The organism is Novosphingobium meiothermophilum, from assembly GCF_003171715.1.
Lineage (GTDB): Bacteria > Pseudomonadota > Alphaproteobacteria > Sphingomonadales > Sphingomonadaceae > Novosphingobium > Novosphingobium meiothermophilum.
Genome location: NZ_QGHL01000017.1, coordinates 1 through 112,437, shown reverse-complemented (window position 1 = coordinate 112,437; position 112,437 = coordinate 1). Strand labels below are relative to the sequence as shown.

General features: G+C 65.4%; 109 protein-coding genes (1 of these 109 only partly in view). 56 read left to right on the top strand and 53 right to left on the bottom strand.

What is annotated here, in order from left to right; translation table 11 throughout:
* The 3 genes in view from DKM43_RS14385 to DKM43_RS14375 are tightly spaced (at most 9 nt apart) and all read right to left on the bottom strand, a layout consistent with a single transcriptional unit that may run on beyond the window.
* Positions 1-253, bottom strand: the start of a protein-coding gene (locus DKM43_RS14385) for an acyl-CoA dehydrogenase family protein (RefSeq protein WP_109799182.1). The gene continues 962 nt to the left of window position 1, outside the view; the window shows 253 of its 1,215 coding nt (coding positions 1-253); its start codon is at positions 251-253; the stop codon falls past the left edge of the window.
* Positions 254-262: 9 nt separating this feature from the next.
* Positions 263-1,414 (bottom strand): thiolase family protein, encoded by a 1,152-nt coding sequence (locus DKM43_RS14380; protein WP_109799181.1) that lies wholly within the window; start codon positions 1,412-1,414, stop codon positions 263-265.
* The gene (locus DKM43_RS14375; RefSeq protein WP_109799180.1) at positions 1,411-1,806 is read right to left on the bottom strand and encodes a Zn-ribbon domain-containing OB-fold protein; all 396 of its coding nucleotides are present in this window, start codon (positions 1,804-1,806) and stop codon (positions 1,411-1,413) included. The genes DKM43_RS14380 and DKM43_RS14375 overlap by 4 nt, the downstream gene beginning before the upstream one ends.
* A gap of 135 nt (positions 1,807-1,941) precedes the next feature.
* On the opposite strand from DKM43_RS14375, the gene DKM43_RS14370 reads away from it, so the two are divergent.
* A complete protein-coding gene (locus tag DKM43_RS14370; protein WP_109799179.1) occupies positions 1,942-3,561 on the top strand; it encodes a GMC family oxidoreductase in 1,620 nt (539 codons plus the stop codon).
* Here DKM43_RS14370 and DKM43_RS14365 read toward each other — a convergent pair.
* Positions 3,522-4,745 (bottom strand): FAD-binding domain-containing protein, encoded by a 1,224-nt coding sequence (locus DKM43_RS14365; protein WP_109799178.1) that lies wholly within the window; start codon positions 4,743-4,745, stop codon positions 3,522-3,524. The genes DKM43_RS14370 and DKM43_RS14365 overlap by 40 nt on opposite strands.
* Positions 4,746-4,843: 98 nt before the next feature.
* On the opposite strand from DKM43_RS14365, the gene DKM43_RS14360 reads away from it, so the two are divergent.
* The 5 genes from DKM43_RS14360 (at position 4,844) to DKM43_RS14340 (ending at position 9,264) form a co-directional block, all read left to right on the top strand.
* Positions 4,844-5,332, top strand: coding sequence for a DUF3429 domain-containing protein (locus DKM43_RS14360; protein WP_236632604.1), 489 nt, complete (start codon positions 4,844-4,846; stop codon positions 5,330-5,332).
* Between the two features lie 185 nt (positions 5,333-5,517).
* Positions 5,518-5,901, top strand: a complete 384-nt coding sequence (locus DKM43_RS14355) for a c-type cytochrome (RefSeq protein WP_109799177.1) — start codon at positions 5,518-5,520, stop codon at positions 5,899-5,901.
* Between the two features lie 11 nt (positions 5,902-5,912).
* On the top strand, positions 5,913-7,544 hold the full coding sequence (locus tag DKM43_RS14350) for an FAD-binding oxidoreductase (RefSeq protein WP_109799176.1): 1,632 nt from the start codon (positions 5,913-5,915) through the stop codon (positions 7,542-7,544).
* Entirely contained in the window at positions 7,541-8,293 is a 753-nt protein-coding gene (locus tag DKM43_RS14345) for an SDR family NAD(P)-dependent oxidoreductase (protein ID WP_109799175.1), read from the top strand. The genes DKM43_RS14350 and DKM43_RS14345 overlap by 4 nt, the downstream gene beginning before the upstream one ends.
* A gap of 14 nt (positions 8,294-8,307) precedes the next feature.
* Complete coding sequence (locus tag DKM43_RS14340) at positions 8,308-9,264, top strand: MBL fold metallo-hydrolase (protein WP_109799174.1); 957 nt, start codon at positions 8,308-8,310, stop codon at positions 9,262-9,264.
* A 6-nt stretch (positions 9,265-9,270) separates the two neighbouring features.
* Here the strand turns inward: DKM43_RS14340 and DKM43_RS14335 are convergent, their stop codons facing one another.
* Positions 9,271-10,053, bottom strand: coding sequence for a helix-turn-helix transcriptional regulator (locus DKM43_RS14335; RefSeq protein WP_236632603.1), 783 nt, complete (start codon positions 10,051-10,053; stop codon positions 9,271-9,273).
* 197 nt (positions 10,054-10,250) lie between these two features.
* Here DKM43_RS14335 and DKM43_RS14330 point away from each other — a divergent pair, with 197 nt between their 5' ends.
* The gene (locus DKM43_RS14330) at positions 10,251-11,369 is read left to right on the top strand and encodes an acyl-CoA dehydrogenase family protein (RefSeq protein ID WP_236632602.1); all 1,119 of its coding nucleotides are present in this window, start codon (positions 10,251-10,253) and stop codon (positions 11,367-11,369) included.
* A gap of 13 nt (positions 11,370-11,382) precedes the next feature.
* On the opposite strand, the gene DKM43_RS14325 is transcribed toward DKM43_RS14330, so the two are convergent.
* On the bottom strand, positions 11,383-12,357 hold the full coding sequence (locus DKM43_RS14325; protein WP_109799173.1) for a quinoprotein relay system zinc metallohydrolase 1: 975 nt from the start codon (positions 12,355-12,357) through the stop codon (positions 11,383-11,385).
* Positions 12,354-13,229 (bottom strand): quinoprotein dehydrogenase-associated SoxYZ-like carrier, encoded by an 876-nt coding sequence (locus DKM43_RS14320; protein ID WP_109799255.1) that lies wholly within the window; start codon positions 13,227-13,229, stop codon positions 12,354-12,356. Before DKM43_RS14320 ends, DKM43_RS14325 begins: the two co-directional genes overlap by 4 nt.
* A 145-nt stretch (positions 13,230-13,374) precedes the next feature.
* Between DKM43_RS14320 and DKM43_RS14315 the strand changes: the two genes are divergently transcribed.
* Complete coding sequence (locus tag DKM43_RS14315) at positions 13,375-14,043, top strand: rhodanese-like domain-containing protein (RefSeq protein WP_330857647.1); 669 nt, start codon at positions 13,375-13,377, stop codon at positions 14,041-14,043.
* 46 nt (positions 14,044-14,089) lie between these two features.
* On the opposite strand, the gene DKM43_RS14310 is transcribed toward DKM43_RS14315, so the two are convergent.
* Both DKM43_RS14310 and DKM43_RS14305 read right to left on the bottom strand, forming a co-directional pair.
* On the bottom strand, positions 14,090-14,866 hold the full coding sequence (locus tag DKM43_RS14310) for a ThuA domain-containing protein (RefSeq protein ID WP_109799172.1): 777 nt from the start codon (positions 14,864-14,866) through the stop codon (positions 14,090-14,092).
* The gene (locus DKM43_RS14305) at positions 14,863-16,281 is read right to left on the bottom strand and encodes an aromatic ring-hydroxylating oxygenase subunit alpha (RefSeq protein WP_109799171.1); all 1,419 of its coding nucleotides are present in this window, start codon (positions 16,279-16,281) and stop codon (positions 14,863-14,865) included. The genes DKM43_RS14310 and DKM43_RS14305 overlap by 4 nt, the downstream gene beginning before the upstream one ends.
* Before the next feature lie 156 nt (positions 16,282-16,437).
* On the opposite strand from DKM43_RS14305, the gene DKM43_RS14300 reads away from it, so the two are divergent.
* The 3 genes from DKM43_RS14300 to DKM43_RS14290 are packed head-to-tail and all read left to right on the top strand — an operon-like array spanning position 16,438 to position 18,817.
* Entirely contained in the window at positions 16,438-17,220 is a 783-nt protein-coding gene (locus DKM43_RS14300) for an SDR family NAD(P)-dependent oxidoreductase (protein WP_109799170.1), read from the top strand.
* 5 nt (positions 17,221-17,225) lie between these two features.
* Positions 17,226-18,041 (top strand): SDR family NAD(P)-dependent oxidoreductase, encoded by an 816-nt coding sequence (locus DKM43_RS14295; RefSeq protein WP_109799169.1) that lies wholly within the window; start codon positions 17,226-17,228, stop codon positions 18,039-18,041.
* Positions 18,038-18,817 (top strand): SDR family NAD(P)-dependent oxidoreductase, encoded by a 780-nt coding sequence (locus tag DKM43_RS14290; protein WP_109799253.1) that lies wholly within the window; start codon positions 18,038-18,040, stop codon positions 18,815-18,817. The genes DKM43_RS14295 and DKM43_RS14290 overlap by 4 nt, the downstream gene beginning before the upstream one ends.
* A gap of 49 nt (positions 18,818-18,866) precedes the next feature.
* Here DKM43_RS14290 and DKM43_RS14285 read toward each other — a convergent pair whose 3' ends face one another.
* The 15 genes from DKM43_RS14285 to DKM43_RS14215 form a co-directional block, all read right to left on the bottom strand.
* Complete coding sequence (locus DKM43_RS14285; protein WP_109799168.1) at positions 18,867-19,331, bottom strand: GreA/GreB family elongation factor; 465 nt, start codon at positions 19,329-19,331, stop codon at positions 18,867-18,869.
* Between the two features lie 75 nt (positions 19,332-19,406).
* Positions 19,407-20,183 carry an SDR family NAD(P)-dependent oxidoreductase gene (locus DKM43_RS14280; protein WP_201739883.1) on the bottom strand — a complete coding sequence of 259 codons (777 nt, stop codon included), beginning with the start codon at positions 20,181-20,183 and terminating at the stop codon, positions 19,407-19,409.
* On the bottom strand, positions 20,180-20,653 hold the full coding sequence (locus tag DKM43_RS14275; RefSeq protein WP_109799166.1) for a hypothetical protein: 474 nt from the start codon (positions 20,651-20,653) through the stop codon (positions 20,180-20,182). The genes DKM43_RS14280 and DKM43_RS14275 overlap by 4 nt, the downstream gene beginning before the upstream one ends.
* Positions 20,650-22,419: an FAD-dependent oxidoreductase gene (locus tag DKM43_RS14270; RefSeq protein ID WP_109799165.1), complete on the bottom strand. Its 1,770-nt coding sequence runs from the start codon at positions 22,417-22,419 to the stop codon at positions 20,650-20,652. Before DKM43_RS14270 ends, DKM43_RS14275 begins: the two co-directional genes overlap by 4 nt.
* A gap of 44 nt (positions 22,420-22,463) precedes the next feature.
* Complete coding sequence (locus tag DKM43_RS14265; RefSeq protein ID WP_109799164.1) at positions 22,464-23,822, bottom strand: aromatic ring-hydroxylating oxygenase subunit alpha; 1,359 nt, start codon at positions 23,820-23,822, stop codon at positions 22,464-22,466.
* A 78-nt stretch (positions 23,823-23,900) separates the two neighbouring features.
* Complete coding sequence (locus DKM43_RS14260; protein ID WP_109799163.1) at positions 23,901-24,347, bottom strand: nuclear transport factor 2 family protein; 447 nt, start codon at positions 24,345-24,347, stop codon at positions 23,901-23,903.
* Between the two features lie 91 nt (positions 24,348-24,438).
* Entirely contained in the window at positions 24,439-24,990 is a 552-nt protein-coding gene (locus DKM43_RS14255; RefSeq protein ID WP_109799162.1) for a VOC family protein, read from the bottom strand.
* Between the two features lie 39 nt (positions 24,991-25,029).
* Positions 25,030-26,364, bottom strand: a complete 1,335-nt coding sequence (locus tag DKM43_RS14250; protein WP_109799161.1) for an aromatic ring-hydroxylating oxygenase subunit alpha — start codon at positions 26,362-26,364, stop codon at positions 25,030-25,032.
* 25 nt (positions 26,365-26,389) lie between these two features.
* A complete protein-coding gene (locus DKM43_RS14245; RefSeq protein ID WP_109799160.1) occupies positions 26,390-26,908 on the bottom strand; it encodes a nuclear transport factor 2 family protein in 519 nt (172 codons plus the stop codon).
* A 4-nt stretch (positions 26,909-26,912) separates the two neighbouring features.
* The gene (locus DKM43_RS14240; RefSeq protein WP_109799159.1) at positions 26,913-28,334 is read right to left on the bottom strand and encodes an aromatic ring-hydroxylating oxygenase subunit alpha; all 1,422 of its coding nucleotides are present in this window, start codon (positions 28,332-28,334) and stop codon (positions 26,913-26,915) included.
* A 284-nt stretch (positions 28,335-28,618) separates the two neighbouring features.
* Positions 28,619-29,836: a cytochrome P450 gene (locus DKM43_RS14235; RefSeq protein WP_109799158.1), complete on the bottom strand. Its 1,218-nt coding sequence runs from the start codon at positions 29,834-29,836 to the stop codon at positions 28,619-28,621.
* Positions 29,837-29,942: 106 nt separating this feature from the next.
* Positions 29,943-32,015 (bottom strand): alpha-glucuronidase family glycosyl hydrolase, encoded by a 2,073-nt coding sequence (locus DKM43_RS14230; protein WP_109799252.1) that lies wholly within the window; start codon positions 32,013-32,015, stop codon positions 29,943-29,945.
* A 110-nt stretch (positions 32,016-32,125) separates the two neighbouring features.
* Positions 32,126-32,872, bottom strand: coding sequence for an SDR family oxidoreductase (locus tag DKM43_RS14225; RefSeq protein ID WP_109799157.1), 747 nt, complete (start codon positions 32,870-32,872; stop codon positions 32,126-32,128).
* 12 nt (positions 32,873-32,884) lie between these two features.
* Positions 32,885-33,946, bottom strand: coding sequence for a nuclear transport factor 2 family protein (locus DKM43_RS14220; RefSeq protein WP_109799156.1), 1,062 nt, complete (start codon positions 33,944-33,946; stop codon positions 32,885-32,887).
* A 75-nt stretch (positions 33,947-34,021) separates the two neighbouring features.
* Positions 34,022-36,331 carry a TonB-dependent receptor gene (locus tag DKM43_RS14215; protein WP_109799155.1) on the bottom strand — a complete coding sequence of 770 codons (2,310 nt, stop codon included), beginning with the start codon at positions 36,329-36,331 and terminating at the stop codon, positions 34,022-34,024.
* Between the two features lie 181 nt (positions 36,332-36,512).
* On the opposite strand from DKM43_RS14215, the gene DKM43_RS14210 reads away from it, so the two are divergent.
* The 3 genes from DKM43_RS14210 to DKM43_RS14200 all read left to right on the top strand — a co-directional run bounded on the left by DKM43_RS14210 (position 36,513) and on the right by DKM43_RS14200 (position 38,469).
* Positions 36,513-37,184, top strand: coding sequence for a TetR/AcrR family transcriptional regulator (locus DKM43_RS14210; protein WP_109799154.1), 672 nt, complete (start codon positions 36,513-36,515; stop codon positions 37,182-37,184).
* Between the two features lie 150 nt (positions 37,185-37,334).
* Positions 37,335-38,021, top strand: a complete 687-nt coding sequence (locus DKM43_RS14205) for an SDR family oxidoreductase (protein WP_109799153.1) — start codon at positions 37,335-37,337, stop codon at positions 38,019-38,021.
* 13 nt (positions 38,022-38,034) lie between these two features.
* Positions 38,035-38,469: a nuclear transport factor 2 family protein gene (locus tag DKM43_RS14200; protein ID WP_109799152.1), complete on the top strand. Its 435-nt coding sequence runs from the start codon at positions 38,035-38,037 to the stop codon at positions 38,467-38,469.
* A gap of 42 nt (positions 38,470-38,511) precedes the next feature.
* On the opposite strand, the gene DKM43_RS14195 is transcribed toward DKM43_RS14200, so the two are convergent.
* The 8 genes from DKM43_RS14195 to DKM43_RS14160 form a co-directional block, all read right to left on the bottom strand.
* Positions 38,512-39,066 (bottom strand): RidA family protein, encoded by a 555-nt coding sequence (locus DKM43_RS14195; RefSeq protein WP_330857646.1) that lies wholly within the window; start codon positions 39,064-39,066, stop codon positions 38,512-38,514.
* A 32-nt stretch (positions 39,067-39,098) separates the two neighbouring features.
* On the bottom strand, positions 39,099-39,554 hold the full coding sequence (locus tag DKM43_RS14190; protein WP_109799151.1) for a c-type cytochrome: 456 nt from the start codon (positions 39,552-39,554) through the stop codon (positions 39,099-39,101).
* Between the two features lie 13 nt (positions 39,555-39,567).
* The gene (locus DKM43_RS14185; protein ID WP_201739882.1) at positions 39,568-41,160 is read right to left on the bottom strand and encodes a flavin monoamine oxidase family protein; all 1,593 of its coding nucleotides are present in this window, start codon (positions 41,158-41,160) and stop codon (positions 39,568-39,570) included.
* A gap of 170 nt (positions 41,161-41,330) precedes the next feature.
* Positions 41,331-44,090: a TonB-dependent receptor plug domain-containing protein gene (locus DKM43_RS14180; RefSeq protein WP_236632600.1), complete on the bottom strand. Its 2,760-nt coding sequence runs from the start codon at positions 44,088-44,090 to the stop codon at positions 41,331-41,333.
* A gap of 256 nt (positions 44,091-44,346) precedes the next feature.
* Positions 44,347-44,919, bottom strand: coding sequence for a GNAT family N-acetyltransferase (locus tag DKM43_RS14175; protein ID WP_109799248.1), 573 nt, complete (start codon positions 44,917-44,919; stop codon positions 44,347-44,349).
* Between the two features lie 73 nt (positions 44,920-44,992).
* Positions 44,993-45,349, bottom strand: a complete 357-nt coding sequence (locus tag DKM43_RS14170; protein WP_109799150.1) for an EthD domain-containing protein — start codon at positions 45,347-45,349, stop codon at positions 44,993-44,995.
* On the bottom strand, positions 45,346-46,152 hold the full coding sequence (locus DKM43_RS14165) for a sugar phosphate isomerase/epimerase family protein (RefSeq protein WP_109799149.1): 807 nt from the start codon (positions 46,150-46,152) through the stop codon (positions 45,346-45,348). The genes DKM43_RS14170 and DKM43_RS14165 overlap by 4 nt, the downstream gene beginning before the upstream one ends.
* Positions 46,153-46,159: 7 nt before the next feature.
* Positions 46,160-47,338: an aromatic ring-hydroxylating oxygenase subunit alpha gene (locus DKM43_RS14160; protein ID WP_109799148.1), complete on the bottom strand. Its 1,179-nt coding sequence runs from the start codon at positions 47,336-47,338 to the stop codon at positions 46,160-46,162.
* 152 nt (positions 47,339-47,490) lie between these two features.
* On the opposite strand from DKM43_RS14160, the gene DKM43_RS14155 reads away from it, so the two are divergent.
* The gene (locus tag DKM43_RS14155) at positions 47,491-49,131 is read left to right on the top strand and encodes an AMP-binding protein (RefSeq protein WP_109799147.1); all 1,641 of its coding nucleotides are present in this window, start codon (positions 47,491-47,493) and stop codon (positions 49,129-49,131) included.
* A gap of 3 nt (positions 49,132-49,134) precedes the next feature.
* Here DKM43_RS14155 and DKM43_RS14150 read toward each other — a convergent pair whose 3' ends face one another.
* The 4 genes from DKM43_RS14150 to DKM43_RS14135 form a co-directional block, all read right to left on the bottom strand.
* Positions 49,135-49,872, bottom strand: coding sequence for a BglII/BstYI family type II restriction endonuclease (locus DKM43_RS14150; RefSeq protein WP_109799146.1), 738 nt, complete (start codon positions 49,870-49,872; stop codon positions 49,135-49,137).
* Positions 49,872-50,525 (bottom strand): MT-A70 family methyltransferase, encoded by a 654-nt coding sequence (locus DKM43_RS14145; protein ID WP_109799145.1) that lies wholly within the window; start codon positions 50,523-50,525, stop codon positions 49,872-49,874. The genes DKM43_RS14150 and DKM43_RS14145 overlap by 1 nt, the downstream gene beginning before the upstream one ends.
* Positions 50,526-50,698: 173 nt before the next feature.
* Entirely contained in the window at positions 50,699-52,174 is a 1,476-nt protein-coding gene (locus tag DKM43_RS14140; RefSeq protein ID WP_109799144.1) for an FAD-dependent oxidoreductase, read from the bottom strand.
* Positions 52,175-52,178: 4 nt separating this feature from the next.
* Positions 52,179-52,997: an SDR family oxidoreductase gene (locus tag DKM43_RS14135; protein ID WP_109799143.1), complete on the bottom strand. Its 819-nt coding sequence runs from the start codon at positions 52,995-52,997 to the stop codon at positions 52,179-52,181.
* Between the two features lie 146 nt (positions 52,998-53,143).
* On the opposite strand from DKM43_RS14135, the gene DKM43_RS14130 reads away from it, so the two are divergent.
* Both DKM43_RS14130 and DKM43_RS14125 read left to right on the top strand, forming a co-directional pair.
* Positions 53,144-53,905 carry an SDR family NAD(P)-dependent oxidoreductase gene (locus DKM43_RS14130; RefSeq protein ID WP_109799142.1) on the top strand — a complete coding sequence of 254 codons (762 nt, stop codon included), beginning with the start codon at positions 53,144-53,146 and terminating at the stop codon, positions 53,903-53,905.
* A 38-nt stretch (positions 53,906-53,943) separates the two neighbouring features.
* Entirely contained in the window at positions 53,944-54,471 is a 528-nt protein-coding gene (locus DKM43_RS14125) for a VOC family protein (RefSeq protein WP_109799141.1), read from the top strand.
* A 73-nt stretch (positions 54,472-54,544) separates the two neighbouring features.
* Here DKM43_RS14125 and DKM43_RS14120 read toward each other — a convergent pair whose 3' ends face one another.
* The 3 genes from DKM43_RS14120 to DKM43_RS14110 form a co-directional block, all read right to left on the bottom strand.
* Complete coding sequence (locus DKM43_RS14120) at positions 54,545-56,980, bottom strand: TonB-dependent receptor (protein WP_236632599.1); 2,436 nt, start codon at positions 56,978-56,980, stop codon at positions 54,545-54,547.
* 164 nt (positions 56,981-57,144) lie between these two features.
* The gene (locus DKM43_RS14115) at positions 57,145-58,023 is read right to left on the bottom strand and encodes a Coq4 family protein (protein WP_109799139.1); all 879 of its coding nucleotides are present in this window, start codon (positions 58,021-58,023) and stop codon (positions 57,145-57,147) included.
* Between the two features lie 130 nt (positions 58,024-58,153).
* Entirely contained in the window at positions 58,154-59,896 is a 1,743-nt protein-coding gene (locus DKM43_RS14110; RefSeq protein ID WP_109799247.1) for a D-aminoacylase, read from the bottom strand.
* A gap of 150 nt (positions 59,897-60,046) precedes the next feature.
* On the opposite strand from DKM43_RS14110, the gene DKM43_RS14105 reads away from it, so the two are divergent.
* From DKM43_RS14105 to DKM43_RS14075, 7 genes are all read left to right on the top strand, one after another.
* Positions 60,047-60,853, top strand: a complete 807-nt coding sequence (locus DKM43_RS14105; protein ID WP_201739881.1) for a helix-turn-helix domain-containing protein — start codon at positions 60,047-60,049, stop codon at positions 60,851-60,853.
* Positions 60,854-61,076: 223 nt separating this feature from the next.
* Positions 61,077-62,156, top strand: coding sequence for a Rieske 2Fe-2S domain-containing protein (locus DKM43_RS14100; protein WP_109799138.1), 1,080 nt, complete (start codon positions 61,077-61,079; stop codon positions 62,154-62,156).
* A 15-nt stretch (positions 62,157-62,171) separates the two neighbouring features.
* Positions 62,172-62,624, top strand: a complete 453-nt coding sequence (locus DKM43_RS14095) for a nuclear transport factor 2 family protein (protein ID WP_109799137.1) — start codon at positions 62,172-62,174, stop codon at positions 62,622-62,624.
* Positions 62,625-62,671: 47 nt separating this feature from the next.
* Positions 62,672-63,451, top strand: coding sequence for an SDR family NAD(P)-dependent oxidoreductase (locus DKM43_RS14090; protein WP_109799136.1), 780 nt, complete (start codon positions 62,672-62,674; stop codon positions 63,449-63,451).
* Between the two features lie 49 nt (positions 63,452-63,500).
* Complete coding sequence (locus tag DKM43_RS14085) at positions 63,501-64,079, top strand: carboxymuconolactone decarboxylase family protein (protein ID WP_109799135.1); 579 nt, start codon at positions 63,501-63,503, stop codon at positions 64,077-64,079.
* Positions 64,076-64,852 carry an SDR family NAD(P)-dependent oxidoreductase gene (locus DKM43_RS14080; protein ID WP_109799134.1) on the top strand — a complete coding sequence of 259 codons (777 nt, stop codon included), beginning with the start codon at positions 64,076-64,078 and terminating at the stop codon, positions 64,850-64,852. The genes DKM43_RS14085 and DKM43_RS14080 overlap by 4 nt, the downstream gene beginning before the upstream one ends.
* A 16-nt stretch (positions 64,853-64,868) precedes the next feature.
* Positions 64,869-65,546: an SDR family NAD(P)-dependent oxidoreductase gene (locus DKM43_RS14075; protein ID WP_109799133.1), complete on the top strand. Its 678-nt coding sequence runs from the start codon at positions 64,869-64,871 to the stop codon at positions 65,544-65,546.
* 28 nt (positions 65,547-65,574) lie between these two features.
* On the opposite strand, the gene DKM43_RS14070 is transcribed toward DKM43_RS14075, so the two are convergent.
* Complete coding sequence (locus tag DKM43_RS14070; RefSeq protein ID WP_109799132.1) at positions 65,575-66,687, bottom strand: helix-turn-helix transcriptional regulator; 1,113 nt, start codon at positions 66,685-66,687, stop codon at positions 65,575-65,577.
* Between the two features lie 86 nt (positions 66,688-66,773).
* Here DKM43_RS14070 and cysD point away from each other — a divergent pair, with 86 nt between their 5' ends.
* The 3 genes from cysD to DKM43_RS14055 are packed head-to-tail and all read left to right on the top strand — an operon-like array spanning position 66,774 to position 70,419.
* Positions 66,774-67,697, top strand: coding sequence for a sulfate adenylyltransferase subunit CysD (cysD, locus tag DKM43_RS14065; RefSeq protein ID WP_109799131.1), 924 nt, complete (start codon positions 66,774-66,776; stop codon positions 67,695-67,697).
* Entirely contained in the window at positions 67,697-69,643 is a 1,947-nt protein-coding gene (gene cysN, locus DKM43_RS14060; RefSeq protein ID WP_109799130.1) for a sulfate adenylyltransferase subunit CysN, read from the top strand. Before cysD ends, cysN begins: the two co-directional genes overlap by 1 nt.
* Positions 69,644-69,666: 23 nt before the next feature.
* Positions 69,667-70,419 carry a 3'(2'),5'-bisphosphate nucleotidase CysQ gene (locus tag DKM43_RS14055; protein WP_109799246.1) on the top strand — a complete coding sequence of 251 codons (753 nt, stop codon included), beginning with the start codon at positions 69,667-69,669 and terminating at the stop codon, positions 70,417-70,419.
* 6 nt (positions 70,420-70,425) lie between these two features.
* Here DKM43_RS14055 and DKM43_RS14050 read toward each other — a convergent pair whose 3' ends face one another.
* Positions 70,426-71,232, bottom strand: a complete 807-nt coding sequence (locus DKM43_RS14050; RefSeq protein ID WP_109799245.1) for a crotonase/enoyl-CoA hydratase family protein — start codon at positions 71,230-71,232, stop codon at positions 70,426-70,428.
* Between the two features lie 111 nt (positions 71,233-71,343).
* On the opposite strand from DKM43_RS14050, the gene DKM43_RS14045 reads away from it, so the two are divergent.
* From DKM43_RS14045 to DKM43_RS14035, 3 genes are all read left to right on the top strand, one after another.
* Positions 71,344-72,222, top strand: a complete 879-nt coding sequence (locus tag DKM43_RS14045; RefSeq protein WP_109799129.1) for a LysR substrate-binding domain-containing protein — start codon at positions 71,344-71,346, stop codon at positions 72,220-72,222.
* A 129-nt stretch (positions 72,223-72,351) separates the two neighbouring features.
* Positions 72,352-73,497, top strand: coding sequence for an acyl-CoA dehydrogenase family protein (locus DKM43_RS14040; RefSeq protein ID WP_109799128.1), 1,146 nt, complete (start codon positions 72,352-72,354; stop codon positions 73,495-73,497).
* 23 nt (positions 73,498-73,520) lie between these two features.
* On the top strand, positions 73,521-74,492 hold the full coding sequence (locus DKM43_RS14035; RefSeq protein WP_236632598.1) for an acyl-CoA dehydrogenase family protein: 972 nt from the start codon (positions 73,521-73,523) through the stop codon (positions 74,490-74,492).
* Between the two features lie 9 nt (positions 74,493-74,501).
* On the opposite strand, the gene DKM43_RS14030 is transcribed toward DKM43_RS14035, so the two are convergent.
* The gene (locus DKM43_RS14030) at positions 74,502-75,953 is read right to left on the bottom strand and encodes an FAD-dependent oxidoreductase (protein ID WP_109799126.1); all 1,452 of its coding nucleotides are present in this window, start codon (positions 75,951-75,953) and stop codon (positions 74,502-74,504) included.
* Between the two features lie 202 nt (positions 75,954-76,155).
* Between DKM43_RS14030 and DKM43_RS14025 the strand changes: the two genes are divergently transcribed.
* From DKM43_RS14025 to DKM43_RS14000, 6 genes are read left to right on the top strand one after another with little or no spacing between them, the layout of a single operon-like run.
* Positions 76,156-76,641, top strand: a complete 486-nt coding sequence (locus DKM43_RS14025) for a MaoC family dehydratase (RefSeq protein ID WP_109799125.1) — start codon at positions 76,156-76,158, stop codon at positions 76,639-76,641.
* Between the two features lie 5 nt (positions 76,642-76,646).
* Positions 76,647-77,024, top strand: a complete 378-nt coding sequence (locus tag DKM43_RS14020) for a steroid Delta-isomerase (protein ID WP_109799124.1) — start codon at positions 76,647-76,649, stop codon at positions 77,022-77,024.
* Between the two features lie 12 nt (positions 77,025-77,036).
* The gene (locus DKM43_RS14015; protein ID WP_109799123.1) at positions 77,037-78,239 is read left to right on the top strand and encodes an acetyl-CoA C-acyltransferase; all 1,203 of its coding nucleotides are present in this window, start codon (positions 77,037-77,039) and stop codon (positions 78,237-78,239) included.
* 44 nt (positions 78,240-78,283) lie between these two features.
* The gene (locus DKM43_RS14010) at positions 78,284-79,057 is read left to right on the top strand and encodes an SDR family NAD(P)-dependent oxidoreductase (RefSeq protein ID WP_330857644.1); all 774 of its coding nucleotides are present in this window, start codon (positions 78,284-78,286) and stop codon (positions 79,055-79,057) included.
* Positions 79,058-79,097: 40 nt separating this feature from the next.
* A complete protein-coding gene (locus tag DKM43_RS14005) occupies positions 79,098-79,913 on the top strand; it encodes an SDR family NAD(P)-dependent oxidoreductase (RefSeq protein WP_236632597.1) in 816 nt (271 codons plus the stop codon).
* 26 nt (positions 79,914-79,939) lie between these two features.
* Positions 79,940-81,046: a DUF1214 domain-containing protein gene (locus DKM43_RS14000; protein WP_109799121.1), complete on the top strand. Its 1,107-nt coding sequence runs from the start codon at positions 79,940-79,942 to the stop codon at positions 81,044-81,046.
* 16 nt (positions 81,047-81,062) lie between these two features.
* On the opposite strand, the gene DKM43_RS13995 is transcribed toward DKM43_RS14000, so the two are convergent.
* From DKM43_RS13995 to DKM43_RS13955, 9 genes are all read right to left on the bottom strand, one after another.
* Entirely contained in the window at positions 81,063-81,596 is a 534-nt protein-coding gene (locus tag DKM43_RS13995) for a nuclear transport factor 2 family protein (RefSeq protein WP_109799120.1), read from the bottom strand.
* 8 nt (positions 81,597-81,604) lie between these two features.
* A complete protein-coding gene (locus DKM43_RS13990; RefSeq protein WP_109799119.1) occupies positions 81,605-82,135 on the bottom strand; it encodes an SRPBCC domain-containing protein in 531 nt (176 codons plus the stop codon).
* 14 nt (positions 82,136-82,149) lie between these two features.
* Positions 82,150-82,920, bottom strand: a complete 771-nt coding sequence (locus tag DKM43_RS13985) for an SDR family oxidoreductase (protein WP_109799118.1) — start codon at positions 82,918-82,920, stop codon at positions 82,150-82,152.
* An 83-nt stretch (positions 82,921-83,003) separates the two neighbouring features.
* Entirely contained in the window at positions 83,004-84,044 is a 1,041-nt protein-coding gene (dmpG, locus tag DKM43_RS13980) for a 4-hydroxy-2-oxovalerate aldolase (RefSeq protein ID WP_109799243.1), read from the bottom strand.
* A 13-nt stretch (positions 84,045-84,057) separates the two neighbouring features.
* Positions 84,058-84,999: an acetaldehyde dehydrogenase (acetylating) gene (locus DKM43_RS13975; protein ID WP_109799117.1), complete on the bottom strand. Its 942-nt coding sequence runs from the start codon at positions 84,997-84,999 to the stop codon at positions 84,058-84,060.
* Between the two features lie 10 nt (positions 85,000-85,009).
* Positions 85,010-85,804 carry a fumarylacetoacetate hydrolase family protein gene (locus DKM43_RS13970; RefSeq protein WP_109799116.1) on the bottom strand — a complete coding sequence of 265 codons (795 nt, stop codon included), beginning with the start codon at positions 85,802-85,804 and terminating at the stop codon, positions 85,010-85,012.
* Entirely contained in the window at positions 85,791-86,621 is an 831-nt protein-coding gene (locus DKM43_RS13965) for an alpha/beta fold hydrolase (protein ID WP_109799115.1), read from the bottom strand. The genes DKM43_RS13970 and DKM43_RS13965 overlap by 14 nt, the downstream gene beginning before the upstream one ends.
* 15 nt (positions 86,622-86,636) lie before the next feature.
* On the bottom strand, positions 86,637-87,773 hold the full coding sequence (locus DKM43_RS13960) for an acyl-CoA dehydrogenase family protein (RefSeq protein ID WP_236632615.1): 1,137 nt from the start codon (positions 87,771-87,773) through the stop codon (positions 86,637-86,639).
* Between the two features lie 215 nt (positions 87,774-87,988).
* Complete coding sequence (locus tag DKM43_RS13955; protein ID WP_109799114.1) at positions 87,989-88,183, bottom strand: hypothetical protein; 195 nt, start codon at positions 88,181-88,183, stop codon at positions 87,989-87,991.
* A gap of 24 nt (positions 88,184-88,207) precedes the next feature.
* Between DKM43_RS13955 and DKM43_RS13950 the strand changes: the two genes are divergently transcribed.
* The 8 genes from DKM43_RS13950 to DKM43_RS13915 are packed head-to-tail and all read left to right on the top strand — an operon-like array spanning position 88,208 to position 96,137.
* A complete protein-coding gene (locus DKM43_RS13950) occupies positions 88,208-89,359 on the top strand; it encodes an acetyl-CoA C-acetyltransferase (protein WP_109799241.1) in 1,152 nt (383 codons plus the stop codon).
* An 11-nt stretch (positions 89,360-89,370) separates the two neighbouring features.
* Positions 89,371-89,811, top strand: a complete 441-nt coding sequence (locus DKM43_RS13945; protein ID WP_161554100.1) for a nuclear transport factor 2 family protein — start codon at positions 89,371-89,373, stop codon at positions 89,809-89,811.
* 14 nt (positions 89,812-89,825) lie between these two features.
* On the top strand, positions 89,826-90,731 hold the full coding sequence (locus DKM43_RS13940; protein ID WP_109799112.1) for an SDR family oxidoreductase: 906 nt from the start codon (positions 89,826-89,828) through the stop codon (positions 90,729-90,731).
* Between the two features lie 23 nt (positions 90,732-90,754).
* Entirely contained in the window at positions 90,755-91,822 is a 1,068-nt protein-coding gene (locus tag DKM43_RS13935; protein WP_109799240.1) for an acyl-CoA dehydrogenase family protein, read from the top strand.
* On the top strand, positions 91,819-92,997 hold the full coding sequence (locus DKM43_RS13930) for an acyl-CoA dehydrogenase family protein (protein WP_109799111.1): 1,179 nt from the start codon (positions 91,819-91,821) through the stop codon (positions 92,995-92,997). The genes DKM43_RS13935 and DKM43_RS13930 overlap by 4 nt, the downstream gene beginning before the upstream one ends.
* The gene (locus DKM43_RS13925) at positions 92,994-93,779 is read left to right on the top strand and encodes an SDR family oxidoreductase (RefSeq protein ID WP_109799110.1); all 786 of its coding nucleotides are present in this window, start codon (positions 92,994-92,996) and stop codon (positions 93,777-93,779) included. Before DKM43_RS13930 ends, DKM43_RS13925 begins: the two co-directional genes overlap by 4 nt.
* Before the next feature lie 4 nt (positions 93,780-93,783).
* Entirely contained in the window at positions 93,784-95,322 is a 1,539-nt protein-coding gene (locus DKM43_RS13920) for a FadD3 family acyl-CoA ligase (protein WP_109799109.1), read from the top strand.
* A gap of 44 nt (positions 95,323-95,366) precedes the next feature.
* Complete coding sequence (locus tag DKM43_RS13915; RefSeq protein ID WP_109799108.1) at positions 95,367-96,137, top strand: SDR family NAD(P)-dependent oxidoreductase; 771 nt, start codon at positions 95,367-95,369, stop codon at positions 96,135-96,137.
* Here DKM43_RS13915 and DKM43_RS13910 read toward each other — a convergent pair.
* Entirely contained in the window at positions 96,115-97,908 is a 1,794-nt protein-coding gene (locus tag DKM43_RS13910) for an FAD-binding protein (protein WP_236632596.1), read from the bottom strand. The genes DKM43_RS13915 and DKM43_RS13910 overlap by 23 nt on opposite strands.
* Positions 97,909-98,096: 188 nt before the next feature.
* Between DKM43_RS13910 and DKM43_RS13905 the strand changes: the two genes are divergently transcribed.
* Positions 98,097-100,466, top strand: coding sequence for a TonB-dependent receptor (locus DKM43_RS13905; protein ID WP_109799106.1), 2,370 nt, complete (start codon positions 98,097-98,099; stop codon positions 100,464-100,466).
* The gene (locus DKM43_RS13900) at positions 100,466-101,212 is read left to right on the top strand and encodes an SDR family NAD(P)-dependent oxidoreductase (protein ID WP_236632595.1); all 747 of its coding nucleotides are present in this window, start codon (positions 100,466-100,468) and stop codon (positions 101,210-101,212) included. The genes DKM43_RS13905 and DKM43_RS13900 overlap by 1 nt, the downstream gene beginning before the upstream one ends.
* 13 nt (positions 101,213-101,225) lie before the next feature.
* Here the strand turns inward: DKM43_RS13900 and DKM43_RS13895 are convergent, their stop codons facing one another.
* Positions 101,226-101,690 (bottom strand): nuclear transport factor 2 family protein, encoded by a 465-nt coding sequence (locus DKM43_RS13895; protein WP_109799105.1) that lies wholly within the window; start codon positions 101,688-101,690, stop codon positions 101,226-101,228.
* A 201-nt stretch (positions 101,691-101,891) separates the two neighbouring features.
* Here DKM43_RS13895 and DKM43_RS13890 point away from each other — a divergent pair, with 201 nt between their 5' ends.
* The 10 genes from DKM43_RS13890 (at position 101,892) to DKM43_RS13845 (ending at position 112,292) form a co-directional block, all read left to right on the top strand.
* Entirely contained in the window at positions 101,892-103,055 is a 1,164-nt protein-coding gene (locus DKM43_RS13890) for an LLM class flavin-dependent oxidoreductase (RefSeq protein ID WP_109799104.1), read from the top strand.
* Positions 103,056-103,165: 110 nt separating this feature from the next.
* The gene (locus DKM43_RS13885) at positions 103,166-104,305 is read left to right on the top strand and encodes a helix-turn-helix transcriptional regulator (protein WP_109799238.1); all 1,140 of its coding nucleotides are present in this window, start codon (positions 103,166-103,168) and stop codon (positions 104,303-104,305) included.
* A 145-nt stretch (positions 104,306-104,450) separates the two neighbouring features.
* On the top strand, positions 104,451-106,595 hold the full coding sequence (locus DKM43_RS13880) for an oxidoreductase (RefSeq protein ID WP_109799103.1): 2,145 nt from the start codon (positions 104,451-104,453) through the stop codon (positions 106,593-106,595).
* Positions 106,596-106,766: 171 nt separating this feature from the next.
* On the top strand, positions 106,767-107,255 hold the full coding sequence (locus tag DKM43_RS13875) for an Lrp/AsnC family transcriptional regulator (protein WP_236632594.1): 489 nt from the start codon (positions 106,767-106,769) through the stop codon (positions 107,253-107,255).
* Positions 107,256-107,259: 4 nt separating this feature from the next.
* Positions 107,260-107,748, top strand: coding sequence for an Lrp/AsnC family transcriptional regulator (locus DKM43_RS13870; protein ID WP_109799101.1), 489 nt, complete (start codon positions 107,260-107,262; stop codon positions 107,746-107,748).
* A 152-nt stretch (positions 107,749-107,900) separates the two neighbouring features.
* Positions 107,901-108,443, top strand: a complete 543-nt coding sequence (locus tag DKM43_RS13865) for a flavin reductase family protein (protein ID WP_236632593.1) — start codon at positions 107,901-107,903, stop codon at positions 108,441-108,443.
* A gap of 15 nt (positions 108,444-108,458) precedes the next feature.
* The gene (locus tag DKM43_RS13860) at positions 108,459-109,088 is read left to right on the top strand and encodes a nuclear transport factor 2 family protein (RefSeq protein WP_109799100.1); all 630 of its coding nucleotides are present in this window, start codon (positions 108,459-108,461) and stop codon (positions 109,086-109,088) included.
* A 5-nt stretch (positions 109,089-109,093) separates the two neighbouring features.
* A complete protein-coding gene (locus DKM43_RS13855; RefSeq protein WP_109799099.1) occupies positions 109,094-110,164 on the top strand; it encodes an alkene reductase in 1,071 nt (356 codons plus the stop codon).
* A gap of 12 nt (positions 110,165-110,176) precedes the next feature.
* A complete protein-coding gene (locus DKM43_RS13850) occupies positions 110,177-110,977 on the top strand; it encodes an SDR family NAD(P)-dependent oxidoreductase (RefSeq protein ID WP_109799098.1) in 801 nt (266 codons plus the stop codon).
* A 190-nt stretch (positions 110,978-111,167) separates the two neighbouring features.
* Positions 111,168-112,292: a fumarylacetoacetate hydrolase family protein gene (locus DKM43_RS13845; protein ID WP_109799097.1), complete on the top strand. Its 1,125-nt coding sequence runs from the start codon at positions 111,168-111,170 to the stop codon at positions 112,290-112,292.
* Positions 112,293-112,437: the final 145 nt, after the last annotated feature.

The following is a 112,437-nucleotide window of genomic DNA, read 5'->3' as shown; positions in this document are numbered from 1 at the left end:
GCGCGCATTCCTTCTCGAAGATATAGCGCTGCGTCGGCGTCCAGCCGGTGCCGCCCACTTCCTTCGGCCACTGGTAGGCAAGCCAGCCCTTCTTGTGCAGCACCGCGTTCCAGCGCTGGCCGATGTCCGGTTCCACGAACACCGTGGGCGATGCCGCCGCACCATGCTTTACCTCTTCGGGCAGGTTCTCTGCCAGAAAGGCGCGCACTTCGTCGCGGAAGGCCAGTTCTTCGGGGGAAAGATCAATGTCCATAAGGGTGTGTCAACGCTCAAGAATGGTGACGGCGGAAACGCCCGGCGCGCCATAGACGTGGCTGTAGGCGGTCTTCGGATTGCCGGGCACCTGCCGCCCGCCGCCGTCCCCGCGCAACTGGACGACGTTTTCATAGACCTGCCGCAGGCCCGATGCGCCGATGGGTTCCCCGCAGGCAAGGCAGCCGCCATCGGTGTTCACCGGCAGGCGCCCGCCGATCTCGGTGCGGCCTTCGGCCAGCCATGCCTCCTGCTCGCCATCGCGGCAGAAGCCGTTTTCGGCCATGTGCATGATCTCCGCGCCGCATTCGGTATCCTGAAGCTGGGCAAGCGCGATGTCCTCAGGCCCGATCCCGGCCATGCGGAACGCGTCCGCGCTGGCGATCTGGGTGGCCGTGGCCGTGCCGCCGCCAATGTCGATCGACGGAGCGAACACTTCGAAAGACTTGGGCGGGCGGGTGCGCATGGTTGCCGCCTTCAGCCGGATCAGCGGCTTGCCCAGTTCGCGCGCCTTCTTCTCGCTGGCGAGGATCAGCGCCACCCCGCCTTCTGCCGGAGAGCAGAACATGTATTTGGTATAGGGATCGGAAACCAGCGGCGCCTCAAGGATGGTTTCCATGTCCACCGGCTCGCGCCGCCAGGCGTGGGGGGCGTGCACCGCGTTGCGGAACGCCTTGTTGGCCACGCGCGCCAGCGTGGTCTGGCTGATGCCGTGCAGGTGCATGTAGCGCATGATCTTGGCGGCAAAGAACTGCGTGGTGATCATGTAGCCCGCTTCGCCATACCAGTCGGGCAGGTTGTATTCGGCGGGCATGGCGTTGAACGCGCCGCGCGGGTGCTTGTCGAAGCCCACGGCAAGACCGATCTCGAACTCGCCGCTCTTGATTGCCATCTGCGCCGAAAACAGCGCCGATCCGCCCGCCGCGCAGCCATTGCGCACGTTGATGAACTGCACGCCCGTCAGGCCAAGACGTTCCACCATGGTATCGGGATTGCCAGCCGCATCCGAACTGCCATAGGCAAACTGGATCTGCGGCCAGTCGATCCCGGCATCGGCCAGCGCCTGTCGCACCGCGTAAACGCCCTGATCGAGGCCGGAAAGGCCATCGGTGCGGCCGAAGGGGTGGATGCCGATACCGACAATGCAGACATCGCCGCTCATGCTGCTGCTCCTGCGGGGCGGAAGGCCGGGATCATCACGGGATCCGCTGCTTCGGGGTCAAGCGGGATCATCGTCAGCTCCAGCGCCATGCCGATATGGATATCTTCGAAGGCCACGTCCGCAAGCCGCGCCTCGACGATCACCTGATCGGGCAGCTCGACATAGCCCACTGCCCAGGGGCGGAAGGCTTCCGGCCCGGCATAGGGGGGCGATTTGGGGCGGTAGCGCTGGATCGTCCATGACCACAGCGTGCCGGTGCGCGAAAGCGCGACCGGTTCATAGCGTTCGCCGGGCGGACACGGAAACACCACGCGCCCGCTGTCGCGCTCGCGCCCGCCGATCAGGCAGGGCGGCGTATCGTCGGTCACAAGCCCTTCGGCAATAAGGCGCATGTCTCTCCCGTTCCGTGCGATTCCAGTTCGTCGCACTAGACGCCGCCAAACGCCATTTGCCGACTCTGCAAAACGCTAGGGTTGTCCCTTTGGACAGTATGGCACTGATGCGGGCGGAGAGAGGACGCATCAGGCATGACCGAAATCTGGGATTACATCGTGGTGGGCGCAGGCTCATCGGGCTGCGTCGTGGCCGAACGGCTGAGCGCCAGCGGCAGGCACCGCGTTCTGGTGCTCGAAGCGGGCGGAGAGAACGACAGCTTCTGGGTTACCCTGCCCAAGGGCGTGGCGAAGCTTGTCACCAATCCCGATCATATCTGGGCCTATCCGGTCAGCCAGCCGCGCGCCGAAGGTCTGCCCGCCAGCGAAGTGTGGATCAGGGGCAAGGGGCTGGGCGGATCATCGGCCGTCAACGGCATGATCTGGAGCCGGGGCGAGCCTGCCGACTATGACGCATGGGAAGCGGCAGGCGCGGCCGGGTGGAACGGAGCGACCATGACCGAGGCTTTCCTTGCGCTCGAAGACCATGCCGCAGGGCCTGGGCCGATGCGTGGCAGCGGCGGGCTGGTCCATGTCGATCCGGCGATCTTCACCTATCCGCTGGCGGAACGCATGATCGCTGCGGGCGAGGCGCTGGGCATGGCGCGGGTGGATGATCTCAACGCCTGCGGCGGCGCGCGCGTGGGCCTTTACAGCCACAACATCCGCCGGGGACAGCGGCAAAGCGCGGGCCGCACGTTCCTTGCCGCCGCGCGCAGGCGCGCCAATGTCAGGATTGTCACCGGCGCGCTGGCGCAGCGGGTGATCCTGTCCGAAGGGCGCGCGATTGCCGTCGAGGCGCAGGTCGCGGGCAGCCTGCGCCGCTTTGACTGCGCGGGAGAGGTGATCGTGTGCGGCGGTGCGATGGAAAGCCCGCTCCTGCTCCAGCGTTCGGGCATTGGCGATGGCGCAAGGCTGCGGGCGGCGGGCATCGTGCCGCAGGTCCAATCGCCCGATGTGGGCGAACGCATGGTCGAACACCTTGGCTTCTCGATGCCGCACCGGCTCAAGGGCGAGCGCGGCACGGGCGGTTCCTTGCGCGGCCCCGGCCTGATCGCGGCGATGGCGCGCTATCTGCTCACGCGCGGCGGGATCATGGCGACCGGCCCGTTCGAAGTGGGCGCATTCTGCAACGTGGCCCATCCCGATGGCCGGGTCGATGCGCAGCTCTATCTTGGCGGCTATACCTTCGAGGTGGCCGACGATGGCAACCCCGTCCCGCTCGACAAGATCTCCAGCCGCCCCGGCATGACGATCTACGGCCAGCTCCTGCGCCTTACCAGCGAGGCATCGGTGCGCGTTGCCGGGCCGGATGCGGCAACGCCGCCCACCATCATCCCCAACTGGCTTGCCACCGAACACGACCGGCGCTCGGCCATTGCCATGGTGCGCACCATGCGCCGCTTCGTGCGCGCCGCGCCCCTTGCCGATGTCGTGGCCGAAGAGATGATCCCCGGCGCGGGGGTGGAAAGCGACGAGGCCATCCTGGATGCCTTCCGCCGTCTTGCCAGTTGCGGGCTGCACGCCATCGGATCGTGCCGCATGGGCAGCGATGATCGTGCGGTAGTCGATCCGCGCTTGCGGGTGCGCGGGGTCCGCGGCTTGCGCGTGGTCGATTGCTCGGTCATGCCGGGGCACGTCACGGGCAATACCAACGCGCCCGCGATGGCGCTGGGCTACCGTGCCGGTGCCATGATCATTGCCGATGCCGCCTGATCCGGGGCCTTTTGCCCGATCAGTTCGGGCAGCAGATCGTGAATGCGTGCCTTCAGGTTGAAGAAACCCTTGCCGCAGTGGGGCCAGCACAGCCGGTCCCAGGCGCGCTGGTGTTCGGCAAGGGCAATGCCCTGTGCCGCAAGGGCCGGGCGCAGCGCGGCCAGCGCGGTGCCGACCGGGCCTGCGGGGGCAAAGCCGGTCACGATCTGCGTGCAGCCCTGCGCGGCGGCAAGGGCGGCCAGATCGGCGGGCGCCAGGCTGTCGGGCGCGCGCACCGCGCAGCCCCAGTGCGCGGCAGCGCGCATGGCCGCATCGTCAAGCGCGGTGCGATCTGCAAGGCCCCGCGCAAGGCTGCGCGGCACTACCACCGCGCGCACGTCCAGCGCGGGCAGCACCGTTTCCAGTGAACAGTCTTCGGGCGTTATCAGCACCAGCGCGGGCTGCGCCGGATCGGGCGCCACCGGCTGGCGCAGCGGCGTGCGCGGCGGATGGGCGGGGGCTTCGGGAATGCGTGGGCTCTGCGCAAGGCCCTCGGCATGAAGCCGCCCGCCGGTCATCGCGGCAATGCGGTCGGCCGAGGCGAGATAGGCCTTGCCCGCCGTGTGCAGTCCCGCCACCCAGCGCCATGACAGCGTGTTCGATGCCGGGTCCGCATCGATCAGCCGGTCATATGTCCACTTCGCCCCAAGCTGCCACGGCAGGCCCAGCGTGAAGGTCCAGATCGAGGCCACCTGCATCCGCGCCCAGTTGTGGAGGTATCCGGTCTCGTCCAGCTCCCGCGCCCAGTGATCGAAGGCATCGATCCCCGTGCGCCCGGCAATGGCGGCCTCAAGGCGGCGCGCGGCCGCCTTGTCAAGCGCGGCGTCCAGCGCCTGCACCTCGGCCAGCCAGTCTGTCCACAGGCCGGGGCGCTGTTCCAGCCAGCCCTTCCAGTAGGTGCGCCAGAATACCTCGGCGATGAACTTCTCGCCCTTTTCGAACCGGTGCTGTTCCAGCACCTTGCCCACCACTTCATCCTCGCCGATCAGGCGGCGGCGCAGCGCGGCCGAAAGGCGCGACACATTGCGGTGATCGCCCCCCGCATCGACCAGATTGCGCCGCGCGGCATAGGCGCTGCCGGCCTTGGGCAGGAAAGCATCAAGCCGATCGAGCGCGGCGGCGCGGGTAAGCGGAAATGCAGCCATGCGCGGGCATTAGCGCTGCGTCCGCTCCGGCTCGACGTGGCAACAGGGCCGTGTTGCGGATGGGGCGGCGGGTTGCAAGATCGGGTCTGCTGCGCCGCATGGGGCGCAAGAGGGGAATCGCGCCGCACATGTTCCGCTTCAACCTGCCCGCACCCGTGGTCGTGCTCGGTCTTGCCGGATGGCTGCCGCAGGCATTGTGCCTTGTGCTGGTGGTCCATGGCGGGGACTGGCAGTGGAGCGCGAAGGCCGCGGGCTGCTTCTATGCCGCGCTGATCCTTTCCTTCCTTGGCGGGCTGTGGTGGATGGCGGGGCTGCTGGCCAGGGTGCAATCGGCCGGGCTTTACGGCGTGGCGGTGTTGCCCAGTCTGGCCGCGTGGGCCGCGCTGCTGCCGTGGACGGAAGGCTGGCACTGGCCCGGCCCTTCGCTCGTGGTGCTGGGCCTGCTGCTGCTGGCCAGCCCGCTGGTGGACAGGAGGCTGGCGCGCACCATGCCCGCGCATCTTCCCCTGCCCGATGGCTGGCTGCGCCTCAGGGTATGGATGGCCACGGGGCTGGGTCTTTTGACGCTGGCGCTTGCGGCGACCTGAAACGCCGCAACCTGAAACGCCGCGATCTGAAGCGCGGACGGCCCAAGCCCACTGGGCGCAGGTTTCACCACGCGCAACGCAGTCTGTCGCATCCGGTGGCCGGGCACGGCGCACGGCGATAGCTTCGCTTCCCATGACGTGACAGGGCGTCCAGCAAGGCCGCCCGCACGCACCGGAGAGGAACGATGCCGGAAGCCCTTCTGCGCCCCCGCCCCCTGTGCGGGCGCACCCTGCGCAGCCTGCTGCGACCTTCAGCGATTGCGCTTGCCGTTCTGGCAGCGCCCGGCCTCGCGGTTCCCGCGCTGGCCGGGCAGAAACCGGGCGAGGTGCAGGCCGAGCGCGCGCCCGACGAAATCTATGCCAAGACCTGCGGCTATTGCCACGGGCGCAATGTCGGGCCGATCATCCTGGGGCGCAAGCTGCCGGCGGAAACGGTGAAATACATCGTCCGCCACGGCCAGAACGGGATGCCTGCCTTCCGCCCCACCGAAGTGACCCCGGCCGAACTCGATGCGCTGGCGAAGTGGGTGGAAAAGAGCAAGGCCCGCAAGGACGAGCACGGCTACTGAAGGACGCGGCCATGAACGAACTGAATCTTGATCGCCGCGGGCTGCTGGGGGCAGGGCTTGCCAGCGCGGCCAGCCTTGGCCTTGGCACCGGGGCCAGCGCGCAGAATCCGGCCCCGCTTGCCCCGCACATGTCGAAGGCCGATTTTGCCGGGGCGATGAAGGCGTTTCGCGGCGTGGTCGGCAATGAATGGGTGTTCGGCGATGAAGAGGCCGTGGCCCCCTATGCCAAGGTCTATGTGCCCGATCCGCTGGGCCGGCACGTTCCCGTGGGCGCGGTCTGCCCGCAAAGCGTGGAACAGGTGCAGGAGATCGTGCGCATCGCCAACACCTATCGCCAGCCGCTCTGGCCCGTCTCCACCGGCAAGAACATGGGCTATGGCATGACCGCGCCCGCCACGCCGGGGCAGGTGGTGCTCGATCTCAAGCGGATGAACCGCATCCTTGAAGTGGACGCGGATCTGGGCACCTGCCTGCTGGAGCCGGGCGTCACCTACCAGCAGCTCAAGGACTATCTGGTCGAGAACAATATCCCGCTGTGGATCGATGTGCCCACCGTCGGCCCCATCGCATCGCCCGTGGGCAATACGCTGGATCGCGGGGTAGGCTACACCCCCTATGGCGAACATTTCCTGTTCCAGTGCGGGATGGAAGTGGTGCTGGCCGATGGGCAGGTGATGCGCACCGGCATGGGATCGATCAAGGGCAGCACCGCGTGGCAGGCGTTCAAGTGGGGCTACGGGCCTTATCTCGACGGTCTGTTCACCCAGTCGAACTTCGGCGTTGTGACCAAGATGGGCCTGTGGCTGATGCCGAAGCCCCCCGTCTATAAGCCCTTCATGGTGCGCCACGGCGAAATGGCCGATGTTCCCCGCATCATCGAGGCGATGCGCCCCTTACGCGTTTCCAACCTCGTCGCCAACTGCAACCTGATGATGAGCGCGTCCTACCAGCTTGCCATGTTCAGGCGCCGCCATGAAATCGTGCCCGATGGCGCGGTGCTGGATGAAGCCTCGCTCAAGAAGGCGGCAAAGGCCAACGGCCTTGGCATGTGGAACACCTACTTCGCTCTCTATGGCACCGAACAGACGGTGGCGGCGGTGGAACCGATCATCCGCGCCAGCCTCACGGCCAGCGGCGGCGAAGTGCTGACCTCTGCCGAAATGGGCGACAACCCGTGGTTCCATCACCATGCCACGCTGATGGAAGGCGGGCTGAACCTTGACGAGATCGGCCTGCTGCGCTGGCGCGGGGCGGGCGGAGGGCTGGCGTGGTTTGCGCCGGTTGCCGCCGCGCGCGGGGTGGAGGCCGAACGGCAGACCGCGCTTGCCCGCGAGATCCTTGAACGCCACGGCTTCGATTACACCGCCGCCTACGCCATTGGCTGGCGCGATCTGCACCACATCATCGCGCTGCTGTTCGACAAGTCGGATGCCGAACAGGAAAAGAAGGCCGATGCCTGCTACCGCGAACTCGTCACGCGCTTTGGCGAACAGGGCTGGGCCAGTTATCGCACCGGGGTCAATTCGATGGACCTCGTGGCGCAGCAATACGGCGCGGTGAACCGCGAATTCAACGCGAAGATCAAGCGGGCCGTCGATCCGAACGGCATTCTGGCACCGGGCAAATCGGGGATCACGGGATGATGCGTTTCGAAGGCAAGGCGGTTCTGGTCACGGGCGCGGCCACGGGCATCGGGCGGGCCACAGCGCTGGCCTTCGCGCGCGAAGGGGCCGACGTGATGATCGGCGATATCGATGCGCGCGCGGCCGAAACGGTGGACCTCATCCTGGCCGAGGGCGGCCGCGCGGTCTTCCGCCAGTGCGACGTGCGCCGCGCGGCCGATCTCGATCTGCTGGTGGCGGCCTGTGTCGATCGCTTCGGGCGGATGGATGCCGCCTTCAACAACGCCGGTGTCCTGCCCCCTCAGCGTCCGATCCACGAAATCCCCGAAGACGAACTGGACCTTGCCATCGATGTCGATTTCAAGGGCGTGTTCTTTGCCATGCAGGCCGAAATCCGCCATTTCCTGCGCGTGGGGGGCGGGGCCATCGTCAATACCGCCAGCGTCGGCGCGCTGATCGCAGACCCGAACATGAGCGCCTACTGCGCGATGAAGCACGCCGTTTCGGGCCTGACCAAGGCGGCAGCGGTGGAATATGCGCAGGCAAACATCCGCGTGAACGCCATCGCGCCGGGCTTCGTCGTCACGCCCATGACCCAGCACTGGGCCGACAGCAATGCCTTTACCGAGATGTTCTTTGCCCAGAACGTTTCGGGCAGAGCCGCCCGGCCAGAGGAAATCGCGCCCACCGTTCTCCACTTGTGCAGCGATGGCGCCAGCTTCATCAACGGGGCCACTTTCACCATCGACGGCGGCCAGACCGCCCATTGAGCGAGCGATCGACCATGAAGAGACTGTCCGCCCTTTCCGGTCTTGCCCTTGCCCTGCTGGCGCATCCGGCGCTTGCCGGGTCTATCGCGGCCCAATCGGTCGCAGCCCAATCCGTCACGGCCCAGTCCGCTGTTTCCCTGTCCGCCGCGCAAAAGCCGCTCGAAGTGGAAGTGCTGCGCACGAGCGAGGCATCGCTCTATGCCAACATCGCGCTCATCAAGGGCGAGAAGAAGGCCGTGCTGGTCGATGCGCCCTTCACCCGCGCCGATGCGCACCGGGTTGTCGGCATGATCCTTGACAGCGGCAAGGAACTGGAAACGGTCTATATCACGCACGACCATCCCGATCATTTCTTCGCGATGGAAGTCATCATGAATGCCTTTCCCGATGCCAGGGTGGTGGCGCATCCCGCGGTTGCCGCCGATATCTGGAAATCGCTGCCCGCCAAGGTGAAGCGCTGGTTCCCGGTCATGGGGCAGAACGCGCCGCGCACTCCCACCGCGCCGATGGCGTTGGAGGGCGATACGATCCTGCTCGAAGGGCGCGAACTCAAGGTCGTCGGCCCGATCCAGGGCGATCACAAGCATTCGACCGCGCTTTGGGTGCCCTCGATCAGGGCGCTGTTCCCCGGCGACATGGTGCACAACGAAGTGTTCCTGTGGTTCGGCGAATCCGACCCTGCCGCCATTGCCGCGTGGGGCAGGTCGGTGGATAGCCTTGCCGCGCTGGGGCCGGAACTGGTCGTGCCCGGCCACGGCAAGCCCGGCACCGCCAACGATGCCACCGCGCTTGACTATACCCGGCGCTACATCGCCGCATGGCCGGGGCTGGTGGCCGCCTCGAAAGATTCAAAGGACATGGCCGCGCGCGTGCGCAAGGCTTTCCCGCAAAGTGTCGACGTGCTGGGCGGCTTCCTGCTGGTCAATTCCACCGAAGTGGCCAAGGGCGAACAGCAGATCTGGGACGAATAGCCCCCTTCAGGTCGCCAGCGAGATATAGCCGAGCTGCGCCGCCTTGAACACGGTCTGGCTGCGGTTCACGGCATTCAGCTTCATCGATGCATTGTGGATGTGGAACCGCACCGTGGCGCGGCTGCGGCCCATGATCATGCTGATTTCAAGGTCGGTCTTGCCGATCGCGGCCCAGCGCAGGCATTCCACCTCGCGCTTGGACAGGCGCGATCCGGGCGGCAGGGCCTGCACCGAACCCATCGCGTGGACATAGCTGGCAATGAATGTGCGCGCATATATGCCGAAGGCATCGCCATGTTCGAGGAACACATCGTCCAGTTCGGTCAGGTCCGGATCGAGCGGGTTGAAGCTGACCGCGCCGATCTGGCCGAAGGGCAGGTGCACCGGCACCACGATGGCCGCGCGGGTCATGGCGCGCGCCTCGAAGTTCGTAAGGTCGATGGCCGTCAGATAGTGGTTGGGCTGGCGCGTGTGAAAGCCGTTGGCATTCACCCAGAAGGGTTCGCTCTCGAACCGGCAGGCCGATGTCAGCGGGGAATCGAGCGCGATGCGCGAATTGCGCCACCACACCTTTTCGTCGTTCCAGCCGAAGACATCGCGCGCAAGGATATTGCCGTCCGCATCCACGGGGGTGCGCTTGTCGGCAATGTCGTGGGCGGGGGCGGCGCGCATTCCTGCCGCCATGGCAATGGCGTGGAGCGCCTCGGCGGCGCGGCGCACGTCCTGCGGCCCGCTGATGCGCACCGAATCGATCGATTCCACGGTCAACTGAACGGACTTTTCCTGCACCGGCCTCTCCTGCACGCGGTCGTTGCGCGGCCTTGCGGACCGGCGCATCCGCGCCCGCAAAGCCTATCCCCTGTCCTTATGGACATGTCCTTAGCCGCCAAGTGCTTTGGAAACAACGATGGTCTTGCCCAAATCACCTAGTCATTTGGCGCCTAGTCATTTGCGCAGCGTGGCGTCCCCCCCGACTTTGGTAGAGGATGGGCATTGAGGAGAGGGATGTGAACTTCGACCTGACCGAAGACGAGGAAATGCTCAAGGCCCTGGCCGAGCGTTTCGTTGCCGACCACTATGATCTCGACCGCCGCCGCACCTATCTGGCGGGGGCCAATGGCTTTTCGCCCGAAATGTGGGCCATGCTGGCGGAACTGGGCCTGGTGGCCGCACCGCTCTCGGAGGAAAGCGGCGGGCTGGCGCTTGATGCCACGGCCATCGCCACCGTGTTCGAGGCACTGGGCCGGGGCCTGGTGGTCGAACCCCTGATCGAGAACATCATGGTTGCCGCGCGCCTGTTCGAACGGGTCGCCTCCGATGATCTCAAGGCGCAATGGATGGAAGCCCTTGCCATGGGTGGCCGCCGTCTGGCGCTGGCCCATGCCGAACGCGGATCGCGCAGCGGCAGCCTCTGGGTCGAAACCCGTGTGGGCGCCGATGGCACGCTTGCCGGTGCCAAGTCGTGCGTCCCGGCAGGGGCAGGCGTGGATGCCTATATCGTCACCGCGCGTGAAAGCGGCGCGCCGGGCGATGCGGCGGGCGTGGGACTGTTCCTGGTCGCTGCCGATGCCCCCGGCCTCGTTCGCACCGCGTGGCGCATGGTCGATGGTTCGCTGGCCGTCTCGCTCGATCTGGCGGGCGTTCCGGCCCTGCGTCTTGGCGGGGGCGTTGCGGATATGGCCGAAGTGGGCGTCATGGCCTCGCTTGCCCGCTCCGCCGAAGCGCTGGGCATCATGCAGGCCCTGTTCGAAGGCACGCTTGATTATCTGCGCACGCGCCAGCAGTTCGGCGCACCGCTCGGTTCGTTTCAGGCCATCCAGCACCGCATGGCGGCGCAATATGCCGCGATCGAACAGGCCCGCGCCCTGCTCAACCTTGCCATCGTGAGCCAGAATGATGCGGGCTTTGCCCGCGCGGTCGATGGCCTGCGCGCCTTCATTGCCCCGGCCTCGATCGAACTGGGTCACGAGATGATCCAGTTCCACGGCGGCATGGGCGTGACGGATGAGCTTTTCATCGGCCACGGGCACAAGCGGCTGCTGGCGCTGTCGCGCTGGCCGGATGATGGCGCGGCCGCGCTTGACCGCTTCGCGCAGGTAGCCTGACCGGGTTCGCTCGTCAGAGGCGCGGCAGGAGGCTTGCCTCCATCGCCGGATAGAAGTGCGATACGCTGCGCTGCAACTCGTAGCGCGCGGCCTTCATCCCGGAAAAGCGCGCCGGGATGGGCACTTCGCCCGCTTCGCCCATATCCAGCCCGCGTTTCACGCAATCGCGCAGGGTTTCCTCAAGCCAGCCCAGCCAGTCGCGCGTCTGCGCAATGGCGTGGTGCCTGCCGGAAGCATCGGGCGGGCCATGGCCGGGCACCAGCAGGCGGTGCGGCAGGGCCTCCAGCCGATCGAGCGCGGCCCGCCATGCGGCAAGATCGGCGTGGGGGGTGGCTGGCGCGCGGTCGTGAAACACCAGATCGCCTGCCAGCAGCGTGCCGGTGGCGTGGTCGATCAGGGCCAGATCGCCGCTGGTGTGCCCGTCCAGCGCCACCAGTTCGATGCTGCGCCCGCCGAACACCAGCGGCCCGGCCCGCACATCGGGGCGCGGCAGCACCAGATCGGTGCCTTTCATCCAGTCGGCCAGCAGCCGGTACATGCCATCGGCCAGGGCCTCGCCTTCGCGCTCAAGCCCCGCGCGCGTGGCGGGCAGGGCGTGGACCATGGCGGGCGCAAAGGCGGCCGCGCCCAGCGCATGATCGGGGTGCAGGTGGCTGATATAGACGCGCGCCACGGCCTTGCCCGTCAGCCGCTTCGCCAGCGCATCGAGCGCGTGCCCTTCGCCGCGCGATGCGCCCGGATCGAACAGGATCGCACCATCGTCGCTGGCAAGGATCGCGCAATTGGCAATCGCGCCGCCATTGGCAAAGCTGATCGGCTCATCGGCCCCGCGCACCAGCCACAGGCCATCGCCGATCGCTTCGGCCTGCGGGTCATAGGCCCCGGCAAAGCGTTCGGCCAGCGCTGCGCCGGGCAGGGCGGGGGCCAGCGCGCCCGCCACCAGCCCGCGAAGCACCGCGCGGCGGCGACATGCCCATGCCGCGCTCATGGCTGCACCGTTCCGGCAAAGACCAGTCCGCCGGTATCCACTGCCTCGAACCGCACCGCACCGGTGGCGGGCACGATGACGGTAAAGGCCGGGTCTTCGGCCACCGATGCGGCAATGGCCATTTCGGCCAGAACCGCGCCGCCCGCATCGCGCAGCTTCAGGCTTTCGATGAAATAGGGCGGGATGTTCTCCACCAGCCCCGTGTCCATCGGATGCCGGAAGGCAAGCCGCAGCCGCGCCATTCCGCCGGGCGGAACTGGTCCATCAAGCTGCGGCCCTTCGGCGGCGCTCCACATGGCCCCGCGTGCCTCGCCCAGATGATCCGCCCAGTCGCCCCGCGCGCGGCTGACCGGCGGGGCCGAACAGCCCCCGCCCGCCGCATCGATCCATTGCCCGCCCACGTGCCAAGTGCCGTCCTCGGTCTGCACCAGCGCGCGCACCGGGGTGCGCTGGTCCAGTTTGATGCGCGTGGCCAGAAACGGCGCCGCGCGGTGCAGGGTGAAATCGACGGCAACCGGAATGGGGTTGAGATCCGCCAGCAGCACGATGCGCCGCACTTTCGGCCTGCCATTGGCCTCCAGCGCGCGGGCATCCACGGTCACGGGAAAGACATGCTGGTTTTCGGCCAGAAGCGGCAGCCGCACCGCCACGCGCGGATCGAACAGAATCCGCCCGCTCGTGAGGAGACCGGCGGCATGATGCTCCCACATGGGCGAGCCGAGCGGATCGGCGGGAACCTGTGCCCGATCTAGTGCCTGCGGATCTTGCGCCGCCGCCGGGCAGGCAGCCGGACCAACAATCGCCAGAGCCGGCACGCACAGCGCCGCAAGGGCTGCTTTTCCCGCCAGACCGGCCGCAATTCGTCGCACCATGCTTGCCATCTCCCGAAGTGGAGTGTGATACTGCAAGGAGCCGGGGCATATTGGACCTTGGCACAATAACAAGGCCCCGGCCCGCGGGGGCATGCTGCCGGTTGGTCCGGCGCATTCCGGACGCGCCGGGGGGAGCAGGAAGACCATGGGCAAGGCACGCACCCCTGCGCTGATGCTCGCCGTATCGCTGGCGCTCTGGCACGGACCAGCCTGCGCGGGCGATGGCGCATCCGCATCGGCGGCCACCCCTCCCGGCAAGGCGGGCAGCTTCATCGACATGACGCTCGATGCGGCCTTCGGCGTCGCGCCCGACAGCGCCTTCGACAAGCACGGCTACCGCGTCTCGCGCTATCGCGCCCCGGTTGATCGCGAACCCATTCCCGCCACCCGGATCGACCTTGACGATGCCCTGCGGCTGCGGCCCGGCGTCAACGCGCTGTTCATCGATGTGCTTCCGGCCGAGGGCGGGGTCCGCGATGCGGCCAGCGGGCGCTGGCAGCTTGCCCAGCCGCACGAGACGATTCCCGGCGCGGAATGGCATCCCGAAACCGGACGCGGGCATCCCGATGTGGCGCTGTGGAATGCGCTGCGCGAAAGGGTTGCGGCGGTGCGCGAGGCCAGTCCGGCAAAGCCCGTGGTCCTGTTCTGCCGGACCGATTGCTGGATGGCGTGGAACGCGGCGCGCCGCCTTGCGCGCGATGGCTTCGGCAATGTGCACTGGCTGGCCGAAGGAATCGAAGGCTGGCACGAAGCGGGCCGCCCGCTGGTCAGCGCCCGGCCGGTCGAGGTTGCAGGGGGCGCGGCCGCCCCCTGATGTTCGCCGGTCTTTGGTCCTTGCCGGACTATCCCCCCTTGATGGCCTAGCCCTTTGCCGGGCGCTGCTTGAGCCAGCCGATCCCGCGCCGCAACAGGTCGTAGAACACCGGCAGCTCCCACGCGCAGCGGTCCACCGTCGGCCACCAGTCGAGCATGGGTTGCAGGTCGTAATGGCCGCGGCAGTGGCCCAGCGTGTTGTAAAGCACCGCGCCCTTGCCGTGGTCCTTCAGATACATGACCGCTTGGCTGCCGATGGCATCCTTCGCCTCGACAAAGCCGGTGCCTTCCACCGTGCATTCGGTTTCCAGCAGCACGTGCAGGTCGCCGTGATACTCCATGTGGTAAAGCTCGTCGGTCGTCTCGAATGGCTCCACCCCCTGCACCAGCGGGTGATCGGGATCGGCCACCGTCACGGTGTAGGGCGCGATCGGCGGGTGGCTGATGAACTGGCTGCCCAGAAGGTCCATCATCAGCGGCGCCCAGCGCGGCGCGTCCCACAGGTCCTTGTTGGGGCCTTCGGTCAGGAAGCGCAGCACCGAATTGGTGCCGTGCAGCGCATACCAGCGCCCGCCGGCGCGCAGCCAGTCGCGCAGGGCTTCCTGCGCCTTGAGCGATGGCGTCACGTCGCAGGTATAGGTGATGAGGATGTCGGCGGCCCTGATCGCCTCGATGTTCTCGTAATCCTCGAACACGCGGGTGCGCACGGCGGGGTCTTCGGCCAGCAGCTTGAGCAGTTCGAGCCGCGCGAAGTCCATGTCGTGCCACACCCCGCCGCAGACGAGGACGCAGTCGATGCGCGGCGGGCGCGCTTCGTCGCTCATTTCCCGGCTCCCAGTTCGCCGTTCAGATACTTGTCCAGCGTCTGGTGGAACTGGCGGATGCGGATTTCCTGATAGTCGCCAAGGTTCACCTCGCCCGTCTTCGAGGCGTGGAGGCCCTCCTGCACATAGGGCAGGTTGTCCATGTCCTGTTCGAACACGTGGCCCAGCACGCCCAGTTCGGGGGCATCGGTCCACTTCTGTTCGGGCGTCAGCAGCTTCATCGGCACGCCGCGCGGAATGGGTTCGCCCTTCTTCACGCGCGCCAGGATGCGCACTTCCATAAGGCAGGTATCGGGCGTCTTTCCGGGCCGCCAGCGATAGACGATGTTGGGCATGAACCCGCCCCACGGGGCAAAGTTGGGGAACACGTTATAGACCAGCCCGTCGAGCAGTTCGGCATCGGTGGCATGGTCGTGGTCATAGCCGGTCTGCTCGGTGTAGCCCTTGCGCATGGCCGCGCCCAGCGCGGCGCGCGCGGTCATGCCTTCGGGCACGGTCACGGCAAACGGATCGCCCGATGCATCGTAGTTGTCGGCGCTGCGGCCGTTATACTTGCAGAACTCGTCCACGATCCACTGCTGGGTCTTGCCGTTGGGATCGACATGCGGGCTCATGATGCCGAAGGGAACGTGGTTCACGTTCACGTTGTCGCCATAGGTCCAGTAGGCGGCGTTGGCATCGCCGGTGAAGGGCAGAAGCTGCGGATGCGTGACCACGGTGTGCCAGGCTTCCATGAAGGCTTCCATCGTCACCTTCCAGTTGGCCGGCACTTCCTTGGCCACCCAGATCACGGTGGTGCATTCCTCGTGCCGCCAGCGCTTGAAGAACTCCGGGATCGGGGCAAGGTATTCCTCAAGGCTCGGCCCGCCCTTTTCCTCGCGCAGGAAGATATAGCCGCCCCAGCGGCCCACTTCGGCTTCCGGCAGGGCCATCTTCTCGGCCGAAAGGTGCTTGAAATCCCATGAACAGGGCATGCCGTCGAAGCTGCCGTCCTTGTTCCAGGCAAAGCCGTGGAAGGGGCAGACGAACTTGTCGGCCGTGCCATCCTCGGTGCGCAGCTTGCGCCCGCGGTGAAGGCACACGTTGTGCATGGCCTTCACGCTGCCGTCTTCCTGGCGCGAGATCAGCCACGAACGGCCCGCGTTCTCGAACACGGTGTAATCGCCCGCTTCGGGAATGTCCTCCTCGCGCGCGGCGAACTGCCACACATGGGGCCACATCTTCTCGCGCTCGGCACGGGCGAAATCCTCGCTGGTGTAGCGCGCGGCGGGCAGCGGATCGGAACCGCGATACTGATAGCTTTCCTCGGTCAGCATCGCGGGGGCAGGGCGCGAATCCTGCGCCAGCAGTTCCTGCCAGCTGATCGCGTCGCAGCGGGCCATGCCGCCTGCCATGTTGGGGTCTCTGTCGGCCATCCTGTCGATTCCTCGCCCGTGATTTAAGTCATTGCTGCCGGTTTTGCCGGTCGCGCGCGCGCCCGTCACCTTGCTGAAAGCATAGGTTGCACATGTGGCCCCCGCGCGTCACCACTGGCACCGTTATCCGAATGCGGATTCTTGGGAGAGAGCACAGTGTCCAGGAGGCTTGAAGGAAAGGTCGCCCTCATCACCGGCGGCACCACCGGCATCGGCGCCGCTACCGTCGCGCGCCTTGCCGAGGAAGGCGCGAAAGTGTGGTTCACCGGATCGAAGGAGGAAGCCGCCGCCGCGCTCTGCGCGCAGACCGGCGCCACTTTCCGCAAGCACCGCGTGCAGGACGCCGCAAGCTGGCCCGCGCTGATCGACGAGATCATCGCCGCCGAAGGCCGTCTCGACATTGCCTTCGCCAATGCCGGCACCGAAAGCGGCGATGCCAGCATCGAGGATGTTTCGATCGAAGGCTGGGACAATGTCGTGGCCATCAACCAGACCGGGGTGATGCTCACCGTGCAACACGCCATCCGCGGCATGAAGCGCAATCCCGAAGGGCCGTGCGGTTCGATCATCATCAACTCCTCGATGAACGCTACCCGTCCCCTCGGCAACTATGTCACCTATTCCGTCACCAAGGCGGCGGTCTGCGCGCTGGCCAAATCGGCCGCGGTCCATTGCGGGCAGAAAGGCTATGCCATCCGCGTCAACGCCATCCTGCCGGGCGTGGTGGAAACCCCGCTGATCCAGCAGATCATGAACAGCCAGCCCGATCCGGCCGCCGCGCGCGCCATGTATGAAGGCATGGCCCCGATGAAGCGCATGGCCCAGCTTCATGAAGTGGCGGGCCTTGTTGCCTATCTCTCGTCCGATGAAGCCGGGTTCATCTCTGGCGCGGAATACGCGATCGACGGGGCGACGACCGCCGGCATGATGGGGGTCTGATCGCCATGGAACTTTCCGCACAGCGCCTGAAAGGGCGCGTCGCCTTCGTATCGGGGGGCCTTCGCGGCATCGGCCTTGCCTGCGCCGAACGTTTCCTTGCCGAAGGCGCCGAAGTTGTCCTGTCCGACCTTGACGCACAGGACAGCGACACCGCCCGCGCGGTCATGGGCCGCCTCGGTCAGGCCGCCAGCTACATCAGCGCCAACGTGGCGAAGGAAGAGGACTGGGAGCGCGCCGTCGCCCTGGTGAAGGAGCGGCATGGCAAGTGCCACGTCCTTGTCAACAATGCGGGCATCGATCTTACCGGCCCGGTCGAAACGCTCAGCATGGAAGGCTGGCGGCGGATCATGGCAGTCAACGTCGATGGCGTGTTCCTTGGCACCAAGCATTTCGTGCCGCTGATGGCCGAGAGCGGCAAGGACTTCCGCGGCGGTGCCTCGATCATCAATGTCAGCTCGATCATGGGCCTTGTGGGGATGAACGAGGTTTCGGCCTACAATGCCAGCAAGGGCGCGGTGCGCCTGTTCACCAAGGGGATCGCCATCGAGTTCGCGCAGAAGCAGATGCCGATCCGCGCCAATTCGCTGCACCCCGGCTTTGTTGAAACCCCGCTGCTCAAGGCGGGTTTCCAGCGCTGGGTCGATCAGGGCTTTGCCGAAAGGCCCGATGATCTGGTGGCGGGCGTTGTGGGCGCAACGCCCATCGGCCGCCTTGCCCAGCCTGAAGAGCTGGCCAGCGCCGCCTTTTTCCTTGCCAGCGAGGATTCCAGCTACATGACCGGCGCCGAACTGGTGATCGACGGGGGATGGACCGCACAATGACAATCGCACTCGATAATGTGGTGGCTCTTGTCACCGGCGCAGGCGGCGGCATCGGCCGCGAACTGGTCAAGGCGCTGAAGGCAGCCAGGGCGACCGTCATCGCCACCGATCTTGCGGCAGAGGCCGAGATCGAAGGTGCGGACCATTACCTCAGGCACGACGTGACGAGCGAGGCCGACTGGCAGGCCGTGGCCGCGCTGATCGGCGAAAAGTATGGCCGTCTCGATGCGCTGGTGAACAACGCGGGCTATTCCATCGTGACGAAGTTCGAGGAAACCCCGCTGGCCGATTTCCACCGCGTCAACGCGATCAACGTGGATTCGGTCATCATTGGCACGCAGGTTCTGCTGCCGCTGCTCAAGGAAGGCGGCAAGGCGCGCCCCGGCGGGGCTTCGGTGGTCAACTTCTCCAGCGTCGGGGGCTTGCGCGGTGCGGCCTTCAACGCGGCCTACTGCACCAGCAAGGCGGCGGTGAAGATGCTGTCCAAGTGCCTTGGCGCAGAGTTTGCCGCGCTCGGCTACAACATCCGCGTCAATTCGGTGCATCCCGGCGGGATCGATACCGCCATGCTCAATTCGATCATGGACCGCTATGTCGAACTTGGCGCGGTCCCCTCGCGCGAGGTGGCCTTGCAGGGCATTGTCGCCAACCATCCCATCGGCCGCATGGGCCGGGCCGAGGAAATGGGCGGCGGCGTGGTCTATCTGTGCTCGGATGCGGCCAGCTTCGTCACCTGCGCCGAGTTCGTGATGGACGGCGGTTTCAGCCAAGTCTGATCGGGCAAGTCTGATCGGGCAAGTCTGATCGCGCGGATTGTCCCCGCTCTCAAGCGGCGGGGCTGACGGCCAGCACCTCGATGGCTTCGGCCCTGCCGCCAAAGTCTGCCACATCACCCGCCTCTGTGCCCATCATGGCGCGAGCCAGCGGGGCGGACCATGCAATCAGCCCGCTGGCCGGATCTGCCTCGTCATCGCCCACGATGGTGATGGTGCGTTCCTTGCCGTTCAGGGCAAAGCGCACCGTGCTGCCAAAACCCACGCTGCCATCGGCAGGCGGCGCAGTCACTTCGGCGGTGGCCTGCCGCGTGCTCCAGTAGCGCAGGGTGCGGCGCAGCTTCTTCAGCGCGGCTTCATCGCTCACACCTTCGAGCGCGGCCTGCGCTTCGGCCAGACGCGCCGCGATCAGTGCCGCCCCGCGCGCGGTGACAAGGTTCGGCCCCGGCGGAATCGGAATCTCGAATGTCGGCTCCAGATGTTCGTCATCGCTCTCGCGCCGGAAGGCAACGCTCATGGCTCACTCCTTGCAGCGCCAGCCATGCGCGCAGCCGCCCGCCCTGGTCAACCCGTGCCGGTCGGGCCGTCGCCGTCAGCGGCTGAGGTAGCCGCCTTCCACGGCAAGGCTGTGGCCCGTCACATAGCTGGCCGCATCCGAACAAAGCCACGCGCTTGCCTCGGCCACTTCCTCCGGCCGCCCGAACCGTCCGAACAGGCTGAGCGCGGGGGCGAACTCCTCTTCGGTAAAGCCCGTTGTCTCCAGCGCGCCGCGCAGCATGGGAGTGTCGATCGCGCCCGGCAGCACTGCATTCACGCGGATGCCGCGCGGGGCATATTCAAGGCTGCCCGTCCGCGTCAGGCCGATCACCCCGTGCTTTGCCGCCACATAGGCCGCATTGTTCGGCTGCGGACGGACCGAACTGACTGAACCGATATTGACGATGGCCCCCGGCCCGCCCTGCGCCAGCATCTGCCGGATCTCGTATTTCATGCACAGCATCACCCCGCGCAGATCAACCGCCAGCACCCTGTCGAACACGGCCATGTCGGCTTCGTGGATGGGCAGGACATCGGGCGTGATCGCCGCGTTGTTCACCGCGCAGTCCAGCCTGCCAAAAGTGGCAACGGTTTCGGCCACCATCGCTTCGACAGCCGTTTCGTCGGCCACATCGGTCTGCACGGCGTGCGCCGTGCCGCCTTGGGCGCGGATGGCCTCGGCGGTGGCGGCGGCGGTGGCCGGGTTGATGTCCGAGACGATGACCCTGGCCCCGCGCGCGGCCAGGAGGCGCGCGGTGGCGGCACCCATGCCCACGCCCGCGCCGGTCACGATGGCCACCCTGCCTTCCAGCGATACGCGGCCGGGGTTCACGGGCGCGCTCCTTGCGCGATCCATGCGCGCACCGTGGCAATTTCGGCCGCGGTCAGCGGCGGCGCGCCAAACGGCATCTGCGCGCCCGCGCCGCCGTTTGCAATATGCGTGCCCTCCAGCTTCATTACCAGATAGGACCGGTCGGGATCGCCTGCCACCACGCGCATCAGGCCCGGTGCTTCCTCGGCAGGCTGGCCCACCAGCGATGCGATGGCCATGTCGCCCACCAGCGCCATGCCGCCCGCCTCCTCGCCGGTGAGGTGGCACGTGGCGCACTGGCTTTCCAGCAGCGGCACGATATCGGCGGCATAGGAAACACTTGCCCCTGCCGCCGTCGCCGGTTCAGCCGATGCAGGTTCAGCCGATGCAGGTTCGGCCGATGCAGGTTCGGGCAGCACAGGCTCCTGCGCCACGGCGGCGCAGCCCGCCGCCAGCAGCGCCGCGCCTGCAAGGATCAGTCCGCGCTTCATGCCCGCACCGCGTGGCGGCCCGCGATATAGCCGAAAGTCACGGCCGGGCCGATGGTGCCGCCCGCGCCCAGATAGGCCTGGCCCGTGGGCGCGGCCACGCAGTTGCCCGCGGCATAAAGACCGGGGATCGGCTGTCCGTTCGCGCCCAGCACCTGCGCATTGGCGTTGATCTGCGGGCCGCCTGCCGTATCCAGCGTGCCCGGCGCAAGCACGATCGCGTAATACGGGCCCTTGGGGGCGAACGGGTGCATGGTATTGTTGGGGAAGGGGTTTTCCGGCTGCCGGGTGCCTTCGCGCCGGGCCGAAAACAGCAGGTGCCATTCGCGGTCATAAAGATACTTGCCCCGTCCGAATTCCGGATCGACGCCCTTCTTCGCATAACCGTTGAACGCGCTGATCGCGGCCTTGGCATTGGCCGAGAACTCCGGCGCCAGCCGCACGCCGCCGGTGCGGTCCTGCCATCCGGCCAGTTGCGCGTCGATCTTTGCAAACACCTCGTCCCAGGTCATGCCTTCGATCAGGTGGGGCTGTTCGGCCTTGTTCACGGGGAAGGGGAAGGCCCCGCCGAAGGCATCGATGCTGCGTTCGTCGAACAGCATGAACATCAGGTGGTTGGGATATTCCTCGTGCGCCGGGTCATAGCTGAAGTGCGCCATGGTGCGGTCGTTGTAGTCGCGCTTCTCGTTGACCACGCGCTTGCCATACTTGTTGACGAGGATCATCGAATCCCCCGGCAGCACAAAGGCGCCAAGGCCGATGCCGCGCGTCTTCAGCGCTTCGCCCAGCACCACCTGCGTGCGCCAGCCAAGGCCCAGATTGCCCATCATCGCGCCCGCTTCCTGCGCGATCGGCAGGAAATCGCCGGTCGATCCGGGGGTTGAGCACGAACCATAGACCGCGGGCTGGTGCATGTCGCACAGGGCCACGTTGTGGCTGTAGCCGCCCGTGCCGAAGACCACGCCCTTGTTGGCCTTGATGCGGATGATCTTTTCGCCCTGCCCGGAAACGGTCTGCTTTGCCTCGGCGCCGATCACGCGGCCCGATGCGTCCTTGATGAGCCGCGTCACGCGCGTGCGCGTGAGGATGGGCGTGCCCTTGGCCTTCAGGTAGGCGTGCATCTGCGAGGCAAGGCTGCCCCCGCCCTGCGACGAGCCTGAACCGACCGCCGGTTCCAGCGCGCGGCCGGTGGGCACCTTGTTTTCGGGCAGGTGGTCGGCATAGTCGGGCGCGGGCTTGTCAACCTGAAACAGGCGGAACTGCTTGAACTGCACCGCGCCCAGCTCGCGCAAGTGGTCGATGGCCGCCGCGCCATGATCGTAGAACGCCTCGACCACGCCGAAGTGCGTTTCATCAAGGCCCAGCGTCGGGCTGTTGGGGTTGTATTGGCGCGGATAGCCATAGCGCACGACATAGCGCAGGGCATCGGCCTTGGGATCGGCAATGCCCTGTTCGCGCAGGATGAAGTGGTTGAAGATCCACGTCACCCCGCCCGATTTGGCGGTGGTGCCGCCAAGGATCGGCATCTTTTCCACCATCAGCACCCTGGCGCCTGCCGCCAGCGCGGTGACAGCGGCAGTGCCTGCCGCGGCGCCGCTGCCCACGCACAGCAGATCGCATTCATGGTCCCAGCCCTGCACGCTGTCCTGCGCCGCAGCGGCCGTGGCGATACCGCCGGTGGCGGCAACGGCGGCGGTCAGGCCCGCTCCTGCCAGCATCTGGCGGCGCTGGATTCCCTTCTGGCTGATGCCCTTGGTGGTCTGGGTCATGTCATGCGTCTCCCGTGCTTCGTTGGTCTGGGATCAGGGACGGCTCAGCGCCGCCCCTCCAGATAGTCGTTGAGAACTTCGTGAAAGCGGCGGACGCGGGTTTCCTGCCGCGCCAGATAGGCATCGCCGTGGCCCAGCGAATGCAGGCCCTGCTGCTGCGTCACCGCCACGTCCAGATCCTGTATCAGGAAATCGCCCTGCGGAATCTCGGCGCTGTAGGCGGCAAAGTCGCCCGACTGGTGCTCGGCCTCTTCCCACGGGCGCAGGCCGTAAAGCGTGGGCACCGGCGCGGCGCTGCCATCGGGCTGGCTCACCTTTGGGGCAAGATACCAGTAATCGAAGGTCGACCAGTTGGGGTCTTCCACATCGGGTTCGGTGCGGAACACGTGCAGCCCTTCGGGCGTGCCGGTGATGGTGAAGTTGGGAAAGCAGGTGTGGTGGAACTGGTCGGTCAGTTCCGCATCGTCGAGCTTCTCGAAATGCGTGAACCCGCGCTGCGGCCCCAGCCGGCGCCGGGCCTGCTGCAAGGCGATGCGGCCCTCCTGCGCCCGGCCTTCGAAGTCTGCCGGATCAAGATCCCATTCCTTCAGCACTTCGGCCCACAGCGGCTTGATCTGCTGCGCATCGGGATAGCGGCTTGAAGGTTGCAGCTTCTCGATCATGCGGTTGTGCCCGGCGGGATACATCTCGAACACGGTGGTGGAATAGTGATCGTCGATCATCCCTTCGAACTGGGGATGCACGGCCGGGATGTGATAGGCTTCGTTGAAGTTGTCGGAGGCGAACTTCCAGTTGGTGTTGACGCGCAGCGTGCGCCACACCACGCGCTTCCAGTTTGCCAGATCGCGGTTCTTCAGCAGTTCCGGGATGGGATCGAGGTATTCCATCAGCGGCACGGCATTGGGATCAAAGCTGTAGAAGATGAACCCGCCCCAGGTCTCGCAGGGCACTTCGGCCATGCGCAGCTTGCCGCAGGGGTTGCCCTGCGGAAAATCCTCGGCATCCTGCACATGGTCGAGCGCGCCGTCGATGTTCCATTTCCAGCCGTGATAGGGGCAGGTGAAATGGTCGGCCACGCCGCCTTCGGCCACGGCCACCAGCCGGTTGCCACGATGGCGGCACACGTTATGGAAGGCGCGGATGCCGCCGTCGCGCTGGCGCACCATGATGACCGACTGGCGCAGGAAATTGTGGGTGATGAAATCGCCCGGTTCCTCAAGCTGGCTGGTGCGCCCGCCCACGTGCCACACGCGCTTCCACATGTGCTCCCATTCGGCTTGCGCGAAGTCCTTCGACCAGTAGCGGTCGCCGATGATGGCATCGCCGCGCGCGGCGGGGAACCGGGCCGAAGGATGGGTGGGATAGTCCGCCTGTGCTTCGGGGACGGCCAGATAGGTTGTCATGGGCAAGGCTCTCCTGTCGTCCGGCGCTCTCCCCGCGGAGCCGGACTGGGTGATGGCTGATTTTTGTCTGTTTTATAGTTACTTGGCGTTGTCGAGCGTGCCGGAAAGCGGCATCAGGAAATCCATCGTATAGCGCGTGGCCTTCCACCCGCGATGGGCGGCGGCATCGGTGCGGCGCACCTCGAAGAAATAGCGGCCATTGACGGTCACATCCTTTCCGTCCTTGCCGATACCCATGCCGATGACATAGGCGCGCATCGAGGCGGTATCGCCATCATAGCCGGTCAGCGCGAAGTTCGTCAGGTAATGGGCGTGGTGCGCCATGTTGGCAAACACGTTGGTGAAGAACGCGCGGATGCCTTCGTGGCCATGCTGCGGGGCAAGGCCGATGCCCGAAAGATCGAACACCGCATCCTCGGTGAAGACTTCAAGCACCGCGTCGATATCGCTTACCGTATCAACCGCGTGGGCATAGGCGATCATCAGATCCTGAATGGCAAGGCGGTCTTCGATCGGGCACTGCATTATTCAATCCTCTCAGATACTTAGGTTATCGCCCGGCCGTTTCCCCAGGGAAACATAGCTTGTTGGCAACAAGAACAATAGAAGAACAAAATCAGGTGAACAGGGGGCGGATCGGGTCGGTCACGCCGTCCCAGTTCGCTGCGCCCTCGGCAATGCGGGTGAAGGCCGAGGTCTGGTTCTCGTCCTCCTCGACGATCTCGATCATGCAGCCCAGCGCCTTTGCGGTATCGACATAGCAGAAGCGCATGGCGCCGAACTTGCCATCGATGGCCACGGCAAAGCCCTGATCGACGTAGCGCTGGCGGCAGGCATCGTAATCGGCGGTGTAGATGCAGAAGTGGTGAAAGCCGCTTTCACCCTTGGCAATGGTATCGCGGTAGGCGCTGGGGCGGTCGCAGTGCTGCTGGATCAGCTCGATCTGCACCCCGCCCGATTGCGCCAGCGCCACCGAGAAATCGATCCCGGCCGAAGGCTCGCCGCGATAGGTGGCCTCGGCCAGTTCGATATGCGGCACCATGAAGAACGGACCGATGCCGGTGGCCGCGATCCATGCCTTCGCCGCGGCCTCCACATCCTCGACGATGAACGCGGCCTGCATGACATGAGGCCCGGTCTGGCCCGGCGTGATGGTGATAGGGTTCATCGTCGTTCTTTCCGGTTCGGTCGGCGGATGCGCCGAAGGTCAGCCCTCGGCCGTCGTCGGACGGCCCAGCACCATGTCGTTCAGCTTTTCATGGAAGCGCTGCACCCGCTTTTCCTGCCCCGGCAGGATGCAGCCCTTGAACCCGCGCGAATTGAGGCCCTGCTGCTGCGTGGTGCCGATCGACAGATCCTGATCGGCCACGAAGCCCAGCGACACGCCATCGCCATAGACCGAGTGGCGCGCAATCGCGTCATGTCTGAGCGGCGCCGGACCGACAGGGGTGATGACTTCGCTCATCTTGGCGTTCGGCGGATAGAGGCACCAGTGCTGGAACACGCACTTTTCGGGATCGGTGGGGTGCGGTTCGGTGCGCAGGATCTGGCACTGTTCGGGCGACATCGTGATCGTCAGATTGGGGAACAGCGTGCAGTGGAAATAGTCCACGAGCTGCTGGTCGGTCATGCCCGAATAGTCATAGCCCATCTCGGCGCCGCGCTCGCGCTTGGCCTTGATGACGGCCTCGCGGATGTCGGCGGTGCGGCCGCGATACTCCCTGGGATCGATGCCCCATGCCTCGGCTGCTTCGTAAAGTCCCGGCGGCACATCGCCGCTGACGTAGTCCTTCCGGCTCGTGGCCTGATGGCCGATCATCCACATCGCGTTGTGGCCGTTCTCATACATCTCGAAAACGGTGGTCGGCAGGCCATCGTTGATGAAGGTGGCCAGTTCGGGGTGGATCGTGGGAAGGTGGTAGCTCTCGTTGAAGTTGTCGCGGATGATCTTCCAGTTGAAATCGCAGTCCGCCGAAACGTTCAGAACGCGGACCCAGTTGTCGAGCTTGTAGCCGGCCAGACGCTCGGTATAGGGCCAGAGCCATTCGTGCAGGGGGGCAACGTCATCGTCCATGCACCAGAACACGAACGGTCCCCATGTGTCGCAGCGCAGCTCCGACAGCCTGACCTTGCCGCAGGGGTTGCCGCCCGCGAAATCATCGGGATCCTGCACATGGACCAGCGTGCCATCGGGATCGAACTGCCAGCCGTGATAGCCGCAGGTCAGGCGCGGGGCCGAACCCACATCGCCAAGGACAAGCCGGTTCCCGCGATGCGGGCAGGTGTTGTAGAACGCCTTCACGCTGCCGTCGGCCTGACGGACCATGACGACCGATTCCTTGCCGAAGTTGTGGCGGATGAAATCGCCCTCTTCCTCAAGATCGGCCAGCACGCCGCCCAGATGCCAGACCTTGGGCCAGAGGTGCTTGTGCTCAAGCTCCATCCACTCGCGCGTGATGTAGCGGTCGGCGGTGATGACATCGCCGCGCACGGCAACGTCGAACTCCGGGGAATAGCGGGAAATCGTTTCGTGAACGGTCATTGCGGCGTCCTCAATCCTCTTGGCTTCACACCGGCCAGTCGCGGGTCTGGCTGAAGTCGGTTCCGCGCCTGCCCGGACGGACCAGCGGATTGCCTTCAAGAAATCCGTCGGCGGCCGGGTCGGTTCGCGCCCAGTCCACTATTTCCCGGCGGCGGCTGATACGCCACTGCCCATTCTTGCAGGTATATTCGTCCACGTATCGGCCCGCCACGATGAGGTCCTTGGGGCCGTCCGCCTCGCGCAGGCGGTGCCATGCGTAGAAATAGACTTCGCCGGATGCTTCTGTCCCGCGCACATCGATCTGCGCCTGCCCGATGATGTGCTGGCTGCCGTCGAGATCGGCAAGGAAGCCTTGCGCAAAGGCCACGAACTCGTCGGCGCTGCCCTGCATCAGCCCGCAATCGACCCAGGCATCATCATGGAAGGCGCTGCGGTGCAGTTCGGGGTCAAGCCGGTCCTGCCCGCGCATGTAGCGGCACAGCGCGTCGTGAATGTCGCGGCGGGCGCACAGGTCGCGCAGTTCGGCTTCCATGTCGAATGCCATCGGCTCAGTCCTCCGCCGCCAGATACTTGTCGATCACCATCTGGAAGTGCCGGATGCGCGATTCCTGATAGTTGCCAAGCTGCTGCACCCCGGTGGCGCTCGCGCGGAAACCGGCCTGCTGGGCGCGCAGGTTATCGGTATCCTGATCGTAAACGTGGCCCATGGCCGGATCGAAGCCGGGCGCGCTGGCGTAGCTTTCATCTTCGGCCACGCGATAGGGTTCGGGCGGTTCGGGCGCGCGGCCATCGGCGGGATTGGGGCGCAGGAACAGGATTTCGAACAGGGTGCGGTTGGGGTCCAGCCCGATCGGGCGGAAGCGATAGACCATCGGCAGCGAAAGGCCGGGGAACAGCACCATGTTGGGGAACACGTGGTATTCGATCGTGTCGATCATCTCGCTGTCCGAGACGTGCGACAGATCGCACCGGTAGGCCTCGCCCATGACCTTGCGCAAGTGGCGGGCCATGACGGTGCGCGCGGTCTCTCCGGGGCCGACGCTGAGGCCCTGCCCGCGCGAATCCTTGTCGCCAAGGATCATCGTGGCGAGGAGTTCTTCTTCGCTGAGGGGGTTGGCGAGGTGGGGGGAGTTGACGCCGCTTGCGGCATAGAAGCGCGTGACGTGATCGGAGTGGCAATCATACTGCACGTTGGCATCGCCCACGCCCTTGAGCAGTTGCGGGTGGGTTTCCAGCACATGGTAGGATTCAAGGAAGGCTTCCTGCGCGGTCTTCCAGTTGCAGGGCAGTTCCTTGGCAACGTGGACGGCGACGTAGCGGTTCGCGATGTCCCAATCCTTGAAGTGTGCGGGCAGCGGGGCAAGGAACTCTTCAAGGCTTGGCCCGTCCGGCGAAGGATTGATGAACACGAAACCGCCCCAGTGGCCCACGCGCGCTTCGGGAAGGCGGCTCCTTGCCGGATCGACGTGCTTGAAGTCCCACGCGCAGGGCACCGAGGCAAGGCTGCCGTCGTTGTTCCATGTCCAGCCATGATAGGGGCAGCGCAGATTGTCGCCTGATCCCACGCCCTCGCCGCGCTTGAACTTGGTGGAGCGGTGCAGGCACGAATTGACGAAGGCGCGCACCGACATGTCGTCCTGCCGGACGACGACATAGGAAAGGTGGGCGACTTCATAGGTATAGTAGTCACCCGGTTCGGGGATGTGGTCCTCGCGGCAGACCCATTGCCAGGTCTTCTTCCAGATCTTCTCGATCTCGGCCTCGAAGATCGACTGATCGAAATAGCGGTTCACGCTGACCGGTTCGGTGCCCAGGAAGACCGGCTCTTCCATTGCCAGCACGGGCGGCGGGGGCAGGGCATCGGCGGCGACGATCTGCTGGACGCTGGGCGCATCGGGGCAGCGGACCGCGGCCAGATCCTCGCCTTCGCAGGCGTGGGGCAGGCCGTGGGGATTGATCGCGTCGAGCATGGTCTCTCCGTCCCGCGCTCTCGAAAACCGGCAGCGGTGCCGGTTTTATGATCCCTTGCGCGATTCGGCTCAACCTAGTCGAAGCGCTAGGTTCTGCATCGCCGCGCAGATCGCCCGTCCCGGCGCGTGGCCGGGCGGGGCGAATGCGAGGCAGCGGGAAGGGGGGAGCGGCGAACAGCCTCATACCAAGGCGCTGGGATGCTGACGCATCACGCCTTGGAAATGCTCAAGCGCCGCACGGGCTTAGCCAAGGCGCGATAAGTCAAGCTCATCGCGCCCTGGCATCAGACGTTCCAGACCAGTTCGACACGGCGCAGCGCGCCGACGATGCCCGGAACCGGCGAAAGGTCCGATCCGGCGCCCAGCGAAAAATCGGGAATGCGGCGCAGCCATTCGGCCAGCGTGATCGCCACTTCCTTGCGCGCCAGTTCCTGCCCCGGGCACATGTGCGGGCCGGACCCGAAAGTGGAATGGCGCGCGCGCTTGCGCGCGGGGTCTATCCTCAGCGGATCGGGGTTGATGCGCGGATCAAGCCCGTGGACCTGCGTGGGAATGGCGATCATGTCGCCCGCCTTCAGGGCGACGCCGTGGAAATCGGGAATGTCGCGGCGCACCTCGCGCGCGATGCTGACCAGCCCGAAACGGCGGAACAGTTCGTGGACCACGGGCAGGATGTCATCGCCGCGCTGGCGCAGTTCGGCGCGCAGGGGCGCGTTGTCGGCCAGTTCGCACATGATGAAGCCCAGCACGTTGACCACGGTATCCAGCCCCGCGATCAGCACCTGCGTGACGATGGACAGCGCCTCGTCACGCGAGAGGGTGCGGCCCTCGCCCAGATCGGCATTGATCATGGCGCTGATCATGTCCTCGCCGGGATTTTCGCGGCGGGCATCGATCAGCGGGCCGACGTAATCGAAGAACACGGCCTTGGCTTCATCGAAGGTCATGTCCATGCCGGGCCGGGTCATGCATTCGGCCCAGTGGCGGATCTTCGGCGCCTCTGCCGGATCGATGCCGACCAGCGCCATGAACACGCGGATGGGGAACTGTTCGGCATATTCGGAGGTGAAGTTGCAGTGCCCGCGCGCGGCGAAGCCTTCGATCAGGTCGATCGCGGTCTGCCGGATATTGTCGGAAAGGCCGCGGATTGCGCCGGGATGGAGATGCGCGTTCAGAAGCTGGCGATAGGGCCGGTGTTCGGGCGGATCGATGGTGGTGGGGATGAGGCCGTGCATTTCGCCCACCGATTTGGGCAGGACGATCACGCGGCTGGAAAAGCGTTCGGGATCGGACTGGACATCGTGCAGCGCATCGCCTCCCAGCGCGATCCAGTGGCCTTCGTTGCGCGCCGTCCAGACGACCGGGGGATGCTGCGCGCTAAGGTCGCTCCACGCCTTGTGAAAGCCCTGCGTATCGAGGCCGGGCGGCATGTAGATGTCGATATCGACGATGCGGTCTGGTGGAAGGTGGGCGGGCGGCTGCGCTTGGACAGGCGGCTGCATGGGCTGATCCTCTCTGATGCTTTGCGCCGATCATGCGACAGCGGGCGCCACGCGGCGCTTGGCTTTTTGGATAGGGGGCGCTGCAAACGGAAGGCGTCAGGGCCTTTTACGGATTGCCGGGGGCATGGGGGAAGCGCTGCTGGCGATACCATTCCAGATCGTGCGCGGGCGCGGCGCTGCCCGGCGGCAGGGGCAGGTGGTTGAGCGACATCCAGTAAGCCAGGCTGGCATCGCGCCACCATGCCGCCTCGCGCGCCTGAATGGCAAGGAAGCTATCGGTCTTGTGCCAGCGCGGTTCATCGATGCGCCCGCGCACGCTGGCCCAGCGGCGACGCATGGCGTGGACCGTGGCCACCCCGCGATCATAGCGGCGCACCAGTTCGTGCCACAGCGTGCCGCCGCCGGGCATGGGAAAATCCCATGGCAGGTGGTGGAACCACAGCAGCAGTTCGGGCGGGGTGGTTTCGGGCCGGGCGAGGCGCGCGGCAATGGCGGGGGCATATTGCGCAATCGCATTGCTGCCGGTGGCGGTGCGATCAAAGCCGATGCCCGATGGCCCCGCGCGGTGATAATAGACCGGGTTCCATTCCGGCCGTGCCAGATCATCCACCCACGGCCCCGGACCATAGTGATGACCCGTGGCGAAAAGGTGGGCAAGGCCAAGCGGGCCGGTGTAATCGACCACGGCTTCGCGCGACTGCATCATCATGGGCGTGACGGCGGCCAGAACCGCCGGTTCGGCTCCGAAGGTCTGGACGATCCATTCGCGCGCCACGGCTTCGGGCGCAAGGGAGGGGTCCCATGCCAGACGGGCGAAGACATACCAGTTGGCCTGGTTGAACACGCTGCCCGTCCAGTCACGGTCGCGCCCGATGTTGGCGACGCCCGCGATGGCAGAAAGCGTGCTCGCCACGGTCTGGCCCGGACGGTGGCCGGTGGGCGCGGCCAGCGTTTCGGCAAAGAGCGGGCCGAGATAGGCAAGGTGCGTGGCGAAGCCGAGGTATTCCTTGGTGATCTGGAACTCTGCGGCAAGACGGGTGGCGGGCATGGCGCCGAACAGCGGGTGCGCGGGTTCGCGTGGCTGGAAATCGATGGGACCGTTCTTCACCTGCACGATCACGTTATCGGCGAACCTGCCGTCGAGCGGCTGAAACTCGGCGTAGGCCTGCTTGGCGCGGTCGGTCGGATCGGTATCGGCATAGACGAAGGCGCGCCAGATCACCGTGCCGCCATGGCGGGCAAGGGCCGCGGCCAGCATGTTGGCCCCATCGGCATGGGATGCGCCGTAATCGCGTGGGCCGGGCTGGCCTTCGCTGTTGGCCTTGACCAGAAACCCGCCGAAATCGGGGATCGAACGATAGATTTCGTCCGCCTTTTCGCGCCACCATGCGGCCACGGATGGGTTGCGCGGATCGGCCGTTGGCAGGCCGCCAAGCTCCTGCGGGGCGGAAAGGCGCGCCGAAAGGAACACGCGGATGCCATAGGGGCGGAACACATCGGCAAGGGCTGCGGTCTTGGCGATATAGGGCGCGGTCAGGCTTTCGGCGCTGGCGTTGACATTGTTGAGCACGACCGCGTTGATGCCGACAGAGGCATTGGCGCGCGCATAATCGGCATAACGCGGATCGACGAAATCGGGCAGGGTCCACCAGTCCCACAGCGAGCGCCCGGCATAGCCGCGTTCGACAAAGCCATCGATATTGTCCCAGTGGTTGAGCATCCGCAGCGGGACGGCGGGTCTTGAGGTCAGGGCAAGCTCGCCAGGGTCGCCGCCCGTGCGGACATGGCGAACAAGCGCGAAGGCGCCATAGAGCAGGCCGATATCGCGGCGGGCGGTGATGAGCAGGGTCTGCCCCTTGCCGCTGCGCGCGATGCGCAAGCCAAAGCCTTCATCGCCCAGCGCCGGATCATCCGCCAGCACAAGGCGCACGGGCATGGGCACGCGCGGCAGGCTGCGGCGCAGTTCCGCCATGGCCAGAGCGATGGTGGGGCTGGAGGAGCCGGCCGGGGCTTCGATGCGGTTGGCGGCTGGCGTGGGCGCCGGTTCGCCCAGCCAGAGGCTGTAGCCATCGCTGGCGCGGGCCACGGGGCCAAGAAGCAGCAGCAGGAGCGGCAGCACCGCGGCGCAGAAGCGGACCGCCCAGCCTGTGATACCGCGCCTGTGCCGCCCTTGCCGCATTGCCGCCATCTTCACCCTCCCCACCTTTATGATAGCGGTATCATGGAGGTGGCGGCGGGGCAACCGCTGGCGGCCGAGGGTTCGTCAGACCCCGACATCAGGCCCCGAAATCAGGCCATCGTCTCGCCGTTGTCGATCACGATATTGGTGCCGGTGATGTGGCGACCATCATCGCAGGCAAGGTAGAGCACCATCTTGGCAATATCGATGGGCTGGCCCATGCCGTGGTTGTTTGCCTGATCCAGCCCGGCGTGGTCAGAGGGCAGTTCGGCAAGGGCCTGCGCGGTCATCGGGGTGACGATGCCGCCCGGAGAAATCGAATTGCAGCGGATGCGATAGCCCTGTTCGCGGCAGTGCACCGCGATGGAGCGGGTCATCCCGATGATCCCGGCCTTGGCCGCTGCATAGGCGGGAATGGCGCTGATGCCCTTGATCCCGCCAACCGAAGCCATGTTGATGATCGAGCCGGAGCCGTCCCTGCTCATGTGCGGCAGCGCGGCCTTGCAGCCAAGGAACGTGCCGCCCGCCATGACATCGGTTTGCAGCTTGTAATCGTCCCAGCTCAGGTCCTCGACCGTGCCGAAGCGGACCAGCCCGGCGTTGTTCACCAGCGTATCGAGGCGGCCGAACCGGCGCAGCGTTTCGGCCACGATTTCCTGCCAGCGCGCTTCATCGCGCACATCGTGGTGCAGAAACAAGCAGTCCGGGATTTCGGCGGCGACCTTGCGGCCCAGCTCTTCCTGCATGTCGGTGATGACCACGCGCGCGCCTTCGCTGGCGAGCACGCGCGCATCTTCCGCGCCAAGGCCCGAAGCGCCGCCGGTTATCAGTGCAACCTTGCCATCCATCTTGCCCATGTCGTTCGTTCCTCAAGCAGCCCAGTGGGCGTAAACCGGGTCTTGCCGGCCAAAGCATCCGCGGATCGTGAGCGCTTCGTAGAAACTGTCGCGCTGCATCGTGGAGGGGTGGGAATGCGTCCAGTCGGCCACGAACGTGCGCGAGCGGATCAGCCATCGGCCATCGCGCCGCACGTAATGATCGATATAGCGCCCGCCGGTGAGCACTTCGGTGCCGGCCTGCACCATCTGGGCGATCGCATAGTGCTCGCCCACGGCTTCATCTCCGCGAACATCGACCCATTCGTTGGCAACCGAGTGGAAGCACATTTCGAGGTTGTCGCGCACAAAGGCGGTGATCTGTTCGGCAAACTGGCGGCCCGAACCGTTGACCACCCCGGATATGACGGTGGAATCCTCGGTGAAGATCGCGGCGAGCAGTTCGGCATCGGCGCGGTCCACGCCGCGGGCATAGGCCATGCACAGATCGTGGATTTCGGCGCGGGCCAGCGCGGCATCGAGCGCTGCCTCGCGGTTATGGATTGGCGTCATGGTGTTTCCTCTGGCTGAGGCGGCATGGAAGGCCAGCAGCGCGCGGCCCGGATCGGCGGCGCCCTTTGCGCCTGCGGGCACGAAGTGTTCAAAGCCGGTGGGCGGATCGGCGCACTCCGGGCTGCCTTCGCGGTTCAGATTGCCATCGAGCACGTAAGTGCGGTGGGTAAGCCGCCATTGGGCCGGGCCGCCAGCGACGGGACGGCATTCGTGCCGATCGAGATAGCGGCCCAGCACGAAACGTTGCAGGCCCGCTTCCTCGACATAGGCGATGACATAGGATTCGGAAGTGGCGGCATTGCCCTCGACCCGGATCCATGAGTTCGAGGTGCGATGCAGCGTGGGCGGCGCGCTTTTCTGCGCGCCCGCGAGGATTTCCACCAGCGTGGCGGCAGGCCCGGCAAAGAAGCCGTAATCGACCGTCGCCCCTTCGTGATAGGCGCTGGCGAGCAGGTTGGCATCTGCCCGGTCAACCCCGCGGCTGTGCGCGGCAAGGGCATTGAGAATGCCGTGGCGGGCGATGAGATCGTCCGGTCCGATCATGGTTCCCTCCGCTTCTGGAAAAAAGTGCCCCGGTCGCGCTGGGTGATGTCGACCGGGGCCAGGGAGGATTTCAGATCAGAAGTTGTAACCCACGGTCACGCCGAACTGGCGGGGCGGGGCATAGCCGACGAGGCCCATGTAGCCGGGGCTGTCGTAAACGGTGGAGATATAGCGCTTGTCGAACAGGTTCTTGCCCCACAGGCCGATCGAATAGCGCTTGTCCGGCCCGTAATACGTGAGCAGCGCATCGACATAATAGGTCGGCTGGATGGTGGAACGCGGGCTGTTGACGATGGCGGTATAGAACTTCTGGCCGGTGTACATCCAGCTTGCGTCGGCCACGATGCTGGAGCCGTTGGCAAAGGTGTGGCTGTAGTTCACGCCCAGTGTCGAGGCCCACTTCGGCGCGTTCTGAAGCGCAAAGCCCCTGAGATCGAGGGTCTGGGCAGAGACCGGATCGAAGTAAAGGAACTCCTTGTATTTCGTGTCGAGCCAGGCGAGCGAGCCGCGCAACGTGAGGCCATCGGTGGGCACGGCCTGCACTTCGAGTTCGAAGCCCTTGATCTCGGATTTGGCCGCATTGAGGATGCGGTTGCCCTGCACGTTCGTATCGGGATCGAAGTAGATCTGCGCCACCTGCATGTCGCGGTAGCTGGTGTAGAACGCGGCAAGGTTGGTGCGCAGGCGCCGGTCGAGGAAATCGGCCTTCAGGCCCACTTCGAAGGTATCGACACGTTCGGGGTTGTAGGGCGTATCGCCATCGGCCGCCACGCCGATGCGGCCCGTGAAGCCGCCCGACTTGAAGCCGCGCGCCCAGTTGGCATAGACGAGCTGGTTGCGGCCCAGTTCATAATCGAGGCCGATCTTCCAGCCCACGTTGTTCCAGCTCTTCTTGCCGCCCACATCGAGGCTGCCGGGGAAGACCACATCGAAGCGGTCCCAGTTGGGCGAGGTGAGCGGCTCGCTGCCCAGCCCGGTGTCGAGCGTGGCGCGCGCATCGATGCTGTCGTGCGTGTAGCGGATGCCGGCCGAAAGCTTCAGGCTGTCGGTGATCTGGGTATAGGTCTGCACGAAGGCCGAGAAGCTTTCGGTGCCCTGATCCTGCACGTTATACTGGATGAGACCGGGCAGCGCGAAATCCAGGTGATACATCTGGTAGTGGTTGTAGTGGGTCTTCAGATAGAAGACGCCGGCCACCGCGTTGAAGCTTTCACCCACGTTGAAGGCGCTGCGCAGCTCCTGGCTGAACTGCCAGCCGCGGGTGCGGCGGCGGGTGGCGTTGTTGGTCTTGGCGGTGCCATCCTGATCGGTGTATTCGAACAGGGTGAAGTCCTTGTAACCGGTGATCGCGGTGATGTCGCCCAGCGGGGTGTTGTCATACTGGATCGTGCCGATGAAGAACTTCGTCGTCATGTCCGACTGGTCGGGCACTTCGTTGTTGCCGGAGAAATACTTGTCGGGCGCAACGCAGGGCTGGTTCGGCACCGCGCAGGGGCTGCGATACATCGGCAGCTTCGCGCCGTTCCAGAAGGTGCCTTCGGGAACATAGTTCGCCTCGCCGGGCAGACCGCCGTTGACCACGATCGGCGCACCGTTGCGCGCCTCGACATATTCGCCCTGAAGCGTGATCTTCAGGTCCGGAGTGGGCGTGATGTAGAGCTGGCCGCGCACCGCATCGACATTCTTGCGGCCCATGTCCTCGCCGTTCCACACGTTCGTGACCCAGCCATCGCGCTGGGTATGGATGCCCGAAACCTTGAGGCTGACCACGTCCTTGACCAGCGGGGCCTCGATCGAGGCGTTGATGTCGAAGCGGTTCCAGTTGCCGTAGGTGCCGCGCACGTAGCCGCCGAACTCGCCAGTGGGCTGGTTGGTGACAACGTTGACGACGCCGCCCGTGGTGTTTGCGCCGAACAGCGTGCCCTGCGGCCCGCGCAGGATTTCCACGCGGTTGGTGTCATAGGTATCGAGCAGCGCGCCCATCGAGAAGAACTGCGGCACGCCATCGACCACGATCGACACGGTATTGCCGGCATAGGGATCGGGTTCGATCACACCGATGCCGCGGATGGTGAACACGGCGTTGTTGGGGGTATTGGCGAAGTTGTCGATCTGGACGTTGGGCACCGCGCCTTGCAGTGCCTGGAGCGTGGTGACGTTCATCGCCGCCAGCGTATCGCCGCCCACGGCCGCGATCGAGATCGGCACCGACTGGATGCTTTCGGCCTTCTTCTGCGCGGTGACGACGATTTCCGAAAGGCCGCCGCCCGGCGCGCTGTCGTCGGCCTGGGGCTGCGCTTCCTGCGCGCTGGCCGCTGCCGGGATGGCTGCGAGTGCGATGGCAGAAAGCCCGCACAGCAAATGGTTCTGGTGATGCCGCTTCATGGCTGGATGTCCCTCCCGTGTTCGCCGGTCATTGCCGGCTCTGCGATCTCTCTTGCCCCGATTCGGCATTAAATAACCGGCGGTGCTGCCGGTTTTATGCGCTCCACCCCGGCAAGACGGGAACTGGCCGTTTTGTCAGGAGGTCTTGATGGCGGCAAAAAGGCATGACACACCGATGAGGATGGCCGGAACCACGATGCAGAAGCGAATGCTTGCCGCCATGCGCCCCAACGGGATGGGCGAGGAGCCTGCCCGCTGGCAGCAGCGCAAGGCCGCCGCCACGCGCCTGAAGATGCTGGAAGCGGCCGTCGATTGCCTTGTCGAGGGCGGCTATCAGGGTCTGACCACGGCGCAGGTGGCCGAGCGCGCGGGCGTTTCGCGCGGGGCCATGCACCATCACTTTGCCACGCGGCTCGATCTGGTGGCGGCCGTGGTTGAGCACGTGTTCTATCAGCGCATGCGCCTGTTTCTTGACGATTATCTGGCGGAAATGGGGCGCAACCGCGATGCCGCGCTGATCGATCTGGCCACCGAAGCGCACTGGCGCAGCGTGCAGACGCGCGAATATGCGGCCTATCTGGAACTGGCTGTGGCCGCGCGCACCGATGCCGAGCTCAACGCCGCCTTCGAACCGGCCGCCCGCCGCTATGACGAGGTGTGGACCGCCGAGATGATCGAATCCTTCCCGCAGTGGCAGGACCAGTGGCGGGCCATGAAGCTGGGCAGCGATTTTGCCATTGCCGTCCATTCCGGGCTGCTGTTGCAGCGGCCCGTCTTCGGGGCCGAGCGCGTGGCGCAGGTTCTGCAACTGGCGCTGGCCTCGATTCGCGGGCTCTATCGTCCGGCGGACTGAACCGGCGCGCCGCCACATCTGCACCGTGCCCTACCGGCAGCAGTGCCGGTTTCTTGACCAAAACACCAGTTTCCGCATCCCCGCCGCTGTGGGAGCATCTTCATCAAACAACGCCGCACCGGCGGCATGAGACAAACGGGAGAACGACGAATGGCGACTGTGGCAATCACCGGGGCCGGGCGCGGCATCGGGCTGGAACTGGCCCGCCAGCACGCGGCCGGGGGCGACCGGGTGATCGCGCTGGTGCGCAATCCGGCTGCTGCTGCCGAACTGGCCGAACTGGCCGCCGCATCGGAAGGCCGGGTGAGCGTGCATCCGATGGACGTTGCCGATGATGCTTCGGTGCGCGCAGGCGCCGCCGAAACCGGCAGCGAGCCGGTGGACGTGCTCTACAACGTGGCAGGGGTTTCCGGGCCGGAAGGCGCGGAACTGGAAAGCGCGGACTGGGCCGCGTGGGACGAAGCCTTCCGCATCATGGTGCAAGGCCCACTGCGCGTGCTTCATGCCTTTCTGCCGCGCATGGGCACCGGCGCGAAGGTCATCAACATCACCAGCCAGCTTGCCGCATCGACATGGCCCTATGGCGGCTATTATGCCTATGTCGCCAGCAAGGCCGGGCTGAACCGGATGATGCGCTCTGTCGCCATCGATCTGAAGGAGCGCGGGGTGATCGTGGGGCTGGTTCATCCCGGCTGGGTGCAGACCGACATGGGCGGCCCCGGCGCCGACCTGACGGTTCAGGAAAGCGCCGAGGGCATCCGCAAGGTGGCCGCCGAATGGACGATCGCGCGTTCGGGCGATTTCCTCAAGTGGAACGGCGAAACCCACGCCTGGTAAGGAGCGCTTGACCATGCCGTTCACCGGACCGCTGGAAGACCGCGTCGCCATCCGCGAACTGATGGACACGCATGCGCATGGCGTGATGACGCTGGATGCTGCGCTGTGGGGATCGATCTGGGCGGAGGATGCCTATTGGGAACTGCCCGAATATCCGGACCTTGGCGGCTTTTCCGGCAAGGAAGCGATTGTGGCGGGCTGGACCGAATCGATGAAGCACTACGGCCTCGACAACTGCACGAAGCCGATGGTCTATTTCATGCAGCCCGGATCGATCGAGGTGGAAGGCGATAGGGCAAGGGCCGTGGCCTATACCATCGAGATCTTTGACGATCCCGCCACGGGCAGGCGGGTCCATGCAACCGGCCGCTATGACGATGAACTGCGCCGGATCGACGGGGCATGGAAGTTCACGCGCCGCTCCTATCGCACGGTCTTTGCAGACTGAACCGGGCGCCGGCGGGAGCACTGCCTCCCGCCGGCCGCAAGATCACTTTTTCTTCGGCTTGGGCTTCGCCGGAACCCTGGCTGCCGTCGCCTCGATCTCGATCAGGAACTGCGGTCCGGCAAGCGCGGCGACCTGCACGGTTGAGCGCGCCACCAGATTGGGGTTGGCTTCGGTGCCGAAGAACTCGCGATAACCGGCATTGAAACCGGCGAAATCCATCTTGCCGCCCAGCTTGGGATCACCCACCACGAAAACGGTGAGCTTCACCACATCCGACATGGCATAGCCCTGCTTGGCCAGCGCTGCCTCGATCTTGCGGAAGATGCTGACCGTCTGGGTCTTGGTGTCGCCATAAGCCTCGATGCCGGTGGTTACGGCGGGATCGATGGGGTTGGCAAGCTGCCCGCTGAGCATGAGCACTTCGGCATCCGGCGGAATGGTGACACCGCCAAGGATCAGCGCCGGTGGCGGGTTGGTGTGTCGCACGATCTCGCCGGCACTGGCGGGCGCGGCACCAAGCGTAGCACCAAGCGCGGCAAGACCAAGCGCAGCCGGGCCAAGCGCGCCGGTCAGAAGCGAAGGGAGCAGCCTTTCCACGGTATCGTCCTTTCCTGAAAGTTCCTTGCGGCTCAGCGCACGGCACTGACCTGCGCGGGTGTGACCTTGTCCTTGTAGCGGTTGCCGAAATGGGTGCGCACGTAGTTCACCACATCGGCCACTTGCTGATCGCTCATCATCCGGCCCACGCCGGGCATGCCGTGAAGCCCCTTGACCACGACATAGACCGCATAATCGCCCGATGCGATGTTCTGGTTGCGGGCAAGTGCGGGGTAGAAACCGGCCCCTTGCGCGCCCTTGCCGTCGGCCATGTGGCAGCCTGCGCAGACGCGGCGATAGATCTTTTCGCCATCGGGTTCTCCAAAGCGCGCGGGCGAGGTGAAGGCGCCATCGGCATCGCCGGAATGGACCACATCGGCAAGGCCCGGTCCCGCCGCATCGGCGGCCGACTGGGCCAGTGCCGATGCCGTGATGGACCCGCTTGCCAGACCTGCTGTCAGAGCAAGAAGTAGGGAGGGCTTGTTCATCGCTGCGATGCTCCTATGCGGACATGACGCGCTGGTGCAGGCGGGCAATCGCATCGAGCGCGGACGTGACCGCCCCTTCCTGCCACGCGGGGATGTAGGATGCGTGCTCGCCCGCCAGCATGATCCGGCCATCGATCTGGCACAGGTTGTCGTAATGCTCGGCGCGCAGATCGTCGGTCCACTGGCCGAAGCAGCCCTGCGTGAAGGGCACGCGGTGCCAGCCCACCGCGACTCCGTTCATGAACTCGTCGCGATATTGCGGATGGATGCGGCTGCCCCATTCCACGGTGCGGGCGATCCGTTCCGCCGGGGCAAGCGATGTATATTCGAAGGCAAAGGCGCCAAAGCCATAGGCACCCAGAAGGGTGGCCGGACCGGGCCTGCCATAGCCGCTGCTGGGATAGCTGATCTGTCCGATGGGCAGGTCGGTCATGGTGATGCCGCCGTAGATCTGCTCGTCCTGCTCCCAGAAGCGGCGCCTGAACTCAAGCCCGACCTTGAGCGAGGCGGCATAGGGCACTGCGCCGATGGCCGCGGCCATGTCCCCGCCCACGTTCATTTCGATCTGGCTGAGGATCGAGAGCGGAATCGTGCAGATGCACCAGTCGGCCCGCGCGGTGCGCTTCTCGCCGGTGCGGGTATCGGTATAGGCAGCGGTCACGCCGGTTTCGTCCTGCCGGATCGCCGTGACCTTTGCGTTCAGCCGCACCATGTCGCCAAGGTGCGGGGCAAAGGCGCGCGGGATGGCGTCCATGCCGCCCACGGGCTGGAAGATCGCGGTGTGATGGGTGGAGCCGAGGCTGTTGGAAATGTGCCGCCACAGCCCCGATTGCAGCACGGTTGTGAGGTCGAGCGGCTCTGACGGCACGGGCTTTGCCGAAAGCCCGCCGCCCGGACCCTTGGCCCAGCCGCGCCGCTCGCTCGATGGCTGGCCCATGACATAGCGATAGTCCTTGTCGAGCGCGCCGAGATTGCGCAGCGAGGCGAGGAGGATCTCCGCATCTTCCTTTGTCACCGCATCGCCAAGGGCATCGGCCTTGACCGCCTTGGCCAGCAGTTCGCTGACATGGCCGAGGAAATCGGCCTGGATATGGCGGTAGCGCTGCGGCACACCGCCGAACGCCTTGGCCGAATGGACATAGGCGTTGTAGTTGAGCTGCATGAACGGTTCGAGCGCGACGCCCAGTTCATGGCAATAGTGCATCACCGCATAGTGATTGTGCGGGATGCGCCAGGGGCCGGGGTTGATGTAGTTGCCAGACGCAAATTCGCAGGTCTGCTTCGCCCCGCCAAGTTCGGTGAAGGTATCGCCGCCGCGCAGCGTCCATGACCGTCCGCCGATCCGGTCGTTGTATTCGAGCAGTTCGACCTTGTAGCCCGCGCGGCTGAGTTCGAGCGCGCTGACAAGGCCCGCAAGACCGCCGCCAAGGATGAGCACCGAGGCCCCCTTCGCCCCACCTTCCAGCCGGGGAACCCCCCGGAAGGGCGAGGGCTGCGCATGACCGAGGCTGGTCATGGCCAGATACATCGCCGAGGCCCCGGCGCTGCGCCCGATGAGGGCGAGTAGATCGCGCTTGCGCATCGGCAGCGCGGTTTCAAACGGCATCTATGTGGTCCTTCGGACTGGCGTCCGCACTCAGGCATTTCCGGCTGACGGGCAGCCGCAGGCAGAGTGTCGGATCGCTTGCCAATTGCGGATACGCCGAAAGGCGCATCCCGAACGGAAAGGAAGAACCGGGCGAGACGCCGCCCGGCTCTCCATTCTCAGGGCAGGGATCAGAAGCGCGCGGTGGCCCGCACATACCAGAAGCCGCCCTGCTGCCCGATCGGCGCCGTATCCGGATAGATCGAGCCGTTCAGCGCGCCGCCCGTGGTGGGGTAGATGTTGCGCGTCTCGCGTTCGGGGAAGGTGTTGAGCAGGTTCTGCGCACCCACCGCGAGGCGATACTTTTCGGCAAAGGTCATGCCCACTTCCAGATCCACGCTGGCCTGCGCGCCGAAGGTCTTGGGCCAGGGCGTGGGATAGAGCGCGGCCGCTTCGGCAGCGGTAACGCCCGGTGTTGCCCCGATGCCGCTGGTGATGGGATCGAGGAAGGTGGTGTATTTGCCGAAGTAGTTGACGCGCGCGGTGGCATCGAAGGTGCCGTCGGTCCAGCTTCCGGTCAGGACCGCACGCCAGCGCGGCTGCGACTGCTCGATATTGCCCACGCGCACATCATCGACCGGGAGCAGCGTGATGGTGCGGCCGCTGGCCAGCGTGCCGGTGATCGTGCGCCGGTCGATGACCTTGGTGTTGTTGTAGTTGACCGCAAGGCTGGTGTTGAAGCGCCCGATGCCGGTATTGGCCTTGTGCTGGAGCACGAGGTCGATGCCCTGGGTGCGGGTCTTGAAGGCATTGGTGAAGTAGCGCACCGCGCCCAGCTCCGCCGCTTCGGGAATGCCCTGCGCCAGCAGGAAGGGAACATCGGCGGCCGGATTGATATTGCCGGTAATGCCGATGCGGTCGCTCACGCGGATGTTGTAGTAATCCAGCGTGAGGTTGAAACCGCCGCCCGGCGTGAGCACGAGGCCGCCAGAGAAGCTCAGCGACTTTTCGGGCTTGAGCGGCTGGGCCAGATAGAACTGGCCGATCGGGCTGTCGGGCCGCGCGGTGAGAATGCCCAGCGGCACGACCGAGTTGAACGGGAAGCCGGTGGTGAGGTTCTGGGTATATTGCTGGCCGGGCGTGGGCGCGCGGAAGCCGGTTGAGGCCGCGCCGCGAACGGCGATCATCTCGTTGATGGCCCAGCGCGCGCTGAACTTGCCGTTCACCGTATCGCCGAAATCATTGAAGTGATCGTAACGGCCCGCAATGCCCAGATCGAGGCCCTCGACCACGGTGCCTTCGAAATCGATATAGGCCGAGTAGTTGTTGCGTCCGCCTTCGACGACCGAGCCCGGACCGAAGCCCTGGAAGCCGTTGGAGCCGGGCAGGCCGGTGGCCACGCGGACAAAGACCGGAGCCGATGCGCCGGGCGTTGCACAGGGCACGGGATTGCCCGCCAGCGTGCATTGCACCAGACGCTGCGAGGCATAGGGGCCGACCTCCCACGAGGCGCGGTCGCCAAGGCCCACTTCGAAGGCTTCGCGCCGCACTTCGACGCCCCACGCGATGAACAGGGGCTTGGCCAGCCCGATTTCTGCCGTGGTGCTGAAATCGGCGTTGAAGTTGAACTCGCGCTGCTGGACCTTGCCCATGTAGAAGCTGGTCGGCGTTTGCGGCCCCAGCGAGACATTGAGCGTATCGCTCATGAAGTAACGGATCGTATTGAGGCCATACATGAGCGAGAGATCATAGTTGATCCCCAGTTCCGTGCCCTTGAATCCGCCGACAAGGCCGATGTCCTCGTTCGTTGCCTCGAAGAAGGGGACGAAGCCGTTCTCGAAGGTGGGAATGGTGAAGACATCGAACTGCGCGCCGTTGAGATCCCACTGCGGGCGGCCCTGCGCATCCACGCCCACTTGCGTGAGGAAGACGGGATTGACCGACCGCGCGATCGTGGCCGTGCCCGGACGGCCGGGAATGGGTGCAACCGTGACCGTGCGCGGGTGGCGCAGGTTGAAATCGTTGCCCTGCCGCTGCCAGCCATAGTTGCCGAAGGCATAGAACGTGGTGTCGCCCGCCGGGATCTCCATGTTCACGACGGTGCGGTAGGCGCGGTTTTCCGGCCCGCCAAGGCGGTTGCCGGTGGGGTAATCGGTGGTGATGCCAAGCGCGGCCAGCGCGGGCACGACCGGGCGCGGCACCGAACGGTCGAACACGTTCTGGTCGATGAACTCGCCGGTGATATTGATGAAACCGCCATCGTTGCCGATGGGCCGGGCGATGAAGGCGGAAATCTGCGTATCCTGGCCATCGCCCTTGTAGGTCTGGCCATAGCGCGCGGCGACTTCGAAGGCATCGCTATCGCGGCGCAGGCCGAGGTTGATGACGCCCGCGATCGCATCCGAGCCGTATTGCGCTGCCGCGCCATCGCGCAGCACTTCGATGCGGCCAATGGCAGGCGCGGAAATCTGGGAAAGATCAGGGCCTTGCGCGCCGGCGTTGAGCGCGCCTGCGGCCACTTGCACAAGCGCGGAGCGGTGCATGCGCTTGCCGTTGATGAGCACGAGGATCTGGTCGGCCGGAAGGCCGCGCAGCGTGGGCGGACGCACGAAGGCCGAAGCATCGCCCAGAAGGTTGCGCTGCTGGTTGAACGAAGGCACGAGCGTTTGCAGGATCGTCTGGAGCTGCGGCGCGGGCTGGGCCTTGAAGTCGTCGGCACTGAACACGTCGACCGGCACGGCGCTTTCCAGCACGGTGCGATCGTTGCGCCGCGTGCCGGTGACGACGATGTTGGTGGTATCGCTGTTCTCGCCCGCCTCAAGCTGCGGTTCGGGATCGGCAGGTGCGGCCTGCGCCAGCGCGGCGGGCGCCGCGAGGCCGGTCATGGCAAGAGCGAATGCTGATGCGGTCACGCGCAAGGCCATCTGGCCTGCGCAAGTGCGAATGGTCATGCGAACCCCCTGTTGGTTGCGGTGCGCCCCTGATTTTTCAGCGGACGCTGACTGGTCTTGCCTGTTGCAGGCCCCCTCCGGGCACCGCGTGCCCTGGGGACAGGGAAAGACGACACAGGGCGCGGCAACGGAATACGCAATTCGGGCAGAGAAATGACAACAAAGGTGTTGTCATAATCATGAAATGGCGTTCCACGGCCAAGACATTTTCTGAAATTATTACAAAACGGCCGATACTTAATACGCCGTTATGGCGCTATTTGATGCTAAGATACTTTGCCATCGGCACAAATCGCACTGGAATGCCGCCGCAATCGACCGTTGTTTCTGTGCCGGCAACATATCCATTGGCCGCATAGAACGGCAGACCGGGCAGGGTTGCCATGAGTTCGGTCCGCGCGAACCCGCACCTTTGGGCAGCTTCCTCGCACGCCTTGAGAAGTGCGGCGCCCACACCCCGCCGCGCGGCAGCAGGCGCGATGAAGAAGGCGCGGATCTTTGCGGCATCGCGCGCGGGATCGAGCAGACCGGATTCGCGCCCGGCGAAGCGATCCGACCCGAACAGGGTTGCGCGCCTGCTCCACCCGCCACAGCCCAGCACCTGATCGGGATCATCCGGCGCGGCGGCGATGAAATAGGTGCCATCGTCCACCAGTTCGCTGTCCACGCCGAAAACGTGCGCGATGGCCGCTTCGGCTTCTTCGGGGGTGTAGAAGCCCTGGCTGAGCGCACGGGCCGAGGCGGCAATGAGGCGTTCGAGCGCGGGGATTTCCTCGTGCCGGGCGGGGCGGATGGCGAGCGGTGATGAAGTGGCGGGCGATGCGGTCATCGCCGGGTTCATGACGCAAGGCGGGCGGGGCTGTCCACGCCCTTTTCGTGATCCGGTCAGGCCGGTGCGTCGTTCAGATGGGCGGGAGCTGCGAAGCGCGCTCTTCCACGCGGTAGATGCGCATCCGGCTGCGGTCGAACAGGCGTTCCTCGTCCTCGGCGATTTCGGCCATGACCGCAGGATCGGATGCTGCGGCGAAGAAGCCTTCGAGCGCGGTCTCGTCCGGAAAGTCAATCTCCAGCACCACGTCGAAATCGTGCGGTGCGTCGGTGCCGTCCATCGGGTGCAGGTGGCGGCGGACATAGCGCGTGGCCCAGCCTGCCAGAACCTTCTCTCCGATCAGACGATGGCGGCTTTCGTAATAGGCGAGGAAATCGGCCTTGCTCATGCCTTCGCGCCGCTTGAGCAGGGTGATGAGCGTGATCGTCATGCCTGAGCCTCCAGCCAGCGGCGCGTGGCCTCGGCCACGGCGCTGGCCCGCAGGGCGGGGTGCGGGAAGGCATCGCGCAAGGCGGCAGAGCGCAGTTCGATGGCCAGCGGAATGCCTGGCGGCAGCGCATGATAAAGCGCCCCCAGCGGCAGCGCGCCTTCGCCGCACTGTTCGCGCAGGTCTATCGCATCGCGGATCACGGCATCGAAATCGGCAGGATCGGGCCGCTCTGCCGGTGCATCGCAGAACTGCGCATAGGGCAGGAGCGCGGGATCGAGTGCGGCGATATCGGCAATCGCGCTGCCCGAACGATCGACGTGAATGGGATCGATCAGCAGCGCCTTGGCCCGGTGATCGATGCTGTCCAGAATGGCAAGCGCGGCGCGAAGCGTCTTCACCTGGGTGAAGATGCCGAACTCAAGCGCCACGCGCAGACCGGTATCCTCGGCATGGCGGCACAGATCGTAAAGCTCGGCAGCGGTGCGCGCAGGATCTGCATGCGAGGACACGCACAGAACGTTGGCCGCGCCAAGCTGCGCCCCCACATCGATCACCTTGCGGTGATCGTCCATTGCGGCATCGGGTTTCAGCCAGACCACCTCGACATCGAGCAGCGGCAGGCCCGTTGCGGCAAGCGCGGCGCGCGCATCGCGGGTGGTCTGCGCGGTCCATTCGGCCGGGTCCACCCAGAGGCCCACCATGTCGAAACCGCCGGCGCGGGCAGCCTCGATGGTATCGACCGCGCCGAACTCAGGCACGACGCCGGAGGCCAGGCTGATCGGATTGGTGAGGCCCCCTTTCACCCCGGCCTCACATCACCGGTTCGGGAAGATCGGGATCGTCCTGAAGATACCAGTCCAGCCATTCGTGGAAATACTGGTTGCCACGTTCGTTGCGGCCGAAGACCAGATCATCGTGCGCGCCGGTTTCAAGGCCCTTCTGGATTTCCAGACCGATGAGATAGTCCTCGGTATAGGTCACGTCGCGGAAGAAGTTCATCGCCGCTTCCACGTTCGCGCGGTCTTCCTCGTCGCGGATGGGTTCGCGGCGCAGATAGTTCAGCACGGTGCGGTTGCGATCGGGCGTGGGTCCGGGGAAGAGCTGGGCGACCTGCGTGATTTCGGGCGCGATGAAGGCTGAAACGTTGGGGAACATGATCCGCACGAAATCGAAGCCGTTGTTTTCCTGCGTGCCCCACTGGTCGCGCGGCACGTCCTTGAGCGCTTCGGCAATGCGGTGCTGCGGAAAGCCGATGCGCTGGTGCGGGCCGAAGCCTTCGTAGTGCATGCAGTTGGACGGCGTGCGCGGGAAGATGGTTTCGGGGTGCAGCGAGGCGAAGTGATAGCCTTCGAGATAGCCGTCGTAGGCGATCTTCCAGTTGGCCCCTTCGATCACGCGGCTGCCCATGTAGGACCACTTGCCGAAATCGAGCGCTTCGAAATCCTCAAGAAAGCCGCGGAAGAAGCTGTCGACATCGATCGGCGCATTGGGGGTGAGCACGACGAAGATCATGCCCGCGCGCTCTTCGCAGGGCAGTTCGCGCAGGCCCATTTCCGACTTGTGGACCTCGCCGAACTTCGAGGCTTCGGAAATGCCGATCAGCTTGCCGTCCTGCCCGAAGGTCCAGCCATGATACTTGCAGGTGAAGCGCGGGCAGTTGCCATGGCCTTCGCTGGCCACCGGCGCGCCGCGGTGCGAACAGACATTCAGGAAGGCGCGGACCTTGCCGGCCTTGTCGCGGTTGATGAGCACGGGCATCCCCACCGCGTCCATCGCCTTGTAATCGCCGGGATTGGGCAATTCGGCCGTGAAGGCGAGCATCAGCGGAACCCGCTTGAAGATCAGCTCCATCTCCGCCTTCCACTGATCGGGATCGGTGTAGCTGCGCACGGGCACGCGCTTGGTCGTATCCGTCAGGAAGGTCTGCTTGTTCTCGACATAGTCGCGCATGATTTCAGCGACTTGTCCGATGCGTTCGATGCGGTCCATGGGATGCTTTGCCTCTCCGCCGGGCCATGCAGGCCGGTTATCGGTTCAGACCATGCCGCGCGGCGCAGGGCGGGGAAAGCTGTGACAGGGGCTAGGTTACTCGTCTTTTCGCCAATTGCCGCAAGGCCAGCCCGCCGGGAACAAGCGAGCGCATGAACGAGAACCTCATCAGCAAGAGCGGGGCGAAACCGTGGGACTGGCTGCCGATTCCCGCGCCTCATCAGCAGACCTTTGCCGAAAGCGGCGTGTGGGACCGCCGCACCCTGGCCGACATGGCGCGCGAGCGGGCCGGGCGATCTCCGGATTTCGTGTGCTTCATCGACGGGGAAGGCCAATATACTTTCGCCGAGGTGCTGGCCGAGGCCGAAGCGCTTTCTGCCGCGCTCCATGCGCGGGGCCTGCGCGCAGGCGACGTGATTGCCTTTCAGGTGCCCAACTGGCGCGAGGCGGCGGTCATCAATCTGGCGGCGGCGCTTTCGGGGTTCGTGGTCAATCCGATCGTGCCGATCTATCGCGATGCCGAAATGCTGATGATGCTGGGCGATTGCCGGGCCAGGGCGATCTTCGTGCCGCAGGTTTGGCGCAAGGTCGATTATGCCGCCATGGCGGCGCGTTGCCGCGATGCCCTGCCCGATCTGGCGCACGTTTTCACCGTGCGCGGCGAGGGGGCGGATGATTTTGCGGTGCTGGTCCGGCAAGGACGCGACGCACGCTTCACCCCGCCCGCAGTCGATCCGCTGGGCGTGAAGATGGTGCTCTACACCTCCGGCACGACCGGACGACCCAAGGGCGTGCTGCACAGCCACTGCACACTGGCGCATATCGTGGCGGCCAGCGCGCGGCGCTGGGGCCTTGGCGAAGGCGAGGCAACGCTCATGCCATCACCGGTCACGCACGTTTCGGGCTATGCCAACGGGCTGGAAGCGCCGTTCATCTGCGGGATTCGCTCGGTGCTCATGGAGGCATGGAACGCGGCCGATGCGTTGGCGCTGATCGAGCGGCACGGGCTGGTCGGCACGGTGGCGGCCACGCCGTTTCTGGTGGAACTGGCCGCTGCTGCGAAGGCTGCGGGGACAGGCCTGCCCACTTTCCGTTTCTTTGCCTGCGGGGGAGCGGCGGTGCCTGCCGATCTGATCCCCGCCGCCAATGCGGCCTTTGCCAATTGCCGCGCCTTCCGCGTGTTCGGCGCGTCCGAAGTGCCGCTTGTCAGCTTTGGCTGGCCGCACGACGAGCAGCTTGCCGCCACGACCGATGGCGAAGTGGTCGATTATGCGGTGCGCATCGTCGACCACGAGGACAACGATCTGCCGGCCGGGCAGGAAGGCGAAATCCTCGCGCGCGGGCCGGGCATGATGATGGGCTATGCCGATGCCGCGCAGACTGCCGAGGCGATCACCCCGGACGGCTTTTTCCGCACCGGCGATCTGGGCGTGCTGAGCGCGCAGGGCGCCATCACCATCACCGGGCGCAAGAAGGATCTCATCATCCGCGGCGGCGAGAACATTTCCGCCAAGGAAATCGAGGACGTGCTCCACAGCCACCCGGCCGTGCAGGAAGCCGCCGTGGTGGCCATGCCGCACGAACGGCTGGGCGAAGGAGTGTGCGCCTATGTTATCCTTTCCGGCAAGGCCGATGCAGCAGCGCTGGTCGCGCATGTGGGCGCATCGGGCCTGGCAAAGCAGAAAATCCCGGAGCGTTTCGAGTTCGTCGAGGATTTCCCCCGCACCGCCAGCGGCAAAGTGCGCAAGGACTTGCTGCGCGCAGCGATCAGGGAAAAGCTGGCGGCGGGGTAGGCGTCAGTTGCTCATGTCGACGATCGTTGGCGGCAGACCCAGCAGAAGCAGCGGACAGGGATTGCCGACGCCTCTCCTGACGCGGTCTTGCAGCTTGTTCCAGTGCGTCGTGGCCATGCCATACTTGTCATTGCAGAACATCGCGGCCCACGCTGCGGCAAACGTCTCGCCTCTTTCGACACGCGCCTCGACGATGGCTTCCTGACGCTCGGTCGGGCGCTTGAAGCCTCTGTCCTTCAAGCTGTCGAAGCCGGTTATGGCATGGTCTGCCGCCCACTGTTCGACCATGGGCCGCAGCGCCGCTTGCAGCGCGGAACCTCTGGTAAGGATCGCGCCGACGCCAATCACGCCCTCCGCATGAAGGCGTTTGAAGTTTTCCAGATCCCGGTCAAAGAAGGGATCCTTGTTGTTCCATTCGATCTCCAGCGCGAAATTGCCCCGTTCGGTGGCAAGAAAATGATCGATTTCATGCGAGATCGACTCCTTCTCGACCCCGTCGACAATCTTTTTCATCTCCACGTTACGCTTGCGCCAGCCAAGGTCATGGAAAGTGCGGCGAAGACGCTGGGTCAACTGCGCTTCTCCGCCCCCGGAACTCACGATTTCGCTTATCGGCAGGCGGGCTTCGATAAGAGCGTCTTCAAGCTGTCGTGCCAGATCGGGGAAATCGACACTGAGTATGGCCTCTGCGTGACTGGCAAAGGCGACTTCATAACCAAGTTCGCGCAATCTTTCGAACATCACTCCGCCGCCACGGGCATGGCGCTGTTGTAGCCGTAGGTAGCCCAGTCAGGCGCGTAGCTCTCGTCGGCCTGATTGCCCCATACAGTCCAGCCCTTGCGCGCGCCCCGGCTGAACATCTCCAGCCTTGGACCCCAACTGCATTGTTCGATGATCGCATATTGTTCATCGGGCTTCCGGCTGTGTTCGCGCTTTCGCGACTGGATCATGTTGACCTGACTGCGTCCCGGAGGAAGCGTTCTGGCATTCTTGCCCCGCACACCGAAGAGCAGAAGTTCCGTAACGTTGCGGAAATAGAAACCCACACCGCGCCCATCAGACCCGCCGTCCTTGCGCACCTTGTGCCAGACGATGTTGGAAATATAGCGGAACCCCCAAGCGTTCATCACCTGCAACCCTTCAGGCAGAAGGGCATTGGGCACCCAGAGATACAAGTGCGCGGGTTCAGCCGCGATCTGTCCGACAGGCAGGGCGCAGATCTCGTCCAGCGTCATCGTTCCATACCGGTTCAGCCGCTTGTGTTCGGGGGCGACCTTGCCGGTGCGATTCTGGAACTGCCATGGCGGGTCAGCCAGAATCGTGGCGAAACGGCACCCGTCTGCCGTTGCGAGCAGGCTTGCGCTGGCGTCCAAGAGTTCAGATGACTGGAACATACCGAGATCTTCGGCGAATGTCGGAACGCTGTCAAGCTCGTCGGAAAGTTATCCCGCGTTGGCTTTCGGATCGCTTAGCCCTGTGTCGTGGCCCAGTCACTCAAGCAGCGTTTTTCTTGCGCGCAGCGATCAGGGAAAAGCTGGCGGCGGGGTAGGCGCCGCCAGCCATTGCTTCAGCCCCAGTTGGCGCCTGCGGCGTGGCGTCCGGCGCGGCGGCCGAAGTAGGAGCCGGGGCCGAGGCTGAGGCCGGAGGCATAGGCCTTGCCGGTGCGCGGAATGTGCGCGGCGCTGGCGCCCACCACGTAAAGGCCGGGAATGACGTTCGATTTCAGATCGAGCGCGCGGCCCGTGGCGTCGGTCTTGATCCCGCCCAGCGTGATGAACAGGTAGTGCGACTTGTCGAAGCTGATGTCGAAGGCGGCATAGGGACCGGCATCGAGCGGCTTGATCCAGTCAGGATGCTTGTGGAAGCGGCTGTCCACCCCGCGCGCGGCATCGGCATTGTAGGCGCGCATCGTTTCCACCAGCGCACCGGGCGGCAGGGCAAGCCCCGCCTCCATTTCCTCGACCGTTTCCCAGCCATCGATGAAGGTGTGCCGGGCCAGCGGGTTTTCCGGGTAGGCGAAGATCTCGCTGTCGACAATGAGGTAGGCGGTTTGCCCCGGCTGCTCCATCACGAAGTTGCCGAGGCGACCGTGATAGACATCTTCGGCAACGAAACGTTCGCCGTTGCGGTTGACCACGATGCCCTTGATGAGCTGGCCGGGCGGATAGATCGAAGCCGTGGGGATCACCCCGTCCATGGCCACCGCATCGGCCCCTGCCGAAAGGCCAAGCCGCACGCCCGCGCCATCATTGCTGGGAATGCCGAGCGGCTCGCTGGTTTCCGACAGCAGCGGCAGATGCTTCTTGATGAGCGGTTCGCACATGTTGTGGCTGCCGCAGGCCACGATCACCCCGCGCCGCGCGCGCACGAAGAACTCGCGCCCCGGCTGGCGCACCTTCACGCCGATCACGCGGTTATCCGCCTCGTCCTGCACCAGGGCAATCACCGCGCTGTCATAGATCGCGGCAATGCCCTCGGCTTCGCAGCGTTCAAGCAGCGGTTTCATGCCTGCCGCGCCCGCGTTCTCGCCCACGCCCGCCACCTTGTGGCCGCGCGGCGCCGGGCGGGCCGCCTCGCGATAGGGCCATGCCTTTTCGTTGCCGGTCCACATCAGGCAGGTGGTGTCTTCCAGCCAGACGGCCTTGCCGGGGAAATAGGTCCGCTCGAACGGCACGCCTTGCGCCTCAAGCCAGTCGAAGTGGTCCTTGCAGTCGCGTGCGAAGGCAAGCGCGGCATTGGGATCAAGCGGATCACAGCTTGCCAGAAGGAAGGCGGCAAGCTGCTCGGCATCGTCGTCATAGCCTGCGGCCTGCTGCACTGCCGTGCCGCCGCCCAGATACCAGATGCCCGAAGACAGCGCGCTGGCCCCGCCACCGCCCGAAGCGCGCTCGACGATGAGCACTTGCGCCCCGGCGCGATGCGCCTCAAGCGCAGCGCAGGTTCCGGCCGCGCCCTGACCGGCCACAAGCACATCCACTTCCTGATCCCACTGCGCAACTTCGGCAGGGCGGATGATCCGGGGAATATCAACCTTGTCCGTCATCGGCTCAGCCCTGTCCCGTGGCCTTGGCCACCGAAGCGGCGATTTCCTCGCGCGTGGGGTTGCGGCGCAGGGTGAGGCCGCCGTTCACCTGAAGGTTCTCGCCGGTCATGAAGCATTCGTCGCTGGCGAGGAACACGATGGCCGCGGCCACGTCTTCCGAGGTGCCCCAGCGGCCCAGCGGGTAGGAATTGCGGAACGATTCGAACAGGCCCGGCACTTGCTTCGCCTCGGCGTTCATCGGCGTGTCGGTCAGCCCCGGCGAGACCGAATTGGCGCGGATGCCTTCATGGCCGAACTCGTTGGCAATGCAGCGCACGATATGATCGGTGCCCGCCTTGGTGCCCATGTAGATGGCATGATCGTTCAGCATGATCGTGGCCGTGGCCGAACTGATCGTGATGATCGAGCCGCCATTGCCGCCCATGGACCGCGCCATCTTGCGAATCATCGCCTGAAAGAACTGGTGCGGCCCGATGAGCTGGAGCGCGGTCATCGCCTCAAGCTCTTCGCGCGTCACATCGAGGAAGGGTTTGAGCAGGCCCCAGCCGGTGGCGTTGATGGCGATGTCGATCCCGCCAAGCTTCGCCATGGCGGTATCGGCCAGCGCGTTAACGCTGGCTTCATCGGTGATGTCGCACGCGGTCCATGCACAGCCGGTGCGCGCGGCAAAGGCTTCGAGCACGGCCTGCTTGCGGCCCGCCACCAGCACCCTTGCGCCTTCGGCCATGAGCCTTTCGGCAATCACCTGCCCCATGTTGCCTTCGCTGCTGGCGCCCAGCACCACGGCACTCTTGCCTTCGAGACGTCCCGTTTGTCCGGCCATTATCGTTTGCTCCCAAGAATCCGTGCCCCGCTGGCTACCACCATGCAGGCGCGCGCATTTCCTGTTCAAAAGGGGAGTGGCTTGGCACGGGGTGCGGCTCCAAGGATGCTGCAACGAAGTTTTTTCGGGACAGAGGAGCAAGGCGCATGGATCTGGGACTCAAGGGCAAGAAGGTTATCCTGACCGGCGGCAGCCGCGGCATCGGCCGCGCGGCGGTCGAGATTTTCGCCGCCGAAGGGGCTGACGTGGCGTTCTGCTCGCGCAATCCCGAACAGGTGGCCGAAACCGCCGCTTCGCTTGAAAAGCACGGCGTCAAGGTTTTCGGATCAGCTTTCGACATGGACGCGGGCCACGATGCCTATCGCGCGTGGCTGAAGGACGCGGCCGAAAAGCTGGGCGGGTGCGACATCTTCGTGCCGATGATCTCCACATCGGGATCGGGCGCCACCGGCGATTGGCAGAAGGGCCTCGATCACGACATCATGGGCTCGGTCATCGGGGTGGAAGTGCTCGAACCCTATCTGGAAAAGTCCGATGCGGCCTCGGTGGTAATTACCGCTTCGACCGCGGGCCTTGAAACCTTCATCGTGCCGCAGGGCTACAATGCGCTCAAGGGCGCGCTGATCGTATATGCTGGCCAGCTCAGCCAGGCGCTTGGCCCCAAGGGCATCCGCGTGAACACGGTTTCGCCGGGGCCGATCAAGTTTGCCGGCGGCAACTGGGACGTGATCGAAACCGCCGCGCCCGATCTGTACAAGTCGGTCGAGGCCGGATTTGCGCTGGGCCGCTTCGGCGGGCCGGAAGAAGTGGCCAGGGCCGTGGTGTTCCTTGCCAGCCCGGCATCGTCCTACACCACGGGCACCAACCTTGTGGTGGATGGCGGCTTTACCAAGCGGGTCCAGTTCTGATCGGGCATTGCCGCACAGGCAGTTGTGAGGGGCGCGCCATGAGCATCGGGGCCAAGGGAATCCAGCATATCGGGATCTCGGTCCCCGATCTCGACATGGCGCGCCGCTTCTACATCGACCTGCTTGGCGCGGTCGAGGTGGGGCCGCCGCTGGAATGGCGCGACAATCCCTTCATCGACGAAGTGATCGGCCTGAAGGGCAGCGCGGCGCGCCAGTTCATGTGCAGGCTGGGCAATGCGCATATCGAGGTGTTCGAATATTCTGCTCCCGAACCGGAACGGCAAGACCCTGACAGAGGTGTGAACCATCATGGTTACACACACTTTGCCGTGCAGGTGGAGGACATTCAGGCCTGCCATGCCCGCCTGATCGAAGCGGGCATCCGTGTTCACGCCCCGCCCGCGATGGACGGCATCACCACCGATGCGCAGGGGCGCAAGCATGGCTATGCCGCGACCTATTGCCGCGATTTCTTCGGCAACGTGTTCGAGATCATGGAAATCTACGATGATCCCCAGATCCGCCCCATCTGGCGCGAGGGCGAGGGCGTGATCGCGCCATCCTGATGACGCGAAATCACGCTCCAGAACATCGAATCTTGAAAGCGGCGCGCCCGGCCAGCGGGCGCGCCATTACGCTTCAGAACGCAAAACCCACTTCCACACCGTAGGTGCGGCCGCGTTCGTAGGTGCCGGTGAACAGGAGCACCGGCGCACCGAAGCTGATGTAGCGCTTGTCGAGCAGATTGTCGCCGAAGGCCGAGATCGAAACCCGCGTGCCGCCCACGGGCAGATCGGCAAGGCCCAGCCTGCCATTGACGAGCCAGTAGGCGGGCTGGCGGTTGCGGTCTTCCAGCACGGCCTGTCCGGCCAGATTGCGCAGCGGGGTGGACGTGAGGAAATAGGCGCTGCGATAGCGCGCCTCGATCAGCGCCGAAACATGCCCGCCCCGGCTGGTGAGATCGGGCGAGGTATAGGTGGCCGCCGCCCGCCCGGTCCAGTTCGAGAAATAGGTGGGCCGGGCAAAGGGCGCTACTTCCTGTCCGTTGAGGATGAAGGTGTCGTAATCGAAATCGGTATAGGCGAGGCTGCCTGCAAGGTTGAGGCCGCGCACCGGCACCACATCGAGTTCGGCCTCGAATCCCTTGATCTTGGCCTTGCCCGCATTGTCGAAGAACTGCCGCCCATTGATGAAGTTCTGCGTCTGCAAATCATTGTAATCGTTATAGTAGGCAGCGATGTTCAGGCGCACGCGGTTGTCGAGGAACTGGGTCTTTGCGCCCACTTCGTAGCTTGTCATGTTTTCCGGGCGATAGGAAATGCCCGAAAGGATGCCGCCCGAAACATAACCCGTCGCAACCTTGGCAAAGAGCATGGTCTGATCGGTCGGCCGCCAGGTGGCGATTCCGGTCCATGTCAGCTTCTTGTAGGTCTGGTTATAGGTGCCCACGCCCAGCGTGCCGCCCTGCGCGCCGGAAATGGCGGTGATTTCAAGCTGGCGATCATCGATCGTGCCGCGGATGCCGCCGGTAAGATCGAAGGTATCGGAAAGATGCCAGGTGAGCTGGGCATAACCGGCGAAGGAATCATTGATGCCCACGGTGCGCGTAAGCCCGCTGCCGAAGATCGCATCGAACGGAGTGGGCACGATCGTGGCGTTGGGCGTGGGCGAGAGAATGCCGAGCACTTCGGTGCCGGGCGAGTTTTCGTGGAAATAGAACAGACCTGCGGTGAGCTGGAAGCTGTCGTTGGTGATCTGGAATTGCAGTTCCTGGCTGAACTGGCTTTGCCGGGTGGCGCGGGCCGAAAGCAGCGGGAAGAAATAGTCGTTGGGACCGGGCAGGTTGGCCGGGTTGAACAGGCCCGCCTGCACTTGCGCCGGCGTAAGGCCGGGGGTGAGCAGAACGCCAAGCTGCTGGAGCGTGAAGCGCATCCCGCCCGCCGAGCCGAGATCGAAAATCACCGGATCCTGCCGGAACTTGCGATAGGCGGTGATCGACTTGACGACGAAATTGTCCGAGGCATCAAGCGTGAGCGTGAGGCTGTGGCCTTGCGTCACGACATGCTCCTCGCTGGTGGCCGCCGCGACCGAGGAGAGCGGGCCGTTCAGCCCCTCGTTGGTGGTGCCGCCGAAGAAGGGCTGGAGCGCAACGATGGGGCCGAGCAACTGGCCGGACGCATCCGGGATCACGCCAAGGCTCTGCATGGCGCGGCCCGATGCGCGCGTATCGGTATAGTCGAAGCGGTAGTCGGCCGTGAGATTGCCGAACTCGCCGCGAACGGCCACCTGACCGCCATCGACATTGCGGTAGCCCAGCTTGTCGACAAAGCGCTGCGTGCCGAACTCCGGCGCGCGCAGGGCAATGTTGAGACCCTTGCCCGCCATCGTGTTGGTCACGTCGCCATCGATCTGATCGTGCAGATAGGACAGGCGGATCGAGAAAGGGCCGATCTGCGGCAGATCGAGCGTGACCTTGCCGCGAAACGCATCGTAATTGCCATAGGAACCGGTGGCGCGAAGGCCCCATTCGCCCTTTGGCGCAGCGGTGGTGATGCTGATGGCGCCCGATGTGGCGTTGCGCCCGAACAGGGTGCCCTGCGGCCCGCGCAGCACCTCGACGCGCTGGATATCGGCAAAATCGAGCAGCGAGCCGACCGCGCGGCCGATATAGACCCCGTCGATATACATGCCGACCTTGGGATCGACCGAGTTCGACGAGGTGCCTGATGACACGCCGCGGATGATGATGGTGGGGTTGGACTGCTGGCCCTGCGTGTTGAACTGAAGGCTGGGGGCAAGCCCCGCAATGTTGCGCACGCTGGTGACGCGCAGTGCCTCAAGCTGCTCGGCACCGATCGCGGTCACGGCCACGGGCACCTTTTGCAGGCTTTCCTCGCGGCGCTGGGCCGTAACGATGATCTCGGCCACGCCAATGCCGCTGCCGCTCGTCTGCTGGGGCTGTTCCTGATCGTCGGCCTCTGCCGCCAGCACCGCTTGCGGCACCATCATGGCCGCTCCCAGTGCGAGAACCGTGCAGCCCCGAAGACCTGCCCGGATTTGCCGTGCTTTCATCATCCTTCTCCCTCCGTCATTGTCATTCTTTGTATGCGCCCGGCGGTTTTTCGGCCGTGACACAAGCAATCGGGGCGGCAAGGCGCATTACGCCCGCCGCCCCGGCAGTATTCAGTCAGGCGGGGCCTTTGGCCTGTGCGGCAGCGAAGCCCCCTGCGCCCGTGGCATTACTCGGCGGCCTCCAGCAGCGGCTGCCCGTAATTGGGATCATCCTCGTTGCAGAGGCGGTTCGTGTGATCCCAGCGGTTGTCGACCACGGGGGTGATGTTCAGTTCGCGGCGGATGTCCTCGACCTGCACGTTCACGTATTCGCGCCAGTCCACCAGCATCAGCGGATATTTCCAGTTGCGGCCCTGCTGGGCGCCCATGAACTCGGCCTCAAGGTTCACGACCATCGCTTCGGGATAGAACAGGCCGTCCTTCATCACTGTCTTGGCCTTCAGGTAGAAGGCGATGCGGCTGAAGAAGTTCGACAGTTCCGGGTGGAAGTAGCGCGCCTTGGCGTGCATGTTGGCCGAAAGCAGCGCGATCTCGCCGCCATGGTTGGGGCCGAAGCCGGTAATCATGTGCTCGATGTCGTGGGTCAGCGCGGTCTGCCGCAGGTAGAAGGTGAAATCGTTCACCACCTGGATTTCCTGAAAGAACAGATCGAGCTGGTAGCCCGAATTGGCCATGAAATCGTGGATCATCGCGCCCAGCGTGCCGGGCGCGCAGTCCTTCGTTTCAGCCAGGGTAAAGTTGGCAAGGCTGCGCTTTTCCAGCCATCTGGCAAAGAGCGGCAGGCGCGCCTTTTCCATTTCGAACAGTTCGATGATGCGCGGCATGTCCTCAAGATCGTGGAGGATCTGGGCCACTTCGGGAATATAGGCGGTGTTGGGCAGATCAGGCCCGTTGCGGCGCAGCATTTCCTGCGCGATCAGGGCGCGCAGCCCCGCGTGGTTGAGATACTTCGACGAGCTGACGAGCACCGAGCTTTCGGTCTCGATCTTGCGGATGGCTCCGTTGAAGTAGGCCCGGTCGGCATCGCCGATCTTTGCTTCGCTCATGTTCCGGCATCCTCTCTTGTGCGACAGCATTCCTGCGAAAAGGTTCGGGGGCGTCCGGGAGGGAATGGACGCCCCCTTTTGTGCGAGGGTTCACCTTGGGGGAGTTGCCCTCGCGCAAGGCATTGGGGGGTTACTCCGCCGCCTCGGCCAGCGCGGCCTCGTCGTTGGCGGGGGAGAGGAACTCGCCCGGCATGGCGCCGGTGAAGGCGCCGTTCTCGAAGGTCGGCACGCCGTTCACCAGCGTGAGGCGGGTGGGCATGGGCTTGCGGGTGAAGCGCCAGGTGGTGCCGCCCCGGCCATCGGGCACGTCGAAGGCCTTTTCCATCTCGCGCCGCTGGATTTCGTCCATGTTGAACACGGCGATGTCGGCGCGCTTGCCGGGGGCGATCACGCCGCGGTCATGAAGGTTGAAGTGGCCGGCCAGCTTGCCGGTCATCACGTGGATGGCTTCTTCCAGCGTCAGCTTCTTCTGTTCGCGCACATATTGCGTGAGCAGAAGCGCATTCTCGCCGCCGCCGCACAGCATTTGCAGGTGCGCGCCCGCATCCGAGATATTGCCGACGGTCTTGGGGTCCTTCATCAGTTCCAGCGTCAGCTCCTCGTCCTTGGGGAAGGGCGCCATGTGCACGGTGGAGCGGGTGCCGTTCTTCAGGATCCATTCGGCCATCGCGTCCGAGCGGTGCAGGCCAAGGCTGTCGGCATACTCCTTGAGCGTGATGTTGAGCGGGCCGGTGCCGTTCTCGCTGTCGAGCAGGAACAGCTCCTGCGGGTTCTTGAGCGGCGAGTGATCCCAGGCGTTGTTGTCCCAGCTTTCACGGGCGCGGGCGCGCCATTGCGGATCGGCAAGCAGCGCTGCCTTCTTGGCATGATCGTCCTCAAGCACGACCTCGTGCCAGACATAGTCGTTCGACTGCGCGAAGATCAGCGACTTGACGAGGCTGAGCGTGGACGTGGGCGAGACGTGGGCATAGCCCGGCCAGACATCGACGCCTGCTTCGCGCATCTTGCGCACCGATTCCTGCATGGCGGGCAGGATGCCCTTCTGGAAATCGAGCGTGGGAATGGCGCCCGCGATCTGGCACTTGATCTTGCGCCCGCCCAGCAGCCTGGCCAGCCTTTCGAGGTTGGCCGGGCCGGTCATGCGCATGAAGGTATCGACGATCACCTGATAGCAGCAGCCGGGATAGCGCTCCATCACGTCGAACAGCGCCTCGAACTCGGCGTCGCTGGCCTTGAGCGTGGGGACCGGGCGGTTTTGGCCATCGTGATCGTGCATGTTGTCCGACATGCCGAGCGCACCCGCCGCCAGCGCATCGTCAAGCAGCTCGGCCATCTTCGCGATCTCTTCGGGCGTTGCCTCGCGCTCCCATGCCTCGACGCCCATGGCCGCAAGGCGGATGGCGATATGGCCGACATAGGCGGCATAGTTCAGCGGCACTTTCACGTTGCGCTCAACCGAGGCGCGGTATTCGCTCCACGTGTTCCAGTCCCACGGCAGGTTCTGCATGAAGGGGCCTTCGGGAATGTCCTCGAAGAACGAGAAGATGCCGATCATCTCGCGCTGGGCGGGCATGTATTTGTGCAGGGGCGCGGCGGAGAAGCCGCAGTTGCCGAGAATCATCGTGGTGGCGCCATAGCCGGGCAGGGGATCGAGATCGGGCTGCCACCACATCGTGCCGTCATAATGGGTGTGGCTTTCGATGAAGCCGGGGGTGACATGGCACCCCGCCGCATCGAACACGCGTTCGCCGCCGGGGGCAAGATCGGGGCCGACTTCGGCAATCACGCCGTTCTTGACGCGCACGTCTGCCCTGAAGGCAGGGGCGCCGGTGCCATCGACGACGGTGCCGTTCTTGATGAGAATATCAGACACTTGGTTTCTCCCGCTGGGGCCGTTCGGCGCGCCTTTGCTGCGCAGCATGTCCGGCCGGAATCTGTTCTGGCGGGATGCAGCATATGGACCTTGGCGATTGAGCGAAGCGCGCTCTTGCCAAAGGGATCATCCTGTTATCTAATTCGGATCATGACACGATACGAGCCAACGGCATCCGCAATGATTGCGGTCCTGCGCCGCCATTTGCGTAAGGATGGGTGGACAGTTCTGCGCCTTTCGCAGGAACTTGGGGTGGGAGAAGCCACGGTGAAGCGCTGGCTGGCCGGCAAGGGGCTGACGATCGATCGGCTGGAGCGCATGGCCCGGCTTTGCGGGCTGGTGCTGGGCGATCTGGCGCGCGAGGCCGAGGACAGCCCCGGTGAACTGGCCCACGAACTGACACTGGCGCAGGAAAAGGCATTGTGCAGCAACATCTTCCTGTCCTTTCTGTTCATGGCGCTGCTTGGCGGAATCCCGCCGGAGGAAGTGGCCGCCGACTTTGCCGTGCCTGCACGCGCAATGGAGGCCGCGCTGGAACGGCTGGAGCGGCTCGCCCTGATCGACCGGCTGAAAAGCGGACGGGTGCGCCCGCTGGTCGACCGCGCGCTGGTGTTCCGCAAGCAGCCCCTGCGCGCCCTGTTCGAGCGGCAGATGAAGCATACCTTCTTCGAGATCGACTATTCGCTGCCCGAAACGGTCTATACCGCCGACACCATCAAGCTGTCCGCAGCCGGGGCGGCAGGACTCGCCGAACTCATCGACCGGCACCACATGGAAGTGCAGGCGCTGGCCGAGCGGGACCGCCAGCTTCACGGGAACGCCGCGGACCGAAGCTGGTATGGCATGCTCAGCGTCATGCGCGCGCTCGACATGGGGCCGCTTCGGGCCGAGGGCGTGGCTGCATGGAGCGAGGCGGTGGGCGCCGCAGGCGCGGACACGAAACCGGCCGCGCTCTGACGCCATCGGGCCGCAGGTTCGCGGCGCACGGTCGGCGCTTTTGCCCCGCGGTTTGCCTCGCGCAGGCGCCGGGGCTTGTCCGCGCGGGAACCTCGTGCCATGCTGTCATCGTGCAGCGATGCGATTATTTCTTCGCAAATCGATAATGAATCGTCTATTGAACCGCAATATGCGCGATTGAGGCCGATTCAGAATCGGCGAATGGGATGCAGGAGTGATTCAGATGGCAACCTCGAAGGACTATGGCCTGGGAGAGTTCGATTTCCCGCGCGGCTGGTTCATGATCGGCACGGCTGAGGATGCCACGCGCACGCCAGCGCCGATCCGCTATTTCGGCAAGGATCTGGTTCTCTACCGCGGCGAAAGCGGCACGCCCTATGTGGTCGATGCCTATTGCCCGCACATGGGCGCGCATCTGGCGAAGAACAGCACATCCTACATCGTGCGCGATGGCGAACATGTGGAGGGCGAATCGATCCGCTGCCCGTTCCACGGCTGGCGCTTTGGCACCGATGGCGCGTGCAACCACATTCCCTATTCCGACTTCATTCCCAAGGCGGCCAAGCTGGGAACCTATCCGGTTATCGAGCGCGCCGGAATCATCTGGATGTGGCACGATCCGGAAGGTCTTGCCCCGGATGTGGAACTGCCCGATTTCGGCGGTCACTATGGTCAGCCCGGATGGGTGGAATGGAAGATCGACTATATGGGCGATCTCAATAGCCACGGCATCGAGATTGTCGACAACATGGCCGACATGGGCCATTTCGTGCCGATCCACGGGGCAACGGACTGGCAGTATTTCGCCAACGAGTTCAAGGGCGGGCACCTGCACCAGTATTACAGCGCGGGCCACCGCACGCTGACCGCCAACCCGGAGGATTACCTCGTGCTTGACACCTGGTATGAAGGGCCGGGCTTCCTGCAATCGGAAATGGCGGGCACCTTCGACAGCTTCATCATGATCGCCAACACTCCGATCGAGGATGGCGTTTCGCGCTGCTGGCACGCGCTCATGGTGAAAGTCCATGACGGCAGCCGCGAGACCACCGACGAGGACCGCGCCACCGCGCTGATGTATCAGGAGGCAAGCCGGCTTGCCTTTGCGCAGGACGTGGAAATCTGGGCGAACAAGCGCGCCTGCATCAACCCGCTGGCGATCCCTGCCGATGGCCCTTATGCCAAGGTGCGGCTGTGGTATCGCCAGTTCTACAACCCGCGCGACAAGGCCCCCGAAATCCAGGGCCGCGTCAACGGACTGCATGTCACGCTCGACAGGCGCCCCGGCCAGAAGGTGGCCTGACGGCGAGGGCAGGTCATGCTTTCGCTGCAAGAGATTTCGGACCGGCTGGAAATCCAGGACCTGTTCGCGCGCTACAGCTTTGCCATAGACGAGCGGGACTGGGACGCGCTTGACCGCATCTTCACGCCCGATGCGCGGATCGACTACAGCGAAACCGGCGGCGCGAAAGGCAGCTTTGCCCAGATCAAGGCATGGCTGCCCGCCGCGCTGGAGCGTTTTCCCATGTTCCAGCACATGGTGGCAACGACAAAGCTGGAGATTTCCGGCGATGAAGCCACAAGCCGCACGATCCTGTTCAACCCGATGACGCACAGGGCCGATGACGGTGCCGAACAGGTGTTCTTCATCGGCCTGTGGTATCGCGACCGGCTGGTGCGCACGGCCGAGGGCTGGCGCATTGCGGAACGTTACGAGGAAATGGGCTGGACCCACAACGTGCCGCAGATGGCCCCCGCGCCCGACCTTTAGCGCAGGCGCGCCGCACACAGGAACACAAGAACCACACGGGAGAGATCATGGGAAAGCTTGAAGGCAAGGTTGCCATCGTCACGGGCGGCGCGCGCGGCATGGGGGCGGCCACCTGCCGCCGGTTCGTGGCCGAAGGCGCACGCGTGGCCATTGCCGATGTGCTGGAAGCCGAAGGCGCGGCGCTGGCAGCCGAACTGGGCGCGGCCGCGCGCTTCTTCCGGCTCGACGTGACCAGCGAGGAAAACTGGGCCGAGGTCGTGGCTGCGGTCGAGGCCGGGCTGGGGCCGGTGGATGTGCTGGTGAACAATGCGGGCATCCTCATGTTCAAGAGCCTGCTGGAAACGACCAAGGCCGATTACGAACGCGTGCTGGGCGTGAACCTTGTGGGCGAGTTTCTGGGGATCAAGGCCGTGGCCCCCGGCATGATCGCGCGCGGCAAAGGAGCGATCATCAACATATCATCGGTGGACGGGATGAAGGGCGCAAACAGCCTTGTGGCCTATGCCTCGTCGAAGTGGGGCGTGCGCGGCCTGACCAAGGTGGCGGCGATGGAGCTGGGCCACAAGGGCATCCGCGTGAACTCGGTCCATCCCGGCGGGGTGGATACGGTCATGTCCAACCATACCGGCGCCCCGCGCGAGGAAGTGGACAAGGGCTATGCCAATGTGCCCTTGCAGCGCATCGGCGGGCCGGAGGAAGTGGCCGCGGCCAGCGCGTTTCTTGCCAGCGATGATGCTTCCTACGTCCATGGGGCGGAAATCGTGGTGGATGGCGGCATGACGGTAGGCACCTATTACATGGGTTTCCCCGGATCGCCGGGTATGTGAAGCTGCACCCTGCCAAGACAGCAATAACCAGACCATCGAGGAGAGAGCCATGGCCCGCATTACCGTTCCCGACGATCAGTCCCACGATCCCTTCGGCTATGCCGCGCGCACCCATGCGGTGGAGATCGTGGGCGCAAGCGGCGCCTTCGCGGCAGCCGTCTATCGTCACAGCGCGCTGCCCCTGCGCGAGTTCGAGGGCGCACGGATGCGCACCGCGCAGATCAACGGCTGCATGGTGTGCAAGGATCTGCGCGCCAAGCGCGATGTGCCCCAGCTCTACAGCGTGGCGGGCGATCCCCATCAGAAGCTGGTGACGGACAACGGCCCCGCGCCCGACGAAGCCTTTTACGAAGCGATTGCCGAATGGCGCACATCGCCCCTGTTCTCGGAGCGCGAGCGGCTCGCGATCGAGTTCGCCGAGCGCTTCGGCACCGAACCGCAGGCGCTGGCCACCGACGAGGATTTCTGGGCGCGGATGAACGCGGCCTTCAGCGATGCCGAAATCGTCGATCTGGCGCACTGCACCGCCGCATGGGCGGGGCTGGGCCGCGTGGCGCACGTGCTGGGCTTCGATACGGTGTGCCTTGCAGGGCTGGGCAACATGACCGAGCGAGAGGCAGCGGAATGAGTGCCGCGCGCCATCTGCTGGGCACGCCCGGCACCGGAGTGGTGATTACCGGCGGCGCATCGGGCATCGGCCTTGCCGCCGCCCGTGCGCTGGCCGAAGTGGGCCGCCCGGTGGCCTTGTGGGACATCAATGCCGAAGGCGCGGCCAGCGCGGCGCAGGAGATTGCGCAGCGCCACGGCGTGGCGGCGATCGGGCTGGCGGTGGATTTGCGCAATCCGCAGGCGGTGGCGCCGGCCGCTGCGGCCACCCGCGCGGCGCTGGGCAGCGTGGGCGGGATCGTTCACGGCGCGGGCACGGCCTTGCAGACCGGAATCGGCGGCGTGACGCCCGACAATTTCGATGCGGGTATGGCGCTGCACGTGCGAGCGGTCATCGAACTGGTGCAGGCTTTCATCGACGATCTGAAGGCCCATCCCGGCAGCGCGGTGGTGGCGATTTCATCGATCAATGCATGGTTCGGCAATGCCATGATCCCGATCTATACCGCCGCCAAGGGGGCGGTCGTCTCGCTTGTGCGGTCGATGGCGGATGAACTGGGCCAGCACGGCGTGCGCATCAATGCGCTCAGCCCCGGCATGATCGATACGCCCATCCTTGGCGACATGCGCGACGGGATGGAACAGCTTTACGGCCCGCGCATCTTTGCCGGACGCTTCGGCAGACCGGAGGAAATCGGATCCGTGATCCGCTTCCTCTTGTCAAACGAGGCCAGCTATATCACTGCTGCCGAAATCGTGGCCGATGGCGGGTTGCGCCACTCGCAGCGGCCCTGAAGGAGACTTTGAGCACATGCGTTCCGTTATCGTGACCGGGGGCTTCGGCGTGCTGGGCCGCGCCGTGGCAGAGGCTTTCCGCGCCGGGGGCGACCGGGTGGCCCGGATCGATTTTGCCGCCAGCGCGCCCGATGCCAACCCTGGCGGCATCGACATCGGCGGGGTGGACCTGACCGATCCCGCGCAGGCCGAAGCCGCCGCAGCGCGCGTGGTGGCCGAACAGGGCGGGATCGACGTGCTGGTGAATGTGGCGGGCGGCTTCGTATGGCAGACACTGGAGGACGGCGGCCCGGAAACTTGGGCGCGCATGTATGCCATGAACGCAGCCACCTGCGTTACCATGACCAGGGCGGCGCTGCCCGTGCTGCGCACCACGGCGGGGGCAGCAATCATCAATATCGGCGCGGGTTCGGCGCTGGTGGCAGGCGCAGGCATGGGGGCCTATGCCGCATCGAAGCAGGCCGTCCACAAGCTGACCGAGAGCCTTGCCGCAGAACTGGCCGGCACTGATTGCACGGTGAACGCGGTGCTGCCGAGCATCATCGACACCCCGGCAAACCGCGCCGACATGCCCGATGCCGATTTTGCGCAGTGGGTGCAGCCCGCCTCGCTTGCCAAGGTGATCCTGTTTCTTGCCAGCCCTGCCGCACGCACCATTTCGGGCGCGCTCATCCCGGTTTCGCGCGGAGGGTAGGGGCCGCCGCGATCAGGCGGCGGATCCGCTAGGCCAGCGGAGCAAGGCCCGACAGCACCGCGCGCACCAGATCGCCCTGGCCGCGCGTGCCGGTTCGGGCGTAGATCCGCTTGGAATAGTTGCGGGCGGTCTCGTCGGTCAGGCGCAGATCGCGCCCCGCCTCGATGATCGACTGCCCCCGGCTGAGCCGGACAGCCAGCGCGGCTTCGCGTTCGGAAAGATCGTGCAGGGCACGCAACACATTTGCCGCCGCGCGCGCATCCTCGCGCCGGTCAAGGCGCAGCGTGCCGATGACCGCGGGCGGCGTGCGCGGTTCGGGAATGTCGAAATCGCATTTGCGCAGCAGAAGGTGCAGGCCGCGCGCCGCATCCAGTTCCACCACGCGCGGCAGCGGCGCGCTGCCGCCAGCCAGATCGGCAATCGCCTGATCGAGCGCGGCGGCGGTTGCTGCGCCCAGTTGCAGGCGGCGGCCCGTGCGCGGATCGGGCGCAGTGGTAAAGGACAGCGCGGCTTCGGCCAGGGGATCGGCCGCCATGACCCGCCCCAGAGCGTCAAACGCGATCTGCCCCGCGCCAAGGCGCGAGAGCGCCGATTGCGCCATCGCGGTTTGCAGGCGCTCGGCCGAAAGCGCCGCCAGCGTGCGCAGCGCTGCGGCAAGGTGCGGGCCGATGGCCGAAAGCAGCGCCACCGCGCTTGAGGAAAAGTCCTCGCGTTCGCGCACCAGCATGAGCCATCCGTCCGCCACGCCGCCTGCCGAAACGCGCAGCCAGCGGCCATAGCGAATGCCCATCGAAAGTAGCGCCTCGCGCTGCATGGCAAGCCGCTGCGGATCATCGAAGTCGAGCATTTCATCTATGGCATAGACCCGGCCGGGCCTGAGCTGACCATAGGGGTGCAGTCCCAGCGTGGCGATGCGGCGAAAGTCGAGCGGCGGTTCCTGAACGGCGCGGGGCGCGGCAACGTGGAGCACGGTGGGTTCCTGCCCCGGCAGGGCATTGGCCAGCGTGATGATGAGAAAGGCGCGCCGGGCATGGGTGCGCGCCACCAGATTGCGCATGAATGCGCCCCATGGCGGGGTTTCATGGATGCCTTCGACCAGAGGCAGGAACAGCTCCTGCTGGTCGGTATGGGTGAAGGCCATTCACTTTTCTCCCATATGGGAGGTTCGTGATAGGGGTCTGCCAGCGATTTGCAAGCCCATCAGGTTTTCCCAAGGGAGTCGAGGCCATGACGGCAGATCGCAGGACGCTCACCCATCTCGACCGGCTCGAATCCGAGGCCATCCACATCATGCGCGAAGTGGTGGCCGAGGCGACCAATCCGGTCATGCTCTATTCGGTGGGCAAGGACAGCGCGGTCATGCTTCACCTCGCGCGCAAGGCGTTCTACCCATCACCGCCCCCGTTTCCGCTGCTCCACGTCGACACCACCTGGAAGTTTCAGGCGATGTATGAAATGCGCGCCCGCATGGCCGAGGAAAGCGGCATGGAGCTGCTGATCCACCAGAACCCCGAAGCGGCCGAAAGGGGTATCAACCCCTTCGATCACGGCCCGCTGCACACCGACATGTGGAAGACCGAAGGGCTGAAGCAGGCGCTCGACAAGTATGGCTTCGACGCGGCTTTCGGCGGCGCGCGGCGCGACGAGGAGAAGAGCCGCGCGAAGGAGCGCATCTTCTCGTTCCGCACCGCCAGCCACGGCTGGGATCCCAAGAACCAGCGCCCGGAGCTGTGGAACCTTTACAATGCCCGCAAGAACAAGGGCGAAAGCATCCGCGTGTTCCCGATCAGCAACTGGACCGAGCTGGACATCTGGCAATACATCCACCTCAACAACGTGCCGATCGTGCCGCTCTACTTTGCCGAAGAGCGCCCGACCTATGAATGGGAAGGCCAGCTTTTCATGGCCGATGATATCGAACGGCTGGAAAAGGTGCTGGGCTACCGGCCCGAAATCACCATGAAATCGGTCCGCTTCCGCACGCTCGGCTGCTTCCCGCTGACAGGTGCGGTGGAAAGCACCGCCACCACGCTGCCGGAAGTGATCCAGGAAACGCTGCTGACCACCACCAGCGAACGGCAGGGCCGCGTGATCGACAGGGATGCGGGCGGCGCGGGCATGGAAGTGAAGAAGCAGCAGGGGTATTTCTGATGACGGACACCACAGCCGCGCAGGACGTGATCTATCGGACCGATGCCCTCATTGCCGAGGACATCGACGCCTATCTGGAACAGCACCAGCACAAGACCATGCTGCGCTTCATCACCTGCGGCAGCGTGGATGATGGCAAGTCAACGCTGATCGGGCGCCTGCTTTATGATTCGAAGATGATCTTCGAAGACCAGCTTGCCGCGCTGGAAAGCGATTCGAAGAAAGTGGGCACGCAGGGGCAGGAGATCGACTTTGCGCTGCTGGTCGATGGCCTTGCGGCAGAGCGTGAGCAGGGCATCACCATTGATGTTGCCTATCGCTTCTTCAACACCGAGAAGCGCAAGTTCATCGTGGCGGATTGCCCCGGCCACGAACAATACACCCGCAACATGGTGACGGGCGCCAGCACCGCCGATCTTGCCGTGATCCTGATCGATGCGCGCAAGGGCGTGCTGGTGCAGACACGGCGGCACTCCTACCTGTGCCACCTGATCGGCATCAGGAACATCGTGCTGGCCGTCAACAAGATGGACCTTGTCGATTACGATCAGGCAACCTTCGACGCCATCGTGAAGGACTATGCAACCTTCGCCCGCTCGATCGGCATCGAAAGCTTCACCGCCATGCCGATCTCCGGCTTCAGGGGCGACAACATCACCACCCGTTCGGCCAATACCCCGTGGTATTCCGGCCCGACCCTGGTCGAGCATCTGGAAACGGTCGAAGTGCTCTCCACGGCCGACGCGGACAAGCCGTTCCGCATGCCGGTGCAGTGGGTGAACCGGCCCAACCTTGATTTCCGGGGCTTTTCGGGGCTCATTGCCACGGGCAGCGTCAAGCCGGGCGACGAGGTGCGCATTCTGCCTTCGGGCAAGACGAGCAAGGTCGCGCGCATCGTCACGCTTGATGGCGATCTGGAACAGGCCGTGGCGGGACAGTCGGTCACGCTGTGCCTTGCCGCCGAGGTGGACTGTTCGCGCGGTGACGTGATCGCGCTGGCCGACAACCCGCCGCAGGCCGCCGACCAGTTCGAGGCGACGCTGGTCTGGCTGAACGATGAAGCCATGCTGCCCGGCCGCGCCTACTGGCTGAAACTGGCGACGCAGACCGTTTCTGTCACCGTGCAGCAGCCCAAATATGTGGTGAACGTCAACGATGCAGGGGGGGCGGGCGCTCATCTGGCGGCCAAGACGCTGGAACTGAACGCCATCGGCGTTGCCGAAATCGCCACCGACAAGCCGCTGGTCTTCGAACCCTATGCCGAAGGGCGCACGCTGGGCGGGTTCGTGCTGATCGACAAGATGAGCAATGCCACCGTGGCGGCGGGCATGCTCAACTTCGCGCTGCGCCGCGCGCAGAACGTGCACTGGCAGGCACTGGACATCAGCCGCGAGGCGCACGCCGCGCTCAAGCGGCAGAAACCCAGGGTGCTGTGGTTCACCGGCCTTTCCGGTTCGGGAAAATCGACCATCGCCAATCTGGTGGAAAAGCGGCTGCATGCGGTGGGCAAGCACACCTTCCTGCTGGATGGCGACAACGTGCGCCATGGGCTGAACAAGGATCTGGGCTTTACCGAAGCCGACCGCATCGAGAACATCCGCCGCGTGGGCGAAGTGGCGAGGCTGATGACCGATGCCGGCCTGATCGTGCTGACCGCCTTCATCAGCCCCTTCCGGGCAGAGCGCGAAATGGTGCGCGGGCTTATGGCACCGGGCGAGTTCGTGGAAATCTTCGTCGATACGCCGCTGGAAGTGGCCGAGGCGCGCGACGTGAAGGGCCTTTACAGGAAGGCGCGCAGCGGACAGCTCAAGAACTTCACCGGGATCGACAGCCCCTATGAAGCGCCGGAGAACCCGGACTTCCGCATCGACACCACGAAGGAAACGCCCGAAGCGGCGGCCGAGCGCATCGTCAACGAACTGCTGGGCTGGGCGCCCACGATATGATGCCGCAGACAGGGAACACGATGATGACCGATGCCGAGCTTGCCGCCCATCTTGCCGAAGTTGCCGGAAGGCTGCTCGTGACCGTTCGCGAAAGCGGATTGCTGAGCCTCAAGGCGCTGGGCAGGGCGGGCGATGCCACGGCCAACCAGTTCCTGTGCCATGCCCTGCGCGAACAGCGGCCCGATGACGGGCTGCTTTCCGAAGAGGAGAAGGACAACCTTGACCGGCTGAACCAGTCGCGCGTGTGGATCGTCGATCCGGTGGATGGCACGCGCGAGTATGGCGAGGCGCGGGCCGACTGGGCAGTGCACGTGGGCCTTGCGGTGGACGGCGTGGCGACACTGGGTGCGGTGGCGCTGCCGGGGGCGGACAACGGCGCTGGTCTGGTGCTGCGTTCGGACTGTCCGCGCCCCATGCCGCCCGCGCCGCAGACCCTGCGCATGGTCATCAGCCGCACCCGCCCCGCGCACGAGGCCGTGGCCGTGGCCGAAGCGATCGGGGCCGAACTGGTGCCGATGGGCAGCGCCGGAGCCAAGGCCATGGCCGTGGTGCTGGGCGATGCCGACATCTACCTGCATTCGGGCGGACAGTATGAATGGGATTCGTGCGCGCCCGTAGCCGTGGCGCTGGCCCACGGGCTGCATTGCAGCCGGATCGACGGCAGCCCGCTGATCTACAACCAGGCCGATACCTACATGCCCGACCTGCTGATCTGCCGGAAGGAACACGCGCCGATGGTGCTCGACCAGATCGCGCGCGTGCCTTCCCCCGGTTGAGCGGCCTTATTCGTCGCGCAGCACCGGATCGCGCTTTTCCACGAAGGCGCTGACGGCTTCGTGATGATCGTGCGTGTGGTGGGCAAGCGCCTGATAGGCGGCGGAAAGCTCAAGCAGGGGGGCAAGCTTCATGTCCTGCCCTTCGCGCAGCAGGCGCTTTGCCATGCGCGTCGCGTGGCCGGGATTGGCGGCAATCGCGCGGGCGATCTCGACCGCGCGTGGCAGCACCTGATCGGGCGCGACGACTTCGCTGACAAGGCCGTATTCCAGCGCCTTGGCTGCATCGATCGTATCGCCGGTCAGCGTCATCAGGCTGGCGCGGGCCATGCCGATCACGCGCGGCAGCAGCCATGCGCCGCCATCGCCCGGCACAAGGCCAAGCTTCACGAAGCTTTCCGCAAAGAGCGCCTTGTCCGAGGCAATGCGGATATCGGCCATGCAGGCAAGATCCAGCCCGGCGCCGATGGCGGGGCCGTTGACCGCGGCAATCACCGGAACTTCCAGTTCATAGAGCGCGGCCGGAATGAGCTGGATACCGGTGCGGTATGAATTGCGCTGGGTGAAGGGCGCACCCGCGAACATGCCGCTGCGTTCGACCATGTGCTTGACATTGCCGCCCGCGCAGAACGCCTTGCCCGCGCCGGTGAGGACAACCGCACGCACACTCATGTCGCGCGTGGTGGCGGCGCAGAACGCGGCGATTTCCTCGCTGTAGGCGGTTTCGGAAATGGCGTTGCGCGTTTCCGGGCGGTTGAGCGTGGCGATGACCACCGGTCCATCGCGTTCGATCAGCAGGAAGGGGGCTTCAGCCATGGGCATATCCTCAAACGGTTGGTCGCAAAGACGGTTCGGGCAACAGGGCTAGGCCAGACTGCACCAATGGGCTAATATTGATTTTTCCCATAACGATAGTGAACGAATATCATGGATCTGCGGCAACTGCGCTATTTCACCGTGCTGGCCGATACGCTGAACTTTCACCGCGCGGCGGAACGCCTGCACATCTCGCAGCCGCCGCTGACCGTGGCCATCCGCAAGCTGGAGGCCGATCTGGGAGTGGCGCTGTTCGAACGCGATCCGCGCGGCGTGCGGCTGACGGCGGCGGGGCAGGCCGCGCTCGGCCCGGCGCAGGCGGCGCTGCTGGCCGCGGAAAAGGTGCGCGATGCGGTGCGGCTGGGTGCGGCGGGGCTGCGCGGAAGGCTGGCCGTGGGCTTCATCGGTTCGGCCATCAGCGATCTTCTGCCGCGCATCATCCCGCCCTTCCGGCAAGCCTTTCCGCAGGTTGACCTTGCGCTGGAAGAGATGAACAGCGCCGATATCGTGCGCGCCATTGCCGCGCACCGCATCGATATCGGGCTGGTGCGCCTGCCGGTGATGGACGCAACCCCGGTCATCACCGACGTGATCGAGCGCGACGTGTTCGTGGCGGCGGTGCCGGCGGGCGATGTTCTGGCGCGCCGCCGCGCGATCCGGCTTGGCGCGCTGGCGGACCGGCCCTTCATCATCTACAGCCCGGTCAGTTCGCTTCACGCCACGATCCGCCTTGCCTGCCACCGCGAAGGCTTTGCCCCGCAGGTGGCGCAGGAAGCCATGCAGGTTCAGACCATCCTCAGCCTGGTGGAAGCAGGGCTAGGCGTGGCACTGGTGCCGCAGCGCAGTTCGCGCTTTGCCGGGGAAGGGGTGCGTATCGTGCCGCTGGAAGAGCCGGTGCCGATCGCCATGGGCATCGTGCGCAGCGCCGATCCTTCGCCGCCCGCCGCCAATTTCGTGGCCATGGCGCTCGATGCCTTTGCCGACGGATGAGCTACCGATAGGAATTGAATATCGAAGAGCATGAATTAAATATTTGATTCAGAAGTGTCGGCGGGTGCATTCCCCGCAGCACGGCGGTAGGCCATCGGCCTTGCGCTGCGGGATAGGAGCCAGCCTTTCGTGTTCGACACCCTTACGCTTGCCCAGTTGCCACCCGAAGACGAGGCGCTGCGCCCCCAGGTGCGCGCCTTTCTTGAAAGCGAACTGGCCGGAATGCCGACCGACCGCCGTGCCCGTTCGTGGCAGGGCTTCAGCGCCGGGTTCAGCCGCGCGCTCGGCAAGGCGGGGCTGGTCGGCCTGACCCTGCCCGAAGCCTATGGCGGCAGGGGGATGGGGCCGTTCGCCCGCTTCGTGGTGGTGGAAGAACTGCTGAGCGCGGGCGCACCGGTGGCCGCGCACTGGATTGCCGACCGGCAGAGTGCGCCGCTGCTCCTGAACTTCGGCACCGAAGCGCAGCGCCAGAAGCACATCCCCGCAATCTGCCGGGGCGAACAGGTATTCTGCATCGGCATGAGCGAGCCGGGCGCGGGGTCGGACCTTGCCGGGGTGCGCACGCGGGCCGAACGGACCGACAAGGGCTGGGTGGTCAACGGCCAGAAGATCTGGACCACCAATGCCATGCACTCCGACTACATGATTGCGCTGCTGCGGACATCGGGCACTGCGGCCGACCGGCAGGCAGGGCTTTCGCAGCTCATCATCGACCTCAAGGCGCCCGGTGTCACCATCCGTCCGATCGTGGATCTGACCGGCGACGCGCACTTTGCCGAAGTGTTCTTCGAGAACGTGGAACTGGGCGAGGATGCGCTGGTCGGTCAGGAAGGCGATGGCTGGAATCAGGTCGTGGCGGAACTGGCGTTCGAACGCTCCGGGCCGGAACGCATCTATTCCAGCGTGGTGCTGCTGGATGCGTGGATCAGGCACATGCAGGCCGCCGGACGCAGCGATGCCGCCGCGCTGGTTGGCCGTCTGACCGCGGAACTGGCCACGTTGCGCGCCATGTCGATCGCCTGCACCGCGCGCCTTGCGCTGGGCGAAAGCCCGGTGGTGGAAGCCAGCATCGTCAAGGATCGCGGCACCAGTTTCGAACAGGAACTGCCGGTTGTGATCGCGGATGATCTGGCTGCCCACCCGGACGAGGCGGTGAACGAGGAACTTTACCGCACGCTGATGTATGTGACCCACATAGCACCCAGTTTCAGCCTGCGCGGCGGCACGCGCGAAATCCTGCGCGGGATCATCGCGCGCGGCATGGGCCTGCGTTGAGGGGGAGAGAGAACATCATGGACATGGCTGAACTTCTCGAACCCTTTGACCGGATGCTGGATGCCGCCTGCCCGCCTGCCGTCGTGCGCGCGGTGGAAGCCGCGCAGGGTCCGTCTGATGCCGCAGCCGCGCTGTGGCAGGAAATCGCCGGATCGGGCTTTCTCGATGCGCTGGTGGACGAAGATCACGGCGGGGCCGGACTTTCGCTGGGCCAGATCGAGCCGCTGATCGAAGCGCTGGGCGCGCGCGCGGTGCCGCTGCCGGTGGCCGAGACGATGGTTGCCCGCGCGCTGCTGGCGCGCGCCGGGGTAACGGCCCCAGACGGCCCGATTGCACTGGCATCCTCGGCGGCGCAACCAGTGCCCTGCGCGCTGGTGGCCGGACATGCGCTGGTCGATACCGGCACGAAGCTGCTCCTGTGCGCCATGGCCGATCTTGCGCCTGCGGCCACCGGGGTTGTCCATTCGCTGGCGGCGCGCATCGGCCCCGCCCCTCAAGGGACAGGGCTGGAGCGACCGGCAGGCGGCCTTCGGCCCATTGCCGCCGTTCTGCGCGCCTGCCTCATCGCGGGGGCGGCCGCGCGCCTGTGCGACATGACCACCGATCACGCATCCCAGCGCGTCCAGTTCGGCAAGCCCATCGGCCGCCAGCAGGCTTTGCAGCAGATGCTTGCCGTGATGGCCGAGGACATGATCGCCTGCCGTATCGCGGCGCAATTGGGCGCTGTGCAGGGCATCGATGTGCCGCTGGCGGTTGCCGCCACCGCCAAGAGCACCGCTGCGGCGGCTGCCGCGCGCATTGCCGCCAGTGCCCACGCGGTGCACGGGGCCATCGGCATCAGCGAGGAATACGACCTGCAACTGCTGAGCCGCCGCCTGCACGAATGGCGCATGGCCGATGGTTCGGAAGGCTACTGGAATAGGCTTCTGGGCGAAGCGCGCCTTGGCGCAAGCGAAGGCAGCGTGGACTTCGTGCGCGGGGCGATCTTCGTCTGAAGCCGTGCGTCAGGCGGCGGCGCGCCTGCCTGCCTGACGCCCGAAGAAGGTGCAATCGGCAAGGCTGAGGCCCGATGAATAGCCGTGCCCCCACGCGGGCAGGCCCGATGTGCACCGCCCGGCCGCGAACAGGCCGGGGATCGGGCTGCCCGAACGGTCCAGCACTTCGGCATCGGTCGAGGTTCTGAGGCCGCCGAGCGTGAAGAAGCTGAAATAGCTGGTCTGGAAATCGAGTTCGAGCGCGACGAAGGGGGACTGGTCGAGCGCCTTCAGGATCGGAGGCTGCTTGTCGAACAGCGGATCGCGGCCTTCGCGGGCATGGGCATTGTAAAAGGCCATCGTGGCCGCAAGCGTGCCTGCGGGCATTTCCAGTTCGGCCTCCACTTCCTCCCAGGTTTCGCCCGTGGCGGCGATGGCTATCCCGGCAATGTCGAGCGGCTGGCTGAAGTGCGCCACATCGAGCAGGAGATAGACCTTGCCGCCCGGCTGATCGACCGCACAGCGCGAGACGCGGCCGTGATAGCAGTCCTCGTTGATGAAACGCTGGCCATGGACATTCACGAACACGCCATGGGCGTGGCTTTCGGGCATGGTCCAGGGGCAGGTGGTGAAGAACTGGTCCATATGGATGGCATCGCCGCCCACCGAGACCCCCAGTTCGATGCCCACGCCATCATCCTTGTCGCCGATGGGGCTGTTCACGCGAAAACTGTCGGGGCAATACTTGCGCCGCATCGCTTCGTTGAAGACGAAACCGCCCGTGGCCAGCACCACCCCCTTGCGGGCGCGCACGAAGCGGTCGCGGTTGTCGATCCGCACGACCACGCCGGCAACGCTATCGCCATCGGTGATGAGCGCAACGGCGCGTGCATCGACATGAACCTGCGCCCCCAGATCGCGCGCGCGGCGCTCCAGAATATCGACCAGCGGCCGTCCGCCGCCCCAGCCCATGTGGCGGATGGTGTGCCCGCGCGGGGCAGGGCGGGCCTCATGGCAGAACGGCGCGGCCGCTTCGCTGCCCGACCAGATGAGAGTCGAATCGTCGGTCGGCTCGATATGCTTGCCGGGCAGGAAATTGCCGCGATAGGGCACGCCCTGATCCTTGAGCCACTGGTAATGCGCCAGTGCCTCGCGGCCATAGAGTTCGCACTTGGCCTCGTCTGCGCAGGGACCGCCCGCCATCTTCAGGTAGCGGGTGAAATCCTCGACCGTATCGGCAAATCCGGCGGCGATCTGCGCATCGGTGCCCCCGCCCACGTAGATCTCTCCGCCCGAAAGCGCCGATGCCCCGCCAGAGCCTGAGGAACGTTCGAACAGCAGGACCTGGGCGCCTGCCGCGCGTGCCTCGATCGCGGCACAGGCGCCGGTGGCGCCAAAGCCGATGATGGCGACATCGGTTTCGAAATCCCACTGCGGCACCTGCGCCAGCGGCAGGGGCCGGTATTGCGAATAGTGGCTCATCGCCGCAGTCTCTCCCAAATGGAGTCTCTCCCAAACTTCGCGCGCTCCGTCGCTGAAAGCAGCAAGTCTGCGCAGCATTCGTAAATTACGATTGCATTGGATACGCAAATCGTCAATTGAAAAGCAGAAAGGCTTTCGATGCCGGCAATCTCTGACTCCGCCGGGGCGGGGTGGCAGTGGCGCAGGCGCGAAGCAGGCCGCGATGGATGCAGTGACAGTGACGACAGGAAGCGCAGCGATATTCGAGAAACCGTCCGACCTGCTGGGGCGCGAAGGCACCATGCTGGGGCCGACCGACTGGCTGCTGATCGATCAGGCGCGCGTGAACGGCTTTGCCGATGTGACGGGCGATCACCAGTGGATTCACGTTGACGTGGAGCGCGCGCAGGCCGGGCCGTTTGGCGGCACCATCGCCCATGGCTATCTGACGATGAGCCTGGTCAATTTCTTCCTGCCGCAACTGATCGAGGTGCGCGGCTTTGCCCATGCGGTGAACGTGGGGGCAGACCGGCTGCGGTTTCTGGCGCCCGTGAAGGTGGGCAGCCGCATCCGCGCCCGCGGCGAGATCATCTCGGCCGAAGAGGTGAAGGGCGCGATCCAGTCGGTCGTGCGCGTCACCGTGGAGATCGAGGGACAGGACAAACCCGCCTGCGTGCTGGATACCATCAGCCGCTATTTCCCGGAGTGAGAGCGATGCCCGATCCCGCAGACATGGAAGCTGCCGTCCACGAATATGTTGCCGCCTTCGCCGCCAATGCGCCCGAACGGGTGGCCGCGCTGTTTGCCGATGACGCCACGGTGGAAGACCCGGTCGGCAGCCCGCCGCACGTGGGGCGCGAGGCGATCCTGGCGTTCTACACCGCATCGATGCAGACTGGCGCGAAGCTGAAGCTCGAAGGGCCGGTGCGTATCTGCGGCCCTTATGCGGCCTTTGCCTTTTCGGTGCTCCTGAACCTTGGCGGCAAGGACATGCATGTGGACGTGATCGATACGTTCCGGTTCGACGATCACGGCAAGGTGATTGAAATGCGGGCCTATTTCGGCCCCACCAACATGCACGGATTTTCCTGAGAGGACGCCAACATGCGCGAAGCCGCCATCGTTTCCACCGCCCGCACGGGCATCGGCAAGGCCTATCGCGGGGCCTTCAACGATACCGAGGCGCCGGTGCTTTCGGCCCATGTCGTCAATGCCGCAATCGCGCGCGCGGGCATCGATCCGGCGCGGGTCGATGATGTCTATCTGGGCGTGGGCAACCACTGGGGCACGCAGAGCTACAATCTGGGACGGCTGACCGTCCACGCATCGGTCCTGCCCGACAGCACCGCAGGCTTCACTCTGGACCGCAAGTGCTCATCCGGCCTCAATGCGATTGCACTGGCCGCGCGCGGCATCATCTGCAACGAGATCGACGTGGCCGTGGCAGGCGGGATGGAAAGCATATCGCTGACCATCAACAAGCACGCCCCGGCGTTTCGCAACCGTTCCGAAGCGGTGAAGGCGGCCGATCCCCATGCCTACATGGTGATGATCGAAACCGCCGAGATCGTGGCCGAACGTTATGGCGTGAGCCGCGAGGAGCAGGACCGCTTTGCCGCGCTTTCGCAGCAGCGCGCAGCCGCCGCGCTGGAAGCGGGCCGTTTTGCCGACGAGATCGTGCCGATCACCGTGACCAAGGCCCTGTTCGACAAGGAAGGCAACGAAACCGGCAAGGAGGAAGTGACGCTGGCGCAGGACGAAGGCATCCGCGCGGGCACCACCTACGAGGCGCTGGCGGGGCTGAAGCCGGTGTTCAGGGGCGGACAGGTGATTGCCGAAGGACGCCATGTGACCGCAGGCAATGCCAGCCAGCTTTCCGATGGCGCATCGGCGCAGGTGCTCATGGACCTTGATACCGCGCAGAAGGAAGGGCTGCCGGTGCTGGGCCTCTATCGCGGTTTTCAGGTGGCAGGCTGCGCGGCCGAGGAAATGGGCATCGGCCCGGTTTTCGCCATTCCCAAGCTGCTTGACCGGGCCGGGCTGAAGATCGACGACATCGGCCTGTTCGAGATCAACGAAGCCTTCGCCAGCCAGGCCGTCTATTGCCAGCAGAAGCTGGGGATCGATCCCGAACGGCTCAACGTGAACGGCGGCGGCATTGCCCTTGGCCATCCCTTCGGCATGACCGGATCGCGCCTTGTCGGCCATGCCCTGATCGAGGGCAAGCGCCGTGGGGTGAAGTATGTCGTCGTCTCGATGTGCGTGGCGGGCGGCATGGGCGCGGCGGGGCTGTTCGAAGTGGCCTGAACGGTCCGGGGCGCCCGGAATCCGGTCAGACCCAAGGGAGCGGGATGATGCAGGCCAGACTGAAGGACCGGGCGATTGTGGTGGTGGGCGCCGGCACGGGCATTGGCGCGGCCACGGTGGAGCGGCTCTGCGCCGAAGGAGCGCGGGTCTGCGCGGCGGACCTCAACCTTCCTGCCGCGCAAGTCATTGCCGCGCGCATGACCGCATCGGGCCATGAGGCCCATGCGCTTGGCGTGGACATCGCCGACGAAGACTCGGTCGGTGCCTGCATTGCCGATGCGGCGGCGCTGCTGGGCGGGATCGACGGCGTGCACGTGAACGCGGCAGACATGGGCGCGATCATGCAGGACAGCGATGCCCTTGGCGTTGATCTGGCCATCTTTGACCGCACCATCGCGGTGAACCTGCGCGGCCATCTGCTGTGCACCCGCGCGGCCTTGCCGCACCTGCTGGAAAGCCCGCATGGTGCCATCGTCTATACCAGTTCGGCCGCGGCCATATCGGGCGAGCCGGAGCGGCCATCCTATGCCGCATCCAAGAGCGGGCTGAACGCGCTGATGCGCCATGTCGCCAGCAAATGGGGCAGGCAGGGGCTGACCGCGAACTGCGTGGCACCGGGCTTCGTGATGACGCCGGAGATGGTTGCGGCGGGCACGGTGCCGCCCGAATGGATCGACCATTGCCTCGCCCATACCCGCAGCACCCGGCTGGGCCGGGTCGAAGACATTGCCGCGATGGTCGCGCTGCTGCTGTCGGCGGACGGGCGCTGGATCAACGGGCAGGTGATCCACGTGAACGGGGGCACGCTGCTGACCTGAACGGCGCGGCCCGGCAAACGAGAACCAGAGAGGAAGGCCGATGCAGGCAGCAGGGCAGATGGAAGGACGGCTGAGCGGCCGCGCAGCGCTGATTACCGGAGCGGCAGACGGCATTGGCGAGGGCATTGCCCGGCGCTTTGCCGCCGAAGGCGCCAGCATTATTCTGGCCGATTACGATGCTGTGCGCGGACCGGCCGTGGCCGCAGACCTGCAAAGCAAGGGCGCACGCGCGCAGTTCGTGCAATGCGACGTTTCGCAGCGTGCCGATGTTCTGGCGGCAGTTGACCTTTGCGCCGAACAGTTCGGTGCGGTCGATATTCTCGTCAACAATGCCTATCGCGGCGAAGGCCCGGTGCGGATCGAACACAAGACCGACGAGCGCTTCGACGATGCCCTGAAGATGTGCCTCTATGCCACGAAGTGGGCGATGGAGCGCGCCCTGCCGCACATGAAGGCGCGCCGCTGGGGCAGGGTCATCAACATGGCCTCGCTCAATGGGGTCAACGCCCACATGGGCAGCGCCGATTACAATGCGGCCAAGGAAGCGGTGCGGGCCTATTCGCGCACCGCCGCACGCGAATGGGCGGCCCATGGCATCTGCGTCAACGTGATCTGCCCGGCAGCGGTTTCCGCTGCCTACCGGCGCTTTGCCGAAATGGCGCCGCAGGTGGCCGCCGCCACCGCAGCGGCCAACCCGATGGGCCGCATGGGCGATCCCGAAACCGATATCGGCCCGGTGGCGGTGTTCCTCGCCAGCGATGATGCGCGCTACCTTACCGGCAATACCCTGTTCGTGGACGGGGGCGGGCACATCAACGGCGTGCCATGGGTGCCCGATTTCGGGCCGGACGAATGAAACGATCACCTGAAAGGATTGCGACCATGACCGAAGCGGCGCTTGCTCCTTCCCAACCCGGCATTGAACAGGGCAGCCTCGAACATGTCTGGCGCCGGTTCTGCGCCGAACTGGCCGAGGCAGGCGAAGTGCTTTCGCGCACAGAGGCACCCGCCGGCGCGCTCGATCAGGCCGAGGGGCTGCGCTACCTCAGCCGCCTTGCGCGCACCGCGCTCAACATGCTGGTGGACAGCGCCGATCCCGATTTTCCGCGCCTGTTCATGCTGTGCGACGACAAGATCAAGATCGGCGCGGACAATCCCGACAATATCTATCAGCAATGCGTGGTGCGCGGAGACCGCGAATACCGCATTACCGGCAAGCGCAATTCGGTTCCCTATTTCTCGGTCGGGAGCAAGGCCAACCGCTATGCCATCGACGGCACGATGGCATCGACCGGCGAGATCGAGTTTGCCGACATGACTTTCGGGCCGGACGGCACGTTCGAGATTCACGTGAGCAGGGAGCCGAAGCCGGGCAACTGGCTGCCGCTGGCCGACGATTCCACCCTGCTGATCGTGCGCCAGACCTTTGACGACAAGACAGTGCAGGTTCCCGCCGACATCCGGGTGGAGCGCGTGAGCCAAGGCCCGGCCGTGCCCGCCCTGCTGACGCCGGAAGCGATCGGGCAGCAGCTGATGGCATCGGCTGCGTGGACGCGCGGAACGGCCAATACCTTTGCCAACTGGTCGGAATGGTTCAAGGCCACACCCAACCGGTTCTTCGATGCGCCGCAGGAGATCTTCTGGAAGGCAGGCGGCGATCCCAACATCTGGTATGGGCATTTCTATTATGAATTGCAGCCCGGCGAGGCGCTGGTCATCGAAACCCCCGTGCCCGAATGCCGGATGTGGAACCTCCAGATCGACAACTGGTGGATGGAATCGCTAGATCACGTGCACCAGAAGGTGTGGATCAACAATTCCAAGGCCCGCACGGAAGACGACGGCCGGGTGATCGTGGTCTGCGCCGATGCCGATCCGGGCTTTGGCAACTGGGTGGACATTGCCGGGCACCGCAGCGGCACCGGCCTGTGGCGCTGGTTCAACGCCGCAGAGCCATTGGTGCCGCAGATGCGCGTGGTGAAGATCTAGCGCCGCCGCGCCGCGCTCATTCGTCCCAGTGGATGAGGTGGCTGATGTCGGTGCGCTCGTTCGGCTTGCGACCGGTGGTGGCAAGCCGCTGCACGGTGGGCCTGCCCTTCATTGCGCTGAACTTGCGCAGAACCTCGATGACGCGGTCATAGTAGGTTGCGGAGATTTTCCACACCCCGCCCTCGCGGCGGTAGGCATCGGTGTAGATGGCGGTGCCGAAAGTGTGGGCATCCTTTTCCAGATCGATGAACACGTCCTGCAAATACCAGATGCCGGTGGCGCTGTTGTCGCCGGTCACGCTGATTTCGGGCATGATGCCGATGTGCATGGCCAGCGCCCCGGAATGGAACGAGTTCGACAGGAACTCGACCATGGCATCGCGTCCCGAAAGCGAGACCTTGTAGGTGCCGCCGTTGTAGGTGCAGGCAATGTCGGCCGTGAACAGTGCGGGCAGGGCGGCGAAATCGCCGGTATCGATGGCGCGGAAGTAGCGGTGCTTGAGCACCTTGATCTCTTCCATGTCGGAGAGCTGCTGGAGCGTGTAGGGCATCGTGCGGGTCAGGCTTTCTGTTCTTGCGCGTAGAGCATTTCGGCGCGAGCCTTGAGCGCGCGCGCGCTGTCATCGAAGGCGCGCTTCACCCATGGCCCGGCAAAGCGGAACACATGGATGCCGTTGACGCCAAGGAAGGCATCGGTGGAGAAATAGCGGCACGAGGCATCGCCCGTCGGTTCGATCACCTGATCGCGCCGGGCCGGGTAGGGCCATGCCTCGGAATGGATCATCTCCCACGAGATCATCCGTTCGGGTTCGAACGCGCAGATATATTCGCAGTTGGGAACGAGCGTGCCGGGCACGGCATAGTTGACCAGCGTCATGTCCACCGCCGCGCCCATTTCCAGCGTGGAGACCGCGCGCACGCAGAACGGGTTCCATTCGTTGTAGCGCGGCATGTCGGTCAACACGGTCCAGACCACGCGGGCAGGCGCGGCAATGTCCATCGTCTCGCTCACGGTCACGGCATCGGGATCGAAGCCCGATACGGGATCATCGGCAAGCGTGGGATGGGTCTTCATCCAGTCGAGCAGCATCTTCGTGCCCTCCCTTATGCCGCGACCCAGTCGCCGCCGTTGACGTCGAGCATGGCGCCGGTGATCTCGGAAGCATAATCGGACAGGAGAAAATAGACCGCCTTGGCGCAATCGGCATCGGGCGGGATGTGGCCCACCGGGATTTCGCTGGCGCGCTGCTTGCGGAAGGCTTCGGCCCCTTCGCCCAGCCCCTGAATGAAGCCTTCGAGGGGGGCGCCCATCATCCAGCCCATGAGCGCGGTGTTCACGCGCACGCCCGTGCCGCCGAACTCCACCGCAAGATGCCGGGTCATGTGATTGAGCGCGCCCTTGGCCATGCCATAGCCGCCTTCGCCGGGCATGGGCTTGCGCGTGCACAGGGTGGAAATGTTGACGATGGAACCGGCCCCTTGCGCCTTCATCGCCGGGAACACCGCCATGGCCATGCGCAGCGCGCCCGCCGCGCCCACGTTGAAAGCCTGGAGCACCTGATCGATGTCATGCTCGATCAGCGGACCCCAGTCCGGGTGATAGTAGGCCGAGTTCACCAGCCCGTCGATCCGGCCCCACTTGTCGAGCGCGGCCTTTGCCGCGGCCTGGCACTGGTCCATCTGCGTCACGTCGAGCGGGACGGCGATGGCCTCGCCGCCAGCGGCCACGATCTCGTGCGCCACCTCCTCGATGGCCTGCTTCGAGCGGGCGGTGACGACGACCTTCGCGCCTTCCTTTGCCGCACCGCGACAGGCGGCCTGTCCCATGCCGGGGCCTGCGCCCGTGATGATGACAACCTTGTCCTTGAGGATCATGGCATTTCTCCCGTTGTGTGGCGCGGCTCGTGCCCTTTTGGCTTATGGCGCCGCCTTGTGGTTTCAAACGCTGGTCAGGAGCGTCAGGCCTCCTGCGCTTTCAGCATGTCGAGCGCGACATCGACGATCATGTCTTCCTGCCCGCCCACCATCTTGCGGCGGCCCAGTTCGACAAGGATCGCGCGCGTATCGAGACCATAGGTTTCGGCGGCCTTCTCGGCGTGGCGCAGGAAGCTGGAATAGACCCCGGCATAACCCAGCGCGAGGGTTTCGCGGTCAACCCGCACCGGGCGGTCCTGAAGCGGACGGACGAGATCCTCGGCGGCGTCCATCAGCTTCATCACGTCGCAGCCGTGGTTCCAGCCCTTGCGGTCAGCCGCGGCGATGAACACCTCAAGCGGCGCATTGCCCGCACCCGCGCCCATGCCGGTGAGGCTGGCATCGATGCGCACCGCGCCGCACTGCGCGGCGACGATGGAATTGGCCACCCCCAGCGACAGGTTGTGGTGCGCGTGCATCCCGCGCTGCGTTTCGGGCTTGAGCACCCGGTCATAGGCTTCAAAGCGCGCGCGCACGCCGTCCATGTCGAGCGCGCCGCCGCTGTCGGTCACGTAAACGCAATTCGCCCCGTAGCTTTCCATGAGCAGCGCTTGGCTCGCCAGAGCATCGGGTTCGATCATGTGGCTCATCATCAGGAAGCCCGACACGTCCATCCCCAGATCGCGGGCGATGCCGATGTGCTGCCTGGAAACGTCGGCTTCGGTGCAGTGCGTGGCGACACGGACCGAACGCACGCCGATGTCATAGGCGCGCCGCAGTTCCTCGACCGTGCCGACACCGGGCAGGATCAGCGTGGTGAGCACGCAGTTTTCGAGCACTTCGGCCACGGCCTCAAGCCATTCCCAATCGGTATGCGCGCCGAAGCCGTAATTGAAGCTCGCGCCCGAAAGGCCATCGCCGTGCGCCACTTCGATGGCATCGACGCCGCTCTTCTCGATGGCTTCGGCAATCGCGCGCACGTGATCGATGCCATACATGTGGCGCACCGCGTGCATCCCGTCGCGCAGGGTCACGTCCTGGATATAGAGCTTGTCGCCCGCTTCGACATTGAAGGTGGAAGGCATTTTCCGGTCTCCTTCAGGCAGCAGCGGCGGCCATGCGGCGCGCGGCAAGCAGTTCGCCGGTGGCCTTGGCGGCGGCGGTCATGATGTCGAGATTGCCGGAATAGCTGGGCAGGTAATCGCCCGCGCCTTCGACTTCGAGCATTATCATCGACTTCAGCCCGGTGAACTCGCCCATGCCGGGGATCTTCAGGCGGTTGTTGTCGCCATAGCGTTCGAACTGGACTTCCTGCTTCAGCCGGTATCCGGGCACATATTTCTGCACTTCGGCCACCATGTCGGCCACCGATCGGCGGATTGCCTCTTCATCGGCCCCTTCCGACAGGGTGAACACGGTATCGCGCATGATCATGGGCGGTTCGGCCGGGTTGAGGATGATGATGGCCTTCCCCCTCGTTGCGCCGCCCACCTGTTCGATGGCGCGGGCGGTGGTGCGGGTGAACTCGTCGATATTGGCGCGGGTGCCGGGCCCTGCCGAACGCGAGGAAACCGAGGCGACGATTTCAGCGTAGTGCACCTTGTCCGATACGCGCGCGACGGCGGCCACCATCGGGATCGTGGCCTGCCCGCCGCATGTGACCATGTTGACGTTGGGCTGATCGAGGTGCTGCCCCATGTTGACCGGCGGCACGGTGAAAGGCCCGATGGCGGCGGGCGTAAGATCGACCACCTGAATGCCGTCGGCACGCAGGGCCTCGTCATGGACCTTGTGCGCATATGCGCTGGTGGCATCGAAGGCGATGCCGATGTCCTTGTAGAGCGGGTGGGCGCGCAGGCCCTCAAGACCCTCGTGCGTGGTGGCAATGCCGTGCTCGCGCGCCATGGCCAGCCCTTCGGACTTCTCGTCGATGCCGACGACGATGGCCAGTTCCATGTTCTGCGGATACTTTATCATCTTCATCATCAGGTCGGTGCCGATATTGCCCGAACCGATGATTGCCGCTTTCACGCGTGCCATGCAGGTTTCCTCAAACGAAGTTGGCAGTGCAGGTGCCCAGCGGGCCTGCTGCGTTGCTGAGAGTCATTTCGAAGCGGTCTCCCCTGACCGCAGGCGCCAGCGGGACGAGGCTGCCCGACAGGATCACGTCGCCCGCATCGAGCGTGACGCCATAGGCGCCCAGCGTATTGGCCAGCCACGCCACGGCCTGCGCCGGATCGCCCTGCACCGCGTGACCATAGCCTTCGGACAGCGGCGCGCCGTTCCTGGTCACGGCCACATGCAGGTTGGGCAGATCCAGCCCTTTCGGATCAAGCCGCTCCTTGCCGATCACATAGACCCCGCAGCTTGCGTTGTCGGCCACGGTATCGACAATGCCGATCTTCCAGTCATCGATCCGGCTGTCGACGATCTCGAAGCAGGGGGCGATGCATTCCGTTGCTGCCACGACGTCGGCGGCGGTCACGCCGGGGCCGTTGAGGCTGCTCTTGAGGATGAAGGCAATCTCGGCCTCGGCGCGCGGGGCGATCAGCGCCTTGGCGTCCACGTCGATATCGCCTTCCACGTGCATCCAGTCGGTCAGGAAGCCGAAGTCGGGCTGGTGGACGCCCAGCATGTCCTGCACGGCCTTGCTGGTCACGCCGATCTTCTTGCCCACAACCCTTTCGCCATCGGCCACGCGGCGCGACAGGAAATCGAGATTGATCGCGTAGGCATCGTCCAGCGTGAGCGACGGGTCCTGCGCGATCAGCGGAGCGATGGTCTTGCGGGCGCGCAGCGCTTCGTAAAGCGCGGCGCCATAGTGCCGGATCTTATCGGTGGGCATTCAGGAACTCGATGGCATAGGCGTTGAACTCGCTCGCACGTTCCACCTGCACCCAGTGGCCGGTGCGGCCAAAGGTGATGGCGCGCACATCGGCGCAGCGCTCAAGGAACAGGCGCGCGTGGGCTTCGGGGCAGAACTCGTCGTTCAGGCCCCACAGCACGAAGACCGGCTGGGTGATTTCGCCAAGACGCGGAGAAAGATCGGGCGTGCGCATCCGCACCAGCACGTCCTTGGGTTGCGTGCGCGCCACGGCGAAGCGTTCCTCGACCAGCGCATCGGGAATCTTCGGCGCGAAATCGGGATGAACGAGGTTCGAGACAAGGCGCCGCTGTTCGGCAAGGTTGAAATCCGGTCCGCCGAAGCTGGAGACCATCTTGGCAATGCCCGGCATCACGAAATAGCTCTCGCGCTCGGCCACGCAGCCCGGCGCCATAAGCACCAGATTGCGCGTGAAGCGGGGGTGGTCCAGCGTCATTTGCAGGGCAATGCCTCCGCCCAGCGAATTGCCCACAAGGCTGGCACAGGCAATGCCGTGCGCCACCAGCGCTTCGTAAACCGTATCGGTGAACAGTTGCAGCGTGTAGTCCAGCCCTTCGGGCTTGGATGATCCGCCATAGCCAATGAGATCGGGCAGAATCACCCGGTAACCGGCTGCCACGAAGGCATCGATGTTCTGCCGGAAATTGGACGCCCCCGATGCGCCGGGGCCGCTGCCATGGAGGAAAACCACCGCAGGGGCGAAAGGATCGCCCGCCTCGGCGATGACGATGTCATGTCCGCCCGAAACGCGGTGGGTCGTGAACGCAAGCTCAGCCACGGTTGCGCGCTCCGGTCAGAGGAAGGTGAAGCCGGGCGGATTGCCCAGCATCGCGCCGACGACATCGGCGGTGCGGTTGGCCGGATCGTTGGCAACATGGGCGCGGCCCGCGTTGAGATCGAGCCAGGGCTGGATGATCGGGCTGGACATGTAGATCGCCCGCCCGCCCAGAAGCTTGACCATGTCGTCCACCAGATCGGCCATGCGGCGCACCACGCTGGCCGAATTGTAGGCATAGAGCGTGCGCTTCTCCATCGGGATCGGCTCGCCCGCTTCGGCATGCGCCATCAGATCCTCGAATGTCAGGCGCAGGGTCTGCTCCATCTCGCCCACTTCGGCATGGGCGCGGGCAATGGCGGCATTGAGGAAGGGATCATCCTTCGATGCCTTGCCGGTATTGGTGGAAACGCGGGTCTGGGCAATCTCCATGGCCGCCGCAATCGCCGCGCGCGCACCGCCGAAGGCCGCCGTGGAGACCGAGCGCATGAAGACCTGCGCCCAGGGCAAGGTATAGAGCGGGCCGGTATTCGTCTCCTGCCCCGGATTGGTGCAGAGGAACCCGTGGACCGAACGGTGCGTGCGATGTTCGGGCACGAACACGTCATCGACGATGATGTCATGGCTTCCCGTGCCCTGAAGCCCGAAGACATGCCAGCTGTCGGTGTCGATCGCATAATCGGCGCGCGGCAGCAGGAAGGCGCGCATGTCGGGCGCTTCGCCTTCGGCGGCGGGCGGCACCACCGCGCCCAGAACAACCCACTTGCAATGGACAGAGCCGGTGGAAAAGCCCCAGCGCCCGGACAGGCGATAGCCGCCCTCCACGCGCGTCACCTTGCCCACCGGCTGATAGGACGAGGACACCAGCGCAGAAGGATCATCGCCCCAGACCTCGGCCTGCGCCTCTTCATGGAACAGCGCGATCTCATAGGGGTGGCATCCGACCACGCCATACATCCACCCCGTGGACATGCAGCCTTCGGCAAGCGCCCGCTGCACATCGTAGAACACGTTGGGGTGCATTTCATATCCGCCCCAGCGGCGCGGCTGGAGGATGCGAAAGAAGCCCGCCTCCTGAAACTCGGCAATGCTTTGCGCGGGCACATCGCGCGAGGCGACGCAGGCTGCGGCGCGTTCGCGCAGCACGGGGATCATCGCGCGGGCGCGCGCCACCAGCGCTTCCGGCTCAGGCGTGGCACGGTTTACGGCCGGATCATCTCCCGGCGCGGCCTTTGCAGGCATTTCCACGGCGCTGGTCGCCATAACCCTCTCCTTCCTGCGCACCGCCGGCCGTGCGGCCTGACGGGCGACTCATTTGCCCCGAATGGCACTGCATTCGTAATTTGAAATGACACTGGATACGCAAATCGTCAATTGAAAAGCGTTTTGGCTTTCGATATTGGCATTTTCGAATCTTGTGCGATGTTGAAATCACCGCCCGGCCGGAATACGGACCGGGCATAACGGGAGAGCCGCCCGATGCGGGCATTGATGACGCTGGCCGTGATGATTGGCGCGATCGGCGAAGCCGGGCCGCAAGCGCGTGCGCCATCGGCCCCGAACACACTTTTGCCTGAAGGACGCAAATGATGCCCGAAGCCTATATCATCGACGCGGTGCGCACCCCCATCGGGCGCAAGAAGGGCAGCCTTGCCGAAATCCACCCGGCCGACCTGGGCGCACACCCGATAAAGGCGCTGGTCGAGCGCACCGGCATCGACGCCGGTCTGGTCGACGACGTGGTCTGGGGCTGCTGCGACACCATCGGCCCGCAGGCAGGCGACATCGGCCGCACGGTCTGGCTTTGCGCCGGAATGCCGCAGCACGTGCCCGGCACCACGATCGACCGCCAGTGCGGCTCCAGCCAGCAGGCGGTGCACTTTGCCGCGCAGGGCGTGATGAGCGGCACGCAGGATCTGGTCGTGGCGGGCGGCAGCCAGGCCATGAATGCCATTCCCATTTCCGCGGCCATGTTCGCAGGCCAGCACTATGGTTTTGGCGATCCCTTCACCGGCAGCCCGGCGTGGCGCGAACGCTATGGCGACGGGCTGCTGAACCAGATCAATTCCGCCGAGATGATCGCGCGCAAGTGGGGCATCACGCGCGAGGCGATGGAAGCCTTCGCGCTGGCCAGCCACCAGCGGGCGCAGGCCGCCACCGATGCGGGCTGGTTCGCAGCCGAGATCGCGCCGCTGGCGGGCCTTGCCCACGACGAGACGATCCGCCCCGGCACCACGCTGGAAGGGCTGGCCGCACTCAAGCCCGTGCAGGAAGGCGGGGTGATTACCGCAGGCGTTGCCAGCCAGAACTGCGATGGCGCGGCTGCCCTGCTGGTGGCGAGCGAGCGCGCCGTGAAGGAGCACGGCCTGAAGCCGCGCGCACGCATACACCACATTTCGGTCCGCGCCGACGATCCGGTCTGGATGCTCACCGCGCCGATCCCCGCCACGCAACATGCGCTCAAGAAGGCGGGGATGACCGTAGCCGACATCGACCTGTTCGAATGCAACGAGGCCTTTGCATCGGTGCCGATGGCATGGATGCAGGAACTGGGCATCCCGCACGAGAAGGTCAACGTTGCAGGCGGGGCGATCGCGCTGGGCCATCCGCTGGGCGCAACCGGCGCGCGGCTGATGACCACGCTGCTGAACGCGCTTGAGCGCACGGGCGGGCGCTATGGTCTCCAGACGATGTGCGAAGGCGGCGGTCAGGCCAACGTGACGATCATCGAACGGCTGTGATGAGGCAACCCATGCGGCATGATCCGGCAATCGCCATTCCCAACCTGCTCTATACCTACGCCATGCGTTTCGACGATGGCGATTTCGACGGCGCGGCCGCGCTGTTCGACAAGGGCAGCGTGCTGGCAGGCGGCCACCGCATCACCGGGCGCGCCGCGATCCTTGAGATGTGGCGCATGTGGGTCAAGACCTATGACGGCAGGCCGCTGACGCGCCACATCACCACCAACCCCATCATCGAAGTGGTCGACGATGGCGCGGCCGCCACCTGCCAGTCGCAATGGACGGTGATCCAGGCCGCGCCGGGCTATCCGCTCCAGATCGTGGCCAGCGGGCGCTACCGTGATGCCTTTGCCCGCGATGGCGATGGCTGGCACTTCACCGAGCGCGAATATCTCCAGACCGATCTTGTCGGCGACAGTTCGGCCCACACCCTGCAATCCCTGATCTGAAAGGCACGAAACCCATGGGCATCTGCGAGAACCGCACTGTCATCATCACCGGCGCGGCGCGCGGGCTGGGCAGGGCCTATGCGCTGGCCTTTGCCGCCGAGGGCGCGAACGTGGTCGTCAACGACATCGGCACATCGCTGGGCGGCGAGGGACGCGATACCAGCGCGGCCGATTCCGTGGTGGCCGAAATCGTGGCGGCGGGCGGCAGGGCCGTGGCCAACTATGAAGACATTACCGACTGGGATGCGGCGGGCCGGATCGTTCAGGCGGCGCTCGATGCCTTCGGCGATCTGCACGTGGTAGTGAACAATGCCGGGATCGTGCGCGACCGCATGTTCGTTTCGGCAACGCTGGAGGAATGGGACGCGACGATGCATGTCCACCTGCGCGGCCACTTCTGCCTTTCGCGCCACGCGGTGAACTACTGGCGCGCCAAGCAGAAGGACGGGCGCGATCCCGATGCGCGGATCATCAACACTTCCAGCGGCGCGGGGCTGCAAGGCTCGATCGCGCAGGCGGCCTATTCCACCGCCAAGGGCGGCATCGCCGCGCTCACGCTGGTGCAGGCGGCGGAACTTGGCCGTTACGGCATCACCGCCAATGCGCTGGCCCCGTCGGCACGCACCCGCATGACCGAACAGGCCTTTGCCGAGAAGATGGCGACCGAGGGCCTTGCCTTCGACGTGATGGACCCGGCCAATGTGGCGCCCACGGTTGTCTGGCTGGGCAGCCCTGAGAGCCGCGAGGTGACGGGCTGCGTGTTCGAACTGGAAGGCGGCAAGATCATGCTGGAAGACGGCTGGCGCGAAGGGCCGGTGATCGACAAGGGCGCACGGTGGGAGCCTGCCGAAGTGGGCGATGCCGTGGCAAAGCTGATGGCGGCGCGCATTCCGCCACGCAAGGTATGGGGCACGGCCTGAGCGCCGCAACAGGGAGACAGGCGATGGAGTTTGCCTTTACCGAGGAACAGGCCATGATCGGCGAGACCGTGCGCGGTTTCTTTGCCGAGAACGCGACGAGCGAGCGCACGCGCAAGGCCATGGCGGGCGAGGGAATCGACCGCGCGCTGTGGGCATCGTTTGCGGGCGAACTCGGCCTTGCCGGGATCGGCCTGCCCGAAGAGCACGGCGGCGCGGGACTGGGCATGGTGGAACTGGCGCAGGTGGCGGAAGCCGCGGGCGCACAGGTGGCCGCACTGCCGCTGCTGGGCCATGTCATGCTGGGCCAAGCCTTGGCGAAGGGCGGCACCGAGGCGCAGAAGGCCGCGCTGCTGCCGCGCCTTGCCGCGGGCGAGGTGATTGCCACGGCGGCATGGGAGGCGAAGATCACCGCCGAGGGCAATCGCGTTTCGGGCGAGGCGGCGTTTCTGCCACACGGCGCCCTGGCCGATCTGCTGCTGGTCCGTGCCGAAGGCAAGGCGTGGATCGTCGATCTCAAGGCCGAGGGCGTTGGTGTGACCGGCCATGTCACCATGGACCAGACCCGGCCCTTTGCCACTGCGCGGCTTGACGGCGTGGCCGCAGAGCCGCTGGCCGATGGCGCGGCAGGATGGCACGCGGCGCTTGCGGCTGGCTGGATCTGCCTTGCCGCCGAAGCGCTGGGCGGAGCGCAGGCCGCGCTCGACCGCACGGTTGCCTATTCGAAGGAGCGCGTGCAGTTCGGCCGCCAGATCGGATCGTTTCAGGCCTACAAGCATCGGCTGGCCGACATGATGGTCGAGATCGAGCAGGCGCGCTCGGCGGTCTATTGGGCGGCCTGCGCGGTGGACGAGGGATCGGACGAGGCGACCATTTCGCTTCATTCGGCCAAGTCCTTCTCAGCCGATACCTTCTTCATGTGCGCCGGCAACATGATCCAGCTTCACGGCGGGATCGGCTTTACCTGGGAACATGATGCGCACCTCTTCTTCAAGCGCGCGCGTTCGATCCAGACCCTGCTGGGCGATGGCCAGTGGCACCGCGAACGGATTGCGGCGATGGTGCTGGATGCAGGGCTGGGAGTGGCTGCATGAAGCTTGGCTTCTCGCCTGAGGAAGAAGCCTTCCGCGCGGAATGCGCCGACTGGTTGCAGGCGGAAATGACAGGCGCGTTTGCCGACATTCGCGGCATCACCAACCTGTCCGATGCCATCGGGCGCCGCAGGGAATGGGAACAGCGGCTGGGCGAGGCGGGCTGGGGCTGCATCGGCTGGCCGCGCGCATGGGGCGGCAGGGATGCCACCATCGCGCAGCAGGTGATCTTTGCCGAGGAATATGCCCGCGCAGGCGCGCCCAACCGCATCAACCATATCGGCGTGGAACTGGCCGGTCCCACGATCCTTGCCTTCGGGTCCGAAGAACAGAAGGCCCGCTATCTGCCGGAAATCGCCGCCGGGCGGCAGATCTGGTGCCAGGGCTATTCCGAACCCAATGCCGGATCGGATCTTGCCAACGTCAAGACCAGGGCGCGCCGGGAAGGCGACGATTGGGTGGTCAACGGCCAGAAGGTCTGGACCAGCCTTGCCCACTATTCGGACATGGTCTTCGTGGTGGCGCGCACCGAGGAAGGATCGGCGGGGCCGAAGGGCCTTTCCTTCCTGCTGATGGACATGGACCAGCCCGGAATCGAGGTGCGCCCCATCCGCCAGATCAACGGCGAGGCCGAGTTCAACGAGACCTTCTTCACCGACGCGCGCTGTCCGGCCGATGCCATGCTGGGCGCCGCTGGCGATGGCTGGAAGGTGGCGATGGCCCTGCTGGCGTTCGAACGGGGCGTATCCACGCTGGGCCAGCAGATGCAGTTCCGCAACGAACTGGACGCGGTGATCGCGGCATCGCGGGCCAATGGCAAGGCGGCCGATCCGGTGATCCGGCAGAAGATCGCGCAGGCCGAAATCGGTCTCAGGCTCATGCGCTATGGCGCGCTCAGGATGCTTTCGGGCGCCGATCTTGCCGCCATCGACGGTGCGGCGCTGACCTACAAGATCCAGTGGGCCACATGGCGCCGCGGCCTTGGCGAACTGGGCATGGAAGTGCTGGGCCAGGCGGGCGAGATCGCGCCAGCCGATGATTACGCCTGGCCGCAACTGCCCAACCTGTTCCTCTCTTCGCGAGCCGACACGATCTATGGCGGCACCAACCAGATCCAGCGCAACCTGATCGCCGAACGCGGTCTGGGCCTTCCGCGCGAGCCAAGGGGTAAAGCATGAGCGTTCCTGTCCCACCCTATCCCGCGCCGCTCGGCATGCTGAAGGGCAAGACCGTGGTGGTCACGGCGGCCGCGGGCACCGGCATCGGCTTTGCCGTGGCCAAGCGCGCCGCCGAGGAAGGCGCGCGCGTGCTCATCAGCGATTTCCACGAACGGCGTCTGGGCGAGGCGGCAGACCGGATCGCGGCTGAAGTGGGCTGCCCCCGGCCAGTGACGCAGGTCTGCGACGTGACCAGCGAGGCGCAGGTGCAGGACTTGCGCGATGCCGCGCTCGAAGCCTTCGGCACGGTCGATGTGCTCATCAACAATGCCGGGCTTGGCGGCGAGGTGAGCGTGGTCGACATGACCGACGAACAGTGGAACCGCGTGCTCGACGTGACGCTGACCAGCCTGTTCCGCATGACCCGCGCCTTCCTGCCTTCGATGTATGCGGCAAGGAAGGGCGTGATGGTGAACAATGCCTCCGTGCTTGGCTGGCGCGCGCAGAAAGGGCAGGCCCACTACGCCGCCGCCAAGGCGGGCGTCATGGCCTTTACCCGCTGTTCGGCGCTGGAAGCGGCCGAACACGGCGTGCGCATCAATGCCGTGGCGCCCAGCCTTGCCATGCACCCCTTCCTCGCCAAGGTAACGACCGAGGAAATGCTGGCGCAGCTCGTCAAGGCCGAAGCCTATGGCCGCCCCGCCGAAGTGTGGGAAGTGGCCAATGTCATGCTGTTCCTTGCCTCGGACCTTTCCTCCTACATGACCGGCGAGATCGTGCCGGTATCCAGCCAGCGGGCCTGAAGCGGTGCTCGATCCCCTGCCGCCCACCATCCCCCATGCCGCCGAGGCCGCGGCGCGGACCTGGCCCCAGGCACCGGCGGTGCTGGAACATGGCGAGGTGTGGAGCTTTGCCGAACTGTGGCAGCGCAGCCGCGCGGTGGCATCGGGCCTGCTGGCAAGGGGTGTGACAAAAGGCGACCGCGTGGCAATCTGGGCGCCCAACTCGCGCGAGTGGATCGTGGCGGCGATTGCGGTCATGGCCTGCGGGGCCGCAGTCGTCACGCTCAACACGCGGCTCAAAGGGCGCGAGGCGGGCGACATCCTGCGCCGCACCCGTGCGCGGCTGCTGTTCACGGTCGAAGGCTTTCTCGGCATCGATTACCGCGCGCTGATCGCGGGCGAGGATCTGCCTGCGCTGGAAGGCACGGTCCTCCTGGATAGCGGCCTCGATGCGCTGGGGGCCGCAGGGCAGGGGGCGGATGATCCGGCAGTCGATGCCGCCATGGCCGCGATCGATGCCGATACCATATCGGACATCCTGTTCACCAGCGGCACCACCGGCAGCCCCAAGGGCGTGCTGATGACCTATGGCCGGGTGCTGCCGCAGGCGGCAATCTGGTGCGCCAACACCCGGCTGGGCACGGGCGACCGCTATCTGATTGCCAACCCTTTCTTCCATTCCTTCGGCATGAAGGTGGGCTGGGTGGCCTGCATCCTGGCCGGCGCAACCGCCGTGCCCATGCCGCAGTTCGATGTGAACGCGGCGATCGACCTGATCGAGCGCGAGCGCATCACCTTCATGCCGGGACCGCCCACGATCTTCCAGATGCTGCTGGCCGAACGCGACCGGCGGGCATGGGATTGCTCATCGTTGCGCGGCGGAACCACCGGGGCTGCCACCGTGCCGCCCGCGCTGGTCGAGCGCATCCGCACTGAACTGGGCATGGTCGATCTCATCACCGCCTATGGCATGACCGAATGCGTCAACATCACCACCTGCGTTCCGGGCGATGATGCCGAAACCATCGCAGGCACCTGCGGCAAGGCGTTTCCCGGCAACGAGGTGCGCATCGCCGGGCCGGACGGGTCCGAACTGCCGCGCGGTGAGGCGGGCGAGATCCTTGTGCGCGGGCAGGGGGTCATGCTGGGCTATCTCGATGATCCGGCCGCCACGGCCGAGGCGATCGATGCCGATGGCTGGCTGCACACCGGCGATGTCGGCACGATGGACGCGCGCGGCTATGTGCGCATCACCGACCGGATGAAGGATCTCTATATTTCCGGGGGTTTCAACGTCTATCCGGCCGAAGTGGAAAAGCTGCTGGCAGGCCATCCCGCGATTGCCATGGCCGCCGTGGTGGGCATTCCCGACGAAAGGCTGGGCGAAGTGGGCCGCGCCTTCGTGGTGCTGCGCCCCGGCACCAGCGCCAGCGAGGCGGACCTCATCGCCTGGTCGCGCGAGAACATGGCGAACTACAAGGTTCCGCGCAGCTTCATTATCGTTGACGACCTGCCCCGCAACGCATCGGGCAAGGTGCTGAAAACCGAGCTGCGCAAGGGCTGACGGGCCGCACCTGACAATCAGACAAGATACAAGGGAGAAGAGGGATGGCCGGAACGTTTGCAGGCAAGGTCGTGCTGGTGACGGGCGCGGCATCGGGCATCGGGCGTGCGGCGGCAATCCGCTATGCCGAAGAAGGCGCACGGGTGTTCTGTGCGGATCTCGATCTGCCCGGAGCAGAGGCAGTCGCCGCCAGCATCGGGGGCAGTGCGGGCGCAATCGCAGTGGACGTGGCCAGCTTTGCCGCCAATCAGGCCATGGTCGATGCCGTGATGACCACGGCCGGGCGGCTTGATGTGGCGTTCCTCAATGCGGGCTTCTATGGCGCGGCGCAGGGGCTGGACAGCGTTGACGAAGCCTTCTTCGACCGTGTGGTGGCAATCAACCTCAAGGGTGCATTCGGCGGGATCAAGGCGGTGCAGCCGGTGATTGCCGATGGCGGCGCGGTGGTCGTCACCGCATCGGCGGCGGGGCTGGTCGGCCATCCGGGCAATCCGGCCTATGCCGCATCGAAGCATGGCGTGATCGGGCTGGTCAAATCCTGCGTGGATGCCTTTGCCGCGCGCGGGGCGCGGATCAACGCGATCTGCCCCGGCGGTGTCGCCACGCCGATGAACGGGATGGAAGATGCCGCCATCGTGCCGCCCGGCGCGCTGGAGCGGGTGAAGCTGCGCGGCTTCGGCAATGCCCAGCACGTGGCCGAAGTGGCGCTGTGGCTGTCCGGCCCGGCGGCGGGCTTCATCACCGGTCAGGCGCAACTGCTTGACGCGGGCCTGCTTTCCACCTTCGCCCCGGTCATGCTGCCGGTCGGTCCGTGATCCCCGCCATCGCGCGGGCCGCGCGCCTTCCCGACCAGACGCAATCGGCATAGGACAGACCGCTGACATAGAGGTTGGAACAGATGCCCACGGCATTGCGCCCGGCGGCATAAAGGCCGGCCACAAGGCCCCCGTTGGCCGCACGCACCGCGCCGGTTGGCTCATCCACCAGCAGGCCGCCCACGGTCATGCAGGCAATGGGAAACATCCGCGCATCGACCGAGGCATCGATCGCATAGAACGGCCCTTCATCCAGCACTGCCAGATCATCGCCGGTCTTGAACAGCGGATCGGGCGCTTCGCCGCGCGCGGCGCGGTTATAGTCTGCCAGGGTTTGCAGGAAGGTTTCGGGATCAAGGCCCAGTCTTGCGGCCAGGGTCTGCGGTGTCGGCGCCTTGACCGCGGCGAAGAGTGCGTTGACGAGCGTGATGTCGCGCTGGAAAGCCAGCGTATCGGGCGCGAAGGCATCGCGCAGCGATTGCCGGTAGAGCTTGCGGTCGAGCACGATCCACCCGCGCCCGCCGTGCCGCTCGACCATCTCATCGCCGATGCGCGCGCCATACCACGTCTCGTTCACATAGCGCGCGCCGCGCCCGTCAACCAGCATGCCGCGCCCCCATGCCCTTGGCGGCGAAAGGAAGCGCCATGCCGAAACCCGCTCCATCAGGCCGGTTGCCCCGCCTGCGCTGACGCCCAGCATGATGCCGCTGCCATTGTCGCCCAGCGTGCCGTTGGGCAGCCCCGCCGCATAGGCCGGCGCGAAGTGGCGCACCATGGCGGGGTTGCAGATGAATCCGCCCGCGCTCAGCACCACACCGCGATGCGCCCGGAACCATGCAGTGCTGCGATTGCTGGCCTCAAGCGCGCGCGCCTTTGCAAGATAGCGAAAGCCGCGCGCATAGGTGAAGCGCGCGCCGGGGAAGGTGGGCGGCAGCATGGCCATCCAGCGATTGGCCCTGGCAATCAGCGCACAGTGCCGGGCGCGGACGGCGGCATCGCGGAAGATTTCCACGCGCACCCCGATCACCCGCCCGGACGCATCGACCGCAAGCTGGCGCGCTTCGGCCTGGGTATGCAGTTGCAGCCCGCGCGCCAGCGCCGCATCGCGCAAGGGTTCCCATATCCCCGCGCCAAGGCCCCACGGCTTGTTGCCGTTGCGCCGCACCGTGCGATGCCCGCGCGCGGCGGGCGGCGTGTGGCTGCGGAACGGTTCGGCAAGGCTGCTGTCGGGGTGGTAGAGGAACCGGTCAAGCGGGGGATACGACGTCTTGCCCGGATGGAGCGTGGCGCTGAACGGCGCACCATGGCCGCGCAGCCATTCGAAATTGGCGACACTTGAGTGGCAGAAGTCGCTCAGCGTCTCCTCGGAAACGACATCGCCCACTTCGGTGCGCAGATAGGCCGCCATCCTTTCGGGATCGTCGGTCACGCCCGCCTCGCGCTGGATCGATGTGCCGCCGCCTGCATAATAGACCCCGCCATTGGCCGCCGATGATCCGCCGCCATCGTAATGATCGAGCGCGATGACCGAAAGGCCGCGTTCCAGCCCATCGAGCGCGGCCGAAACACCCGCGCCGCCAAGGCCCACCACCACCATGTCGGCTGCGCCCGCCCAGTCGTGCGCATCGGGATCGGAAAGCTGCAAGGGCGCGGCAATGGCCAGCCCCCATTCGGCAATGTCGCGCCCCGACGGCGGCATCTGCCCTGGCGATGAAGCGGCCCAGACAGAATCCGGGCGCAACGGCCAGCCCGTGCGTTCATCCTGAGTCATGGCTTGCTCTCCCGCCCTGTCGTCGCTTCATCCGATTTTTCGCATCTTGCGCAGCCGTCTGATACCAAAAAAACGCATTCATCGGATAATTGCAACGCATACTTGAAACTTACGCTTTGAAAGAGTAGAGCTTTTGCCGAATTGGAAAGCGCAAACGCGCTTCCGCGGCCAACAAGGGAGAGGACATCATGAGGAACCTGCTTGCCGCCACGGCATTGAGCACGCTCGGCCTGATCGCAGCGCCGGCCATGGCACAGGAAGCGCCGCAGGACAGCGCCGCGCAGAACAGCAGCGGCATTGGCGAAATCGTCGTCACCGCCCAGAAGCGCGCGGAGAACATTCAGGAAGTGCCGATCGCGATTTCGGCGGTGGGCAGCCAGTTCCTTGAATCGCGCGGCATCACCTCGATCGACAATCTCGGCTCGATCGCACCCAACGTGAAGTTCGAACGCGCGCCTTCGAACAAGACGATCTCGCAGATCGCCATTCGCGGTTCGGTGACGATCAACCCGGCCGTCACGTGGGAACCGGCGGTGGGTCTCTATCTCAACGGCGTCTACATCGCCAAGGCGCAAGGCTCGATTTTCGACGTGGCCGATCTGGAGCGCGTGGAAATCCTGCGCGGTCCGCAAGGAACGCTCTATGGCCGCAATGCGCTGGCCGGGGCGGTCAACCTCGTGCCCAAGGCTCCCAAGGGCGAACTCGCCTTCCGGGGTGAGGCCAGCTACGGCAACTATGACCTGAAGCGGGTGCGCGCCGCGCTTGATCTGCCCTCGCTGGGGCCAATCTCGATCAAGCTTTCGGGCCAGATCCAGCAGCGCGACGGGTTCATTCAGCTTACCCCCAATCCCTTCCCGCAGGCATTTCTTGCAGGCCCCGCGCGCACGGGCCGCACCAACGATCTTGATGGCAAGAGCGGCATGGTCCAGGTCCGCTTCAAGCCGGAAGGCAGCAACTTCACCGCCGATTACATGTTCGATTATTCGAAGTTCGATCAGCGGCCCGATTATGCCCAGCTCGTGCGGGTGAACCGCAATGGCCGGCCTGAGGACATCTTCGATCCCAATTCGCCCGGCTATCCCTTTGCGGGCGCGTTCTTCCCGCTCAACCTCTATACCGATCCGCAGCGCCGCTCCACCGCATCGCTCGATGCCAACCCGCTCTATGAACGTTCGCGCACCTATGGCCACGCGCTGACCATGGCGCTGGATGTGGGATCGGCCACGATCAAGTCGATCAGTGCCTACCGCGATCTCAAGTGGCAGGATTCGCTCGATCTCGATGGTTCGCCGCTGCCGGTTGCCTTTACCCAGCGCGATACCGATTTCTGGAGCTTCAGCCAGGAACTCCAGATCACCGGCAAGGCCTTCAATGACCGGCTGAACTACGTGGCAGGCGCCTTCTACTATCGCGAGAAGGCTGAGACGCTGGGGCCGCAGAGCTTCTTCGGGGGTGGCGCGAACTACCAGTCGGACTATGGCTCCAATACCGAAGCCATCGCCTTCTATGCGCAGCTCGACTACAATCTGACCGATGCCCTGAAGCTGACGGTGGGCGGGCGCTACACCCACGAAAAGAAGGACATCCGCCGCTTCTTCCGCATCAATTTCGATGCAGCGAACGGCATCACCTCGCCCTTCGTGGTGGCCAACATCCCCTATGGCGGGGTGCCGGATGCCACGTTCAACCGGTTCAACCCGGCGGTCACGCTGGCCTATCAGGCATCGCAGGACATCAACGTCTATGCCCGTTTCGCCCAGGGCTTCAAGTCGGGCGGGTTCAACGGGGAAACCAACGATTTCCGCGCGCCGACCGCGGCCTGCCCCACCGGCGCCTTCGAACTGTGCAACCCCTACCGGCCGGAACTGGTCGACAGCTATGAAATGGGGGTCAAGACGCGCTTTGCCGATGGCCGCGTGATCCTGAACCTTGCCGCCTTCTGGAACGAGCACAAGGACATCCAGCTTTCGGTGTTCACCGCTGCGGGCGCTGCCGCCTCGGTGGTGAAGAACGCGGCCGCCGCGCGCATCCGCGGGCTGGAACTGGAAACCGTGCTGCGCCCGGTCGACGGGTTGACGATCAACGGCTCGATCGCGTTCCTCGATCCGAAATACAAGCGCTACATCGATGCCGTGAACGGCGTGGACACCGACGTTTCGAACAACCGCGCCTTCCCGCACACGCCCAAGACCACCGCAGCGCTGGGCGTGGACTGGCAGGTGATCGAGGGAAGCTGGGGCAAGCTCAACCTTGGCGGCGATTTCAACTACGTGTCGGGCTACTTCACCTTCCCCTATGCCCTTGTCACCGCCAATCCTTCCGAGCAGAACGCCAACAACACCCGTTCGCCGGGCCGCTCGATCGTCAACCTGCGCGCAGGGATTGCCGAAGTGCCGCTGGGCGGCGGCAAGGGCGAGTTCTCGCTGTGGGTGCGCAACCTCACCAAGGAACGCGACCCGCAGAACTTCATCGATTTCGGTCCCGGCTTCGGCGGGCTGACGGTGGGCTACTTCCCCGATCCGCGCACCTATGGCCTGACCTTCGGCGTGCGGTTCTGATGGCCGTGCTGTTTGCAGGCAAGAAGGGCCTCATCACCGGCGCGGCATCGGGCATCGGCCGCGCCACCGCCATCCGCTTTGCCGCCGAAGGGGCAGAACTGACCATCGCCGACCGCAACCTTGCGGGCCTTGAGGAAACGGCGGCGATGATGGCGCGAACCCCGCGCGTGCAAGGTTACGACGCCGCCGACTATGCCTCGTGCCGGGCGCTCGTCGATGTGGCGGCCGCAGACGGTCTCGACATCGTGTGCAACATTGCCGGGCTGCTGAAATGGGGTCCGTCCGACAGCTTTTCCGCCGAGGACTTCGATCTGCTGATGCACGTGAACGCCACCAGCGTTTTCGTGATCTGTCAGGCGGCCATGCCCCACCTGCTGAAAAGCAGGGGTGTGATCGTGAACACGGCATCGACCGCGGCCTTGCAGGGCCAGCCCTACAACATCGCCTATTCGGCATCGAAGCACGCCGTGGCTGCGATCACGCGCGGGCTGGCGATCGAGTATGCGGCAGCGGGCGTCAGGATCAATGCGATCTGCCCCGGCCATGTCGTGACCCCGATGACCCAGAACACCCCGCCGCCCGAAGGCGTGGACTGGGCGCTGATGATGCGCAACGCGCCCAAGCTGCTGGATGGTTCGTGCGAACCGGAAGACATCGCCGAAATGTTCGCCTTTCTTGCCAGCGACAAGGCGCGCAAGGCCACTGGCGCGCTGTTTACCGTGGACGGCGGGCAACTGGCGGGCTAGGCGGCTCCAATCCTCAGATCGAGAGGATGGCGCGCGCGGCCTCCTCTCCGTCAAGCAGGGCATTGGCGCGGTGCTGCACGCGCCAGCCTGCGCCCGTGCGCACCAGTCTCCAGCGATTGGCGGACACGCGCTCGGCCACGAAATGCCCCGATACCGATCGGAACACCACCGAATGGCAGACGGCGGTTGCCTCGTCGCCATCGAGCGTGACCGCCACCGGGCCAAGCAGGTGCGCGCAGCCATCGGCCATGAGCGCGCGGTGATGCGCCCCGTCGATCAGCGCGGCAATTGCGGCCTGACCCTCGGCACGGGCAAAGCCCACCACTTCGTAGATTCCGTCGGCCGTCCACAGTCGGGCCAGCGCCGCCGCCTCTCCCCGGTCGGCGAGCGGGCCATAGCGGGCGATGAGATCGCCGATTGCCTCGCGGTCTTCCAGAAGGCGCAGGCGGCGTTCGAGGGCGTCGAGCGTATCGGACATGGATAGTTGATCCTCAAGGACGGCGCATCAGGCCATGTCAGGATGCAGCATGTTGCGCAACATGACCGCACCTGCGCACCGCCCGCATAACCCGAAGGGGTTATGCGCACAGGTGCGCGCTGCGATAGCTTCAGTCCCGGAACGAGAACACGCCCGGCACCGCGACGGCTGACCGGGCGAAAGAGGCGGAGAGAACGGGCAATGAAGTTTTCCATCATCTATGAAGCGCAGATGGTCGATACCAGCCGCGAGAACGAGCGCGCGGTGTTCCTCCAGATCGTCGAACAGGCCAAGCTGGCCGAGGCGATGGACTTCGACTGCATCTGGTGCGTGGAACATACCGCGCTCACGCAATATGCACACATGTCGGCCCCGGAAACGGTGCTGGCCTTCATTGCCGGGGCCACGAGCCGCATCCACATCGGCCACGGCGTCGTCTGCCTGCCGCCTGCGATGAACCACCCGGTGAAAGTGGCTGAACGCATCGCCACGCTCGACATTCTCTCGCAGGGCCGGCTGCACTTCGGCGTGGGCAAGGGCGGCACCCAGCAGGAGGCGGGAACCTTCGGCTATGATCTGGGTGAACTTCAGCCGATGATCGACGAATCGATGTATCTGATCCCAAAGATCATGGTGCAGGACGAGATCGAGCACGACGGCCAGTTCATCAAGATTCCCAAGCGCGCCATCCATCCCAAACCCTGGCAGGATCCGCACCCGCCGATGTACATGGCCTGCACCCGCGAAAACACGCTGATCGCCGCCGGAAGCCGGGGCATCGGTGCGCTGGTGCTGGGCTTTTCCGGCCCGGACGAGATCGCGCGCAAGAATGCGATCTACCGCGAGGCCTTCCGCAGCCGCAAGCCAGAGGATCAGGTGGGTTTCCGCCCGACCGAGCATCTGGCCGCCCTGTGCGCGGCCACCGTGCTGGAAGACCGGGCCGAAGCGCGGCGCATTGGCCTGCGCGGCCAGCGCTTCTTTGCCGAAAGCATTGCCTACTGGTATCAGGGCGGGCCGAAGCCCACGGTGGACGAGACGCTTGACGCCGAAGATCATGCCCGCGTGCTGGAGCAGGGCAAGCAGGCGACCATTGCCTATCTTTCCGAAGAAGCCATCCCAGTGGGCGACGAGCACCTTTCGAACTACACCGTGGCGCAGGATGCCTATGGCACGCCGGATGACTGCATCCGCTATGTCCAGCGGCTGAAAGATGCAGGCGCGGACGAAATCCTGTTCATCTTCCAGATGGGCGGCATTCCGCACGACATCATCATGCAGACCATCCGCAACATCGGTGAAAAGGTCATTCCGCACTTCAGGGCACTGGAAGCAGCCGAAGCTGGCGTCATGGAGGCAGCGGAGTAGGCCCTTCTCTGTCCGCGCCGGGGCAAGGAATGGCAGCATCGGCGCGGGGCTTCCGGCCGGGCGGGTTTGGCGGTTGTCGGACGGACGCCGCCCAGCCTATGCTGCGGCCCATGGCTGGCCAGATCGATCCCGCGTTCTCCGATCTTCTGGCCCGGCTCTATGCCGGGATCGGCGAGGCGCAGCCATGGCGGCGCTTTCTGGAAGCGCTGGCCGGATGGATGGACGCGAGTTTCGCCACGCTCATCATCACCGCGCCCGGCAAGCGCCAGCCCGCCACGTTCCTGACACCCGGAAGCAGCCCCGCGTTCGATGCCGCCTATACCGAGACGCTCTTTGCCAACGATCCGTTCCGCGGACTGCCCGACGGGGTGGTCACATCCTATGCCGAGTTCATGGCGGGCCTTCCCGAAACCGACTTTGCCGAATACCGCGCGGCCATGGCGCAAAGCGGTTTCGACGAGGTTCTGGGCATGGACCTCAACTTCGGTTCCGTCTTTGCCGATACGCGCGGCGCGGCGCGACAGGCCGAAGGGCGCTGGGAAGCGCGCTTCCGGGTAAGCCGCCACAATTCGCTTGCGCCGTTCACCCGCGGGGAGCGGGCCCGCTTTCAGGCCCTGGCGCCGCACCTGCGCATTGCCGTTGGCCTGTTCGAGAAGCTCCAGTTTGCCGGGGCCGAACACGGGGTGTTCCATGCCACCGCACAAGGGCTGGGGCTGGCGCTGGTGGTTCTGGACCGCGCGGGACGCATCGTGAGCACCAATGCGCTTGCCGAAAGCCTGCTGGCCGAGGACGAAGGGCTGCGCCGCCGGGGCGAGGAGCTGGTCTTCGCCGAACCTGCCCATCAGCGGCTTCTGGCCGATCTCATGGGCGGCAGGCGCGGCGTCGGCGGGCCGGGCGGCCTGTGCCGGTTCCGCATTGCCCGGCCCGAACGCGGCGATCTGGTGGCCACGGCCCGCCCGCTTGACCTCAGCGCCATTCACGATGGCGCAGGGGCGCTGGCGCTGTTTCTGGCGCGGCCCGTGGCCGAGGCGCACACCGATGCGCTGGCGCTGCGCGATCTGCTGGGGCTGACCGCGGCCGAAGCGCGGCTGGCGGCCGTGCTGGCCGAAGGACATTCGCTGGTGGAGGCCGCCCGGCGGATGGGCATTGCCCACAACACGGCCAAAGTGCAGCTGCGTTCGGTCTTTGCGAAGACCGGGGTTCACCGGCAGGCGCAACTGGTGGCGCTGATTGCTTCGCTGGGCGGGTAGAGACGCAACGTTTCTCCTTGAAAATCGTAATTCAGTGGGCCATGAATTACGCAATATATAAATCAGGCAAAGCCGGGAGAATGATGCGCGCAGCCCTTGCCGGGCATCGCCAAGCTCTTCCGGCCATGCGACGGAGCTGTGCGCGATGACTTCCAACCGCTTTCCTCATCTGCTTTCGCCGGGCCGCATCGGCTCAATGCAGACAAGGAACCGCATTGTCGTGGCGGCGATGGGGGTCAGCCTTTCGGAAGACGACGGCACCGTGGGCGAGCGCCTGATGGCCTACCACGAGGAACAGGCAAGGGGCGGCGTGGGCCTGATCGTTTCGGGCGTGGCGGGCGTGGCATGGCCGGTGGGCGCGGTCGCCATGGGGCAGACCGCGATTTCGGACGACCGCTTCATTCCCAGGCTGCGGGAAATGACGGACCGGGTTCACGCGCACGGCGCGAAGATTGCCGCCCAGCTTCACCACGGCGGCTTCGTTGCGGGCTACTCCTTCAACCGCTGGGGGCACAAGCTGTGGGGGCCTGCCGTGCCGCCCGCGCCCAAGGGCAGCTTCATCGACTATTTCCTGATGGAGGAGCTTCAGGCGCTTGCCGGGATGAAAATGCCGGAAATCAAGGTTCTGGAACAGGCCGACATCAATCTTGCCGTCAACCAGTTCGCGCAGGGCGCGCGCCGGGCGAAGGAGGCCGGCTTCGATGGCGTGGAGATCCACGGCGGGCACGGCTATCTGCTGTCATCCTTCACATCGCCCTATACCAATACCCGCACCGACCGGTATGGCGGCAGCCTTGAGAACCGCCTGCGCCTGACCTGCGATGTGATCCGCACGGTCCGTGCCGAAGTGGGGCCGGACTTTCCGGTGTGGATCAAGCTTGATTCGCGCGAGGTGGGCAAGCCCGGCGGCATCACGCTCGACATGGCAAAGGAAGCGGCGAAGCTGGTCGAGGCGGCGGGAGTCGATGCCATCGCCGTCACCGCCTATCATGATACCGCCGTAGGCAAGCTCCATTCGGAATCGAACATTCCGCATATCGAGGACTGGAATCTTCCGGCCGCCGCGGAAATCCGCAAGGTGGTGAAGATCCCCGTGATCGGCGCGGGCCGGATCGAGGTTGAAACGGCTGATGCCACGATCGGCAAGGGCGAGGCCGATTTCATCGCCATGGGGCGCAAGCTGCTGGCCGATCCGCACCTGCCGCGCAAGCTGGCCGAGGGGCAGGACGAAAAGGTGCGCCCCTGCGTCTATTGCTACACCTGCGTCAGCGCGATCTACATGGGCGAAAGCGCACGCTGCGCAGTGAACGCGGACCTTGGCTTCGAATGCAAGGGTGCGCCTGCCCCGGCAGGCGCTGCGCCGCGCCGCTTCGCGGTGATCGGCGGCGGGCCGGGCGGAATGGAAGCGGCGCGCCGTCTGGCGGGGCTGGGCCACAAGGTGACGCTGATCGAAAAGTCGGACCGGCTGGGCGGAACCTTGCGCTTTGCAGGCCTTGCCTATGAACCCAACGAACGCCTGCTGGAATGGCTGAAACGCGAAGTGGCGCAAGCCGGCGTCGATGTGCGGCTCTCCACCCTTGCCACGCCCGAACTGCTGCGCGGGCTGGGCGTGGATGCGGTGATCGTGGCCACCGGCGCGGTGCGCGCCATGCCCGATATTCCCGGCGGCGATCAGGACCACGTCTATTCGGGCGACGACATGCGCGCGATGATGCTCGGTGAGAATACCGAGGCCCTCAGGCGCAAAACCGGGCTGTTCACGCGGCTGGCGACAAGGGTTGGCGCGGCCACGGGCGCCAGCGCGAACCTTGCGCTGGTGCGCAAGGCAACCCACGCCTGGATGCCGCTGGCCGATACGGTCACGATCATCGGCGGCGAACTGGTGGGGCTGGAACTGGCCGAGTTCCTGATGGAGCGCGGGCGCACCGTCAACGTGATCGAGGAAGCGCCGCGCATGGGCAAGGGGCTGACCCTGGTGCGGCGGATGCGGCTGCTTGCCGAACTGGCCGAGCATGGCGTCGGCCTGCACGCGGGCGCGCGCGATATCGTGATCGGCAAGGACAGCGTCAGCTTTGCCGATGCGGCTGGCGAAAGGCACACGGTCCCGGCCGGAAACGTGGTGGTAGCCAAGGGCGCAACCGGCGATCTGGCACTTGCGAAAGCGCTGGAAGAGGCCGGTTTTGCCGTCCACGCGATCGGCGATGCGAATGGCGTGGGCTATATCGAAGGGGCAATCCACGGCGCGGCAACGGCGGTGCGCGCGCTGGCCGGGGAACCGGCGCTTGCGTGATCGCGGGGTGCGCCTGATCCCGCCGCCTTGCGCAGCGCCCTGCCAGCGGCGCCTGCGCAAGGCGCGGCTGCTTCGCGGATACGGACGATAATGAGGTTGACGGACGACCGGCGCTTGCGCAAACCGCAAGCCGAAACGCCGCGGCACATATCGCGCGGCGCGCCGGGGACCATGACTCAGACCTTCAGTTACGACGCGACCGATCTCAACATCGTCGAGCAGCTTCGCCTGAACGGGCGGGCCAACAACCAGCAGATCGCCGAAAAGCTGGGGCTGACGGCGACCACGGTTTCCACCCGGATCAAGCGGATGGAAGATGCCAACCAGCTTCGCGTGGTGGCGGTTTCTGATTTTTCCGCGCACGGCTTCAACGTGCTGCTGCGCATCCCGGTGGAAGTGGACGGGCGGCCCGCATCCGAAGTGGCCGCCGAACTGGCGGAACTGCCCGAAGTGGTGGCAACCCATCTCGTGACGGGGCGCTACGATATCGACATGCTGGTGGCCCTGCACGATTTCGATGATCTTTCCGATTTCCTGCTGAACGATCTTTCCGGCATTCGCGGCATCCGCTCGCTCAGCCCGGCGGTGGTGGTCGATATCATCAAGTACAAGTTCGACGTGGCCCCGATCGAGGCCCGCACCACCGGCAAGGGAGCCTGAGACAATGGCGGCCCCGCAACTTGACGCGCTCGACCAGCAGCTGATCGACATGCTTGCCAGCGATGCGCGCGTTTCCAACCGCAGGATTGCGGCCGAACTGGGCGTGACCGAGGGCACCGTGCGCGGGCGCATCAAGCGCCTTCAGCAGGACGGACTGATCGCCTTTACCGCGATCACCGGCTTCGAAATGGGCAAGCGCGCGAAGCTCGCCTTCATCAACGTGCAGGTGGATGTGCACCGCGTGCGCGAACTGGCGCAGGTGATCGCCGATATTCCCGGCATCAATGCCGTGCTCATCACCATGGGCGAGTTCAACATCACCGCCATGTGCCTGATCGACGAACTGGAAGCGCTGGTCGAACTGGCTTCGGACAAGATCCTCTCGATCGACGGGGTGCACCACGTCGAAACCTCGATCGCGGTCAAGACGGTGAAATACAATGCCCGCATGGCCAAGATCACGCGCCCCGAAGTGATCGACGACGACGATTGATCCGCAGCCCTGCCTTCGCCTGATTCAGGCGACAATATGCACTCTCACTTTGCATTTGCGTAAAACTATGGCTATGGTTTAGCGCAAATAGCAAGCGCCTCTGAGATTCGCGCCTTCCGCGCGGATGCCGGGCGCGCTCAAGGGGGAGTTCCATGACCGGACCGGCTGATCCCGGATTGCCAGCGCCAGAACCGCTTGATGCGCGGCTGAAGCGCGTGCTGCGCTTCATGCCCGCCCCCCTTGGAATCGTCACCAGCTTCGATCCCGAAAGCGGGCAGCCCGTGGGGTTGGCCATGTCGGCGCTGATGCCGGTGTGCCTCGAACCGCCCGCCATGGCGATCTGCGTGAACCGTTCGGGCAGCGCGCATGACGCCATGCTGCGCGCGGGGCGCTTCTGCATCAACCTGCTGGAACCGGGGCAGGGCGGCCATGTTGTGCCTTTTGCCGATCCCGCCGCCCGCGATGCGCGATTCACGCAAAGCGACTGGCGCCAGCATGTGCATCACGCCCACGATGGCGTGTGGTTCATCGACGATGCCCCCGCCGCGATCTTCTGCACCATCCGCGAACGGCTGAGCTTCGGCACGCACGATGTGCTGGTGGGCGCGGTGGACGATCTTCTCACCTCCGGCAGCGACGACATCCTCGGCTGGGCCAACGGCGCGCTCTGCCGGCCCGCTCCGCTCACTTCCTGAAAGCATGATCCTGCCATGACCGACGCATCCCTGCTCGCCCGCATCGACCGGCTCGAATCGCTCGATGCAATCCGCCAGTTGCCCGCCAAGTATGCGCTCGCGCTCGACATGCGCGATGGCGATGCGTGGGTGAACCTGTTTCCCGAAGATGTGCGCGTGGGCGGCGGCAAGACCGGCCGCAAGGCGCTGCGCGACTGGTTCGACGAGACGCATTCGATGCAGTTCGATGGCACCAGCCACCATATCGGCGGCCATATCATAGATTTCGATGATCCCGACCATGCGCAAGGCGTGGTCTATTCCAAGAACGAGCATGAATGCGGCGCGGAATGGGTCATCATGCAGATGATGTATTTCGACCAGTATGAGCGCATCGGCGGGCGCTGGTACTTCCGCCGCCGCCTGCCGCTCTACTGGTATGCCACCGATCTCAACAAGCCGCCGGTGGGCGAGCGCAAGATGCGCTGGCCGGGCGTGCCGCCCTATCACGGCAGCTTCCACGATCTGTTTCCAAGCTGGAAGAGCTACTGGGCGCGGCAGGGCCAGCCCCACGATGGCCCGGTCGAACCGCCCGCGCCGCTTGAAAAGTTCATCGAAACGATGCGACGCGGCGCTCCGCTCCCCAAGCCGCGCGTGCGGAGCTGATGCCGATGGCCGATGTGTTCTCGCCAGTGCGGCTGGGCGATCTGGACTTGCGCAACCGGATCATCATGGCGCCGATGACGCGCGACCGTGCCGGGCCGCACGACGAGCCGACCGACCTCATGGCCGAATACTACCGCCAGCGCGCCTCGGCGGGCCTCATCATCACCGAAGGCACCCAGCCATCACCGCACGGCAAGGGCTACTGGCGCACGCCGGGCATTCATGCGCCCGTGCAGGTCGAAGGCTGGCGCAAGGTGGCCGATGCCGTCCATGGTGAAGGCGGGCTGATCGCCATGCAGCTCATGCATGTTGGCCGCGCCAGCGTGCGGGCGAACAAGGCCGCCGATGCCGAAACCATCGCCCCCAGCGCCATCGCCTGCCCCGATCCGATCCCCGGCCCCGATGGCGTTCCGGTGCCGCCCGAAATGCCGCGCGCACTGGCAGCGCACGAGATTGCGGGCGTCATCGCCGAATATGCGGCCGCGGCGCGCAATGCCCGCGCGGCCGGGATTGACGCGGTCGAACTGCACTGCGCCAGCGGCTATTTGCCGATGCAGTTCCTTTCGTCCAATTCCAACCAGCGCACCGATGCCTGGGGCGGCAGCGCGCAAAACCGGGTGCGCTTCGTGGTCGAAACGCTCAGCGCGCTGGCAGAAGCCATCGGGCCGGGGCGCGTGGGCTTTCGCATCTGTCCCGGCGTCACCTTCAACGGTATGGCCGATGCCGACCCGGCAGAAACCTATGCCACGCTGCTCAAGGCAGTGGATGGCATGGGACTGGCATGGTGCCACCTGATCCACATTCCCAATCAGGGCTTCGATTCGCTCGATCTGGTGCGCAGCCACTGGTCAGGCGCGGTGATCGAGAACTGCGGCCTCACGCTGGAAAAGGCCAATGCCGTGATCGCAGAGGGCAAGGCTGACGCGGTCTCGTTCGGCTATGCCTTCATCGCCAACCCCGATCTGGTGGAGCGTTTCCGCACCGGAGCGCCGCTTGCCAAGGCCGATCGCGCCACCTTCTACACCGGGCATGGCGATGATGCGCGCGGCTACACCGATTATCCACGGGCAGGCTGAAGGGATGGCGCGATGAAACGGCTCGAAGGCAGGCGCGCGGTTGTGACCGGCGGGGCGCAGGGCATTGGCGCGGCCATCGCGCGGCGGCTGGCCGATGAAGGTGCGGTTGTGGCCGTGCTCGATCTTTCGGCGGAAAAGGCAGGCGCGGTGCTGGGCGCGCCGCATATCGGCGTGGCCTGCGATGTTGCCAGCAGTGCATCGGTCGATGCAGCCTTTGCCGCCGTGGCGCGCGCGCTGGGCGGGGTGGACGTGCTGGTCAACAATGCCGGGATCGGCAGTGCGCCGGGCGACGGGATGGACGCGTTCTACGCGGCGCAGGCCCGGCAGGCCGCGGGCGAGGAAGGCGTCATTGCCGACCAGACGATCCACTGCACCGACGAGGGCTGGTCGCGCGTGCTGGCCGTGACGCTTGACGGAGCCTTTCGCTGCTCGCGCGCGGCCGTGCGCGTCATGGCTGAACAGGGCACTGGCGGGGCCATCGTCAACATCGGCTCCACGGCGGCGCTGGCAGGCAACGGGCCGGTTCCCTATGTCGCGGCAAAGGCCGCTGTCCTTGGCATGACACGGGCCATGGCGCGCGAACTGGCGCCGCGCGGCATCCGTGTGAACGCGGTCAATCCCGGTGCGACCGAAACCCCGATCTATGCCCCGCTGCCAGATGAAGTGAAGGCCGCAGTGGCCGCCGACAGCCTGCTGAAACGGCTGGCCCGGCCCGACGAGGTGGCGGGCGCGGTGGCCTATCTCGCCAGCGACGATGCCAGCTTTGCCACAGGAACCACGATCAACGTCAATGGCGGTGCGTGGCTGGGCTGAGCGCGCGCAGTCCCGCATCCGCTCTCCTGCGTTCCCGGCTCTGGCAGACTGCAACCCCGCCTTCGACAGCGGGGTTTTTCCTTGCGCCACGACGGGCTTGAAATCCCCTTGGCGCGCTTCTAAGGTAGCGCTATCAGTCTTGCGGCTGATCTGAACAGTGCTGCCGCGTGCAGGCCGGGGAGATGGATTGATGACAGTGGGGCTCGCGGCGTGCCTTCCGCATGATTATGCTGATGGACTCTTTCTGGGCCGCGCGATGAGCGCTGCCGGACCGCACGTGATCGTGCTGCGCCAGGGGCGGATCTTCGATATTACCGCTAACGCCAGCACATCATCTGGCGCCATCGCCCGCCGCGCATTCGACGGCGGCGTGGATCTCGGTGCGGTTGCAGATGGCCTGCCGCGGGGCTGGCGCCTGCTTTCGCCCATCGATCTGCAATGCGTGAAGGCGTGCGGCGTGACCTTTGCCCTTAGCGCCATCGAGCGCGTGATCGAGGAACGCGCCCGCGGCGATGCCAGCGCCGCAGCCGCAATCCGCGAAGAGCTCGAAGCCAGAATCGGATCGGGCATCCGCTCGGTCGTGCCCGGCAGCGAGGAAGCCATGGCGCTCAAGGCGCTGCTGATCGATCAGGGCATGTGGTCGCAGTATCTCGAAGTCGCCATCGGCCCGGATGCCGAAGTCTTCTCCAAATCGCCCGTGCTTTCCACCGTCGGCCACGAGGCGCTGATCGGGGTGCGTTCGGATTCGGCGTGGAACAACCCTGAACCCGAAGTGGTGCTGGCGGTCGATGCCGATGGCGAAGTGCTGGGCGCAACGCTGGGCAACGATGTGAACCTGCGCGATTTCGAAGGCCGTTCGGCACTGCTCCTGTCCAAGGCGAAGGACAATACCGCCTCGTGCGCGATCGGCCCGTTCATCCGCCTGTTCGATGACGGTTTCACCATAGAGGACGTGCGCCGCGCCGAAGTGCAACTTCTGGTCGAAGGCACCGATGGCTTCCGCATGGAAGGCACCAACCGCATGTCGGAAATCAGCCGCGATCCGCTCAACCTCGTCGCCCAGACGCTGAGCGAGCATCACTATCCCGATGGCTTCGTGCTGTTTTGCGGCACGCTTTTCGCTCCCACGCAGGACCGCGACGAGCCGGGCGCAGGATTCACCCACAAGGTGGGTGACAGGGTGACGATCCGCTCCGCGCGCCTTGGCACGCTTGCCAATACCGTCACCACCTCGCGCGATGCCCCGGCCTGGACGCACGGCATTGCCGATTTCATGCGCAATCTGGCCGCGCGCGGTCTGGTCGAATGTGCATGAACGCGCGCCCGATCGTGGATGCAGCCGCCGCAGAACCGGTCCTCGTGTCACCCCTTGGTGGCGGGGTGGTTTATCCGTGTCTGCGGGGCAGGCGAGTGATTGTGACGGGGGGTGCGAGCGGGATTGGCGAGGCGATCGTGGCGGG

Coding starts and splice junctions, on each gene's coding strand:
- DKM43_RS14380 (WP_109799181.1), bottom strand. CDS start 1,414: ATGAGCGGCGATGTCTGCATTGTCGGTATCGGCATCCACCCCTTCGGC.
- DKM43_RS14375 (WP_109799180.1), bottom strand. CDS start 1,806: ATGCGCCTTATTGCCGAAGGGCTTGTGACCGACGATACGCCGCCCTGC.
- DKM43_RS14370 (WP_109799179.1), top strand. CDS start 1,942: ATGACCGAAATCTGGGATTACATCGTGGTGGGCGCAGGCTCATCGGGC.
- DKM43_RS14365 (WP_109799178.1), bottom strand. CDS start 4,745: ATGGCTGCATTTCCGCTTACCCGCGCCGCCGCGCTCGATCGGCTTGAT.
- DKM43_RS14360 (WP_236632604.1), top strand. CDS start 4,844: ATGGGGCGCAAGAGGGGAATCGCGCCGCACATGTTCCGCTTCAACCTG.
- DKM43_RS14355 (WP_109799177.1), top strand. CDS start 5,518: ATGCCGGAAGCCCTTCTGCGCCCCCGCCCCCTGTGCGGGCGCACCCTG.
- DKM43_RS14350 (WP_109799176.1), top strand. CDS start 5,913: ATGAACGAACTGAATCTTGATCGCCGCGGGCTGCTGGGGGCAGGGCTT.
- DKM43_RS14345 (WP_109799175.1), top strand. CDS start 7,541: ATGATGCGTTTCGAAGGCAAGGCGGTTCTGGTCACGGGCGCGGCCACG.
- DKM43_RS14340 (WP_109799174.1), top strand. CDS start 8,308: ATGAAGAGACTGTCCGCCCTTTCCGGTCTTGCCCTTGCCCTGCTGGCG.
- DKM43_RS14330 (WP_236632602.1), top strand. CDS start 10,251: ATGGGCATTGAGGAGAGGGATGTGAACTTCGACCTGACCGAAGACGAG.
- DKM43_RS14325 (WP_109799173.1), bottom strand. CDS start 12,357: ATGAGCGCGGCATGGGCATGTCGCCGCCGCGCGGTGCTTCGCGGGCTG.
- DKM43_RS14320 (WP_109799255.1), bottom strand. CDS start 13,229: ATGGTGCGACGAATTGCGGCCGGTCTGGCGGGAAAAGCAGCCCTTGCG.
- DKM43_RS14315 (WP_330857647.1), top strand. CDS start 13,375: ATGGGCAAGGCACGCACCCCTGCGCTGATGCTCGCCGTATCGCTGGCG.
- DKM43_RS14310 (WP_109799172.1), bottom strand. CDS start 14,866: ATGAGCGACGAAGCGCGCCCGCCGCGCATCGACTGCGTCCTCGTCTGC.
- DKM43_RS14305 (WP_109799171.1), bottom strand. CDS start 16,281: ATGGCCGACAGAGACCCCAACATGGCAGGCGGCATGGCCCGCTGCGAC.
- DKM43_RS14295 (WP_109799169.1), top strand. CDS start 17,226: ATGGAACTTTCCGCACAGCGCCTGAAAGGGCGCGTCGCCTTCGTATCG.
- DKM43_RS14290 (WP_109799253.1), top strand. CDS start 18,038: ATGACAATCGCACTCGATAATGTGGTGGCTCTTGTCACCGGCGCAGGC.
- DKM43_RS14285 (WP_109799168.1), bottom strand. CDS start 19,331: ATGAGCGTTGCCTTCCGGCGCGAGAGCGATGACGAACATCTGGAGCCG.
- DKM43_RS14275 (WP_109799166.1), bottom strand. CDS start 20,653: ATGAAGCGCGGACTGATCCTTGCAGGCGCGGCGCTGCTGGCGGCGGGC.
- DKM43_RS14270 (WP_109799165.1), bottom strand. CDS start 22,419: ATGACCCAGACCACCAAGGGCATCAGCCAGAAGGGAATCCAGCGCCGC.
- DKM43_RS14265 (WP_109799164.1), bottom strand. CDS start 23,822: ATGACAACCTATCTGGCCGTCCCCGAAGCACAGGCGGACTATCCCACC.
- DKM43_RS14260 (WP_109799163.1), bottom strand. CDS start 24,347: ATGCAGTGCCCGATCGAAGACCGCCTTGCCATTCAGGATCTGATGATC.
- DKM43_RS14255 (WP_109799162.1), bottom strand. CDS start 24,990: ATGAACCCTATCACCATCACGCCGGGCCAGACCGGGCCTCATGTCATG.
- DKM43_RS14250 (WP_109799161.1), bottom strand. CDS start 26,364: ATGACCGTTCACGAAACGATTTCCCGCTATTCCCCGGAGTTCGACGTT.
- DKM43_RS14245 (WP_109799160.1), bottom strand. CDS start 26,908: ATGGCATTCGACATGGAAGCCGAACTGCGCGACCTGTGCGCCCGCCGC.
- DKM43_RS14240 (WP_109799159.1), bottom strand. CDS start 28,334: ATGCTCGACGCGATCAATCCCCACGGCCTGCCCCACGCCTGCGAAGGC.
- DKM43_RS14235 (WP_109799158.1), bottom strand. CDS start 29,836: ATGCAGCCGCCTGTCCAAGCGCAGCCGCCCGCCCACCTTCCACCAGAC.
- DKM43_RS14230 (WP_109799252.1), bottom strand. CDS start 32,015: ATGCGGCAAGGGCGGCACAGGCGCGGTATCACAGGCTGGGCGGTCCGC.
- DKM43_RS14225 (WP_109799157.1), bottom strand. CDS start 32,872: ATGGGCAAGATGGATGGCAAGGTTGCACTGATAACCGGCGGCGCTTCG.
- DKM43_RS14220 (WP_109799156.1), bottom strand. CDS start 33,946: ATGATCGGACCGGACGATCTCATCGCCCGCCACGGCATTCTCAATGCC.
- DKM43_RS14215 (WP_109799155.1), bottom strand. CDS start 36,331: ATGAAGCGGCATCACCAGAACCATTTGCTGTGCGGGCTTTCTGCCATC.
- DKM43_RS14210 (WP_109799154.1), top strand. CDS start 36,513: ATGGCCGGAACCACGATGCAGAAGCGAATGCTTGCCGCCATGCGCCCC.
- DKM43_RS14205 (WP_109799153.1), top strand. CDS start 37,335: ATGGCGACTGTGGCAATCACCGGGGCCGGGCGCGGCATCGGGCTGGAA.
- DKM43_RS14200 (WP_109799152.1), top strand. CDS start 38,035: ATGCCGTTCACCGGACCGCTGGAAGACCGCGTCGCCATCCGCGAACTG.
- DKM43_RS14190 (WP_109799151.1), bottom strand. CDS start 39,554: ATGAACAAGCCCTCCCTACTTCTTGCTCTGACAGCAGGTCTGGCAAGC.
- DKM43_RS14185 (WP_201739882.1), bottom strand. CDS start 41,160: ATGCCGTTTGAAACCGCGCTGCCGATGCGCAAGCGCGATCTACTCGCC.
- DKM43_RS14180 (WP_236632600.1), bottom strand. CDS start 44,090: ATGACCATTCGCACTTGCGCAGGCCAGATGGCCTTGCGCGTGACCGCA.
- DKM43_RS14175 (WP_109799248.1), bottom strand. CDS start 44,919: ATGACCGCATCGCCCGCCACTTCATCACCGCTCGCCATCCGCCCCGCC.
- DKM43_RS14170 (WP_109799150.1), bottom strand. CDS start 45,349: ATGACGATCACGCTCATCACCCTGCTCAAGCGGCGCGAAGGCATGAGC.
- DKM43_RS14160 (WP_109799148.1), bottom strand. CDS start 47,338: ATGGACCGCATCGAACGCATCGGACAAGTCGCTGAAATCATGCGCGAC.
- DKM43_RS14155 (WP_109799147.1), top strand. CDS start 47,491: ATGAACGAGAACCTCATCAGCAAGAGCGGGGCGAAACCGTGGGACTGG.
- DKM43_RS14150 (WP_109799146.1), bottom strand. CDS start 49,872: ATGTTCGAAAGATTGCGCGAACTTGGTTATGAAGTCGCCTTTGCCAGT.
- DKM43_RS14145 (WP_109799145.1), bottom strand. CDS start 50,525: ATGTTCCAGTCATCTGAACTCTTGGACGCCAGCGCAAGCCTGCTCGCA.
- DKM43_RS14140 (WP_109799144.1), bottom strand. CDS start 52,174: ATGACGGACAAGGTTGATATTCCCCGGATCATCCGCCCTGCCGAAGTT.
- DKM43_RS14135 (WP_109799143.1), bottom strand. CDS start 52,997: ATGGCCGGACAAACGGGACGTCTCGAAGGCAAGAGTGCCGTGGTGCTG.
- DKM43_RS14130 (WP_109799142.1), top strand. CDS start 53,144: ATGGATCTGGGACTCAAGGGCAAGAAGGTTATCCTGACCGGCGGCAGC.
- DKM43_RS14125 (WP_109799141.1), top strand. CDS start 53,944: ATGAGCATCGGGGCCAAGGGAATCCAGCATATCGGGATCTCGGTCCCC.
- DKM43_RS14120 (WP_236632599.1), bottom strand. CDS start 56,980: ATGATGAAAGCACGGCAAATCCGGGCAGGTCTTCGGGGCTGCACGGTT.
- DKM43_RS14115 (WP_109799139.1), bottom strand. CDS start 58,023: ATGAGCGAAGCAAAGATCGGCGATGCCGACCGGGCCTACTTCAACGGA.
- DKM43_RS14105 (WP_201739881.1), top strand. CDS start 60,047: ATGACACGATACGAGCCAACGGCATCCGCAATGATTGCGGTCCTGCGC.
- DKM43_RS14100 (WP_109799138.1), top strand. CDS start 61,077: ATGGCAACCTCGAAGGACTATGGCCTGGGAGAGTTCGATTTCCCGCGC.
- DKM43_RS14095 (WP_109799137.1), top strand. CDS start 62,172: ATGCTTTCGCTGCAAGAGATTTCGGACCGGCTGGAAATCCAGGACCTG.
- DKM43_RS14090 (WP_109799136.1), top strand. CDS start 62,672: ATGGGAAAGCTTGAAGGCAAGGTTGCCATCGTCACGGGCGGCGCGCGC.
- DKM43_RS14085 (WP_109799135.1), top strand. CDS start 63,501: ATGGCCCGCATTACCGTTCCCGACGATCAGTCCCACGATCCCTTCGGC.
- DKM43_RS14080 (WP_109799134.1), top strand. CDS start 64,076: ATGAGTGCCGCGCGCCATCTGCTGGGCACGCCCGGCACCGGAGTGGTG.
- DKM43_RS14075 (WP_109799133.1), top strand. CDS start 64,869: ATGCGTTCCGTTATCGTGACCGGGGGCTTCGGCGTGCTGGGCCGCGCC.
- DKM43_RS14070 (WP_109799132.1), bottom strand. CDS start 66,687: ATGGCCTTCACCCATACCGACCAGCAGGAGCTGTTCCTGCCTCTGGTC.
- cysD (WP_109799131.1), top strand. CDS start 66,774: ATGACGGCAGATCGCAGGACGCTCACCCATCTCGACCGGCTCGAATCC.
- cysN (WP_109799130.1), top strand. CDS start 67,697: ATGACGGACACCACAGCCGCGCAGGACGTGATCTATCGGACCGATGCC.
- DKM43_RS14055 (WP_109799246.1), top strand. CDS start 69,667: ATGACCGATGCCGAGCTTGCCGCCCATCTTGCCGAAGTTGCCGGAAGG.
- DKM43_RS14050 (WP_109799245.1), bottom strand. CDS start 71,232: ATGGCTGAAGCCCCCTTCCTGCTGATCGAACGCGATGGACCGGTGGTC.
- DKM43_RS14045 (WP_109799129.1), top strand. CDS start 71,344: ATGGATCTGCGGCAACTGCGCTATTTCACCGTGCTGGCCGATACGCTG.
- DKM43_RS14035 (WP_236632598.1), top strand. CDS start 73,521: ATGGCTGAACTTCTCGAACCCTTTGACCGGATGCTGGATGCCGCCTGC.
- DKM43_RS14030 (WP_109799126.1), bottom strand. CDS start 75,953: ATGAGCCACTATTCGCAATACCGGCCCCTGCCGCTGGCGCAGGTGCCG.
- DKM43_RS14025 (WP_109799125.1), top strand. CDS start 76,156: ATGGATGCAGTGACAGTGACGACAGGAAGCGCAGCGATATTCGAGAAA.
- DKM43_RS14020 (WP_109799124.1), top strand. CDS start 76,647: ATGCCCGATCCCGCAGACATGGAAGCTGCCGTCCACGAATATGTTGCC.
- DKM43_RS14015 (WP_109799123.1), top strand. CDS start 77,037: ATGCGCGAAGCCGCCATCGTTTCCACCGCCCGCACGGGCATCGGCAAG.
- DKM43_RS14010 (WP_330857644.1), top strand. CDS start 78,284: ATGATGCAGGCCAGACTGAAGGACCGGGCGATTGTGGTGGTGGGCGCC.
- DKM43_RS14005 (WP_236632597.1), top strand. CDS start 79,098: ATGCAGGCAGCAGGGCAGATGGAAGGACGGCTGAGCGGCCGCGCAGCG.
- DKM43_RS14000 (WP_109799121.1), top strand. CDS start 79,940: ATGACCGAAGCGGCGCTTGCTCCTTCCCAACCCGGCATTGAACAGGGC.
- DKM43_RS13995 (WP_109799120.1), bottom strand. CDS start 81,596: ATGCCCTACACGCTCCAGCAGCTCTCCGACATGGAAGAGATCAAGGTG.
- DKM43_RS13990 (WP_109799119.1), bottom strand. CDS start 82,135: ATGCTGCTCGACTGGATGAAGACCCATCCCACGCTTGCCGATGATCCC.
- DKM43_RS13985 (WP_109799118.1), bottom strand. CDS start 82,920: ATGATCCTCAAGGACAAGGTTGTCATCATCACGGGCGCAGGCCCCGGC.
- dmpG (WP_109799243.1), bottom strand. CDS start 84,044: ATGCCTTCCACCTTCAATGTCGAAGCGGGCGACAAGCTCTATATCCAG.
- DKM43_RS13975 (WP_109799117.1), bottom strand. CDS start 84,999: ATGGCACGCGTGAAAGCGGCAATCATCGGTTCGGGCAATATCGGCACC.
- DKM43_RS13970 (WP_109799116.1), bottom strand. CDS start 85,804: ATGCCCACCGATAAGATCCGGCACTATGGCGCCGCGCTTTACGAAGCG.
- DKM43_RS13960 (WP_236632615.1), bottom strand. CDS start 87,773: ATGATCCCCGTGCTGCGCGAACGCGCCGCAGCCTGCGTCGCCTCGCGC.
- DKM43_RS13950 (WP_109799241.1), top strand. CDS start 88,208: ATGCCCGAAGCCTATATCATCGACGCGGTGCGCACCCCCATCGGGCGC.
- DKM43_RS13945 (WP_161554100.1), top strand. CDS start 89,371: ATGCGGCATGATCCGGCAATCGCCATTCCCAACCTGCTCTATACCTAC.
- DKM43_RS13940 (WP_109799112.1), top strand. CDS start 89,826: ATGGGCATCTGCGAGAACCGCACTGTCATCATCACCGGCGCGGCGCGC.
- DKM43_RS13935 (WP_109799240.1), top strand. CDS start 90,755: ATGGAGTTTGCCTTTACCGAGGAACAGGCCATGATCGGCGAGACCGTG.
- DKM43_RS13930 (WP_109799111.1), top strand. CDS start 91,819: ATGAAGCTTGGCTTCTCGCCTGAGGAAGAAGCCTTCCGCGCGGAATGC.
- DKM43_RS13925 (WP_109799110.1), top strand. CDS start 92,994: ATGAGCGTTCCTGTCCCACCCTATCCCGCGCCGCTCGGCATGCTGAAG.
- DKM43_RS13915 (WP_109799108.1), top strand. CDS start 95,367: ATGGCCGGAACGTTTGCAGGCAAGGTCGTGCTGGTGACGGGCGCGGCA.
- DKM43_RS13910 (WP_236632596.1), bottom strand. CDS start 97,908: ATGACTCAGGATGAACGCACGGGCTGGCCGTTGCGCCCGGATTCTGTC.
- DKM43_RS13905 (WP_109799106.1), top strand. CDS start 98,097: ATGAGGAACCTGCTTGCCGCCACGGCATTGAGCACGCTCGGCCTGATC.
- DKM43_RS13900 (WP_236632595.1), top strand. CDS start 100,466: ATGGCCGTGCTGTTTGCAGGCAAGAAGGGCCTCATCACCGGCGCGGCA.
- DKM43_RS13895 (WP_109799105.1), bottom strand. CDS start 101,690: ATGTCCGATACGCTCGACGCCCTCGAACGCCGCCTGCGCCTTCTGGAA.
- DKM43_RS13890 (WP_109799104.1), top strand. CDS start 101,892: ATGAAGTTTTCCATCATCTATGAAGCGCAGATGGTCGATACCAGCCGC.
- DKM43_RS13885 (WP_109799238.1), top strand. CDS start 103,166: ATGGCTGGCCAGATCGATCCCGCGTTCTCCGATCTTCTGGCCCGGCTC.
- DKM43_RS13880 (WP_109799103.1), top strand. CDS start 104,451: ATGACTTCCAACCGCTTTCCTCATCTGCTTTCGCCGGGCCGCATCGGC.
- DKM43_RS13875 (WP_236632594.1), top strand. CDS start 106,767: ATGACTCAGACCTTCAGTTACGACGCGACCGATCTCAACATCGTCGAG.
- DKM43_RS13870 (WP_109799101.1), top strand. CDS start 107,260: ATGGCGGCCCCGCAACTTGACGCGCTCGACCAGCAGCTGATCGACATG.
- DKM43_RS13865 (WP_236632593.1), top strand. CDS start 107,901: ATGACCGGACCGGCTGATCCCGGATTGCCAGCGCCAGAACCGCTTGAT.
- DKM43_RS13860 (WP_109799100.1), top strand. CDS start 108,459: ATGACCGACGCATCCCTGCTCGCCCGCATCGACCGGCTCGAATCGCTC.
- DKM43_RS13855 (WP_109799099.1), top strand. CDS start 109,094: ATGGCCGATGTGTTCTCGCCAGTGCGGCTGGGCGATCTGGACTTGCGC.
- DKM43_RS13850 (WP_109799098.1), top strand. CDS start 110,177: ATGAAACGGCTCGAAGGCAGGCGCGCGGTTGTGACCGGCGGGGCGCAG.
- DKM43_RS13845 (WP_109799097.1), top strand. CDS start 111,168: ATGACAGTGGGGCTCGCGGCGTGCCTTCCGCATGATTATGCTGATGGA.